Below are 115343 nucleotides of genomic sequence, written 5' to 3'. Positions count from 1 at the left end.
GTTTAAGGCGCCGGCCCCGGTCAGCAGTAGCGCTGCAAAGGCCGTTTTAGCGGTAACGGTAGCTATGATCCAACGTCCTCAGTTGCTTCACTTTCCTTGGCTTTAATGACCTGCAGTTGCAACAGACGCCGGCTATTGGCCTTACTGACTTTGAAAGTCAGATCGCCTAACTGAATACTTTCACCGCGCTCTGGCATATGGCCAAAAGCATGCAGTACGATTCCGCCTATGGTATCTGCGTCTTCTTCATCAAAACCGGTACCGAAACTTTCGTTAAATTCGTCCAGCGGGGTCAGGGCACTGACCTGAAATACCCGGGACGCCATCTTCTTAATATCGTTATCTTCTTCATCGTCATGTTCATCTTCAATTTCGCCGACGATTTGTTCCAATATATCTTCAATAGTCACCAGGCCGGAAACCCCGCCGTATTCATCAACCACGATAGCCATGTGATAACGTTTCTGGCGAAACTCTTTTAACAGGGCATCAACCCGCTTACTTTCCGGAATAATAACAGCCGGGCGCAAAAACTCACGGATATGCCAGTCGGTCTGATTAGGATCCAACGCATATTGCAGCAAGTCTTTCACCAGCAAAATGCCTTCAACGTGATCTTTATCTTCGTTGACGACCGGATAACGGCTGTGATTATTTTCGAGCAAAATAGGTAAAAAAGCGCTGACTGGTTGCTCGATGTCGATGGTAGCCATTTGCGAGCGGGGCACCATAATGTCGCGTGCCCGCATTTTAGATACATCCAGTACGCCCTGCAGCATACTTTTGGTATCACTATCGATAAGTTCGCGGCTGGCCGCTTCGCTTATAATATCTTCCAGGTCTGAAATGTCCTGTGGCTCTGCGCTGAAAATACTGGCGATACGCTCTAACCAGGTTTTGCCGGCAGAACCGCGGCTAGAGTGGGGGTTGTCGTCACTCATTCGTGAACTTATGCTCCGTTAGTGAAAAGTAACCTAGTTATCATCCAATAAATAGGGGTTGTTGATGCCAAGACTGGCGAGGATCTGAATTTCTTCGGCTTCCATTGCTTCGGCATCGTCGTCATTTATATGGTCAAAACCTAACAAATGCAAGCAACCGTGTACCACCATATGTGCCCAGTGATCATTTAGCAACTTCTGTTGCTCGTTTGCTTCTGTTTGCACCACCTGGGTACAAATTACCAAATCGCCCAGTAAGGACAGCTCGATGCCGGGTGGTGCCTGAAAAGGGAAGCTAAGCACATTGGTTGGTTTGTCTTTGCCACGATATTGCAAATTAAGCTGCTGGCTTTCCAGATTATCGACAATTCGTATTGTGACTTCCGCTTGTGCCTGAAACGGCAATACTGCGGCATTGAGCCAGCGCTGAATATCGGCTTCAGCAGGAATGCCGGGGGCTGTACTGGCTAATTGCAGATCAAGCAAGACACTCATTATTCAGCTTTGCTCTGCAACTTTTCGGCTTCGTGGGCTTCATAAGCCTGGACTATACGCTGTACTATCGGGTGACGCACCACATCTTTGGCATTAAAAAAGTTAAAGCTGATTTCGTTTACATCGCTAAGGACATCAATAGCGTGCTTTAAACCTGAATACTGGCCGCGGGGCAGGTCAACCTGGGTAATATCACCGGTAATGACCGCTTTGGCACTAAAGCCTATCCGGGTTAAAAACATTTTCATCTGTTCGGTGGTGGTGTTCTGGCTTTCGTCCAGAATAATAAAGGCATCATTCAGGGTGCGGCCACGCATATACGCCAGTGGCGCTATTTCGATAACACCGCGTTCCAGATATTTTTCAACTTTTTCAAAGCCGAGCATCTCAAATAAGGCATCGTACAACGGCCGCAGGTAAGGGTCGACTTTCTGGGCCAAATCACCGGGTAAAAAACCCAGTTTTTCACCGGCTTCAACCGCTGGCCGGGTCAGCACTATCCGTTTCACCAGGCCACTTTCCAGCGCATCGACAGCGCAGGCTACGGCAAGGTAGGTTTTGCCGGTACCGGCCGGGCCAACACCGAAGCAAACGTCATGACTCAGCACATTTGCCACGTAACTGGCCTGGTTTGGGTTGCGGGCTTTAATCAGGCCTTTTTTGGTTTTCAGGCTGAAATCGCGGGTACTGCCATTGTCATTCTGGTACTGAATATCAAAATTTTCACTGATGGTCAGATGCACCTGCTCCGGGCTGATAGCCGCAGCGTGCTGCCGCCCGCCGGCTGTAAGCTGAAATAACTGACGCAGAATATCACTGGCAGCTGAAACATTAACGTCAGGGCCCGCCACTTTAAACAGGTTATCCCGATAGCTGATATCAACCAGCAAGCGCCGTTCAATATGCTTTAAATTATCGTCATAGGGGCCACAAAGCAGGTTTAATCTGTTGTTGTCGGCCGGTTCCAGTACCAGTTCTGCTACATTCAAATTGTCAGTGTTCAATAGTGCACTCGCGGTTAAGGCCCGCTCAGGGCGTAAAATCAGGGCGTAAAAGTCGTCACACCCAAAGGGTCGACCTTGGGTTGTCTTGCTAAAATCTGGGCCGGAGCAATTTCACGGCGCAGCCCCATTTGCGCTTCAGTGCGGATTAAGTCGCCACGCAATGAGTTACTGAAAACGTCGGTAATTTTAACGTCTACAAACTGACCGATCATCTCTGGTGAGCCTTCAAAGTTCACCACCCGGTTGTTTTCAGTACGGCCGGTCAGCTCCATAATATTCTTTTTTGACGGTCCTTCAACCAGAATACGCTGTTCACTGCCCAGCATATTACGGGCAATTTTCAGTGCTTGCTGGTTAATCCGGTCCTGTAATATGTATAGCCGCTGCTTCTTGGTATCGTCGCTGACATCATCTGGCAGGTCTGCTGCCGGTGTACCAGGACGGGCACTGTAAATAAAGCTGAAGCTCATATCAAAATCGATGGCCTGAATCAGGTCCATGGTCGCCTGAAAATCCATATCGTCTTCACCCGGAAAACCGATAATAAAGTCGGACGACATACTTAAGTTTGGCCGGATTTTCTTCAGTTTACGAATTTGCGCTTTATATTCCAGCGCGGTATGGCCACGTTTCATCAGGTTTAAAATGCGATCTGAACCAGACTGCACTGGCAGATGCAGGTGATCAACCAGCTCTGGCACATCGCGGTATACCTCAATAATGTCATCGCTGAATTCTATCGGGTGTGAGGTGGTATAACGGACCCGGTCGATGCCATCAATGGCGGCGACTAAACGCAATAACTCAGAAAAATGGCAAATATTGCCATCATGGGTTTCACCGCGATAACCATTAACGTTCTGACCAAGCAGGTTAACTTCACGTACACCCTGGGCTGCCAACTGTGCCACTTCAAACAATACGTCGTCTAGCGGCCGGCTGACTTCCTCGCCCCGGGTATAGGGCACCACACAGAAAGTACAGTATTTCGAGCAGCCTTCCATAATAGAGACAAAAGCAGTCGGACCTTCTGCTTTTGGCTCAGGCAAGCGGTCAAATTTCTCAATTTCCGGGAACGATACATCGACAACCGGCGAGTGTGAACCACGCACCGAGTTAATCATTTCCGGCAGACGATGCAGGGTTTGCGGACCAAATACAATATCGACAAAGGGCGCGCGTTCGCGAATGGCTTTACCTTCCTGGGATGCCACACAGCCACCGACCCCGATAATCAGATCCGGATTCTTTTCTTTTAACGGACGCCAGCGACCAAGTTGGTGAAACACTTTTTCCTGAGCCTTTTCCCGGATCGAGCAGGTGTTCAGCAGAATAACGTCTGCCTCTTCCGCTTCTTCTGTCAGAATGTAGCCATGTGTTGCATCCAGCAGGTCTGCCATTTTCGACGAGTCATACTCGTTCATCTGGCAGCCCCAGGTTTTAATGTGCAGCTTTTTGCCCATTGTTGGTCGTTACCTGTGTTGTCGCGTCTGAAAAAGGGAGCGTATTTTAGCTTGTTCGACGCTGCAGTGCCAGCATCGTTGGCAAAAGCTTTTGCCGCTGTCGGGCCCGGGTTTAAAAAAGGCGTTGCCGGGTAGTGACATAACCAGCATAAAAAATAACGATGACGCCGGCCAACCAGCCCCAGGTTACCGGTTCCTGCCAGAACAGGTAACCAAAGGCACCGGCAAATAACACGCTGCTATAGGTCCACATCCCGATATCACTGGCCGGGGCAATGGCAAAGGCCCTGGTCATTGCCAGCTGACCAATCGCTGCCAGAATGCCCATACCGATAAATGCCAGCCATACTTCAGCTGCGAGCGGCTGCCAGTAAAAGGGTACCGGTATGGCGGAGAGCAGGGCAGTCAGCAACGAAAAATAAAACACAATCCGTACTGCCGACTCGGTACTGGCCATTGCTCTGATAGTCGTTTTGGTAATAGCGACTAAAAATGCCGAAAACAATGCCAGCAGCAACACCAGATTCAGGCCCGGCTCCGGGCTGGGCAAGGCCAGGATGACACCGACAAATCCCAGCGCAATACCAAAGCGGGTCAGCCTGCTGGGGCGTTCATTCAGCCAGAAGCGGGCCAGAATCGGCACAATAAAAGGCGATAGCATAATGACCATCATCGCCTGAGCCAGCGGTAACTGCGACAACACGTAAAAAAAGCAGTACATCGATATCAGGCCGGTCAGTGCCCGGCTTAAATGCAAATACCAGCGCTGGGTTTTCAGCATGGCAAAGCCATGGCGGTATAAAAAAGGTAGCATCAGCACCAAGGCAAACAGATTGCGGAAAAATACAATTTGCGCTTCGCTAGCCATGTCACTGCTGTATTTCACCACAGCACCTATTCCGGCAAAGCAGGCTTCTGCCAGTAATAGCAGTAATGCGCCTTTCAGCAGGTGAGGTTGCATAACATTCCTGGCAGCGGGTCGTTTAGGCCGTGCAGTATAACAGGCCACGGTTACTCAAAACGAGCAGTCAGCGTAATTTAGTCGCAGTAGCACAGCAGGCTGTCCGATCAGTTATTGCTGCCTGGAAGCTGCTTTTGCTGCCAGAATGGCGGGATCTGCTCAGCAGTTAACGGTTTGGAATATAAATAGCCCTGAATTAACGGACAATGGCGTTCAGTGAAAAAGGCCAGTTGTTCTGTGGTTTCCACCCCTTCGGCAATGCAATACATGCCGAGGCTGTTAGCCATACTGAGCATGGCATCAATAATGGTTTCATCGCTTTTATCAATGCCGATGTCGCTGACAAAGCTGCGATCAATTTTTATGGCGTCTATCGGCAATTGTTTTAAGTACTTCAATGAAGAGTAACCAGTACCAAAATCATCAAGGGCCAGTTGAATGCCTAAGTCGCTAAGCGCCAGCATGGTTTCAATTGCGCTTTGCTGATCATTCATCAGGGCACTTTCGGTTACTTCAAAGCGCAGACAGCTTGCCGGCAGCTGATATTTATTCAGTAACGCCGCCGTATGGCTGGCCAGATTAGTCTGCTCCAGATGCTGAGTAGCCAGATTAACCGACAGATAAATATCAATACCGCTTTGGCGCCATTGGCTTAGATCGGCCAGCGCCCGCTCCAGTAATTGTTGGGTCATGCTGACGATTAGCCGTAATTCTTCAGCCAGCGGAATAAACTCGACCGGCGATACCACACCATCGGTACTTTGCCAGCGCATCAGTACTTCAGCACCGACCATTTTCTGCTTACTACTGTCGACAATCGGCTGATAAACGTTGAAAAACTCTTTGTTTTGGTGGGCTTTACGCAGCCGGGTTTCCTTCGCCAGCTGCATATGCGCTTTTTCATTCATTTCATTGGTAAAAAACTGGAAGTTATTACGACCGGCTTCTTTCGCATGATACATCGCTACATCAGCATGCTTTAGCAGTTCCTGTGCTGTCAGCGCATCATCCGGATACAAGGCAATACCGATGCTAGGCGATACACCTACAGTATGGGGGCCCAGTTGCATCGTCTCACTGACTACCGACAACATTTTACGCGCGACCATGCTGACATTCTCGCCCCGACGATAGCCTTCCAGCAGCACAACGAACTCGTCGCCACCCAGACGGGCAACGGTGTCCCGCTCGCGCAGGGTTAGAGCCAGCCGGCGGGCGACTTCTTTCAACAACAAATCGCCGATATCATGGCCGAGGGAGTCATTAACCTGCTTAAATTTGTCCAAATCAATAAAACATAGTGCTAACGATTTTTTGTCACGCCGCGATTGTTCCATCGCGTGCAGAATACGGTCCATCAATAATGCCCGATTCGGTAAGCCGGTTAACGCATCATAATTGGCCAGATAACGCAGCTCTTCTTCCGCCATTTTCTGGGCAGTAATATCGGTAAATACCAGGACATAGAAGGCAACATTTTGCTGCTCGCCTATGGCACTGATATTAATCAGGGTAGGGCGCTCCCGGCCGTCCGGGGTAATGACCTGCTCCTCACCCTGCCAATGCGCGCCGGCGCTTAATTCGTGTAACAGTTTCGTGTAAAAACGCCGCCGCACCAGACTGATCCCCAGATGGTGGGTACGGGGGTTATCCAGATATTGCTCAACACTACCAAATGCTGTTGAAAAAGACTGATTAGCTGCAATAACCCGTTGTTTGCTGTCTAAAATGACCACCCAGTCGCGGGTTTGCTGGAATGCCTCGCCAAATAATTTTGCTTTCTCCATATTGGCACGGGTTTCGGTAATATTGCTGAAGGTACCGGTAACCGCCATAACCTGCTGATTGCCGTCCACAGCAGTAACGCGCCCTTGATCCCGGAACCACAGCCAATGGCCTGCTTTATGTTTTAAGCGGTAGGTGATTTCAAAATTACTATCAGGGTGCTGTAAAAAACGTTGCCACTGCTGCTGATAATTTTCCCTGTCTTCCGGGTGGATCAGCGAAAGATGCTGCTGCAGGGTAATGTTATTCATCAGCTCGCCGTAGCCCAGCATTAATTGCATTCTGGAGCCATACAAACTGTTTTTGTCCGCCTGCCATTCGAATGCACCGCTGTCTACCGAGGCCAGTGCTTGTTTTAAGCGCTGCTCGCTGGTTGCTACTTCCTGGTGGGCTTCAGTAATAATTTGTTGCTGTTGCCGTCGTATCCGGTACAAATGATACAGCAGCGCAAGGCCTAGTAGCGAATAGAGTGCCAGTGCCCACGGCGACCGCCATGGTGCCGGAGCAATTCGCAAGGTCACTGAACTAACTTCACTTTCCAGGCCGGTATGCGGCGCAATGGCGACCACGTTAAACTGGTACTTACCGCTTCGAAGCGAAGGAAACACCACATTGTTGGCCTGTTGTTCGGGGTAATTAAGAGTATCGCGACCTTCCAGCCAGAAACGGTAGCGCATTTTATGGTTGTCCCTAAAATGCATTGCACTAAATTGTAGCTGAATACCAACATCTTCGTGATCCAGATGAAACACTTTATTGTTCAGCAAGTCGCTACGACTTTTAAAGCTACCACTTAAAACACTGATATCGGTAATGTTTACGTTAGGTCGCGGCTCCGAGGTTGCCAGTTTTGCCGGGTCCACCAGGGTTACACCGCGCATACTACCAAAAGCAATCCGGCCATCCGGTAACTTAGTTGATGCACTACCATTAAATTCGTGAACTCTTAAACCATCGGCTTTACTAAAGTGTTCTATTTGCAGGGTGTCAGGTTTTAACCTGCTCAAGCCGCTATGCGATGAAAACCAGATATCGCCTGCGTCATCTTTTTGCAGGGCGTAGACCTGATCTGCAATTAACTTATTGTCAGTATTGAAATGGTGTTTAAGTTGCATTGACTCGCTGTCAAAGCCCAGTAACCCAACACTATTGATACCCAGCCAGAGGATACCGTAATCATCCTGTGCCATCTGATCAGCATGGTGCGGCATCATCGGCTGGTATGGCTCCACCTGATATATCTGACGGAGTTTATCAAGTTGGCTATTGTACAGCCAAAGCTGGCCGGCAGTAGTAACCAGTAGTTCTGAGGGGTTGTCTGGCAACGCGCCGACGATACCGCCGAAGTATTGCATCGGTAATTGCTGAAACACTTCCAGCTCGGTGACCTCGCCGGTTGCCGGGGTATAGCGATACACTTTTCCTTCATTGTAAAAATAGAATTGGCGATTGCTGCCGTTACCTGCATCAAAATAATAAAAGAAACTATCACTACCTAACAGAGTCCGTTGCTGTTCATTTGCCACAGGCAATGACACTACCTGCCCGCTCTTTTTATCAAAAAGGTTTAAACCGCTGGAAGAGACAAACCAGAGCTGCTGCGGATTGGCGCTATCTGCGATGACCTGCATTACCGTGCCCTGATGCCAGTTAGCTTTCAGATCGTCAGAAACAAAATAACTGCTGGTGGCGCCGGTCGCTATATTCAGTTTATTGAGACCGTTGCTGGTACCGATCCATAAGTTAATATCCTGATCAGCGGCCAGCTGATAAACCTTATCATTACTAAGCTGTTTTCCGAGGGTTGTCTGACGACTAATATGCTCAAATGCCAGTGAACGGGGATGCCAGTAAAAGGCGCCATCATCACGCGAGGCCAGCCAGTAGCCACCAAAATCATCAGCGGCCAGATCAATAATATTATTGTCAAAAAGACCTAAATCACTATCACTGAATCGAAGCAATAACTGTAAGGTATTGTCGGAACTGTCAAAATTAAACAGTCCCTGTTCGGTCGCCACCAGTGCCTGACGGCCCCGCCAGTGTAATTGCCAGATATTATAATCAGCAATATGCATACTGGTTTGCAGTGGTACTTCAGTGTCTGTCGCTAATTCGATTTGTGTCAGGTCCAGGCTATATAAGCCGGCAACGGCACCGATATACAAGCGGCCGTCTGCAATACTCAGATGTTTAACTTCAAGCTGGTCGTCACTGGCGGTGCTGCGATCGAGATATGGTATGTACTGATGACTGTCATTTTGCAGGTCGTACTGGATCAGGCCATCAAAGGCCCCGGCATACAGGTAATTATTGTGAAGTAATAAGGTTCTGAACCACCCTTTCTCTTTACCGTACTGTTTCAGAGCCAGTAAATTTGATGTCTGCCCGGTATTTTTGTTCAGGCGGTGAATTTCATCATTCAGGATAAACAGCAGGTTATCAGCGTCTTGATCTATCAGACCGGTAATATGGTTGTTGTTATGTGTTTCATTTAAAGTTTGTTTCGCCACAAACAAAGAAAAGAGGCTGCTTTCGTTGTCATATAAATAGATGCCAACATTTGCTGCCGAAGCCCAGATACGACCTTGCTGATCTTCGATTACCTCACTGAAAGATATGTCAGACAAATTATGTTCCGCGGCGTTCATGTGGCTGACTTTATTGGCATCAAAGCGGTTAAGGCCGCCATCGGTGGCTATCCATAGGAAGCCGTTTGTGTCGATCATCAGATCATGAACTGTGCCCTGGGACAAGCCCTGATCCGGGGTCAACGGCTGTAATAGCGGTGCCTGGGCCAGGCTGGAACCAGATAAGATCAACACCAGGCCGAACAGCATGGTTCTGAAATAACTTCCGTTTTGTTCTGGCAACAGATCAACTCTGAATATCACGTAATTTCCCATCCCGGCAGCTTTATATAATTATTAGTGCTACAGCTAACTTGCTGCGACAGACCATATACTGACTATACCAGCATTGTCTAGTGTTCAGTGCCTGGTACAGAGTATATAACGTGAACAGGTCAGGCTACCAATAAGATGCTGGCAATATATAAGGCTAAAGTACTGCTAAATAAGATAATTAACGCTGTTTGCTGCGCATTGACCAGCAATATTGTCCTTAAAATATCGTTGGCGGTCGGTTCGGTGCCGCTGCCCAGTCGCTGGCGTGCTGTTTTGCTACCTGCATAATATGCCGGGCCCCCCAGTTTACGGCCAAGGGCACTGGCACCTGTTGCCAGCAGTATGCGGCTGGGCCAGTTAAAGAAAAGTGCGTCGGTAGCCCGATAGTTACGCCAGGCACCACTGAGCCCGGTCTGAACCGCCAGCAGCAACGCGGAAATGAGTAGCCCCGGCGCAACAGCCAGCTGATAACACCTTGCCGCAGTGCGGCCAAAGTAACGATAATGTGGCAATTTACTGTTCCACTGGCGGGCGGCAATCTGCAGCAAGGTATAGGCCAGTGCCATTAAACCGCCGCCGATTAAAAACCAAAACAGTACTGCTATCAGGTTGGCAGCGTTTTGTAGTAACAGGCTTTCAATGCAGGCTTTGCTTAACCCCATTGCAGATAGATTTTGGCGGTCACGAAGCAACAGCGGCCTGGCACGTTCCCGGGCCAGAGTCAGCTGTTGGCGGTTAATGCTGTCAGCGACTGCCGCAGCCTGTTGCAAGCTAAGCCTGCTACCCAGACAAAAGTATAAAATCAGCACATCCAGCACCAGTGGCAGCTCCGAAACCAGGTAGAAACAATAAGCGATAGCCAGTGTTAGGGCGAGCACCAGCAATAACGCCAGGGTGCCTGACAGTTGCTGTTGAAAATGACTACGACTGATATCAGGGTGCACCTTTTTTGCCAGTCGCTGCAGCAATACGGCCAACCCTTTAACAGGGGCGCGGGCACCAGGCAGCACCAGCCAGCGGCTGGTCAGCAGAGCAAGCAATACCATTAGCGGCCAGGCCGGCAGCAAATTAAGCCAGTGCATCAGGCTGAAGTCGCATAGCGTGCTACAGGGTTCATGATAAAGCGCTCATGATGATAAAGTGCTGACGATAAAAGTGTTCACGACAAACGAACGGCGCTGAGCTGACCGAGTAAGGCTACCACCATTGCAGAACTGTTTTTCGATGCCACTTCCAGGTAAGCGTCGAACGACACCGGTGATTCTTTGCCGGCGATGTCACTTAAACTTCGGATCACCACAAAAGGTGTATTCAGCATATGGCACACCTGGGCAATGGCTGCTCCTTCCATTTCTACTGCCAGCATGTCGGGGAAGCGCTTGCGGGTTTGTGCTATTCGCTCTGGATCACACATAAAGCTATCGCCGGTAGTTATCAGGCCGCTTTTGGTTTTACAAAAGCCCAGGCTGGCGATAGTTTGCGCAGCCGCTTTTACTAACTCCGGGTGGGCAATATAGGCAGCAGGCATTTGCGGCACCTGGCCATATTCGTAGCCAAAGGCTGTTACATCCACATCATGGTGGCGTACTTCAGTGCCAATGGCGATATCACCGACACTTAGCTCAGGGTCAAAGCCACCGGCAGAGCCGGTATTGATCACACAATCGGGTTTAAAGTGGTCAATTAACAGGGTTGTCGCTACTGCCGCGGCAACTTTACCAATACCTGACTGAACAATAACTACCTCGTTACCGGCCAGCTGACCACGAAAAAACTGATAGTTGCCAATTTGTTCGGTGCTGCCTGCTGTCAGTTGCTGTTTAAGTATTGCAACTTCAGGTTCCATTGCGCCGATGATACCAAATAACTTCATAACTGGACCCATTTACTGAAAACGCTAGACTAAAAGCACTAGTATAAAGGCCCTGCACCAGAAAATCCTCAGTAAATCGTGGTTTAGCGGCTAAAGATTAAGCCGGGGTATTGAGCTTAATTTCTGTTGCCGGGCCGCCCGCGGTCAGCTTACCTTGCTGATAGTCGCGAATAGCCTGCTCAATTTCCGCATTGCTATTCATAACAAAAGGCCCATATTGCACCACGGGTTCGGCAATAGGCTTGCCGGCCAGTAATATTAAGCTGACGTCAGTGCTGGCCACCAGAGTGACACTTTCGCCCTGGTTTAATAAACCGGCATGATGCTCATTAAGCTGCTGCAGGCTATCGGCTTTTTTTACCGCTACGCCACCATTGAACGGATAAAGCAGCGCATGATGGCCTGCCGGTAACGCTACGGTCAGCTCGGTACCTGCCTTCAGCCGCACATCGTAAAACTGCGGTTCAGTGCTCAAGCCATTGATAGGTCCGGTCACGGAACCATTGGCAGTACTAAAGCTGCCGGCGATAACTTTAACCTTCGCACCGGATATGGGCTCAAACTGAGGTATCTGCTCCGGGCTGATATCAACATAGGCAGCCGGTTTCATTTTCTCTGCTGCCGGTAAGTTTAGCCACAACTGAAATCCCCGCATCAGGCCCTGTTCCTGCTGCGGCATCTCGGAGTGGATAATACCGCGACCTGCTGTCATCCATTGCACACCACCACTTTTCAGATGGCCCTTATTGCCCAGATGGTCTTCGTGCAGCATATGACCATCCAGCATGTAGGTTACGGTTTCAAAACCACGGTGAGGATGGGGCGGAAAGCCCTTAATATAATCATCTGCCTGCTCAGATCCAAAACAGTCGAGCATTAAAAACGGATCGAAGCGCAACTGGGCATTAAGCCCCAGGCTGCGTTTAATTTTAACGCCGGCACCATCTGATACCGAAGTGGCTGGGATGATTTGCTGTAAACTACGGTTGCTCATGATTTTGCTCCTGCCAGAATCTGGATTGATGCTATTAAAACGCAACTTATCAGAATATAAAATGCCATTTTTGGCCGGTATTCGTTCGATAAAACTGAAAGGTCAGCGAAAGTGAGCTGAAGTTCAGCAGCTGTTAAGTCAGGGGGGCTAAGATACACCCAAATTGCGACACTGACAGATAGACTTGACTTGAAAAAGTAATGGAGTAACAAAATGAAAAAAGTATTAGTAGCATCAGCCCTGGTGGCAATGGCAGTAAGCGCAAATAGCATGGCGAACCCGGTTTGGGATTACGTTGGCGCTGGTTATACCGATGCTGCTGGCGATGGTCCTTACATCGAAGGTTCTTTCCGGTTAAATCGCAACTGGGTAGCGGATGCCAGCTATGCCCGTTTATCAAATGGCCCGTTCGATGCCAATCAACTGAAAGCTGGTTTGAATTACGTTATGGGCACTACTCTGGATTTTGCACCCAATACCCAGACCTATTTGCTGGGTGGTGTTGAGAATTGGTCAGGTGATGCAGATGAAACCGGTGCCTATGCCGGGGTGGGTGTTCGTCATCCGCTAACGCCGCAGGTGGAATTGTATAGCGAAGCAACGTATCACACTGTGTATGACGATCATGGCAGTCTGGCGGGTGGCATTGCTTATTTTTTAAGCCCGGACTGGGCCATTCGCGGCAATTTAGCGCTTAACAGCGGTGATACCAAAAATGAGTTCCGGTTTGGTGTCTCTTACCAGTTCTGACAACAGGCTTATAAGACGTTGCTGCTAGCGGCGTCCTAACATTTTTGCTTGCAGGTTTGCCGGGCTTAGCCCGGCTTTTTTATGCTTTAGCACCTGGTTTCAGCACTTCGCAGTAACTTTTTGTTCATGAGCTAACAGCCAGGCTTTATTATCCAGGCCACCGGCATAACCGGTAAGGGTGCCATTAGCGCCTATCACCCGGTGACAGGGCACCACTATTGCTATCGGGTTTTTACCATTGGCAGCGCCGACGGCCCGCACTGCTTTGGGGTTAGCTATTTGTCTGGCAATGTCAGCATAGCTGCAGGTCTGGCCAAACGGCAGCTTACAAAGTGCCTGCCACACTTGCTGCTGAAAAGTGGTGCCGGTGGTAGCCAGGGGTAAACTGAATTGCCTTAAGTTACCGGCAAAATACTGCTGTAATTGATTGGCAGCCAGCGCTGTCAGGCTGGAGGGCTGATCTGGCGCTGTTGTTGCTATACCAAAATTAATCTTGCTGATCCCACGTTCACTGGCGCAAATTTGCACCGGACCTAACGGGCTGTCTATGGTCTGCTGATACATGTTAGTCCCCTGTCTGAAACCACAGCTGAAAGGTGGCATAACTGCGCCATGGCGCCAGATTGTCGGTATTTGCCGCTGCATTTTCTGTTCTGGCCAGCGCCCGCTGTACACCCAGATCGCCTGCCAGCCAGATATCACTGTCGCCCAGGCCGCGCATTCTGGCATAGTTAACTGTCCACGGGCCAATTCCTTTAATACTAAGCCAGCGCTCAGGTGCAGCATCAGGTTCAGCCAGCACAAAAGCCGCCAGATCATGCAGGGTTTGCCGGCGCAGCGCAGGTACCTTAATCATGGCTAAATCACTTGCCAACACGGCCTGCGGCGTGGGAAACAAGCGTTTTTGTTCAGCGACTGTTACTCCCAGTGCCTGAACCAGCCGGTTAAGCTGGGTGCGGGCACCGGCTACACTAACCTGCTGCCCAAGAATGGCTCTGACGCCAGCTTCCCAACTGTTCCACAGGCCCGGGATCCGCAGACCGTGAATCAGGCCACTGCTGAATAAGGGATGGCTGGCCAGCTGTTGTTCAATTTGCAGCATATTGGCGTCTAAATCCAGTACCCGGCGCAGATGTTGCACCAAGCCGCTGAGCCCATGCCGGCCCGGCCAATGCAAGGTTAGCAGCAGGCTGCAGGCAGTTTTGGGTTGTACCTCAAACCAGCCGGTGTGCTGCAGGTAATTAAAGGTCCGGCCATAGCGCTGACCCTCAACCCAGTCAATCCCGGTTAGCGTGCGCGCCTGCCAGAATGCCAGCATATCATCCCAGGCCATCGGCGGCCGGTAGCTGAGATCCAGTTGCAGGCCATTGCCGGCAGTTTTCGGGCGATGGCGGCGAATCGCTGACGGGTTAAGCCGCAGCTGCCTGACAAAGGCATCGTTAAACCGCCGGACACTGTTAAAGCCTGCCTGATACGCAATGTCGGTGATGGCCAGGTCAGTTTCATGCAGCAGTTTTTTGGCAAACAGTACTTTCTGGCTAAGTGCATATTGGGTTGGCGTTAACCCCAACTGTTGCTGGAACAACTTGCGCAGATAGCGGTCTGTTATGCCAAGGCGGGTGGCAAGCGCAGCTTGAGTATGCTGTTGCAAAGCACCTTCATCAATTAAGCGTAGTGCCCGCTGCAGCGTTGTCTGGGTACCCTGCCACGCGGCTGAGCCGGGTGCGCTGTCCGGCCGGCAACGTAAGCACGGTCGAAACCCTGCCTGACTGGCCGCAGCGGCAGAAAAAAAGTAACTGACGTGTTGTTCGGCCGGCGGTTTTGCAGGGCATACTGGCCGGCAGAAAATGCCGGTACTTTTTACGGCTGTAAAAAACAAGCCGTCAAACCTTGCATCACGGGCCAGCCTGGCTTGCTGACACACTGAACTACTTAACATAACTAGCGCTGCCTGGTAATTAACTGGTCTGAGTATATCAATAGCAGGCCGAAAAACTGGCCAGATCCGGCACTGAAAGGTAATTTTATGTTACCGCGGCTTTAGTTGTATTGCAGTTCGCTTAACAGCGGCTTAATATCAGTTGACGTTTGTCCGGGCAGGATACCAGCGGCCAGCGAGGCCGGTACAACGCAGGAGTTGCAATGTTAGATCGCTTTTTTATTCAGTTAAGTACTGAGCCTGAAACCATTAGTTTTCAGCAAAGTATTGGCATTATTGACCTGATGTATCATTTTCAGCCGTGTGATTTTAAAAACGGTGAGCTGAACAATGTCGCCGGTGAAAATACCGGCGCCTGCAAAATACTGGCGTTTGGGGCGCTGCACCAATTATCTGAGCCACAAACGCTGTTTTTATTTGGTGACTATTATCAGACTGTTCTGGCCAACCCAAAAGGTGACGATCACCAGAATATCCGGAATTTTATGCGCAGCGGCTGGGATGGTATCGATTTTAGCGGCCAGCCTTTGCGCCTGAAAGAATAACGGTTTTCAGTTAAGCTCTGCCGAAGTTAACCCTGGCTACTGAAGTTGCAGCCAGGGTTAGCGTGGTAACTGATCAGGCGGCGCTTTTATCGTCTGTTGCAGGTTGTTTCTCATCCTGCTCTTTTGCTGCTTTAATCCTGTCACTGTGTGGCAGCTGATGTTCCGGCAGCTCCGTTTTACCTTGTTTCAGGAAATGATCCATCCAACGGATTAAGCGCATGCCATAGTCGAGCTGAGCCGCCGCTTTCTGATTGCCATGGCCTTCACCTGGATACAATACTAAGCGTACCGGCACCTTGCCATGGGTCTTCAGGTAGCGATACAGCTCCATCGACTGGCTGGGATGGACCCGGGTGTCGTTTTTGCCATGCATAATCAGAATTGGCGTTCTGGCTTGTTCGGCATGGTAAATCGGGCTGCGCTCTAAGTACCACTGCCATTTTTGCCACGGATAACTGCGGGCATGCACCAGATGCATTTCATTGGCAATGTCGGTCGTGCCAAATTTAGACAGGTTATTACTGATCCCAACAAACATTACGCTGGCAGCAAAATGTTCAGTTTGCTTGGTTGCCGCCCAGGCTGAAGCGTAACCACCGTACGACCCGCCGGTAATACCCACCTTTTTCGGGTCAACTAAGCCGATGTCGACCAGATGTTTTTTGGCATCAACTAAGTCATCAAATTCCTTGCCGGCATAATCGTTCTGCCCCAGTTTAGAGAATTCCACGCCCCGGCCGGTGCTGCCACGGTAATTGGGGAAAAACTGCATGTAGCCTTCGCCAGCCATTAATTTTACCGGGCTGGCGTAACGGTCCAGCCAGCCATTAGAGATGTGCGCTTCCGGCCCGCCATGGACTACCATCACCAGCGGATATTGTTTGTCCTTAACATAATCAAGTGGATATACCAGCACCCCTTCCAGTGCCAGCCCGTCGCTGGCGGTATGGCGGATAGTTTCTTGTTTTGGCAGGTCAATTTCGGCCAGCCAGGGGTTTGAATCGGTCAGCCGGTTTAACGCGCCGCGTTTAGTCAGGGCATAAACCTCATTGGGATGCTCTGCTTTATTCAGTAAAACTCTGGCTTGTTCACCGTTGTTGGCAATGGCCAGACGGGTCACAATGCCGTTGCCGGTTTTAACCAAGGCACTGTGTTTGTTATTGCGAGTATTAACACGACCTATTTCTGCCTCGGTGCCAACATGGCCCAGGTAATCAAGTTCAGTATTACTGCGCCAGGCGATATCCTGCACATGGCCCAGGTAATCGGGCAGAATTTCGTTAATTTTACCGCTGGCAACATCGGCCAGTAGCAAACGTCCGGCTGATGGGTCGTGGATATCTTCACTACCAATAATTGCCAGCTTTTCGCCATTGGGCGAAAATATCGCTTTGCCAAGCTTACCGCTGGTGGCATAGCTTTGTACTGTTTCACCCGCTAAATTAATCAGCTGATACTGGCTGGCCATATAGTTGTCGTCAATCAGCGCCGTAGGAGCAGTGCGGATCAGGATATGTTTGTTGTCAGGCGCAAAGTTTACTGACAACACGTTACCTTCAATCTGTACCGTTTCGGGCTTTATTTCTGATGTGGTTAAGTCGGCCAGCCACAGTTGCGTTAATTCAGACTCTTCCTCGTAAACCTCAGCTTTAAAGCCTTTTTTGGTTAACTGCTCTTTCGATTCCGGCTCAGCAGGCTTGGCCAGAAAAGCAATTTTGTTGCCATCCTGGCTGAGGTCATAGCCGGAAATGGTATTGCCGTGGCTAAGTACCTGGCTTGCTTCACCGCCGTTAACCGCAATTTTATATAAACCGGCAAACTTATCTTTACCGCGCTTACTGACAAAATACAGCGTTTGATTATCAGGACTGAATTTAAGGTTGCCGACCCGGACGTCACCGGTAATAAAGGGCACTTCCTGGCCGCTTTCGTTTAGCATAAAGAGTTCGCGATAGCTGCTGCCATCGTCGTCTTTATAAGGGTCGCGGGGCCGGTTGCGAATAAAGGCGGTTTGTTTGCCATCGGCGCTGATAGTCAGTTCAGTGACGCTCTGCACTGATACGGTCTGTTCCAGGGTAATGGGTTTTGCGGTCAGGCTGGTGCTGAAAAGTGCGACGCCCAACAACGCCGAGCTGAGCAATGCGGTTGATGCCAGCTTTAACTGCTTAGTTACAGGGTTCTCCATGGTTTTTCCATCCGTTTTGTTATCTCTGTATTCATTTATCTGCTGGTTACAGGGTAGCAGACTATTTTCTCCAACTGGTGCGCTGTGCTATGTTGACCAACAGTTTGAGTTGACGATAATGCGGAACCATTCCGCTGCCAAAACAATAATAAAATGACACAGGACGTAATATGTCTCAACCACCTATGTTCACTAATGATGCCGTAGTCCTTGGCTTACTGGCGGTTATTCTGGGCCTGGTTTTTTACACCAGTCACAGCAGTAACCGGGCTTGTCAGGGCTTTTACAAGTACATTCCCGCGTTACTACTCTGCTATTTTATTCCGTCGCTGTTAAACAGTTTTAATATCATTGATGGTGAAGCGTCATCACTTTACAAAATGGCGTCTCGTTACCTGCTACCAGCCAGCCTGATTTTACTTACCCTGAGCGTCGATTTTAAAGCGATTCTGGGCCTGGGACCGAAAGCGCTGATTATGTTTTTCACCGGTACCCTGGGTATTATTATTGGCGGGCCGATAGCTTTGCTGAGTGTTGGCTATTTTTTTCCGGAGCAGCTGGGTGGCGATGTCTGGCGCGGTATGACTACCGTAGCGGGCAGCTGGATAGGCGGTGGCGCGAATCAGGCAGCGATGAAAGAGGTGTTTGAAGTAGATGGTAGCTTGTTTTCAGTGATGATAACGGTTGACGTTCTGGTGGCTAACGTCTGGTTAGCGGTACTGTTATTTATGGCAAGCCGGGCGGCCCGGATTGATAAAGCGAACGGCGCAGATACCCGTGCTATTGGTCATTTACAGCAAAAAATAGAACAATATCAGGCTGAAAATTCCCGTATTCCGACCATTCAGGATATTATGCTGATTGTGGCGGTGGCATTTGGAGTAACCGGTCTGGCCCATGCACTGGCAGATACCATAGCGCCCTGGATTGGTCGGGTTGCGCCTTCTCTGGCAGACTACAGCTTAACCAGTGGCTTTTTCTGGCTGGTAGTTATCGCAACGACTGTCGGTTTGCTGTTGTCTCTGACCCCGGCACGTAAACTGGAGGGAGCAGGTGCATCAAAAGTTGGTACCGCATTTTTGTATATTCTGGTAGCGACTATTGGTATGCAAATGGATGTTACTGCCATTATGAGTAACAAGTTGATGTTTCTGGTGGGGATTATCTGGATGCTGGTGCATGCCATCTTACTGCTGGTGGTCGCTAAACTGATTAAAGCGCCGATGTTTTATCTGGCGGTGGGTAGTCAGGCTAATGTTGGTGGGGCAGCGTCAGCACCGGTAGTTGCAGCAGCATTTCACCCGTCACTGGCGCCGGTTGGCGTGCTACTGGCAGTGCTGGGTTATGGTTTAGGTACTTATGGTGCCTATATTTGTGGATTAATTTTGCAACAGGTTGCCCCTTAGTAATGCCGGGGCATCTGTCAATAAAGGGAGTTTTTCATTGAGTAACCAAGTTAAAATTGAGCCCGGCCATTGGGTGCTTATTGTTTTCTTATTACTGGCTTTGTATGCCAGCTATCTGCTGATTGCACCTTTTATTGGTCCGGTGGTGCTGGCCTTTGTATTGTCGTTGCTGTGTTTTCCGGTGCATCAGCGAATTGTCCGGAAGTTTCCCGATAAACCTAATCTGGCATCAACTCTGACGTGTTCGTTGCTGGTAGTAGTGATTTTGGTGCCAGCGACGCTGGTTCTGATGGCAATAGTGCAGCAGGGTGTTACCTTTGCAAAACAAAGCTACCAGTGGGTTGAGGACGGTGGCGCCGAGCAACTACTGCAACAACCGGTTATTAAAAAGGGTATTGACAGAATAAACGACTTTTTGCCTGTTACCGATTTCAGTGTCAAAGGCATTATTGACAGATTTGCGGAGTTTGCCGCTGGTTTTAGTAAAGAGTTGCTTGATATCAGCACCAAAGTGCTGGGCGATGTAACCGGCATGATTGTCAGCTTTTTCCTGATGTTATTTGTGTTGTTTTTTTTACTACGTGACCACAAAAAAATTATTGAAAGCCTGTTCTGGATATTACCTCTGGCCCGCTCGCAGGAAGAAAAGTTACTGACTGAAGCCAATACCGTTGCGCGTTCTGCGGTATTCGGGACATTTTTGACCGCATTAGCTCAGGGAGCTGCCGGTGGTATTGGTATGGCCATCGTCGGTATGCCGGGTTTGTTCTGGGGCACCATGATGGTGTTTGCGTCACTTATTCCGGTAGTGGGGGCGGCGTTAATCTGGGTACCCGCCAGTTTATACCTGTTATTAACCGGCGACTGGCCCTGGGCGCTATTTTTAACCTTGTGGGGAGCTATTCTGGTCGGTTCTATTGATAATTTCCTGCGGCCGGTCCTGATGCAGGGTACGTCAAACATGAGTACTTTGGTGCTGTTTCTGTCGCTTATCGGTGGCTTACAGTTGTTCGGTATTATTGGCCTGATTTATGGGCCGATCATTTTTGCGTTAACTCATGTGTTAATTAAAATATATACCCTTGAGTTTAGTACCTTTCTGGAAAAACAAGACAAAAGTTGAAGGTTCTACTTCAGCGCCGTGACTGGGTTTGTATAGTTAATCTGCAGATCCAGCCCGGCTTGATTTGCAGTATTCTGCGTACCGAATTTTTAAATAGTTTGATGCGATAATTCGCTTTTCTTTATGTCGCGACTATCTTTAGTTAAATGTTAACAAAGGGATAGTCAATAATATGCGTCGCAATTCACCTGTAACCAATAATGAACGGACTTTTGGCAAAGACGTAAAACTGATTACTACCACCGATTTAAATAGCAATATTTTGCACTGTAACGATGCCTTTATTGAGATAAGTGGTTTCAAAAAAGAGGAATTGCTGGGCCAGCCACATAATATTGTCCGTCACCCCGACATGCCACCGTTAGCGTATCAGATTATGTGGGAGCATTTGAAAGCCGGTAAGCCCTGGATGGGACTGGTAAAAAACCGCAGTAAAAATGGCGATTTTTACTGGGTAGATGCATACGTTACCCCGGTAACAGAGCACGGTAAGGTCGTGGGTTATGAATCGGTGCGTTCCTGTCCGGAGCGGACTGATATTAATCGGGCTGAAAAGTTGTACAAGGCGATTAACGCCGGCAACTTTAAAAAACATCAATGGCATTTGCGCAAAGACACCTGGTTCTTGCTTGCAGGTCTGCTATTAAGTGGTGTGTTATACGCGTTTACAGCCACCGGTTTGGTATTGCTGGCACTGGTTATTACACTTCTGGGCTATGCGATAGTCATCAATTTATGCCGGGAAAGGGCCATGACCGGCGTTAAAGCCTTGCTAAGTAATGCTTTTAAACACGAACTGGCCGTGATGACGTTTACCGACGATGAGCCGGAGATTGGTGAACTGAAAGTGGCCATTATGAGTTCAAAGGCCCACTTAGGGGCCGTATTAACCCGGATTGAAGATGCAGCGATTAATGTTGCCCGGCAGGCGAAACAAGGGCTGGCACAGGCCGAGTCTGCCTCAACCAAAATTAAACAGCAGCAAACCGAAACAGAACAAGCTGCCACCGCAATGCATCAGATGACGGCCACAATTGCTGATGTCTCATCTCATGTCCAGGAAACCGCAGAGCGCGCTGAGCAGTCGAATGAATTGGCCGGACGGAGCCGGCAAACAGCAGCTACCACCCGTAAATCTATTGAAACATTACGTGATACAGTCAGTAATATCAGCCACTCTGTCACCGAAGTGGCTGAGCAAACCCAGAAAATTGCTAAAGTGGCGCAAATTATTGCCCAAATAGCCGAGCAGACAAATCTGCTGGCTCTTAATGCGGCTATTGAGGCAGCGCGGGCTGGCGAGCAGGGCCGGGGCTTTGCCGTGGTGGCCGATGAAGTTCGTAATCTGGCCAGCCGTACCCAGGACTCTACTCAAGAAATTCATGGCATTATTACTGAGCTTACCGCCAGAGCCAACACCGCAGTGGAAGTGGCGCAACAAGGGCGTGACGGTGCAGAGGCTGGCTTGCAACAGGTTAAAGACACCGAGCAAATGCTAAACGGTATATCGGATGCCGTAGGCGCTATTGCTGATATGTCTACTCAGATGGCTGCAGCGGTAGAAGAGCAGGCGCATGTTGCTGAGGACGTTAACCGTCAGGTAGAGAACATTTCGTCACTGGCGCATAGCAGTCTTGCCGAAGCCGACAGTTCAGCCAGCACAACCCGCAAGTTGCAGCAAATTGCCGGTGAACTGCACGAGCTGGTTGTGCGGTTTAAGCGCTAACTTACTGCATTTCATAGTCGTTATTATTAAGCCACTTTAAACTGGCTGGCCAGTTGCTGTAACTCGGTACCGAGCCGGCTTAAATCGTTGCTGGCGGCGGCAGTTTCTTCACTGGCGGTGGCCGACTGCTCGGCTACATCGCGGATACTAAAGATACTGCGGTTAATTTCCTCTGCTACGGTACTTTGCTCCAGCGCGGCGGCAGCAATTTGCTGGTTCATTTGCTGAATACTGGTAACCGCAGTATTAATGGCCTCAATGGCATCGCCGGCTTCATCCGCGCTTTCCAGAGTGTTGTCCGCCAGACCAGAACTTTTATGCATATTGCTGACTGCCGCTTCGGCTTTTTGCTGCAGGGTGCTGATCAGTTGTTCAATCTGACCGGTTGATTCCTGCGTGCGAAAGGCCAGTGCTCTTACTTCCTCAGCAACGACTGAAAAACCACGGCCCGCTTCACCGGCACGGGCCGCTTCTATAGCAGCATTGAGTGCCAGCAAATTGGTTTGGTCAGCGATGCTTTTTATTACATCGAGCACCGAGCCAATGTTGTTGCTCTGCTCTTTCAGCTCGCCAATCGAGTTGGCTGAATTAGCCACTTCATGCGCCAGCGCTTTTATTTGTTTAATGGTTTTCTGGACAACCTGTTCACCAACAGTGGCTTGATCTGACGATTCCGTGGCTGCAGTAGATGCGTCCTCTGCGCTGCGGGCCACTTCCTGCACCGTGGCGGCCATTTCATTCATTGCAGTAGCTACCTGTTCGGTTTCCTCTTTTTGCCGGTTAACACCTGCTGAGTTTTGCTCGGAAATGGCAGCCATCTCCTCGGTTGCTGTGGCCAGCTGGGCAATACCGGATGTCAGGTTATTTATTAGTGCCCGCAAACTAATGCTCATTTTCTGCATTGCCAGCATCAGTTGGCCTGGCTCATCGCGGCGGTCGGTAGGCAAGTTTTCGGTAATATCCCCGGCAGCAATTTTTTCTGCTACCTGCACCACGTGTTGCAATGGCGCAACCACCATCTGGGTAATTATCACTGCGGCCAGAATACCAATGATAATAGCGATAACTGCGGCGATAATAATCAGCCACTCCAGTTGATTGGTTTCCTGCTCCAGAATTTGCAATTGGTTCTCGACTGAACGGGTACCAGCTTCGTCTGCAGCTATAGCTGAGGTTGCCATTTGTTGTTCAATCGCTTGCATCTGAGCACCATCGGCTTGGGTATCCATTCTGGTTAACAGCGAAAGTTGCTGTTGATAGCTGGCAATATGCTCAAGCATCTGCCGCATTAACACTCTACTTTCGTCGTTGGTAAATGAATTCATGCTTCGCTCGCCAAGCTGTTTAGCCTGATTACTGATATCCAGTGCTTGCTGCAGAAATTGCGGATCATTTCTAAGTAAAAAGTTTTTATCCTGATGGCGGGCCTCGCTAATCAGCAGGTTAGTCTCTCTGACGTCATTTACCACAGCAAAACGACTACTCATATTATCCAGCGCGTTATAGCTGACGATGGAGCTGATTAACAGAATAAGTAACACCAGGCCAAAGCCGGTTAGTAACTTTGCCCGGACACTGAGATTCTGGGTAAGGGTTGAAATAGCAGACATGGTGGGGGCCTCGCTTAAATATTGTTAGCAATTATAGGGATGCTCCTCAGAAGTTTCAGGAACGATGACTCGTTACAACTGTTTTAGTAAGCTTAAATGTTAAGCTGGCTAATGCAAGTTTTGCCGGATCTGATGACGGAGTAATGCAGAGGAAAATGAAAGGCCAGCATTTGCTGGCCTTGATTAGTTACTGAATAAAATAAAGCAGCTACACGCTGATATTAATATTCTGTCCGATATTGCCTACCGGTGACGCGGCAGAGGTTTGCTCAACCGTTTGCATAGCACTTTGTACCAACATATTGGTCATCTGTGCTTGCTGGTTTTGCTGCTTTTTCGCCATCACCGCGCCAAGTACTTCAAAGCTCTGCGCAGTTGCCAGAGCACCAACGGATTGACTCATAGTACCTCCTATTAACAATACGTCAGGTAGTTATCGGCTGCGCTCTGGAAAACTTTAGGCATTTTTTTGCCGTTTGGTAAATTTTTTCCTGTTCAGAAAAATGAATGCCGCCCGTTGCAGCGGGCGGCATTCCAACTTAGCGCGGAGTGACTCATTTCTCCAAAGCGTTAAGAAGCCTGTATCAGCGCAGTTTGCTGCGCCTTAATTTGTGAGTGTGACAACACCGGGGTCAGTGCAGTGCCAGCCGGTTGCACCGGTTTGTAAGAGCGTACTGGCCGGGTCGGGCCTTTTTTAACCAGGCCTTTGTACAGCGGTTCTGGTTTAACGGTCGGTTTGCCTAAGCGCTGGGCCAGCGCATGTTTTAAATCTGCAGCGGTATAGCCAGCTTTAATTTTAATCCTTAAATATGGCACCCCGGCGGCTTCCAGCGCACCGCTGACAAACCAGTCTGGTGCGGCTTTATGGCCGTCTTTATTACTGTTATTGACTAAATCCAGCACGGCGATAACCCGCAGATCATCGGCTGAACACAATACAAAATCCAGATATTTAGCATTTAATTTTACCAGGGTGCTGCGCCGGGCTTTTTCATTAGCGTTTTCTTTTACTTCAATTAAGTCGGCAAGTTTTATCCGGTTTAAAATTTTATACTCACCCTCAACCGCTTTCTCCAATAAGTTCTGAAACGAGCGCTCGACCGGGCTGAATAAGCTACTGCGTCTTTGCACCTGAAACGGGTTACTGTTATCAATAAAGCGACTGGCAACCATAGCCACCAGCACTACCAGTGCTACCAGCAACAACATAATAATTTCCATGTCCACCTCCGACGATAAATTGACATACGCAGTTATACTTAAAGTTTAAAGCACATCCCGTGCCATAAATTTCAGATGCTTAGCAATTAAGCCATTGTTTTTGGTGATGCTAAGCATTTTAGCCATTAATGGCATTTATAATGGGAAAAGGCTTATAGTTAAGTTACTAACAGTAAAAACGACAAAGGGTCTGGATATGACTGACACTACTACCCGGGCCGGTTTAACCATCACCGGCCAGCTGAACAGCGACTATGATCAAATTTTAACGACAGATGCCTGTGCTTTTGTCACTGAACTGGTCCGTGAGTTCCGGCCCCGGATAACGGAATTACTGGCCAACAGAATAAGCCGCCAGCAACAGTATGATCATGGCGCCTTACCTGATTTTCTGCCAGAAACCGCAACTATTCGTGGCTCTGACTGGCAGGTAGCACCAATTCCGGCTGACTTGCAGGACCGGCGGGTAGAAATTACCGGCCCGGTTGATCGCAAAATGATAATTAATGCCTTAAATGCTGATGTAAAAGTATTTATGGCCGATTTTGAAGATTCGCAGGCGCCCAGCTGGGCTGGCGTAATTGAAGGCCAGCTGAATTTACGCGATGCCAACTTAGGCACTATCAGTTATACCGACCCGCAAAGCGGTAAGCACTATGCCCTTAAAGACAACCCGGCGCTGCTGATTGCCCGGGTGCGTGGCCTGCATTTATGGGAAAAACATTTGCAGGTTGATGGCGCCCAGGTACCAGGCTCGCTGGTTGATTTTGCCCTGTATTTTTATCATAACTGGCAAACCCGCCTGAAAAATGACTCGGGCGTGTACTATTACCTGCCAAAATTGCAAAGCTACACTGAAGCAAAGTGGTGGGATGATGTATTCAGCTTTACCGAGCAAAAATTCAAGGTGGCAACAGGCACTATTCGCGCCACTGTACTGATTGAAACGCTACCAGCCGTATTTGAAATGGATGAAATTCTGTATAGCTTAAAAGATCATATCGTGGCGCTGAATTGTGGCCGTTGGGATTATATTTTCAGCTATATCAAAACCTTAAACAACCATGCTGACCGGGTATTGCCAGACCGGCAGGTGGTTACCATGACTAAGCCATTTTTAAATGCTTACTCGCGCTTATTAATTAAAACCTGCCATAAGCGTGGCGCGCTGGCGATGGGTGGCATGGCGGCCTTTATTCCGGCGAAAGATGCTGGCGAAAACGAAAAAATTCTGGCGCGGGTAACTGCCGATAAAGAGCTGGAGGCCAGTAATGGCCACGACGGTACCTGGGTCGCACACCCCGGACTTGCCGCTACTGCAAATGGCGTATTTGCTAAATATTTAACCGGTGGCAAGGTTAATCAGCTGGATGTCAGCCGTGAGCAGGATGCAGAGATTACTGCCGAAGAGCTGCTGGCGCCTTGTGATGGCGAGCGCACTGAAGAGGGCATGCGCACTAATATCCGGGTGGCGCTGCAATATATTGCGGCCTGGATCAGCGGTAAAGGTTGTGTACCAATATACGGCTTAATGGAAGATGCGGCGACGGCGGAAATTTCACGTACCTCGATTTGGCAGTGGATTAAGCATGGAAAAAGTTTAAGCAACGGTAAGTTAATTACCAAGGCCCTGTTTGCCGACTTTTTAGAGGAAGAGGCAAAAGTAGTGTTGCAGGAAGTAGGGGCGGAGACCTGGCAAAGTCAAAATTTTGACCGGGCGAAGCAACTGCTGCTGGACATTACCACAGCTGATGAACTGGTAGAGTTTTTAACTTTACCGGCTTACCAGCTGCTTGATTAACCTGAGTAAACCAAACCAAAGGCGCTGCCATTGCTGACAGCGCCTTTTTTGTTTTGTTCTCCTAAAATTCCGGATACAACACTCTTCCTCACTCGCCAGGGCAAGTATGCAAGGCTTCCTGCCTTGCACCCAACGGGCCAGCTAAGGCTGTTCAAATTCGTTCCTGACGAATTTGTCGCCCGTTGCCTTGCGGCAGGGGCTCAGACACTCCCCGGCTCCTTCAAAAGAGGTTCTATCCTCCATTGATTACGCCGATACTTGGTAGGGAACGGCTGGAACCCCGTTTTGGTCGACACAGAGTGTCTGAGTGAGTGCGCCAGCGCGAGCGAGTTGCTGTGGCGAGCCAAGGCGGGTGTTGCAGTTGTTCTCTCTGCATGCCGGATACAACACTCTTCCTCACTCGCCGGGGCAACTATGCAAGGCCTCCTGCCTTGCACCCAACGGGCCAGCTAAAGCTGTTCAAATTCGTTCCTGACGAATTTGTCGCCCGTTGCCTTGCGGCAGGGGCTCAGACACTCCCCGGCTCCTTCAAAAGAGGTTCTATCCTCCATTCTTTCAGCCAGTTAATTTAACTCATCAGCTGTTTCAACAATCAGCCGTCTGAACCAGATATGGCTGGCATCCTGGTGTAATAGCGGGCTCCAAATCATTTTTAATTCAATCGACGGAATAGCAAACGGTGGGTCCATAATGGCCATGGTAGGGTCATTTTCATATAACTTGGCCGCTCGGCTGGGCAGGGTGGCAATTAAATCTATGCCTACCGCCAGGTGCATCGCCACATGGTAGTTACGGGTAAAAACCGAAATACTGCGCTGCTTGCCCAGCTTGGCTAACGCTTCATCTACCCAGCCCAGTTTCTGCACATCTTTCGGATCCATGCCCACGCCGACACCAAAGCCGGTTTTACTAACCCAGATATGCTGTGCTTTTAAGTAACTGTCCAAATTGAAGTGTTTAACTACCGGGTTACTGGCATTGATCAGGCAGGAAAAGCTGTCCCGCCATACCGTTTTCTGATGAAATGACTGCGGCAGTTGATCAAAACGGTTAATTGCCATATCTACTTTGCCGTTTTCGACGTCATGAAAAGTGACATCAGATGGCGTCATAATATCCAGGCTGGTTAAGGGCGCCTGCACGCGCATCTTCTTTAATAATGCCGGTATCAGCGTTGAAGCAGCGTAATCGCTGGCCATAATCCGGAATACCCGCTGGCTGTGTAATGGCTCAAAGTCTTTATTCGGTTGCAGCGTTTCTTCCAATGTCAGTAGTACACCCCTTACCACCGGTGCCAGCTCACGGGCCCGCTCGGTCGGTACCATGCCATCTGAGGTGCGTACTAAGATTGGGTCATTTAATAAGTCGCGCAGCCGTTTTAAGCCGTTGCTCATAGCCGGCTGGGTGATGTTGAGTTGATTAGCAGCCCGGGTCACGTTCTTTTCGCGTAGTAACACATCCAGATAAACCAGCAGGTTTAAATCCATCTTATTAATATTCATCTGCAAAATGCCTCAGGCTTTATCTATCACTGAGTTGAATCATAACATTGGCCGGGCTGGCGCCGTCAAGGTTAAAATGATATTCACCAGAAAAATGATGAGCATCATTAAAATCAGCTATATGAATTGTTGTTTTGTTATCTATAGTGAATGACAACAACCTGCACAACAGTTTTAGCAAGAGGAAACGGCAATGACAGCTTATCAAGATGATATCAAACACTTCGACAATGTATGTAAAGAGGCTGGTTCTGCCTGGAATGCCATCAGCCCGGAATATGCCGCGCGGATGAAACTGCAAAATCGCTTTAAAACCGGGCTGGACATCGCCCAGTACACTGCAGACATAATGCGCGCTGACATGGCAGCATATGATGCTGATACTAGTCAGTACACTCAGTCGCTGGGCTGCTGGCATGGTTTTATTGGCCAGCAAAAACTGATCGCCATTAAGAAACATTTCGGCACCACCAAAAGAAAATACCTGTATTTGTCAGGTTGGATGATTGCTGCGCTGCGGTCTGAGTTCGGGCCACTGCCTGATCAGTCGATGCACGAGAAAACCTCAGTGCCTGCGTTAATAGAAGAGTTGTACACTTTTTTACGCCAGGCCGACGCCCGCGAACTGGGTGGCTTGTTCCGCCAGTTAGATGACGCGACCGATGCGGCCAAAAAAGCCGAGATCCAGGCAAAAATCGATAACTTTGAAACCCATGTGGTACCAATTATTGCTGATATTGATGCCGGTTTTGGTAACGCCGAAGCCACTTACTTACTGGCCAAGAAAATGATTGAAGCCGGTGCCTGTGCTATTCAGATCGAAAACCAGGTATCTGACGAGAAACAATGCGGTCACCAGGATGGCAAGGTAACCGTACCGCATGCTGATTTTCTGGCAAAAATTAACGCCGTACGTTACGCCTTTTTAGAGCTGGGCATTGATAACGGTATTATTGTCGCCCGCACTGACTCACTGGGTGCCGGTTTAACCAAGCAAATTGCTGTGACCGACGAGCCTGGCGACTTAGGCGATTTATACAACAGCTTCCTGGATGGCGATGTGATCAGCGGCGCTGATGATATTGCTAACGGCGATGTGGTAGTAAAAGCCAATGGCAAGCTGTTAAAGCCTAAACGTTTAGCCAGCGGCCTGTTCCAGTTTAAACAGGGCAGTGGGGTGGACCGGGTAGTGCTGGATTGTATTACCTCGTTACAAAACGGTGCCGATTTGCTGTGGATTGAAACTGAAAAACCGCATGTCGGCCAAATCGCTGAAATGGTTAACCGCATTCGCGAAGTGGTGCCTAATGCCAAGCTGGTTTATAACAACAGCCCGTCATTTAACTGGACCTTAAACTTCCGCCAACAGGTATTTGATGCCTGGCAGCAAGCGGGCAAAGATGTCAGCAGCTATGACCGTGCGGCACTAATGAGCGCTGAATACGACACTACCGAGTTAGCGCAGGAAGCTGATAAGCGTATTCAAACATTCCAGGCTGATGCGGCGCGCGAGGCTGGTATTTTCCACCACCTGATTACCTTGCCAACTTACCATACTGCAGCGTTGTCTACCGACAATCTGGCGAAAGAGTACTTTGGCGAAGCCGGCATGCTGGGTTACGTGGCCGGGGTGCAACGTAAAGAAATTCGCCAGGGCATCGCCTGTGTTAAACACCAGAATATGTCAGGCTCTGACATTGGTGATGATCACAAAGAGTACTTCTCGGGTGAGGCAGCACTTAAAGCCGGTGGTAAACACAACACCATGAACCAGTTTTAAGCTTGCAGATGATTTACCGGTTGTAAAGCCGATGAAAGAGTTCCGCTACGTGGTCATTTGACCTCAGGCAGCCGCAAGGCTGCCTTTTTTTATCAGGTATTGCATGACCACAGAAACGTCCGGATTATTGAATTGACCGGCGTGATCGTTTATAACATTGCCACCGGTGGCAGTTTGCTGTAACAAATTGCCTGTTACTACTTTGGATTAAGGTTTTATGCTTTCACAATGTTTGTCAGCTTTATGCAAATCTCTCCCGGCAAGCATGCTGACTGTGTTACTTCTGTTGTGTTCGCTGCCGTTACTGGCTCAGCAAGCTGCTTTGCCGCAGCATCCGCAGTATCAATGTCCACAGGGGCAGTCAGATCACTACTGTCAGTCATTTACTGACTCTGCAGCTGGCTTGTCGTTGCTGGCTACGCCGGAGGCGGCAACCGGCCAGCCTAATGGCACGTTAAACCTTAATTTGACACGGCAAACCTTAGGCTATAAAGCGGGACGGATTGGGGGCAAGGTGTTGTCGATTGACACTGATGCTCTTAAAAGTTTTGACAGTAACGACTTTTTTTACGAAGCCCTGGTGAGGCCCTTTGCCAATAGCACGACCGACCGCCATACTTTTTTCCTGACAATGCAGGTGGCCGGGCAGCAACTGCATTATGCGGCTGGTTTTAAAGTCAGCACCAGTATTTACAGTTCAGGCCTGGAGCTGACAACTCTGCAAAACAATCAGGTTGAGGTATTACAACAAGCTCCGGCGCCTATAGTGCTGGGGGCACAGGACGACATTGATGGGCAGTGGTATTTACTCAGAGTGGAACGTCGCCAGGGTAACCTGAAATTATTTCTGAACAGCCAGCTGATGTTAACTGATGACACTATTGGTAATGCGGACATTGAGCAACTGGGGATCTGGAGCTTTAACCGCTCGTTCGAGCTTGATTATCTGCGTGTCGGTAAATCAGCAATAACAACTCCGTACATTAATCTGCAGCAGGCAGAAAATCAGCCGTTAACGGGCTATCAATACGAGCAAAGTGCCCAAATTGAATGGCAGGTTACCGGCGCCGATGACAGTGACATAGAGCTGGTTAATCTGACACCACAGCGTGTTGCGCTGCGTCAACAGCCCGGCAAATTTACCGTAGATTATTTGCAGCCAGGCTCTGCCAGTGTGCTGTTACGCAGTAAATCTCAGCCGCATATATTTAAACAACTGCATATCAGTGTGTTACCAGCATTGAGTTTCCCGGCCAAAACAGATCAGGCAGTGCTGACTGATATTCATCCTGCCGTTAATACCACAGTGCCAGCAGATACTTTGCTAAGGGTAAACCTGAAGCGACTATTTAATATTGGCGGTAGCGGTGCAGTGCGAATTTATCAGTTGCTGACAGATAACAACCGGGTGTTAGTTGATGAAATCCGGGTTAAGGCTGAAACCGATACCTTTGGTAGTATAAGCGCCAATAAACTCCGCTCAATCAATCGTGATATGTTGTGGCGCGATGGCACGACTCTGGTAATTAAACCGCATAGTCATGCACTGCAAAGTGATACACGTTATCAGGTTGTGATTGCCGCTGATACGGTTAACTTTATTGATAGCAATACGCAATTTGCCGGTATCGGCATTGACGCTAACTGGTCGTTCAGCACCACAGCGGTGCCAGTGGCTCGCCCGGTTATGCAGGTTGCAGCCGATGGAGCCGCCGATTTTAATACCGTACAAGGTGCGCTTAATTTTGTCATGAACGCTGTCGATGGTGCGGCGGTGGAAACTATCAGGCTGGCAGCGGGCATTTATCATGAACCCTTATACCTGTTCGCTACAAAAAATCTGACAATTGAGGGCGCTGGTGCGGAGCTGTCACATATTCAGTTTACCAATTATGACTCTCTGAACAGTGGCCTGGGTCGCGGTGTCGACTTGGTGGCGGGCCATACTGCTGGTGGGCGTAGTTTGTTCTTAATAGAGGATGTCGGGCAGCTCACATTAAAACAATTACGTTTTACCAATTTACACCAGCGTAAACAAGGCGTGCGAAATCAGGCTGAAACGGTGTATTTTAACAGTAGTGGTAAACTGCTGGCGGTAAATAGCCACTTTATCAGTGAGCAGGACACCTTGATGTTAAAAGGGAGCTCGTACTTTTATCGTTGTCTGATAGCAGGCAATGTCGATTTTATCTGGGGCCAGAATTATCTGAGTTTGTTTGAGCAAAATGAGATTCGCTCGGTGGGAAACTCTGTCAAACAGCCTGACGCTGAATTTGTTGACGGTAGTTATATCCTGCAGGCCCGCACTATCAGTGCTGATGCGCCGGGCTTTATTTTTATCAACAACCGTTTTACCAGTTACCCGGGCCCGACCGGCAACCGGATCCGCCCCGGCAGCACTTTTCTGGCACGCAGTGCCGGCAGGCCCGCCTATTTTGACCAGGTGCTGTTGCTGAACAACCAGCTGGGGCCTCATATTGCGCCGCAGGGTTGGGCTGGGCCGGCAAACAACGAACCTGTGGCCAACCCGGCTATACCTAATACTAACAGTGGATGGCGTGAATTTGGTTCTGCTGATTTTCAGGGAAAGCCACTTGATCTGAGTAAGCGGCAATATGGTATAGAACTAAGCGCAGAGCAGTTGCCCTACCAGGATAGCAAAGCAGTGTTGCAACAGCATTGGCCAGATTTTAACCCGGAATGGTTATACAGCAAACAATCACAGAATTAGCGTTTTAGTGTTGATCGTCAACGTAGCCAACGAGTTCTAAACTAATACGTTTCGGCATGCTATGTTGTGCGGTAATAGCTAAGCATTAGTTTTTATAGGCAATTATGAGTGACATCTTTTTTTTCGCTGAATGGCAGATAGATCCCTCAGCCAATACCTTACGCAAAGGTAAACAGTTGCAACAGCTGGAACCCAAGGCAATGGATGTGTTGTTGCTGTTATGTCGTCATGCCGGTGAGGTGCTCAGCAGCGAACAGATTGTTAGTCATTGCTGGCCCGGTAATACCACCGGTGATAACCCTCTACATAAGACCATTACCCAGCTGCGCAAGGCGCTGGGTGATAACGCCAGTAACCCCTGCTATATAGAAACTATCCGCAAACGCGGCTACCGCACCCTGGCAGAGGTGCGTTTCCCGCTGGGGCAGCAGCAAAGTGTCAGAGAGCAAAGCTGGCAGCATGGTTCACCGTTTCCTGGCTTACAAGCTTATGATGCCCATTACGCCGGGGTATTTTTTGGTCGTGGCGCGCAAATAGATACCTTGCTAAGCCGTATCGCCCAGCAAATAAAATTTGGCCGCGATTTTTGTCTGCTGCTTGGGCCAAGTGGCAGCGGTAAGTCGTCGCTGATCAACGCCGGGGTAATGCCTAACCTGCTGCAAGCTGGCGGTTTTAATGGTGTTGAGGTGGTTTCGTACAGCAGCCTGGATTTAGCTGATGTCAGTATAGATCAGTTGTTCAGCAGTCTGGCCAGTGCTTTGCTGGACTGGGAGCTGGGCCCGGAACAGACTCCGGCATTTGCCGGTGACAGCGCCGCCAGTCTGGCTGAAAAGCTGCAGCAGCAAACAGACGCTGTGTGTCAGCATTGTAAGACCTTACTGGGGAACAACCGCCAGCATACCCGCCGGTTTGCGCTGTTTGTCGACCGTTTAGAGGTCTTGTTATCGTCACCACTATTTAGCGAGCAGCAACGAACCGACTTTGTCGCGCTGCTGGAGCAGCTGGCCAGCAGTGGTGCTGTGCTGATTATTAGCGCCTGTCGCAATGAGTTTTATCCCGATTTAGTGGCTTACCCCAGTTTAATGGCGGGTAAAGCCAAAGGCGCTCATTTTGATTTAGCGGCGCCCGGCCGCGCTGATTTACTGCAAATGATCCGTTTACCGGCGCTGGCAGCCGGACTTAGTTTTGATACTGATCCTGCTAATGCTCTGGGGCTGGACGAAATACTGATGCAGGAAGCGGCCAGTAATCCTGATGCGCTGCCTATGCTGCAATATACCCTGCAGCAGCTGTACCTGCAGCGCAGCGAAGATAATAAATTACTGTTGTCTGTGTATCATGCCTTAGGCGGTATTGAAGGGGCAATAGGTAAAAATGCCGAGCAGGCAATTAACCGTTTGCGTAAAGCCGAACAAGACAGCTTGCCGCAGGTATTGTCACTGCTGGTGACCTTGCGTGAAGACGAACAAAGCATTACCAGTCGCAGCGCCAGGCTGCAACAGCTCGACACTGACGCTGAACGGGCACTGGTGAACACCATGATTGAGCAGCGGTTATTTGTCTCGCATCTGCAGCATGGCGAGCCCTGTTTCAGTATTGCCCATGAGGCATTATTACGCCGCTGGCCGCGCGCTACCGCTTGGATAGCAGAACACTTTGACAGCTTAAGCGTAAAAAGCCGGCTGCTGCATTTAAGTCAGCGCTGGCGTAGCGAACAGTACAACAGTGCTTATTTACTGGCCGAAGGTAAGCCGCTGCAGGAAGCGCTGTCGCTGCAGCAAAACCAGCTGTTTCAGCTGGATAAAGAAGAAACCGAGTTTATTCAGGCATCAGGCGCCAAAGCGCGGTTAAAGCGCTGGAGCCGCCGCGGCACCCTAGCCGTGCTATGCCTGCTTACCGTTACCGCTGTTACGATGAGTGTGCGCAGTTTTAATGCTGAGCAACAGGCACAGCAAAAACGACTGGCCGCCGAAAACCTGCTGGGTTTTATGGTAGGGGAGTTTGCCGACAAGCTGCGCAGCATCGGCCGGATGGACTTACTCGATGGTATCAGCAATAAAGCGCTGGAGTACTTTACTGATTACTCCGCCGATGACAGCAGTTTAAGCATCGAAGCGCGGTTGCAGCATGGCCAGACATTAGAAGCGATGGGGGAGGTTGCCTACTCGCGCGGTAAAACCGATGAAGCCACTGCTGCCCTGCAAGCCGCCAGAGTGCAGTTAGAAGCGGTGCTCAGCCAGCAGCCGGATAATTTAGAGCTGCTTAAAACCCTCGGTGCCAATGCTTTCTGGCTGGGGCAAATCCATTACGATGCGAACAACTGGCAGGCCACCCAGCCGGAGTTTGAGCTTTATTACCAGTATAGCCAGCGGATGTACCAGCTAGCGCCAGATGATTTAGACGCCATTATGGAGTTGTCCTATGCCACCAATTCATTGGGATCACTGGCTATGCAGCGGCAAAAGTTTGATAAGGCTCGGCTGAATTTTGAAGAGTCGTTGCGGCTTAAATTGCTGGCGCAGCAACTCAAGCCTGATAGTGAGCAATTGATGGCAGATATTGCAGATACCCGTTCCTGGCTGGCCAGTGCAACGCTAGCCGATGGCGATTTGCTCTCTGCTATTTCAATTCACCAACAACTCCAGGCAGAGCTTGAGAACTTAAAAGCATCTGCGGAGCCTTATATGCTTGATATTCTTACGAGTAGTTATCAATTATTGGCAGACTTACTGGAGTATCAAGGCAGAATTGAGGAAGCCTTGACGAAAACCCGCCAAAGTTCTGTCGCAATAGCGAAAACATTACAACAGGATCCAGACAGCAGCACGTGGAAGCGACGTCAGCATTATCATAATTTTCAGGTATTTAAATTTCTGAGTCACTTAACTGAAAACGAAATTGAGCATGCGCTGGCAGCGCACCAATCTGCATTAAATCAAGAGCGTGAATCGTTGACTGAGATTACAGGTAAAGAAATTGAAATCCGGTTATGGCGCACAGCCGCTATGCAGTTACAAAGAATTGATGATTTTGCCGACAGTAAAAAGTACGCTGATCTGGCATACGATGCATCAGCTAAGCTGGTAGATAGCTACCCCAAAAATATGAGCTATGTCGCATTTTTAACGGATAGTCAATTATTGCAAGCTAAAGCTTTATTCAACCAGAACCAACATGAGGCAGCAATGTCCTTGTGTCAGAATGTCCGGCAACGGTTAGGAAATGTGGTTGATACAAATAAAGACACTCGATACATCACTATCTATGCAAAGGCGTTGGATTGTTTAGATCAATTGAACAGCCAATCTGACCTGCTGTCCTTTTTGCAGAGAAATAGTATCGTCAATTTTCATTTCAGCCCATAATCTTAAGGAAATATAGGATGTCAAATACGCAAGCCGCCAGTGTAATTCAGGTGTTGGTTAACCTGGAAAACGGTGAACCGGTGTTTAACTACCAGACAACAGACGGCCAGCCCTGTGATGGAGATGTTACAGTGACAGAGGCGGGTACTATTACGTATCAGCTTGTTGACAACACCGGTAAAGGTTTGAAATTCGTTGGGGTTGGTTTTATCACTCCGTTCGACGGTGTTATTGATGCAATCACTGTAAGCAGTGATGGCCAGTTAGTGCAAATGCTGGATTTAGACCGCAGCGCTGGTACTACTAAATTTCAATTTGTTCTTACAAATAGTAGTAATACGTTGATGGTACTTAGTCCCGTTCCTCAGGTAAAAAACGAGCCTGAGTAACGTTTTTTGATTCGGCAAGTCTCAACGCGGCCCCGTAAGGGGGTTTTTTTATTAATATAAATCAGCAATTTAAATCATAAGGTTATCAGAAGGTTCCTGCGCGTGGTAAAGGCTAAAGTTGGCAGCAGTTAAGCCAAATGAGTGAACGACGCCGATGAAAACTGCCCACAATAAAACCAAACTGCAAGCACTGGCCCTGAATGATGACAGCTTGTGGGGAGATGAAAGCGGCCTGGTCAGTGGTCTGAATGTCGGCAGCTTTATACAGTATCTGGCGGAGGCTATGCTGATTGTAAGCCCCGATGGCACTATTGAATGTGCCAATGCTAAGGCAGCGCTGTTGTTAAACTGCATTGGTACACCGTTAATTGGCCGAAAGTGGCCGGAGTTTTTAGCGAGTCGTTATCAACAGCAATATGATGGCTTAGTTAAGATGGTAGCAAAACGGGTGCTATCGTTACAGGCCGGACCGACAGAAATGGCGCTGCGCTGCGCTGACGGTGTGGTAAAAGACATCGAGTTGTCGGTATCTTTTATACCAGAGCCTGAAGCGCGTTTAGTGCTGGTGATGCGCGATTTAACCCGCTACAAAGCTGAGTGTGAGCAATTGCGATTACAGGCGAGCACCGATGCTTTGACAGGCTTAGCCAACCGCCGTGGTTTTGATGAACAACTGCAGCAGCAATGGCAGCTTTGCACTGATGCTCGCCGGCCACTTAGTGTGGTGATTATTGATATCGACTTTTTTAAGCAGTTTAACGACCGCTATGGCCATATTCAGGGGGATGCCTGCCTGCGTAAAGTGGCTGGTGCCATAGTGCAGGCGATGCCAGTGGAAGCCAGGCTGGCTGCCCGATATGGCGGTGAGGAGTTTGCTTTGATCCTGCCACAACATAACGCAATTATGGCGTTGGAAGTTGCCAGAAATGTACAACAGGCGCTGCGCCAACTGACGTTTACAGATATTGGTTTGCCATCGACACTAAATGTAACGGTAAGTCAGGGGATTGCCACCGAAATTAACGGTCAGTTCCGAACCAGTATGGCACTGTTGTGTGCTGCTGATACAGCGTTATACCGGGCAAAATCAGATGGCCGTGACTGTATCAATACCTGTAACTAACAGCGGTAGCAGTTTAGCTGCCGCCAGCGTTTGAGTTTTACTCTTACTCTAATTTAAGCAGCAGGGTTTCAGATCCAAAGCTCAGGGTGTCGCCAGCATTCATTTGCTTGCGCTTCTGAGTTTCCACTACGCCATTCACTTTAACCAGGCCAGCTTCAACTGCCGCCTTGGCTTCGCCGCCACTGCTGCATAAGCCTTCAAACTTTAAAATTTTATACAGTTCTACCGGTTGTTTGCTTAGGATAACTTCACGTTTTTTGTTGCTCATAACTTGTAACCTTTAATTATATACTCAAGCGGGTTCGCTAAAGTTTAAGTGCGGTTTGCCAACCAGATAGGCGCGGCGAAACTGGCTGAAATACTCTGCCAGGTTGCTGGCTGCTGCTGTTTCACCCGCCATTGCTAATACTTCTATCGCGACTTCAGCCGTGCACAGCTGATGTAAATGGGCCGCTTCACGCAATGCATAGCGCGAGGCCTGTTCCGGTTGAATACCTAATACCGGCATAGTGGCCAGATAGGGGCTTTTAAACATTTTTTTTGCTTCACGCCAGGTGCCGTCCAGCATCACGAAAAGTGGAATTTTGCCGGCTGTGGCCTGGCTCAGCTGACTGGCATCTTGCAGACAGCGTTCTGGAGCGGCGTATTGCTGCGGAAACACCAGCACAGGTGCATACCGGCTATCGGTTAACAGCGCAAGCAGGGCCGGGTCGGGTTGGGTTCTGTCCCAGACAAAGGCATGGTTATCAGCAATAACATCGCAAATCAGCCGGCCGGTATTGCTTGGCTTGTAGCACTCGCCAGTGTACATAATAAAACAAAATGCACAGTTGCCGGCCGGACTGGGTTTGGCCTCGCAAATGCATTCGGCAGCAGGTAGCAGACATTGCCCGCAGCGAATCACCTTGCTGCCGCGGGCATTAAATACCCGTCGTGATTTTGCCAGTTGCTCGGTGCGCAAGATCAGTACAGCATTGTGGTGTGATATTCTGGTTTGCGACATCTTGAAAAACAGCCAGCCATTAAAAAGCCGCTATTGTAGCGGCTTTTAGCACTAACTGCGCGTTGATTGTTCATTTGCCATCAATTAGCGGCAGGCGCAGCGACATCATGAATGGTAACCCGGCCTTTAATGCGATCTTCATACGGCTGCAGCATAGCTGTTACTCTGACAGCCTGATTTGCCCGGGCGAAATCCATTAACTGCTTACCATTACAAACAATTTTTTTTACGGCGTTTTGTTTGCTGATCCTGTACTCACGTAAGGTCCGCTGTAAGCTGCGGCGGTCGTCATCAGCAGTTTCGGTGCAAACCTGTACTAAGGCGTTATGTACGTAACGGTCTTCAGAAAAACTATAGTCTGCTGCTGTTACTACCATACTGGTACTTGCCAGCGACACTGCGAAAAAAAGTGCGGTTTTCATCGTCTTGTCCTCTCTTTTGCTTATGGCGTTTGCCATGGTGTTATTGTGGCAATATTGAGCTGGTATCGCCGCTGCTTTGGGCCAAGAGGAGGTTGGGGTGTTATAAAGTGACCAGCTGACGTCAAACAGGGATAACTGGTGTTATTGCCAGACCCGACAATACTTACTGTTGCGGTAGTGCCGTTAACTTGTCGGCCCAGTTTAACTTGTAACGTCTGGATGCATTAACCAGTTTGCCGTTGCTTAGAATAAACTGATAGTCATTGTTGTGTGGTTGCAGTTTATGGACATGATGCAAGTTCAGCAGGGTTGACCGGTGAACCTGCACGAACTGTCCGGGCAGGCGTTGCAGTAAGTCTTTCATCGTTTCGCGGATGATCAGCGTTTCGTTCAGGGTATATATACACATATAGTTGCCGGCCGCTTCAATCAGCAAAATTTCAATATCATCCAGCAGCAGGGTCGAAGCGCCGGTTTTAAAGGCCAGTTTACTGATTGTGACGGCCTGAAGTTGCTCCGGTTGCTTATCCAGCGCGGCTCTGGCATCCAGTAATGATTGCGCCAGACGTTGGCGTGACACCGGCTTTAGCAGATAATCAAAGGCAAAATGTTCAAAGGCAGCAAAAGCAAATTGCTCGTACGCCGTAACCAGAATAAACAACGGCCTGGCCATAGCGGACCCTTTACCCGTTTGCTGTAAAATATCGATGCCTTTGATACCTGGCATCTGGATATCCAGAAAAACCAGATCAATATCTGGCTCAGTCTGTAAAAAGTGTAAGGTGTCATCGCCGTTATCAAAGCACTCTACAATATCAAGGTTAGAGTACACAGCCAGTTTGGCTTTCAGGTTGCTGATGGCCAGTGGTTCGTCATCAGCAATAATGACTTTAAGGGCTGCGGTCATTCAGGGCCTCCGTTGCAATGTTGAGCTGGCTGTAAAAGCCAGCCTTGCTGTGACTCAGGGTTAAACTGGCGGCAGCGCCAAACAGCAATTGTAGTCGTTCTGCCAGATTAACCAGATTGACAGGGCGCTGCGCTTCAGGCCAGCCGGCAGCCGCATCGGCACCTTGCTGGGCCAGGATAATTTGCAGTTGTTTATCAGACAACTGGATCCGGATATTCAAACATAGCGAGCCCGCCACCTCTGCCACACTATATTGAATAGCATTTTCTGCTAATGGCTGGAGCAACAAGGGCGGAACGTGTAAATCAGGTAGAGGTTCTGGCTGCTGCCAGCATAACTGTAGCCTGTCGCCAAAACGCACCTGCTGAATAGCCATATAGGCGGTTAGCGCATCCAGTTCCTGCTGCAAGGGAATAAACTCATCGTGCTGGTTTTTTAGCGAGTGACGCAGATAAATGGATAAATGCTGGACCAGTTGCTCTGCATCTTGCCCATTGCGCTGCACTATCAGGGCATTTAATGCATTCAGGGTATTGAACATAAAGTGCGGGTTAAGTTGATAGCGCAATACTTTTAGTCTGGCCTGGCGCGCCTGCTTCGCCAGTTGTTGCTGTTTAACCAGGCCGGCGAAATGCAGCTGATTGGTTTTTAACAGCATAAAGACGGCAAGCCAGCCGGCCAGTGGTAACAACACCAGGCTAAACGCCAGAAAGTATTTCAGGTTAGAGCTGACATCCTGAACCATATCAGAGGCATAGTTCATCACCAGATACTGACGCAACAATACCATCAGTACCCACCATGGCACTAAAATCAGCAACAGCCTTCGAAGTTGCGCAGTTAATGGTTGCTGTTTAAATAGCTCGCACTGACCCAGCAAGCCGGTTAGCAGGATATTAAGCACTGTCACCAGGCTATATATCCACAGATATGGCCAGGTCTGCTCCCTCTGCAAGGGTACCAGCACACTCAGGTGGATAAATTTTATCAACAGATAGCTTAGCCAGTATATCGAATGCCAATACCAGAAGCTGGCCAGACGTTGTCGATGGGAGCTGCTGGTTATCATGCCGTTTGCCAGGGTAAGCATATATTGACTGCAAAGCCCTGTGGGCTTGCACCAATGTCTAAGCTGGCGTTATCGCCAAAATGTTGCAGCAGACGGTTACGAATATTGTCCAACCCCACGCCGGCGCCGCTGCAATCAACCTGCAGTTGTGAGCCAGGACCATCATCGCTGACACACAGGTGCACGCTGTCGTGCTTGCGTATGCCTCCTATAGTAATGGTGGCACCTTTTATTTGGGTGGCGACAGCATACTTAATGGCATTTTCCACCAATGGTTGTAGCAGCAATGCGGGAATACGCTGGTGCTTAAGGGTATCATCAATTTGCCAGTTCACTTTTAGCTTGTCGCCAAATCGGGTTTTCTGCAGTTGCAGGTAGGCATTGATGGCTGCCAGTTCATCGGCCAGTTGTACCAGACTGTCCGGCGACTTACTTAATGAATAACGCAGAAATGTAGCCAGCTGCTCCGACATCGTTTCTGCATCATCGTAGCGTTCTGCCTCCAGCAGGGCACAAACTGAGTTTAAGGCATTAAAGGTAAAATGCGGATTAAGCTGCTGACTTAACGCCTGCAGCTCCAGTTGTTGTATTTTTTGACTCAGCTGCGTTGTCTGTGTCAACCGCTGTAACTGCTGCTGATACAATAATACTGTCAGGTAACAGGCAGTCCAGACAAAAAAGGCCAGTACAGAGGTGTCCAGATTGCTAATCAGCAGGCGGGCATCAATAACGTCTTTATCCCACAACAGGATCCAGAATGCATTTTCTGCCGGAATATACACCGCTGCAACTATAACCACCCCCAGCATTAACTGACCATTGCTAAACGCCTGTTGTGCAAGTCGCTGATGGCTCCAGATCACCAGCATAGCTGTCAGTAGCATCGCTACCATTTCACTGGCCAGCATCATTGGCAAGTAATTCCAGTTGTAAGGTTTGTCAGACCTGGCGGCAACCTGCCATGAACCAAGCAGGCCCAATGCCAGAATGGCGAACCAGTAATACAGATTAAAGCGCAGTAACGTGCCCCGACTGACTAACGGCATATCCGGCCCCAGAGGATTAAGTGATCAAAGTATAATTGCCATCTGCAATTTTGCCGGTTCGGTTGGATAAGCGGATGAGAATCCGGGGCAAAAGCTGAACCAATCTTCATAAAACTGCCATGTTCAGTCGCCAGACATCAGATATGCTGTCATAACAATGTCACTGTTAATTTTACGAGGTTTAGTTGCAACCGCAGGATATGCTGCCTGAGCTGGAACAGTTACAGCAGTTAATTGCCGGGGCGCCGGCGGCGCTTCGCACTGAAATACTGGCGACGGTGCCACATATGACCGAGCAACTACCATTGTATGCGCTGTCGCTGGGAAATCCGGATCCGGCATTGCCGGCAGTGGTACTGGTTGGTGGTGTGCATGGTCTGGAGCGCATTGGCACGCAGGTGGTGCTGGCTTACCTGCAAACCCTGCTGGAGCGCCTGCCCTGGGACAAATGTTTACAGCATACCCTGCAGCATTGCTGCATTTATTTTATACCGCTGCTAAACCCCGCTGGCATGGCAAATGGCTGGCGCTCTAATGGCAACTGTGTTGATTTAATGCGAAATGCCCCGGTAGACTGTGTTGAGGGTGCAGCCTGGATGGTTGGCGGTCAGCGACTGAGCCGGGCTATACCCTGGCATCGCGGCCAGCCGGATAACATGGAAACGGAAAGCCAGGCGCTGGTTAGCTTCATTAGCCGTCAGTTGTTTCCGCGGCCATTCTCGCTGGTACTGGATTGTCATTCAGGCTTTGGCCGCACTGACCGTATCTGGTTCCCATACGCTAAAAGTGCTCAGCAGCCCATTTCGCATCTGGCAGAAATGTACCGGCTGCGCCAGCTGTTTTTTCAGACTTTTCCGCATCAGAATTATATTTTCGAACCACAATCGCAGCATTATCTGTGTCATGGCGACTTGTGGGATTATCTGTATGACGAGGCTCTGGCGCACCACACCACAATGCTGCCACTGACGTTGGAAATGGGCTCGTGGAACTGGGTGCGGAAAAACCCTTTTCAGTTGCTATCTAGCCTGGGTATGTTTCATCCGATTAAGCCGCATCGGGTAAAACGGGTGCTGCGCAGCCACCTGATCCTGATTAATTTTTTAATCAATGCTTCCTTGTCTTACCAAAACTGGTTACCGTTGACCAATCGCAACGAGCTTAATGATGCAGCAGCCAGGCTATGGTATCAGTGACCCACAATCCAACACCGGTATTATTGCTGCGTGGCTTAACCCGCGAACAGCGCCATTGGGGGGACTTCCGGCCGATGCTGGCTGAAAAACTTGCCAACCCTCTGTTGAGTCTGGACTTTGCCGGTACCGGCGAGCTGTATCAGCAAGCTTCCCCGTGCAGTATCAGCGCACTGCGCCAGTCTGTCCGTGGCCAGTTACAGCAACAACCGGCGTTTAACGGCAAGGTGCATCTGGTGGCACTGTCGTTAGGGGGCATGTTGGCGGCAGACTGGGCGCTGACTTACCCTGCTGAAGTGGCATCTCTCACCCTGATTAACAGCAGTGCCAGGCCGCTGGCGCCGTTTTATCAACGTCTCCGCTGGCAGAATTATCCGGCGCTGGTGTCACTATTGTTGTTGTCGGCCAGCCAGCGCGAGCAACGAATTTTACAGCTGACTACCGTCAGGGCATATCAGAACCCGGAAATTGTGACGCAGTGGCAAAACTGGCAGCAACAAAGGCCGGTTTCCGGCGCCAACGCCCTGCGTCAGTTACTGGCTGCCAGCCGGTTCAGGTTAACGGCTAAACCAGGCTGTCCGGCCCTGATTCTCAGCAGCAACGGGGATAAGCTGGTCAACCCTGAATGTTCGGTGGCATTGGCAACATTTTTACAGGCCAGTCACCGCCAACATAGTTGGGCCGGCCACGATATTGCCCTTGATGATCCACTCTGGTTAGCAGAGCAAATAGCACAATTTATAGGGTAGCTATGTTAACCTTACCCTTATTTTTTAGTGGAAAATGTCGTGTCGATAGCCCGCCAGGCCTCTGAAATTACCTTGCCAGCTGACAACCGGGGCTGGGACACTGTTTTGCAGTTTTTATGCAGCCAGTTTCCGTTTATCAGCGAAGCAATGTGGTGTGAGCGGATGGCTGCTGGCAAAGTGCACTGGTTTAGTGGCGATCCGGTTACCCCGGCAACGCCATTTTCGCCAAGCAAACGCCTGTGCTATTACCGCGAAGTCATGGCTGAGCCGGTTATTCCGCTGGCGCATAACATTGTCTTTCAGAATGAGCATATTATTGTCGCCGACAAACCGCATTTTTTGCCGGTAACACCGGGAGGTGAGTACGTTAATGAGTGCTTACTGGCCCGCATACAACGGGATACCGGCTTACCTGATGTGGTGCCGGTGCACCGGCTGGATCGCGATACTGCCGGATTGGTATTATTTTCAATAAATCCTGCTAGTCGGGCGGCGTACTATCAGTTGTTCAGTCAGGGCACTATTCAAAAACACTATCAGGCCGTGGCAAAGTTAACGGCGACTGCCCAACAGGCGAAGTTACCGCAGCATTGGCAAATCGGCAACCGGATTGAGAAAAGTACCCCCCGTTTTATCAATGCCATAGTGGCGGGCGAGGTGAATGCGATATCGGACATCAGCCTGATAAGCAAACAAGATGATTTGGGTCTATTTCAGTTAACACCCCATACCGGGAAAACCCATCAGCTGCGTCTGCATATGTTAAGTCTGGGGATGCCTATTTTGCATGACAATTATTATCCCGAATTAAAACCAAAACAGCCGCCGCAGTTGACAACGCCATTGCAACTATTAGCGAAGCAGCTTAGCTTTGTTGATCCGGTTACCTGCCAGACCCGGGATTTCAGCAGTAAACAGTTACTGAGCGCCTGGCCAGCTGAGCCAGCAGCCAGGCCGTAATTTGCTAAGCTAGCCTGGTTGCTGATGCTGTTGCAGTAATTTATCCAGTTGATTAGCAAAAGCCTGCCGATCGCTCTGATTTAACGGCGGCGGACCACCGGTATGCACGCCACTACCCCGCAGGGTGTCCATAAAATCGCGCATTGTTAGTTTTTGTTTAATTGTATCGGTGCTGTACAGCTCACCACGCGGGTTGAGTGCGCGGCCGCCTTTAGCTAAAACATCGGCAGCCAGCGGAATATCGGCAGTAATCACCAGGTCACCTGGCTGGCAGCGGCGGACTATTTCATTATCCGCTTCATCAAAACCATGTGCTACCTGCAGGCTGCTGAGAAAAGGCGAGGGCGGCACCCGGATCAACTGATTAGCAACCAGCACCGTGGATATTTGACGTTTTACTGCGGCCCGGAACAAGATCTCTTTAATTACTACCGGACAAGCATCGGCATCAACCCAGATTTTCATGGTACTGCTCACTTCCATTTTGACGCTATTGTTAACTAGCTTTGTTATCTGCTGACAGTGGCAAAGTCAGCTTGAATGTTGTGCCTTTGCAGGCGGTAGTCTGCATTTCAATGCTGCCTTGCAACACCTGCGTGACCAGATTGTAGCACAAGTGCAAGCCCAGGCCTTTGCTTTGGCTGGCCCGGCGGGTGGTTACAAAGGGGTTAAACACAATATTCTGGACACTTTGATCAATACCTTTGCCATTATCCGAAACTTTCAGGATTAACTGCTGGTTGCTGTATCGAACGTCAAGCTTAATTTCACCGCTGTCGTCCGGTTCAAATGCATGCAGCAAGGCATTTTCCAATAAGTGGCTTAACACGGTGGCCAGCGCACTTGCCCGCAGTTTTAGGGTCAGATTGTCCGGGCATTGCAATACTATACCAATAGCCGCATTTGGCGGGTTAAGCCTGGCCACCAGATGCTGTAACCAGGGTTTGAGCTTAATATCTACCGTATCAGTGACGGTTTCATTTACCGCCAGTTGTTTGAACTGGGTGACTAAATCTGCGGCGCGTTGCAGGTTATAACTAATTAACTGTAAATGTTGTTCGCTGTCGGCAACAAACTGACTGAAGGCTTTGCTACTGAGCGTTTTGTCAGCAAAGTGTTGCTTTAGCTCGGCCAGTTTGCCGGCGAGCGCGCTACTGGCAGTGATGCTGACCCCGACCGGGGTATTGATTTCATGCGCTACTCCGGCCACAGTCTGGCCTAACGCCGCCATTTTTTCATTCTCCAGTAAGCTTTGCTGAGCCAGCTTCAGTTGCTGACTGCGCTCTTCTACCTGGCGCGCTAATTCCCGTGCCTGTAATTGCGCTACCCGGGTCCGCACTTTTACCAACAGATAAATCGCCAGGATCAGGCTTAAGGCTAACAATAAAGCAAACCACCATTGCTGCCAGAATGCCGGCATCACAGTGAGCTGTAATTCAGTTTGTTGGCCGCTCCAGTGGCCGGTGCGATTGGTCGCCTGGATTTGCAGGCGGTAGTTGCCCGGCCACAGATTGGTATAGCTGGCAATTCGCTGGCTGGCATCTGAAAATTGCCAATCTTCGTCAAAGCCCTCGAGCCGGTATCGATACTGCAGTTGTTGCGGCGCCGATAAATCCATGGCACCAAATTCAACGCTGAAGCTGCGCTCAGCAGCATTCAGGGTTAACGTTTGCTGATCCGGCGCAATTTGCCGGCTGCGACCCTGCACCTTAAGTTCTGACAGTAACACTTCTGGCTGATACTGCCAGGGGCTGAACTTTGCAGGATTAATGACCAGTAAACCGCTGGTGCCGCCAAATAACAGCAAACCCTGACGGGTTTTATAGTATGAGCGATACCAGGGGCTACCAATATCAACGCCATCAGCCGGCGTAAGCTGATAAAGCTGGCCATTGCCCGGGTTATAGTGAAATTTACCGGTCCAGATATTGCCCTGGTCATCGTCAAGTAAGTTGGCTCCAAAATCTTCGTTCAAGCTGCTGTTGGCGAAGACCACTTTAGTCAGTGCCGCATTGATATCAGCAACCGTAGCCTTTGCTGTGTGTTGTTGCAGGTACTGTTGATAATTAAACTGGTATAAACCGGTAGGGGTATCGAGCCACAAGCGGTTTTGGTTGTCATGGAGCAGTCCGAGAATGCTGGTTATCTGATCAGTCGGCACGGCTTTCGCGGCAGGCGTTGTCACTGCTGCAGGTTCAATCAGATAAAGTCCGCTGGCGCCGGTTCCCAGCCAGATATTGCGATGCTGGTCTTCAACGATCGCATTAATATAATCCTGTAATGGTTCACCATCGTCCTGCTTGATCCGGACGAAGCGTTGTTGCTGTTCCTGCCACAAGGCTAACCCGGTACTGCTGCCGAGCCAGAGGCGCTGTTGACTATCGACAAATAAGCTGCGGACATTGGTTCGCCAGATCCCTTGTTCAGGGCCCAGCAAGGTAAACTGGCCGCTCTGCGGAAAAAAACGATATAGCTGGCCCGGATTGACACCCAGCCAGATGGTACCATCTGCCTGTTCTGCCATTGCCGTTATCCAGCCATGTTGTAATTTACCCGGCACATCAGCTTGCGGTTGGTGCCGCTCAACAATACCGCGGGCCGGATCAATGACGTCGATACCATTGCCGCGACTACCCAACCAGAGCTGGCCATCTGCCAGTTCAAGAATGCTACTGATATCGCCGCTACTAATGCTGGTGTTATCTGCCAGACTGCGCCGCAAGGTGCTGACACCAGCCTGCCCATCGAACCGCTGCAATCCGCCGCCATAACCACCCAACCAGATTTTGCCGGCACTGTCTTTGAGCAGGGTGCGTACATCCTGATGCGCCAGACTATACGGATTGGAGATGTCATGCTGATAATGACCCAGAACGCTTTTGTCACTAACGGCCAGCCGGTTTATCCCGGCAAACCCTGCCAGCCATACTTCATCATCACTAATTTGCAGAATATCGTAAACCGGGCCAGATACCCGCCCGGATGTTAAATTTTGTGGTAGAGCAGTCAGACTATGGTTCGGATTAATAACAAAAGCACCCGCCCGGTCAGTACCCAACCAAATTTGATTGGCTACCCTGGCCAGAGTGAGCACCTGGCCCAGCTCAGTAGCCGCACCTTTAATCTGCTGTGGCCCGGCACTACCCGGCGTTAACAGAAATAAGCCGCTGCGGCTGCCAATCCATAAATTTCCGCGTTCATCAGTCAGTAAGGCTCTTACGTCCTGCAGTTCGGGCTGCGGCGGGACAAATTGCAACACCTGACTGTCATGATCCAGCAGGGCTAAGCCCTGATTGCCAGCCAGCCAGATATTACCTTTTGGATCTTCAGTAATCGCCTGCACCTGATAGCCAAAATCGTCAGCAATGCCCGGCGCGGTTATTTTCGGTTGATAAAAACTGTCGCTGGCACTTTCATAGCGTTGGATGCCACCTGGCGCTGTAGCCAGCCACAAGGTACCGTCACTGGTCTGAAGTAAATCACGGACAAAATTACCGGCTATCGGCGCCGTACTCTGGCTATTGCTTTGTTGCTGCTGACCGGATTGTAAATAATGCCGGAACCGATAACCATCGTATCGGATCAAACCGCCGGCACTGCCAATCCACAAGCGGCCGTATTTATCCTGCGCCAGTTTGGTAACAATATTATCGGGAATATGCTGCCGGTCAGTAATACTGACAAAAAACTCACTGGCGGGCGGGAAATAATCACGGGTATTGTCTGAATTCGTGCTGGCGACGCCGGGCGCTGCTGTCAGTAACAAGCCAGTTGCGCTGCATATCAGCAACAGCACAAACGATGTCAGAAAACGATGCGCCAAGGCGTACTGCTCACTATAAAAATTAAGTAGGTTAAATTTACGTCCGTTTTTATTAAAAATCAATTAATTAACTGTAGTTTTAGCTGGTGTATTAAATCACTGGCCAGCAGCCAGGGTTGCTGTTGTTGCCGGGCCAGGCTGGCTGCGCTATGCAGGTGTAACCAGGCAGCAACCTGGCAAGCGTCGCGGCCATTCAGACCCTGCGCCAGCAGCGCCGCTATAACACCACTGAGTACATCACCCATACCACCGCTGGCCAGGGCCGGATGGGCCGCTGCCAGCAAGCTTATTTCGCCGTTTTGATCGCAGATCAGAGTACCTGCGCCCTTTAACAAAATAACGCCGCCAAACTGTTGGTGTAACTGCCGGACAGCGGCCAGCCGGTCTTGCTGAATGTCTTGGCTACTGCAGTTAAGCAGCCGCGCGGCTTCGCCCGGGTGCGGGGTCAGTACCCAGTTTTGTCGCTTATAACCCGCTTGCTGCTGTTGTGACAAGCCAGCCAGAAAGTTAAGGGCATCGGCGTCCAGCAGTAGCGGTTTGTCACTGGCCAGCGCCTGCACCATCAGCGCCTGGCCCCAGCTTTTTGTGCCAAGACCCGGGCCTATAGCTATCACACTGGCAGCATTCAGCAGGCTGGCACAATCTTCGCTGCTTACCATCACTTCAGGCTGACGGCTTAACATCGCAGTTGTATGCTCATTGCGGCTGAATAAACTTACCTTGCCGGCACCACAACTAACTGCAGCCTGGGCTGTCAGAATAGCGGCACCGCCAAAGCCGGCGTCGCCACCAATCACCAGCACATGGCCATAATGGCCTTTATGACTGTTCGCACGGCGCGCGGGTATCAGCTGACTGATCTGACGGGCACTCAAGCTGTGGCAGGCTGGTTCGGGGACTGAGCGTTCGCCGTCCAGTTGCAGTGTGCTTAACCAGAGCTGGCCGCAATGCTCCAGGCCATCCTGCATCAGTAAACCCGCTTTCAGGCCAATAAAGCTAAGGGTGGCAGTGGCTTTTACCGCTTCTGGCATGGCAGCGCCGCTATCAGCACTCAGGCCGCTGGGAATGTCTACTGCCAATACCGGCTTGTTACTGTTGTTTATCCGTCGGATTAGCCCGGACGTCGCTTTATCCAGCGGACGGTTCAAGCCAATACCAAACAGCGCATCAATCAGCAAATCGGCCTCTGCAAATTCACTGACGATGGGTACTTCAGCTTTGCCAGCGGCTTGCGCAGCCAGCGTTGCGGTCTGGCCGAGCCTGCTATGGTTACCATGCTGGTATAGTCGCACATCGTAGCCGCTGGTCCGGGCCAGGGCGGCCAGTAAGTAGCCATCACCGCCATTGTTGCCGTTACCGGCATAGACCAGGACTTTGCGGGGCGCTGGCCACTTTTGCTGCAGTAAGGCTAACAATGCCGATGCAGCCCGCTGCATTAATATAAAACCGCCATCGCTGCCAAGCTGGTGTATAGCCTGTTGCTCGAGCTGACGAATACTGTCAGCCCGGTACAACGGTTGCTCCCACGAGGTATCTACAGCGGATAAATCTGCATTGGTGATAATGCTTGATGGCATAAGTTACTCATTGCTGTTAGCGGCGACAGCTTACTGGTCGCTGTTTAATTCAATGTTATTAGCATAGCGCAGACAAAAGCGCAGGTTATCGGGGTAGGGAAAAATATCTTCAACGATACCGTCCCGGACCGCTTTTTGCTTGGCACGCCAATATGCTGCATCCAGTAATTCAGGGTGTTTGCTGAACAGTAATTGGCGGATTTGCGGTTGCGGGGTAACAAAAGTGGCTATCTGCTCCGGAAATACATCGCCCGGTGCGGCACAGCAGTTTGCTTCGGCATTAATGGCGTCTTCAAAATTATCGGTTTTGGCAAAAGCGCGGAAATTAACATCCAGTAAATACTGTACTTCGTCATAGTCATAAAATACTACCCGCTTATGCCGGGTAACGCCGAAGTTTTTTAACAACATATCGCCGGGAAAAATATTAGCCGCAATCATTTCTTTAATGGCATTACCATAGTCATGCATAATCACCGCTTTCTGCTCGTCTGTTGCCTGCTCCAGATAAATATTTAACGGCACCATCCGCCGCTCAATATACAAATGTTTAATCACCACTAATTCATCATCAATTTGCAACGACTGGCCAATGGTGTCACGAAGTTCCTGCAGCAGTTCAGGGGTAAAGCGGTTCTTCGGTAAGGCGACATCAGAATATTCCAGGGTGTCGGCCATTCTGCCTACCCGGTCATGTTTTTTTACCAGCAGATAACGGGCTTTTACCGTCGCCCGGTCAAACTCTTTGCTTGGGGCAAACTTGTCGCGAATAACTTTAAACACGTAAGGAAACGAGGGCAGGGTAAACACCATCATTACCATACCGCGAATGCCCGGCGCAGCGACAAACTGATCATTGCTTTTGGTCAAATGGCTCAGCAATTCACGATAAAACTCGGTTTTCCCCTGTTTGTGCAGGCCGATACTGGCATACAGTTCGGCCAGTGTTTTATGCGGTAACAGTTCCCGTAAAAAATGGACCAGGGCCGAAGGTACCGGGCACTGCACCATAAAGTAGGCGCGGGAAAAACCAAAAATAATGCTCATATGCTGCGGATCGGTCAGCAGGGTATCCAGGTACAAACCGGCGCCCTGTTGGTGTAACAATGGAATTATAAAAGGCTGCTGACCGTCCGGGGTGACCACCCGGCCAACGATATAAGCCGCTTTGTTACGGAAAAATACTGATTTAAGCATATCAAAGCGAATTTGGTGTACCGGATAGCGGCCGTGCTCTGACTGATGAATAAAGCTTTTTACGATGTAGCGGATATCCCGCTCCAGATTAATAAAAGGCGTGCTGAAAGCGAAGTCGGCGACAATCTGGCGGATACTCTGTTTCAGGCCATCCTCTGCCGGAAAATAACTCTGGTATACCGACGAAATCGGCGCAGGCAAATGCTGCTGGTTGAGAGTAGATTCAACAAAAATATTCTGGTTATGGTAATACTTGCGGGCAAATAAGCGGCAGAACACTGAGTTATAAAACGTTTCAGCCAGTTCGGCCTGCGGATGAAACAACAAATACTGCAAGTACTGCTGTTTCACCTGCTGCCAAAGCGGTTCGTTTAAGCACTCTGCGGGTAATTGCTGTCGCAGCTCGGCCGTGGTTTCATTCACCCGTAAATCATAAAACTGGATCCGCTCTGAGCTGTCCTGTTGGTAAGCGAGCCAGTCTGCCTGTTCAAACCGTTGTCTGGCCCGTGCAGTGACCTGCTGAAATAGCCGGAAGTGTTTACGAAATCCTTTTAAAATAATTTCAGCAATCTGCTGGGCGCCGGCCATAGGTTTATTTCTTATTATGGTGGTATGCAACCAATATCATAGCACGTTACGTTGGCATCCTCAGCTACTGCCTCTCTGGCAATATATACTGTCCAATATTCAACATGAGGACTTGACCATTTGTAGTGAAAGCCAACACCTATATGAAGTTGTTGCTGATAAAAAGGGAGTTCACCCAGTAAGTGGCTGCGATGAGCTGTTGAACTTTTGAATGCCTCCCAGACATCTTCAGCGGTACTGAAACCGCCTGCAACTGCCTCTACCTGATTGCCAATGGCACCGCTATAAAACGGTGGCAGTTGATAACCTAACATTCTTAAGCGCTGGTTTGCGCCGAGTCCCCCGACATAATGATTTACAATCCCTTTTTGCGCCATGACTTTGGCCTTCTCAGCCGCCGCCTGCGCCAGCAATGGATGACAGCTGAGTCGGGCTCGCTGCTGCAACGGATCCTGGATTATCAGCAGTGCCAGTTGCTGGGCTGCTTCATTAAGGCCACAATCTGCAATGGTATTAAGCTTAGCTGCAGGGTCTTTATTTGCGGATTCACTGCTGTTAAGTTGTGGTGGTTCGGTATCGGCAGGGGTTGGGGCTGCGAATGCTGATGCTGAAAAAAGCATCAGTATCACGATAAAAATCAGCAAGATAATAGGCCTAAAACACTAAGTTAACTTTACGTTAAGCCCAGGGGCGACTATTGTCAAGGTTCAGGCAGGCATCAACAGATACCTGCCTGAACATTTCAGTCAGTTACTGGCAGGGATGCTGGTTTCGGTCAGCGGTGGCTGTACATCGTCGCCATAACCAAATACCACAGCCAGCACCAGCACCAGGGATGCGGCCAGCATTAATTTGGCCATCAGTGGCAGACAAAAACGGAACCAATGGCCATATGGCACCCCGGCAATACCGATAATACCCATTAAAATGGCGTTAGTCGGAATAATCATATTAGAGAAACCATCACCAAACTGGTATGCCAGTACCGCAACCTGGCGCGGAATTTCCAGCAAGTCGGCCAGCGGCACCATTAATGGCATGGTGACAAAAGCCTGACCGCTGCCTGAGGGTATAAAGAAATTCAGCAAGGTCTGAATAATCAGCATGCCGACAACCGCAATTTCAGAGCCAACATACGACAACGGCAGCGACATACCATGCACCAGCGAGTGCAGAATCTGGCCATCTTCCATTACCAGCGAAATACCACGGGCTACACCGATTAAAATAGCGGTAGTGGTCAGCTCCATCGCACCATCAATAAATTTTTTCGCTGCAACATCAACGCCGATCCGGCTGATCACTGTGGTCAGCAGACCCCAGGCAATAAAGCAGGCACCCAGTTCATACAGATACCAACCATGGATCCGGATACCATAGGCGACGATACCGATAGTGGCCAGAAAGCTGGCCAGGATCAGTTGATGTCTGACAGATAGCTTCGGGTAGTCAGCAGTATGACTATCGCCCAGCGGACAGGGTATGTCTGAGACCATTGAGTTTGCCGGATCGGCCAGCACTTTTTTCGAGTAGCTCCAGACATGATGAAAGCCAATTAACACAAACGGCAGAAAAATCGCAGCACGTAGTGGCCAACCAGATAATATTGGTAATTCTGCAATTTGCTGGGCAATAACCAGGGTAAAAGGATTGACCGCAGAAATACCGTATCCGATACCATAACCGGCAACAGTCATGCCGACGGCGGTCATGGCGTCGAGTCGCATCGCCTTACACAACGCCACCAGAATTAACACAAAGGGAATATATTCACCGGCGGTACCAATAAAACTGGACGCCATGGCAAAACAGAACACCACCATAAAGATTAAAATTTGCGGTTTTTCGCCGAAACGTTCCAGCATCCGGCCGATTAACGCATCAACAGTGCCGGTGGCGCGGGCAATAGATAATACGCCGCCTAAAATCATTACAAAGAAAATAACGTCCTGAGCGCTGGCAAAGGCTCGCGGTATGGCGGTCAGTAACTGCCACGGCGTCATATAGTTTTTATCTTCAACCAGGGTAAAGGTTCCCGGCACCACGGCCTGACGTCCCGACTCCAGAGTTTGCATTTCAAATGAACCCTGCGGCACTATCCAGGTAGCGATCATCGCGATGACCATCATTGAAAATAGCAGGGTGAGGGTATGAGGTACTTTAAATTTGCCCATGGCTTAACATTCCCATAAATAAAACCTTGAATAACAAATGTGCGGTTTACGCAGCCTTATTCAGATCAAAAACACTGGAGTCTACCCCAAGCGCGGCGCCATCACAAATCTGACTTTTCTGCGCTTGCCGGCCGTGCTACTTGCCTGCAAGCCGCCCTTTGTATAGGCTTGGCGCCTTGAGATGCTATTACCGATTGTGGAGCCTGCCTTGGCCTTGTTCGCCCTGACTATTTTACTAAGTGCTGCCTTACTATTTTTGGTGCAGCCAATGCTGGCCAAACAGTTGTTACCTTATTTTGGTGGCGGAGCAGCTGTCTGGACTGCCTGCATGTTGTTTTTCCAAAGCCTGCTGCTGGCGGGCTACGGCTATGCTCATTTGTTAAGTCGTTATCTGGCGCCAAAAGCACAGCGGCTGGTCCACAGCAGTTTGCTGCTATTGGCCCTGACCAGCCTGCCGCTGCTGTGGCAAGCCAATATTCAGCCTGACGTACTGGCCGCGCCATTAGCCGCTATTTTATTGCTGTTAACCTTAACCGTGGGTTTGCCTTATTTAATGCTATCGGCCACCGGCCCGTTATTACAACACTGGTTTGCTGGCCGCTTCCCGTTGCGCTCACCTTACCGGCTGTATGCGCTGTCTAATTTAGGCTCACTAGGTGGCTTACTGGCCTATCCGTTTTTGCTGGAGCCGTTATTTAGCCTGAGTCAGCAACGCCAGTACTGGGTATTTGGCTTTGTGCTGTTTACCCTAAGTTGCCTGTTGTTGATGTGGCGTGAGCTCGGCCAGCTGTCACCGGCTATCCGTGCGGTAAGTGCCCGCCTGAATAAACGTTATGCCCTGCGTTGGCTGGCACTGTCGGCCTGTGGTGTGGTGTTACTGTTGGCCGTTACCCAGCAAATTACCCAGAATGTGCCGCCGGTGCCCTTTTTATGGGTGCTGCCGCTCTGTTTGTATTTAGTCAGCTATATAGTGGTGTTTAACAAACCCGCCTGGTATCAGCGTGGCCTGTGGCTGTATGTGTTCTGCCTGAGTATGGTGTTTGGCTTATTGCTGTTTTACCTGGGCCGCCAGTTTGATCTTATCTCGCAATTGCTATTGTACCTGACCATCTTATTCAGCGGCTGCATGCTGTGTCATGGCGAACTAGCCCGTTTAAAACCTGAACCACAGTATTTAACCGGCTTTTATCTGTTGCTGGCTGCAGGGGGCGTGCTGGGCAGTGTCGCGGTTAACTTACTGGCGCCGCTGTTATTCAGCCAGTATTGGGAGTTTTTACTGGTACTGCTGGCGATTTATCTGCTGCTGCAGTGGCCGGATGAAATAGCAAAACCGCGCTGGCAGCAAGGCCTGTGGCTAAGCGGCGGCCTGCTGTTTGGCTTGTCCGTGGTGGGCCTGGAATGGCAGTTAGGCCAGCATAATGTCTATAGTGAACGTAATTTTTATGGCAGCCTGGTGGTGCGTGATCTGGTGGTCGGTGAGCAGAGCCAGCGCCAGCTGATTGACGGTACCACCAGCCATGGTGCCCAGTATCTTGCGCCGCCACTATCCGGCACGGCGCAAAGTTATTACCGGCCGGGCACTGGCGCGGCGTTAGCTATGCAGCATTTTTTACCCGCTGCACTTTCCCGCAATATTAATCAGCTACAGCAACGGAACTTCGGCCTGGTAGGGTTGGGTGCCGGTGCCTTGGCGGTCTATGGCAAGCCAGGCGACAGCATGCTGTTTTTTGAGCTGAACCCGGCAGTGATTAAAGTGGCGACAGAGTACTTCAGTTACCTGAGTGACAGTGCTGCTGCCGTGGACATTGTACCGGGTGATGCCAGACTGACATTGACGGCACAGCTTGAGCAGCAGGGCACTAGCCAGTTTGACGTGCTGGTGCTGGATGCCTTTAGCAGTGACAGCATTCCACAGCACCTGCTTACCACTGAAGCAATGCAATTGTACTGGCAGCATTTGCAAAGCGATGGCGTACTGGCGGTGCATGTGTCGAATAATTATCTGGATTTAACCAGTTTGCTACGTAACCAGGCAGCTAAGCTGGGCCTTGACGCCTACTTTATCGCGACCAACGCACAGGGGATTAATCCGGCAGCCCAGTGGGTGCTGATTACCGCCAACCAGCGTTTTATCGGCCAGCCGGTTATTCAGCAAGCACTAAGCCCATGGCCGTCGGCGCTTAACCGCGACGTGAGCTGGACAGATCAGCGCAGTAATTTATTGCAGGTATTGAAGTAACAGATGAGCTTAGGTAGGGGGTAGATGGGATAGGGTCCAGATATAAGGGCAGGGTAGCTGGAAGATCAGCGGAAGAATTAAAGGCAGGGGGGCTGATGTACTTACGTAACAGCAGCATGGATGCTGCGCAGGCTGAAGGGGCACAGGGATGTGCTCCTTGAAGCCGGTGAAGTAAGTATTTTCAGCCATCCAGCCCCTTCCCTGTGGGCTGGTACAATGCCTGATTACGACTCGTCGTCTTCCACCATCGTCATCAGTGAGGTATTACCGCCCGAGGCCGTGGTATCAATACTGATGGTTTTTTCGGTAATTAACCGTTTAATCAACGTATCATAATACTCGGCGCTGATTACCGGCAGTATTGCCCCCTCACGCTTAGCCAGTTGCTGGCTGAAGTAACCCAAGCGCGATGAACGCGCGGCTACCACAGCACCGGCTAAATGCGGGTGGGCCAGAATGGCCTGCAACTGATCCGGCCGGGCTACCTGGAATACGCCTTTGGCAACCCCTGTGGCAATAAACTTATCGCGAAACGCCTGGGCTTCTTCATAAAACAGCTCTGACGCCACGGTAATTACCGTATTACCGGCAGCCAGGGCAGTGATAATCGACAGGGTCCAGAAGTTAAACGACGTACTCTTATCGGCATAACACACCACACAACCCCGTGGTTCATAGTGCAGGGTGTTTGACTCGCCCGTTGGCCCTGGTAACACAATAGCTTTACGCATATGTTTTTCCAGCCGGTTCAGCTGGGCCCGGGCATCAGACAGGGTAGAGCCTAAATCGTCGGCCAGTTCATCGATAATGTCTACGGTGGCAATTTTCGCCAGTAACTGGCGAACCACGGACACCCGGTCATTCAGTTTGGTGTTGCGCCACTTTTTCTCATCCCGCAGGGAGTTTTCCATTAACTGCTGTACCTGGGCTTCAGCGTCAGCGGTGTGGTGCATGTCCAGCTCGTCCGGGGTCAGGTTAGTCATCTGCACGTTTTCAGGTGACGCTTGTTCTTTTACCAGACGCAGTAAATAGTTCGGGCCACCGGCTTTAGGGCCGGTACCAGACAGGCCACGGCCACCAAATGGCTGGGCACCGACAATAGCACCAATCATATTGCGGTTAACGTAGACGTTGCCGGCGCGCGACATTTTCGCCAGATACTCACAGCGCTCTTCGATCCGTGAGTGAATACCCATGGTCAGGCCATAGCCGGTACCATTAATCTGGTCGATGACTTTATCCAGATCTTTGGCACTAAAGCGGATCACATGGACACAAGGGCCAAAAACTTCGCGTTTCAGTACCGACAAGTCTTTAATCTCATACAGCCGTGGCGCAAAGAAGTAAGCACCGTTCTTGCTGTTATCCGGTATGCCGCACTGGTAGTGCAGGGTGGCTTTGTCTTTCAGGTACTCGACATGCTCTTCCAGGTTTTTCAGGGCTTTGGCATCAATAACCGGACCAATGTCGGTGCTTAACAGCGCCGGATCGCCAACGTGCATTTCTTCCAGCGCGCCTTTTAGCATGGTAATAATGCCGTCGGCGACGTCTTCCTGAATAAACAGCACCCGCAGCGCTGAGCAGCGCTGGCCGGCACTTTGAAAGCCAGAGCTGATAACATCATCCACCACCTGCTCGGGCAGGGCGGTTGAGTCAACAATCATGCAGTTCTGACCACCGGTTTCGGCAATCAGTGGTACCTGAATATCATTACGGTTAGCCAGGGTCTGGGCAATCAGGGTGCCGGTGTCGGTCGAACCGGTAAACATTACTGCCTGAATGCGCGAGTCCGGCACTATGGTTTTACCCACATCACTGCCGCGGGCGATAACGGCCTGCACCACATGCTCTGGTAAACCGACAATGTGCATCAGTTCAATAGTACGCAGGGCAATCAGACTGGTTTGTTCGGCCGGTTTGGCGATAACGGTATTACCGGTAACAATAGCAGCGGCGACCTGACCCAGGAAAATAGCCAGTGGGAAATTCCACGGGCTGATACATAAAATAACCCCACGTGGTTCAAAGCGCTCGTCCTTAGCTAACTCTTCGGCGCGGGCGGCATAGTAGCGACAAAAATCGACCGCTTCACGCACTTCATCAATACCATCCTGAGCAACTTTACCGGCTTCTTTAATACAAATCGCCACCAGCTCGTCGTGATGACGTTCCAGAATATCAGCTATCCGCCGCAACAGATTCGCGCGCTGGGCTATCGGGGTTTGTGACCAGTCAGTAAAGGCTTCATCGGCATTGCTCAGCAACTGCTGCATTTGCTCGGTGTTGTGCATAGTCACATGGCCAATAATCTCCTGATGATTGGCCGGGTTTTTCACCGGTACTGCGCCGGTGGGTACCGTATCTTCGCTAATTAAATGCTCTTTAAACCAGCGCTCCAGGTTAGCTTTAAACGGCATCAGGCTGTTAATGTCGGTTAAATCCATCCCGCGCGAGTTAGAACGCTCAGCGCCGTATAAATCTATCGGCATTTTAATCTGGGTATTATATTTGTTGCGCAGACCCTGCAGGGTTTCTACCGGATCAGGTAGCAGCGCTTCCACCGGTTGCGTGGTGTCGACAATAGCATTTACAAACGATGAGTTGGCGCCGTTTTCCAGCAGGCGACGCACTAAATAGGCCAACAGGTTTTCATGCTCGCCAACCGGGGCATATACCCGGCACTGAATTTTTTCTTCGGTAACAATCTGATCGAACAGTGACTCGCCCATGCCGTGCAGGCGCTGGAATTCAAAGCCGGTGTTATCGCCTTTGGCAACTTCTAAAATGGTAGCAGCGGTATACGCGTTGTGCGTGGCAAATTGCGGGTACAAGACGTCACGGGCTTCCAGCATTTTAATGGCACAGGCTTTGTAAGACACATCGGTTGAGGCCTTGCGGGTAAATACCGGGTAGTGATCGAGGCCATCTTGCTGAGTGGTTTTAATCTCGGTATCCCAATACGCGCCTTTAACCAGCCGAACCATTATCTGGCGGCCAACTTTACGCGCTAACTGAGTTAACCACTCTATAACGAAAACAGCACGTTTCTGATAGGCTTGTACTGCCAGGCCAAAACCGGTCCAGTCGCCTAAATCCGGATCACTGAATATAGCTTCAATAATATCCAGTGAGATATCCAGCCGGTCAGCTTCTTCGGCATCAACAGTGAAACCAATATCATATTTTTTGGCGACCAGAACTAACTCTTTTAATTTGGGCAGTAGTTCGGTCATTACCCGTTCACGGTGACTAAATTCATAGCGTGGATGAATCGCCGACAGTTTTACTGAAATACCGGGGCTTTTAATCGGGCCACGGCCTTTTGCTGCTTTACCAATGGCGTGAATAGCGGTTAAATAACTTTGGTAGTAACGGTCGGCATCGGCCATGGTGCGGGCACCTTCGCCCAGCATGTCGTAGGAATACACGTAGCCTTTTTTCTCTGTGTCAGCCGCGCGATCAATAGCATCATCAATGGTGGTACCCATAACAAACTGTTTGCCCATAATTTTCATGGCAAAATTAACTGAGCGGCGAATAACAGGCTCGCCGAGCCGCCCCAGGGTTTTTTTCAGAATACCGAACTGCTCAGCCTTACTATGATCAGAGTAGTTGACCATTTTACCGGTAACTAACAGGCCCCAGGATGAGGCATTCACAAACAGCGAGTCGCTGCTACCTAAATGCGAGCTCCAGTCGCCATTGGCTAATTTGTCACGAATCAGCATATCCTGAGTTTTCTTATCCGGCACCCTAAGCAGTGCTTCGGCCAGACACATCAGTACCACGCCTTCTTCGCTGGACAGGGAAAACTCATTTAGTAAGGCATCAATACCGCCCTGGCCATCCTGATCTTTACGGATGTTCAATACAATTTGCCGTGCTCGCTCCCAGGCCCTGCTCCGTGCTTTCACACCCACTTCAGCCAGTGGTAATAACATGTCAATGATCTGATTTTCATCAATCCGGTAGTAATCACGGATTTTTTGTCTGATTGGACATTCGGTAGTTAAATCACCAGTAAATAACATAATTAACCCTTAACAAAATGGTGGCTGACCCTAAGTACACTAGCCGATGGGGTGGCACGAAAGTAAGCGTGCATACTAATCAAAATGTAGCAGAATGTGCTGGCTTAATTGCGGTATTTATCCCTAGTTTGCAGGGCGTAACTGCAATTTAGCCGTATAAAATGCTGCTGTTTCTGTCAAAATAGCAATGCTGCCAGCGTTGATTCAGGATTGTTGGCTGATCGGATTACATCTGACTACAGTAATAAGCCTGACAGTGTTATAGGCTGCAAGTTCAGGTAAACAACGACTCTAAGGTTTGCAAATGCATAATTTTCGTCAATATTTCAGCACAATTGCGCTTGGCATCGGCTTATTGTTAAGTAGTTCGGTACAGGCTCAGCAAAGTCAGCAAGCCAATGTACAACAACCACCGCAGGGTTTTCTGTACGGGGTGGGTATCGGCGTTAATCAGGAAATTTACCGTGGTTATAAACGCCGCACTATCCCACTGCCTTTAATTGGTTACCGCGGCGAAAAGCTGTCGGTTTATGGTCCTTTTGTCAGTTATCAGTTGCTGCAGCAAGGTAATGTTAGTTTCAGTGCCAAACTGGCGCCGCGGTTCGCCGGTTTTGACGAATCGGACAGTAGTGTATTTATTGGTATGGCTAAGCGTAAAAGCTCACTGGATGGCGGTTTTGGGGTGCAGTGGCGCCAAAATGGCTGGCAGGTTGAAGCTGAAACCCTGCACGATTTACTGGGTAATTCAAAGGGGCAGGAGGCTAAACTGGCTGTAGGCTACGGTATGCGTTTTGGCCCGGTGCAGCTCGAACCTAAAGCAGGCGTCAGCTATTCAGACAGCAAGCTGGTCGATTATTACTACGGCGTGCGGCTGGAAGAAGCTACTGCCAGTCGTTCGGCCTATCGCGCGGCCTCAGCCGTAAATTACAATGCCGGTATATCGTTAAGCACCCCTGTGTTTTTTGGCGGGATGACCCGGCTGGGCATTGAACACCATTGGTACGACGACAGTATCAGCAATAGCCCGTTAACCGATCGTGATACTGGTGTCTCGGCATTTTTATCATGGTCGAGGTTTTTTTAATCCCGGAGCGGCAATGCCCAGACATATCGCAATTATCACCGACATTTTTGGACTCTGCAGCGGGGTAGAGCGCCTGTCGCAGGATTTAGCCGGTGACTACACCATAACCCTTACCGATCCGTACCAGCAGCAACCTCAGAGTTTTAGCAATGAGCAGCAGGCCTATGCAACGTATTGCGAAAGATGCGGTCATGATCGTTATGTCAGTCAGGTTGTCAGTGCCATCCAGCAACCGGTTGAGTTAGCGATTGGTTTTAGCGCCGGTGCCAGCGCCTTGTGGCGGGCGTTATCTTCGCCGGCAGCAGCCAACGTGAAACAGGCTATGTTGTTTTATCCGGGGCAAATTTATCAGCATCTGAAACTGACACCTGATATACCGACGAGGATAATATTTGGCGTCAGCGAGCTGCATTTTAACGTCGATACCATGCTGCAGCTGTTATCAGAAAAACCGGCAGTCAGCGCGGTGAAAACCCCTTACAAGCATGGCTTTATGAACCCGCCAGCTGCCGCTTTTAGTGAGGCAGGCTATCAGCAATATCTTGATGTTATAAAGAGTATGCTGAACCCGCTATTCCTCAATACTCCCACCAGCACTGCTGCCACCACTCCAGAAATTCAGCAAAATCGATAAAACCATCATTATTTTTGTCGATAAGCTTAAACCCTTCGTCAACATGGTTGGCCTTTGTTTTCGGTGCCAGTACGGTCAATAGCTCAATAAATTCAGCAATATCAATCTGGCCATTACCATCACGGTCAAAAAACTCAAACTCGCTTTTAATTTCAGCCAATTGTTGTTCAGTTAAGATTTCTTTGCTCACACTTATTACCTTGTTGTTGAATCAAATTATGGTCCAGTTTACTTGGCGCAGAAATGTCTGTCTATGCCGGTCGTTTGCTGCCTCTGGTTTGGCGACATTAAACAGCAGCTGTTATGCTTTACAACTGTTTCAGGCAGATAAGCCGAAAAATGCGGAAGGGGGCAGAGCATGAATAATCGTTTAAGCCGCAGGCAAAGCCTGAAGTTGCTGGCTGCAGCAATTACGGCCGGTTTATTGCCGTCGTTGCCTGTTGCTGCCGGCCCGGCTGCTGCTAACCCCGCCAATAACGGCATGTTACAAAAGAAATTTGGCAAGGCCGGCAAAGCGCTGCCGGCAATTGGCATGGGTACGTGGCGCACCTTTAATGTCGGCAGCGATCCCAAATTGCTCGATGCCAGAACGCAAGTGGTAAAAGCTTTTTTTGAACATGGCGGTGGTCTGATTGACTCCTCGCCGATGTATGGCTCAGCACCTGATGTGATGGGGTATGCCTTACAAAAACTGGGCCTTCCCGACAGCCTGTTTGCAGCAGAAAAAGTCTGGAGCCCGGCCGGCGGTTCAGCCCGCGAGCAGGTAGCTGATTTAAAACAACGCTGGCAGCTAGAGCACTTTAATCTGATGCAGGTGCATAACCTGACGGACTGGCGCGAGCATCTGGCAGCGCTGCGTCAGATGAAAGCTGACGGCAAAATCGGCCATATCGGTATTACCACGTCACACGGCCGGCGCCATAAAGATTTGGAGCAGATTATGGCGTCGGAAGATATCGACTTTATCCAGCTGACTTACAACATTACCCATCGTGCGGTTGAGCAGCGTTTGCTGCCATTAGCACAAGAGAAGGGCATTGCCGTTATCGCCAACCGACCGTACGATGGCGGCAGTTTGATTAAGGGCTTGCAGCGGCGTAATCAGCCACTGCCAGAGTGGGCGGCAGAGGAATGTGGCAGCAGTAACTGGGCCGACTTTTTACTGAAGTTTATTGTCAGTCATCCGGCCATTACCTGCGCTATACCAGCTACTTCCCAGGTTGCTCATATGCAGGAGAATATGGCAGCGGGCAGCGGGGTTATGCCATCTGCCAGCGCCCGGCAGCGCATGCAGCGCTATATAGAGGCGTTATGAGCGACGGTTCAGCTTATCAGTTGCAACAGTTTATTCCGTTTAGCCGCGACGTTTATTTCCGGTTACTGGAGCGTATTGGCGAATCTTTTTGGCCTTTACATGTTCTTACGCTGTTACTGGGTGTACTGGTGCTGCTGCTGGCACTGCGACATAAAGTCAGAGCCGGCAGCATATTGCTGGCACCGCTATGGGCATGGGTCGGTTATGCGTTTTTTATCCGGCACTATGCTGAGCTAAACTGGGCCGGTAATTATATTGGCTATGCTTTTATCGCCGAGGCGGTAATGCTGTTGCTTATCGCGCTAAGCGGTAAAGGCCTTGCTAAAACAGCACCAGACAATCGGCCAGCGGTCATTGTTGGTTTGATATTAGCCCTGACCGGGCTGGTGGGCTGGCCGTTTATTGGCCTGCTAAGTGGCGATTCCTGGTATCAGGCAGAAGTATTCGGTATTTTTGCCGACCCTACCGCTATTGCCACCCTGGGCCTGCTACTTATTATGCTCAGAGGCTGGCTGTTGTGGCTAAGCGCTATTATCCCACTGCTGTGGCTGGTGATCTCCAGCCTGACCTGGTGGGTGCTGCTTAACTCTTAGTTCTGGTTAGGCAGCATATATGCCGGACACAATACTCTTTCTCACTCACCGGGATCACTACAGGGTTAATCGGTTAGCTCGTTTGTTAGCTCCTGCACCAGCGGGTCCATAAGTTGATAAACCCAGGCTGACTGACCATTAGCCAACGTTAATTGAACCCGTTGGTAGCGCACACCCAGCCGCTCATATCTGTCCAGGGCTCTAAGCTCAGTGCCAGTTACGGTAATAACCAGGCCTTCGGTAACCGCGCCAGGCGTGGGTTTTATATCCAACGCGTCTTTCTGATAGCCGGGTAGGGTGGCTGGTTTACCAGTGCCGGCGCGGCCCATTACCAGAGCGCGCACCCAGGGCTTTTTCAGGGTGCCGTAAACAAAAACCGAATAGCTGGCGTTATCATCAATCGCTGGTAATTCGCCGCTTGGCTTATAACCAAGCGGGCTGACAAAGGTCAGCCACAGGTAGCCGACTGCCAGAATTATCAGGGCTGACACAGTGAGCAGGGCGCGTTGCAAAAATTTTTTCATTGGCTAGCTGGCTTTCTCTGTTCATTATTGTGCTTTGTAAAACCCTGCCAGATCTTGTGGCCGGATACAACGTTCTTGCTAACTTGAACCTGGAAAAGAACGGCTGGAACCCCGTTTTGGTCGACACAGAGTGTCTGAGCGAGCGAGAGCGAGAGAGTTGCTGTGGCGAGCCAGGGCGGGTGTTGCAGCTGTTCTCCCCCACATGCCGGATCCAACTCGCTTCTCCACTTGCCAGGGCAACATAGTAGGCAGATAATTTAAATCATGCATGTTGGCATCTGTACACGTGCTACAGTTAATTACTGTCCTTAAACGAAATACACATAAAATGCGATTAGCTGAGTTTATCCGGTCAGACATGGAACCCATTCTTAAGGACTGGGAAGCATTTGCTAAAACCCTGCTTGCTGCTGAGGATATGAATAAAACCGGCTTGCGTGACCATGCCAAAGATATGTTGCTTGAAATTGCCGATGACCTCGATTCATACCAGAGTGAGTCAGCACAAGCTGCAAAATCAAAAGGTATTGCACCGGCAGAGGCTGAAGAGTCCTGGGCGGAGATACATGGTAGTGACCGGCAAACCAGCGGCTTTAGCGTTATGGAAACGGTGTCTGAATTTCGGGCGCTGCGGGCCAGTGTGGTGTCATTGTGGACCAAAGCCAACCCAAGCATTGCCGGTGATAAATTAGAAGATTTAACCCGCTTTCATGAAGCCATAGACCAGGCAGTGGCCGAATCACTGCAACACTACGCTGTCGTCAAAGAAATGGAAACCCGCTTATTCGGGGCTATTCTGCTGGCATCACCCGATCCGATTTACGTACTGGATCTGGAGGGCCGTTTTGTCTATGCCAATAAAGCCACCGCGAATCTTTTCGGGCTGGCTCACAAAGCCATTATTGGTAAAACCACTTTTGAACTGGGCTTTCCGTTTGCCGCTGATTTTCAGCATAACCTTAAAAAAGTTATTGTCGATCAGTCTACTTTTCGCGGTAAATTTGTGCACACTTTTGCATCGGGTAATGGTGAGCAGTTTGAATACCTGCTGGCACCGGTACTGGACGAGAATAACGAGACTGAAGCCACCGTCTGTATATCCCGGGACGTAACCGAGCAGGCTGTTGCCGCAGAAAAAATATGGTACAACGCCCATTATGACCTGCTAACCGGGCTGCCAAACCGGCGCCTTTTTCTGGATAGGCTGGAGCAGGAAGTTAAACACGCTAAACGCAGTGGCCTGCCACTGGCTGTATTTTTTATGGATCTGGATGGCTTTAAGGAAGTTAATGACGCACTTGGCCATGATGCTGGTGATCATTTGCTGGCGGCTGTGGCAAAACGCCTGACTGAAAGTGTACGGGAAGAGGATACCGTTGCCAGGTTAGGCGGCGATGAATTTACCGTTATTCTTTCTGGCGCTAAGCAACACGCAGATGTTGAACTGGTGGCGCAGACTATTATTGATGCGCTGGCGACGCCCTTTCAGATCGCTCAGGATAATGTGCAGATTTCGGTAAGTTTAGGTATAGCGCTGTACGCGCAGGATGCTACCTCCCCGGCCTCTTTATTACAGGCGGCAGATCACGCGATGTATAAAGCCAAAAAAGCCGGCGCCAATCAGATGTGTTTTTTTGAGAAAGCCGCCGATCAAAAAGAACAGCAAAGCTGACAGCAGATAACGGTAAAGTGCGCCCGATAATTTCCAGGCTATAACTAAACTTATGGTGGTGCCTCAGCGAGCCAGGCCGCAAGCTGACTGGCGCTCAGATAGCTGTTGTGGTTACCACTATAGCGAATAAGTGTGGCCACACCGGGCGCAAAGGCCTGATGCAGTGCTTCGCTGTGGGCGGGGCCTATTATTTCGTCCTGCTCTGCTACGATCAGCAGGGTGGGGCTGTTAATCACTGGCGCATAATCAACCGATTTATAGGTATCTTTTAATAACCACTGCACCGGAAAAAACGGAAACTGCCGGCTTGCCAGTGCGCTCAGGCTATCAAACGGGGTAATTAACACCAGTTGCGTTATCTTACGCTGTGCTGCCAGTTGCACCGCAACAGCAGAGCCCAGGCTGCGGCCTACTACCGTAATGTCAGTATGGTTGCTTTGCACCTGGTCATACAACGCAAGTGCATCTGCAACCAGCACCTGCTCTGAAGGTTTGCCACTGCTGCCACCATAGCCACGATAATGCATCAGATATATAGCATGTTCAGGAAACGCCGCAGCAAACTCCGGCAGCGACACACTGACATCCTCGGCATTGCCGCCAAAATACAGTAGCGCTTGCTGAGAGTCGCGTTCTTTGCGGCTGACCAGCACCGTTGCCTTGGCTTGTTGCAGCAACAGCGGATCGGTTGGCGGCAACTGCGCCGGTACCGGAAAATAAATTAACTGGCGCTGCAGCAGATACAACAGTAAGCACAGCAGGCCATAGCCCGCCAGCACATAGCCTGAAATAGTAAACAACATACGCATGCGGTATCCGGCTTGTATTGAGGTTATATTTTAAGGACTAAGGTGTCGGCTACTTTATCCTGAATAGCTTGCCGGTTTGGATCCCAGTATATCTGGATAAATCCCAGTAGCCCTGTGGCAAAGCCGGCGCTGTAGCCACCCTGGCGACCAAATGCCTGCCACAGCGTAAGCGGTGTGTTATTTAGCTGCACTACTTTTATAGCCATAAGGGCTTTGCCAAGCGTCTGGCCACCATTCCAACTGATAAACAGGGTAAAATAAAACACCGCCCAGCCAAAACCAATACCTAAATCGGTTAAAATGCCCTGCAACCATTTAACAACACTGTGATCTGATTGTGCTAACTGTTGCCACCACGAGCTGTCTGAGTCGGACTGAGTGGTCGTCTCAATTAACACATCGGTAGCCTGCTGCGCGGCTTGTTGGCGATGCTGCTTAATATTGCTCATCGCTTTATTTAATGCCACCATCTGCTCTGACGGTGTCAGTGATGAGTCTTCAAGCAAGTCTGTAATCATGCTTTCAATTTCGTCGTCGGTAAGCTTACTGCCACGTAATTGCTCGCTGATATTGTCTAACTGCTTATCAGCGCATCCGGCATTACACTCTGTACTGGTAAGCGCAATGGCGCTTGCGGTAATTAATACACCTTCTTTTACGTTGTAGTCGCTGCGCTCGTCGGTTTCCCCCGGCATCAGTGGTAATAAAAACAACGATAACAGCGCGAAGGCGATGACAATATTCCGGCGCCGGTTGTTGAGTTGTAAATGGCAGCGATAAGCCAGATAAGCCGCCACAGGCAGCAGGAATAAAAAGCTACCGGAGGTAAGTAAAGCGATAAGCACACCATCCACGGTTATGGCAACGCCCCGGCGCCACGGCTTTGCCAGGGAGCGACCCACCAGGGCATTGGCTACCGTAAAATCGTGCGGGGTAACCACCTGGCGCACTTGCTGCGGTGTCAGCTGGTGGCCATCCAGGTCAACATATACTCCCGGAGATACTTCCGTAATGCTGGCATTACCATCAAACTGGTGCAGACTCATCACAATGTTGCTCTACCATTTTAAAAAAATTCAATTTACGCTAAACCGGCCATAAAGCGATAGCAGTGTTTATCATTTAGTAAACGCTCTCTGTTTTTCAAATGCTTAAGTATGGCAAAAGGGAAAAACTGCCCCCATGGTTCTTCACTAACAAAGCGTACCAACGTTATTTTCAGTCATATGCCGGATATAACACCTTTCATCTGTTTATTAAGTCTTAGTTTGTAAATACTCCTGCTGCCAACTATGTTTAATTTCACTCAGTTTAGCATTCGCTTAATTTCGCAGGGAAGGCAACTATGGCTAATAACTCAGTTTCACCCAAAACAATAGTAGTAACCGGTTGTAGTTCTGGCTTTGGTCGGCAGGTTTCGGAGCAGTTTGCCCGCCGTGGCGATCGGGTGTATGCCACTTTACGTGGTATCGGCGATAAAAACGCAGCTATTGCCAATGAGCTTAGGGCACTGGCAAAAGCAGAAAATCTGGATTTGCGGCTGCTGGAAATGGACGTTACTTCATCGCGCTCAGTGGATGCGGCAGCAAAAACGGTGCTGGCCGAATCCGGCGCGCCGGATGTGGTCATCAACAATGCCGGCCAGATGTATGTCGGGTTTACTGAGTCTTTTACTGCCGAAGAGCTAACCCGACAGCTGGACGTTAATGTGGTCGGTATACACCGGGTAAGCCGGGCTTTTTTACCGGCAATGCGTAAGCAGGGTAACGGCCTTTTTATCAATATTAGTTCAGTTGCCGGGCGTTTAAGTGCGCCTTTTTTCGGGGTATATCATGCCAGCAAGTGGGCAGTGGAAGGGTACAGCATGGCGCTACGCGGTGAACTGGCCAGTTCCGGCGTAGATGTGGTGCTGGTAGAGCCTGGGCCATTTACCACTTCACTGTTTACCAGTAGCCCGCGACCGGAAGATGCTGACGCCCGGGCCGCAAGTTATCCTGTAGTTGCGCAGGAAACCCTGGCCGGTTTAGCGATGGCCTTTGACGGTATTTTAAATGACCCTGCGGCGCCTACCAACCCTGATTTAGTGGTGCAGCGGATAATTGAGCTGGCCGACCTGCCCGCAGGCACCCGGCCGTTTCGCAGCGTAGTTGGGCTTGATTTTGGCGTAACGGCCCATAACGCTGCCTCAGAACCTTTCGATGCCGCTGTACTGGAAGCCTTTGGCATGACTACGTTCGCAACCTTATTACCCGGCAAGCTGGAATAGGCAAACTTTTTCAGATTTAAGGAAAAACTATTGCTAAGCTACTGGTATTTTATCGTAAGCACGCGTACTTTACCGAAAACCTGCCTCCAGCAATTTGATGACTATTATCAGCAAACGAGGCTATGTCCAGGATCAGTAAATGTATATTGGTATATTTTTAATCATTTGTGCGTCGGTTTTTATGTATCGGGTTGCACAACATGAAAAACGTCTGGGTTGGCTTTGGGGGAGTGTAACAGCTCTTATTATTCTGTTGCTTTCTCAGGTCATTTTATCGACCTATTTGCCGTCACTCGTCGGGGTAATACTGGCATATATGCTAATGATGGCAGCGAATATTTATCGGCCAGTAAATAAGGGGCCAATTTAATCACGCCACTGGAATTCCCATCTATGCGAGACACCTTAAGACAAAAAATTATTGCGGTTTGTGACAAAAAAATCCTCGCCAAAGGCGAGACATTGGGCCTGTCGTTTTATGCCTTTTTCGCCAATAAGAATGATGACCCCGAGCTTCTGATGGAAGCGGCAAGCTGGTGGATCCAAACCCACCGCCTGGATCATTTTGAGAAGGCGCAGAAAATAAAAAAGATGGTTATAGCCGGGCTGTAACCATCTTCTTTTCAGTATCGTGCCACAGTCACTTCATTAATAGTCACTTCATTAGTAGTTATTTCATTAACTGCTGACTTAAAAAGGTGTACTCAAGCGCCGTTCTTTTGGCTGTTTCCTGCAGATTCGCTGCCGCAGAATGGCCGCCGTCAATGTTTTCATAGTATTCAAAATTGTGGCCATACTGTTCTAACATATAAGCCATTTTTCTGGCGTGTGCCGGATGTACCCGATCATCTTTGGTCGAGGTCACAAAAAATATCGAAGGATACTCGCCCTTAGGATCAATATTGTGTAACGGCGATATTTTTTGCAGAAAAGCCCGCTCTTCCGGAATATCCGGGCTGCCAAACTCGCCAACCCATGAAGCGCCCGCCAATAGGGTGTGATAACGCAACATATCCAGCAATGGCACCTGACACACCACGGCATTCCATAAATCAGGCCGCTGGGTATACATCACGCCCATTAATAAGCCGCCATTTGAACCACCCATTACCCCCAGATGCTTGGGTGAGGTGATTTTTTTGGCAATGATATCTTCCGCTACCGCAATCATATCGTCGAAAATAACCTGACGCTTGGTTTTTAACCCCGCCTGGTGCCAGGCCGGGCCGTACTCACCGCCACCGCGGATATTGGCCAGCACATAAACGCCGCCCTGTTCCAGCCAGTTTTTACCCAGAATGCCGGAATAACTGGGTTTCATTGATATTTCAAAGCCGCCGTAGGCATATTGCAGGGTAGGGTTGCTGCCGTCGAGAGTGATGCCTTGTTTGTGCACAACAAAATACGGTATTTTTTCACCGTCAGTCGAACTGGCAAAATATTGCTGAACCACCAGATCAGTGGCATCAAACCGGGCCGGCGTCGATTTAATCGCTACAATATCAGCGTTGCTGACATTCACCTGATACAGGGTGTCTTGCGAAACAAAATTTTCCTGATTAACAAAAATAATGTCGCTGTCATCATTGGCTGAAGACACCGACATCGTGCTGTTATCCGGCAAGGCCAGCTTGTTGTGCTGCCAGTCACCATCGAAGTCATACACATAGATATTGTTGACCACGTTTTCCAGCAGATTAATCACCAGTTTGCTGGCGGTAATCGATACCCCATCCAGCGTGGCACGTTCATCTGGCTGATACACCAATTGCACGGCACCAATTTTGTTATTCTGCAGCCAGTTTTGCATATCAAAAGACACTAAGGCGCCACTTTTAAAGGCGGTGGTACTGCCATCCGGAGTCCAGTCTTGTTTCAGGCTTAAAATAAGTTGCCCTTTAAAAATGCCGTTGATACTTGAAGTATTGGGGATTGGTAACTGAACCGGGTCGCCTTTTTCCGGTAACCAATAGTATTCAGACTCGTAAAACGTAATGGCCCGCACCACCATATTTAACTGTTGATCCTGGTGCTTCAGCGCATAAGGAAATACGCCGACATCGGTTTTACTGCCACTAAACACTGTCACGGCTTCGTCCAGCGACTGGCCGCGTTGCAGTTGTTTAATAACATAGGGATAGCCGCTGTCAGTCAGTGAGTCATCGCCCCAGTTAGTGCCAACATGCAAGCTGTCGGGATTATTCCAGCTTAGGGCTGTTTTGGCTTCCGGCAGATAAAAACCCTTATCAACGAAGGTTTTGCTGGCGCGATCCCACTCGCGCATTTCTACCGCATCTTTGCCGCCATCAGATAGCGACACCATGCAAAGGTTATGATTGGTTTCTGCGCAGGTTGTCCCTTTAAACACCCAGTTTTTGCCTTCCGCGGCAGACAGGGCATCAATATCCAGCAGCGTTTGCCATTGCGGTTGCGCTTTGCTGTATTCAGCCAGACTGGTTTGGCGTAACACCCCCCTGACATGGTTTTCATCCTGCCAGAAGTTGTACACCATATCGTTGCGGTAGGTTCCATACGGGATTTTATCGGTGGCATTTACGATATTTAAGGCCGCCTGTTGATATTGGCTAAAACGCGGGTCGCTGGTAAGTTTGTCCAGCGTGCGTTTATTCCAGCCAGTCACCTTAGCAAGTGCCTGTTCGCCTTCAACCTCTTCTAACCATAGCGGTGCTTCGGTAATGCTTGCTGTCATGGATGTTTGCACTTCTGAATTGGCTTGCTGTGTGGTATCTGCAGGGTTGCAAGCGCTTAGTACAGCTAAGCTTGCAACAGTTACGATCATTTTTAGTTTCATTGTAACCCCGGGAAATTATTATTTTTATTACGCCGGATTAATGTAAAGACAGTGGCGGCCAATGTAAACCAGATTATTGTCAGGGAAATTACGTCACTACCGGGGCAGTGACGCACTCTTGCGATCCCTGTGGTTTTGGGGGCAGGTCTTTCATTTTGCCAATAGACAAAAAAGGCAAAAAGACCAGACCCCGCTGGGGGTAAATGTTGGAAAAAAATATGTTGTTGTGCTAGATTCTCTAGCGAGAAAAGCAGAAACGTAGTTCACACATGATAAGGATGGGCACATGCTTAAATTAGGTGGCGACGAACTTTGGGGCTAGACGGTAAAGATGTTGAAGATTATGAGTCAACATTTTTTCGTGCTTATGAGTTCCATAGTTTTAGAATTAATTACCTTCCTCAATTAGATGCCCAAGGGCAGTATCAAGTTAAAGGCGGCACTTACGATGTACGTCTTAGAGATCCAGACAAAAAAAATCTGATCATTTTTACTCTTGTCGTTCTATTAATTTTTTCAATTTATTTATTAATACATACCAAAGGTCAAGCAGCTGGCGCATACACGTTTATGGCAGCTGTTTTGGGCTTTATTGGCGCTTTTATTACAATAGTAAATTCACAGAAGCTTAATGCTATTAAGATTTCTATCGATGGCATTGAAGGTGTTTTTGGTAAGGCAGATAGCAAAATTAAGGCGCAAATACGCAAGAACACTAGCCAGGGCAATCATGCAGACACCTCTGAATATACCTACCATAAAAAACCAAGGGTAACGGTTCAGAATGTGATAATGAAAGTCAAAAGCATTACAGGTGTCTATGAAAGGAGTTTATTCTTAACCACCCTGGCTATAAAAAGTGACACTCCAGTATTTGAAAAACTTGTTTCACCATCCTATGAGCATTATCAATTTATACTCGATGTTGAAGTCGGCCACCTGTCCGATATTTTAAATGCGGCTGAGAAGCTTTGTCAGGGCATTACTGGGAAAGCTTATGATGCAATGCTAATACAGAATTATATTGGTGCAGACTTAAATTCGCTTCTGACTGATCTACTGCCCTATATTTACGCCAGGCGCGAAATACATATTAAGCGAGTGCACGGTAGAGTTGATAGCCTGAAACAATACAGGAATGGATCTATCGCCGACGGTAAGTTGTACGCCATGAAGGAAGAGACACACGACTTACTTTACGAACATTTGGAATACTACTGCTACAAATGGTATTGGACCGGCCCGCTCATGCCAGTAGGATTCAGTTACTTTCATGAAAGAGTCAGGGGTGTATATCACGTCTGTGGGTTGGCATTGCAGCAAGCTGCAGCCGCAGCGCAGGTTCAACCAGAGGATGTGCTGCCCTACCTGCAAATTGCAGCAAGGTATCACCGCTTGCTGCAAGGTACCAGTGCAAACATAGATTATCAGATATAACCCTGCAACTTGATGTGGCTGAAGATGAAGCCATGCAGGAAAAAATTGAACTGCTTAGTCGCCACCAGCGCACCATTATTATCGGCATAGACAAACTAGTCGGGGATAAAGTCTATCCTGGCTCTGGAGTCTGAACTTAACTTTCAGTTTCAGGAAGCAGTTTTAGATACCAATTTCATGTAGGGGCTGATGTGTCGCGGGATGCTTAAACAGCTAATCTCCGCCATTGGTTGCTTCGCTCTGTTCTTCAGCACAATATTGTGATTATTTTCGCAGCTTTCGCGAAACAGCTGGTATGCCGCAATACCCTCTTTATAAATGTCGAAGTTACCAACATATTGGATTTCATAGCTTTTCTCGAAAGCTTTGCAAGATTCTATCGGGTAGGTTTTTAGATAGTCATCATAACTGCTAATGCTTATGGCATTGCAGTGCGTTCGCATAAGATCAGAGATAATTTGCTTGCCCCAATGTTGTTTTACTTCGGCCGGATGCTCTTCTGATAATGAAACGGTTATGCCAGACTGCGTAAACCAGCTTGCCACTTCCGCTTGGTTATCAAGCTCAGTGTCGTGGCTGAATCGCGCCAGTGCTTTTGCCAGCGTTTTCGAGCCTGTTAATAAGCTCAACTGGTCAAAATAATCTTGCTGGTTGTAGCTTCTGCTTGCTGCATTGGCTTTGAACATCCCTTGCCAAAGATTAAATACGGATTTGTCCGGAGATTTTGCCTGAATCGCCAGATGGCTGGCCAGTGCCATGGCCGCACCACAGTTGTAGTAATTGCGATAGCGCCATAATTTAGCGGATTGCTCCAGCGACTCTGCACCTTTATTTAACACACAATTATTGGCGGCTTCTTCGAACCGCAACAGCATTTGTGCGTTATCAATTAAGCCGAATTCCAGCATGGCAAAATTGGCAAACGCATCAGCACCACCTTCATGCATCCAGGCGTGATTTTGCTCTTCGAAAGCAAACATCTCGCCGTTCCAGAAGTGAGCTACTTCATGCGCTAAGAAATGAAATAAGGTATTAAACTGCTCATTATTTTCCTGGTTCCAGCGCTTGCCATTTATGGTCAGTTGCACCAGTCCATCTAAGGTGCCGCCACTGTAATTCGAATAGTCACCGTCAAGCTGGTCATAATTAAAAAATACAACCGGCTTAAAATCTAACGGCTGGCCAGTTTTTTGCTGGTAATAGTCAAACAGCTTCGGAAAGTATTGCTGGGTGTGGTGCCATACCCATTTAGGTAAATCAGGGTCGACGATCGCCAGCATATTGTCTGTTTCAATTGGCGTAATATTGCCAAAGTATATGTAAGTGCCGTCATTGTCTAAGACCCACTGTGCCTGATCCTGGTAGCTTTGGCCGAGAAAAATAATATTTTGGTTAGGGGCATAGAAGTGGAACCGGGTGCCGCTAAAAGATGCGCCTATCGGGCTTATTGCTTTGTCCTCAATAATATTGGCGCCCAGCGTCAGATGGTTGGTATATAACAGGGTACTGCCATCCGTGTATTTTATATTGTGAGTGTAGTCTTTCTGGATAAAGTCATAGTAAGAGTTAAAGCTCAGCTCCAGTGAGGTGAACTTGCTACCGTCTATGCTTCTGATCAGTAGCACGTCGCCAGCTTTGTCCCAGACAAATTTTGCAGGGTCAAAGTGGTATAAATTACGCCGGTCAAAATTGCTGTTGCGGCTAAACGCGACATGATCAACCGCTATCGGCAATACATAATTAACCTGCCACAAGTCCTTTTCCTGCTGATAATGCACATGAATATGCAGGTTAAAATCGTTTTCCTCGGCATTAGCCTGATTCAACACCAGCTGCAGCACGATACCAAGCAGCAGGGCAAGAATGTTAATTTTACAGCGCATTCAGTAAAATCCTTTTAGTTAAAAGTGGCTATTCGCACCTGATTATTAAGGAAAATACGCTTAAATCCTACGACTATTTCAACCTTCTGCGATAAGCACTGCTGGCACCAAGAAATGAAGCCACGATGTATCGCGAATTGTGTTTTTCTTGTATTTAAATAAGTACCTGCTTAGCGGTCAAGCCTGGGTTGCGGGTTGCGGGTTGCGGGTTGCGCAACTTGCGTCTAGAATAGTTATATCTCTGATAAGGGCAGCGAACAAGGAGGTGACTATTGCGGGTAGTTGTTAAACCGGGAAAGGAAGCAAGTACAGAGGCAGCTATTAACAGCCTATCTGCCGTTGCCAGAGAAGAAATAACGGATGTGATTGATGTTCTGGTTAATGCGATATCACTGCAGGAGGCCAAGGAAGTCTTGTTAGGCGATATGGTGCTGGAAGGCAACGGTTTCAGTGTATCGATACGGGAAAACTTTCAGTTTGTGGTGGCCGGTCTGTTGGGGGAAAGTGAAGGGAACGAAATGCTGCTGATTGAGGTTATTCACTACGGCTAAGTTGGATTGACATAAAGCGTGTTGGGTAATTTCAGCGCGCTGCTCTGAACAAAGGTGATTAATGATATGAAAAATAGTACTGAATTACTGACCAGTGAAAATCTGCGTGAGATGGGCCTGATTGGCGCACCAAAGGGCGCTGGCGCGCACTTTAAGCGTTTCCTGCAGCGTAAGAACCTGACTGCAGCTGATGCCGCCCGTGATCTTAATGTGGCTAAATCTACCATTACCCGTTTTATAAACGGTGAAAGTGAGTTGAGTATTGAGCTGGCAACCAAGATTAAGCGGGTTTATAACGCGCCGGTAGACGTGTTCTTCAGAATTGACGCCCAGTACAAGGCGTATGTCGTTTCGCAAAATATTAGTAAATCAGTGGCGTAAAATGCTAGGTCCAAAAAAGCTGATCGCCTAGCTGACTTGGTCGTTTGCTAAAAAGTTACTTTCGCCAAATAAACCAGCAAGCACCGGTAGCCAAAATTACGAAGCCGATGCCAAACCAGGTAAAGTGGTTAGTGTTTTAGGGGAAATCCAATTTGAAATATTCTGCAATCATGTACGCGATTGCGGTAAAAAGTGGTAACGTTTCCAGAATAATGTAATACATATTTAAAACTCCTATTTTTATGAGAGAAAGCCAATTGCGGCTTTTCTTTTCTATAGTGAGGGTTAATTATTTTTCCAATGACCGGATCTGGAACTACATGGATAGCATAATCCTCAAACAGCAACTAACTGAACTGGAACAGCTGCTTGTACAGCCTGCAACCCGGTTGTCAGTGCAGCTTTTGGACAGCTATCTGGCCGATGATTTTTATGAGATTGCAGCGACTGGCCGCTGTTTTGGTAAAGCTGATGTGCTTGAGCGCTTGCCAACTGAAGCGCCACCTGTTATCAGCCAGCAAGATTTTGAGTGCCGGGTTTTATCTGAAGGTCTGGCGCAGTTAACCTACCGCGCTACGATACAGCGTGCAGAATGTGATGGCCTGAGTTATTCGGTGCGGAGTTCAATCTGGCGCTTTGATCGCGAAAAATGGCAGATGATTTTTCATCAAGGAACAGCGTGCGAACCGTTCTGAATTTTCGTTGAAAATAAAGCTACTTACACCAACTGCTTCGTCGCCACCAATACCCCATTATTATCGGCATACAAATACTGGCCTGGGATAAAGTCGACTCCGGCGAAGGTCACCGTCAGGTTGATATCACCCAAATCCCGCTTGTCGGTTTTCATTGGGTGAATACCCAGCGCCTGCACGCCTAGTGGGGTTTGGCGTATTTCGTCGATATCGCGAATACAGCCGTTGATAATAATACCTTCCCAGCCATTGGCTGCAGCTTGTTCGGCCAGCATATCGCCGAGCAGCGCATGGCGTTTTGAGCCACCGCCATCAACTACCAGCACTTTGCCCTGGCCCGGGGTTGCCACCAGTTGTTTAACTTTGGAGTTATCTTCAAAGCATTTTACGGTAACAATTTGCCCGCCAAAGGCGGCTTTGCCACCATAGTTTTGAAAGATTGGCTCGGCTACGCGGATGCAGTTGGCGTGAGCGTCGCAGAGATCGGGTAGGGTAAATGAGGGCATGGGTTTAGTCCTTTGGTTGTTGCGTAGAGCTATGAGTATTGCTCGAACCGGTTTGCCCACGCCAACACGTCGTGAATATGTCCCTATAGACTCCTCTACGCCCGTCCAGGGCGTAGACGGTTGGCTTAGGGCAAACCTAATCTCGCTTATTAACTCCGGCTTAGCGGTTGGCAACTGCATGCAGCCAACCCGATTAGCTTTATACTTGCGGATTTACACCTGCAAGTAGTCCAACATCCCCTCAGCGGCTTTACGGCCTTGGGCAATGGCGGTTACTACTAAGTCAGAGCCTAATACCATATCGCCACCGGCAAAAATTTTCTGCTGGTTGGTTTGCAGCGCATAGGGGCTTTGCTCAGACGCAACCACCCGACCTTTAGTATCGAGCGCTACACCCATATCAATTAACCACTGCGGTGGGCTTGGCTGAAAACCAAAAGCGATAATCACCGCGTCAGCCGCCAGTACCTGCTCTGAACCGACAATTGGCTCCGGGCTGCGCCGGCCTTTGGCGTCTGGTGCGCCAAGCTCAGTGCTGATGACTTTTACACCACAGACCTTGCCATCCGCATCTACTTCAATACCCAGCGGTTGCAGGTTAAACAAAAACTCTACCCCTTCCTCGCGGGCATTTTGCACTTCTTTACGCGAGCCTGGCATATTGGCTTCATCGCGCCGGTAAGCACAACTGACCTTAGTCGCGCCCTGGCGAATCGAGGTACGAACGCAGTCCATTGCTGTGTCACCACCACCCAGCACCACCACAGTTTTATCTTTTAAGCTGATGTATGGATGTTCCGTTTGCCAGCCCATCAGGTTATTGATATTGCCAATTAAAAACGGCAGCGCTTCATGGACACCGGGCGCGTCTTCATTCACTAAACCGCCTTTCATCGGGGTGTAAGTACCCAGGGCTAAAAACACCGCGTCGTATTCATCCAGCAGGCTGTCAAAGCTGACATCGACCCCGACATTGGTATTTAACCGAAACTCAATACCCATGCTTTCAAAAATGTCGCGCCGGCGGCTCAGTACTTCTTTTTCCAGCTTAAAGGGCGGAATACCAAAGGTTAGCAGGCCGCCAATTTCCGGATAGCGGTCGAACACCACCGGTGATACGCCATTACGTACCAGTACATCGGCACAGGCTAAGCCGGCCGGGCCGGCGCCAATTACCGCTACCCGGCGGTCGGTTTTAATTACCGCCGATAAATCGGGGCGCCAGCCCATTTCAAAGGCTTTATCGTTAATGTACTTTTCAATACTGCCGATGGTTACCGCGCCAAAACCTTCATCCAGGGTGCAGGCGCCTTCGCACAGCCGGTCTTGCGGGCAAACCCGGCCACATACTTCTGGCAAGCTGTTGGTTTTGTGTGACAGCTCGGCTGCTTCAATAATTTTGCCTTCGTTAGCCAGCTTTAACCACTGTGGAATATAGTTGTGCACCGGGCACTTCCATTCACAGTATGGGTTGCCGCAATCCAGACAACGGTCGGCCTGACCTTCCACCTGGGTGTTGGTCATCGGCTGATAAATTTCCACGAACTCGATAGTGCGTTCGCTGTGTGAGCGTTTTGGCGGATCAATCCGTTTGACGTCGATAAACTGATATACATTCTGTGCCATAACGTTTCCTTTGCCCTTACATCGCCTGAACCCGCAGCTCGGCAGAAGAGCGAGCGCGGTGTCCCAGCAAGGTATTTACATCGCTGGTTTTTGGTTTAACCAGCTTAAATTTGCTTAAGTAATTATTGAAATCAGACAGGATACGCTGCGCTTTGTCGCTGCCGGTTTCCTCTACGTGTTGGTGTAACAGGCTGCGCAAATGCTCCTGCAATATTGGCGTGCTGACGTCCAGCGCCTCCACCAGCTCCGGGTTTACCCGCAGCTCTAAGTCGTCCTGCTCGTCCAGCAAGTAAGCAAAGCCGCCGGTCATACCGGCACCAAAGTTAACCCCGGTGCAGCCCAGTACCACGACCACGCCGCCGGTCATATATTCACAGCAGTTATCGCCGGTGCCTTCTACTACCGCCAACGCGCCGGAGTTACGCACCGCAAAACGCTCGCCTGCCTGGCCGGCTGCATAAAAACGACCGCCGGTGGCGCCGTACAAACAGGTATTGCCGGCAATGGCGAAGCCGTTTTTGGCAAAGCTGGCGCCCTTGGCCGGGAAAATAGCGATCTGACCGCCGGTCATGCCTTTACCAACATAGTCATTGGCGTCGCCTTGCAGCGCTAAGTGCAGGCCGCCGGCATTCCATACCCCAAAGCTCTGGCCGGCGGTGCCGGTAAAGCGTAAGCGGATAGGATCGGTGGCCATACCCTGATTGCCATGCTTACGGGCAATAAAGCCCGACAGCGCTGCGCCAACCGAGCGGTCGGTATTGCGGATAGGCAGGCTGAGCTGGCCACCGGTTTTGTTAATCACCATTTGCTGGCAGCGCTCCAGCAGCTGCTGGTTCAGCGCGCCCGGATCAAACGGCGTGTTGTTCTTAACACAGTGCAGTGGTTTGTCAGATGTCACGCCACTGGCCTGTAAGATCGGGGTCAGATCCAGTCTGGCTTGTTTCTGGGTTTCGCTTGCTTTGGCGGTCAGTAAATCGGTGCGGCCTATTAACTGGGTCAGCTCAGTCACCCCAAGTTCTGCCATTAGTTCGCGCACTTCATGGGCCAGAAATTTAAAGTAGTTCATCACCATTTCCGGCAGGCCGGTAAAATGGTCGCGGCGCAGGGTTTCATCCTGAGTTGCTACCCCGGTGGCGCAGTTATTTAAATGGCAAATACGCAGGAATTTACAACCCAGCGCCACCATCGGCCCGGTACCAAAGCCAAAGCTTTCGGCGCCTAAAATAGCCGCTTTTACTACATCCAGGCCGGTTTTTAAGCCGCCATCTACCTGCAACCGCACTCTGTCACGCAAACCATTTTCTACTAAGGCCTGGTGCACTTCAGCCAGGCCAAGTTCCCACGGGCTGCCGGCATATTTAACCGAAGTAAGCGGGCTGGCGCCGGTGCCGCCATCGTAACCTGATACGGTAATTAAATCGGCATAGGCTTTGGCCACGCCGGTGGCAATGGTGCCAATGCCCGGCTCTGAAACCAGTTTTACCGAGATCAGCGCCTCTGGGTTTACCTGTTTTAAATCGAAAATCAGCTGGGCTAAATCTTCAATGGAGTAAATGTCATGATGCGGCGGTGGCGATATTAACGTTACACCCGGCACCGAGTAACGTAGCCGGGCAATTTCTGCCGTGACTTTTTCACCGGGCAGCTGGCCACCCTCACCGGGCTTGGCGCCCTGAGCCACTTTTATCTGAATAACTTCAGCATTAACTAAGTAATGCGGGGTTACCCCAAAGCGGCCCGAAGCAACCTGTTTAATTTTCGAGTTTTTCTCGGTACCAAAACGGCGTGGATCTTCGCCGCCTTCACCGGAGTTCGAGCGCCCGCCTAAGCGGTTCATCGCAATAGCCAGCGCTTCGTGTGCTTCCGGGCTGAGCGCGCCGATAGACATCGCTGCACTGTCAAAGCGCGGGTATAAGTTTTCCGCTGCTTCTACTTCTGCTAAGGCAACGCCGTCAGTATCATTAGCCAGTTGCAGTAAGTCGCGTAAATGAGCGACCGGCCGCTGGTTAACATGGTTACTGTAAACCAGATAGTCTTCATATTTGCCCGAGCGCACCGCTTTTTGCAGGCTGGTCACTACGTCGGGGTTATAGGCATGGTATTCGCCATCGTGCACATATTTTAACAGGCCACCGTGGTTCATTGGTTTGCGTTTTAACCAGGCAATATTGGCCAGTTGCTGCACATCCTGCTCAAAGTCAATAAAGCTGGCGCCGCCAATCCGGGAGGGTAAATCGGCAAAGCACAGCTGCATTACATCTTTATTAATGCCGACCGCTTCAAACAGGTTAGAGCAGCGGTAACTGGCAACTGTTGAGATGCCCATTTTCGACATGATTTTAAACAGGCCTTTATTGATGCCTTTGCGGTAATTCAGCACCGCCTGACGGGCACTTAAGTTAATAGTGCCTTTTTCAACCAGCTGCTCGACGGTTTCATAGGCCAGAAACGGGTAAATACCGGTGGCGCCCAGGCCAATTAACACGGCAAAATGATGCGAATCGCGGGCGCTGGCGGTTTCAATAATAATATTGGAGTCGCAGCGCAGCTGGGCATTCACCAGGGCCATTTGTACCGCACCCACCGCCATAGCCGCCGGGATAGGAATAAGGCCTTGATCGATGCGCCGGTCTGTCAGGATCACCAGCACGACGTTGTCGTCGCGCACCGCGCTAACCACGTTGTCGCACAAGTTGCGGGTCGCCTGCTCTAAATTCTGCTGCTGCGGGTCAAAATTTAACGAGAATACCTGGTTTTTATAATATTTCTCATCCGCCTGGCGCAGTTGCTTTAAGTCGGAGTACATCATTACCGGCGATTCAAACTGAATGCGACGGGCGTAGCCGGCAGTTTCTTTAAATACGTTATGCTCGCGGCCAATACTGGTCGCCAGTGACATCACATGGGCTTCGCGCAGCGGGTCGATTGGCGGGTTGGTTACCTGAGCAAATTGCTGCCGGAAATAATCAAATAAATTGCGCGGTTTGCGCGATAATACCGCCATTGGCGTATCGTCACCCATTGAGCCAACCGCTTCCTGACCATCTTTGGCCAGTACGGTCATTACCTGCTCAATTTCTTCATAGCTGTAGTTAAACAGTTTGTGATACACCTGCATGGTGTCATCGTCAAATACCCGCTTACCAATCAGGTCAGTTTCGTATTGCTCATAGGGTACCAGCCGCTGCACGTTATCGTTGAGCCAGCTGCGATAGGTATGGCGGGCCATTAAATCGTTATCGATTTCATCCGATCGCCAGATCTGGCCGGTAGTGGTATCTATCGCCAGCATTTCACCGGGGCCAACCCGGCCTTTTTCGACCACTTCATCCGGGGTGTAATCCCAGATCCCAACTTCAGACGCCAGAGTAATTAATTTATCGCGGGTAATAACAAAGCGGGCAGGGCGCAAGCCGTTGCGGTCCAGATTACAGGCAACATGCTGACCATTGGTCATCACAATGCCGGCCGGGCCGTCCCACGGCTCCATATGCATCGAGTTAAATTCGTAAAATGCTTTTAAATTATCGTCCATTACCCGGTTGCCCTGCCAGGCTGGTGGCACTAACAAACGCATGGCGCGGAATAAATCCATGCCGCCGGCCAGCAGCAGTTCAAGCTGGTTATCCAGTGAGCTGGAATCTGAACCCGTCTGGCCAACAAAGGGCGCCGCGTCCTGTAAATCGGGCAACAGCGGGGAGGCAAATTTATACTGGCGGGCCCGGGCCCATTGCCGGTTGCCGGTAATAGTATTAATTTCACCATTATGGGCCAGATAACGAAACGGCTGGGCCAGTGGCCAGCGCGGCATGGTATTGGTGGAAAAACGCTGGTGGAAGACGCAGATGGCGGTTTCCATCCGGATATCAGCTAAATCAGTGTAATAACGCGGTAAGTCGGCCGGCATCATCAGGCCTTTAAACACCGTTACTAATGATGAGAAACTGGGGATGTAAAAATCCGGATCGCCAGCCAGCTGCTGCTCTACCCGGCGCCTTACCATATAAAGCCGGCGTTCTAAATCGTGATCGCCCCAGCCATGCGGCGCATTTACAATAACCTGTTCAATTTGCGGCATTGACTCCAATGCCAGCGGACCAAGCACGCTGCTGTCGGTTGGCACAGTGCGCCATGTCACCAGAGACAACGTTTCCCGGGCAATTTCTTTATTGATAATGGCTTTTGCTGCGGCCGCTTTCTCGGGATCCTGGCTCAGGAAGATTATGCCAACGCCGTATTTCTTTGCCAGATTCCAACCGTTTTCTTCGGCAATGGCCCGAAAAAAACTGTCGGGCTTTTGCATTAATAAACCGCAGCCATCACCGGTTTTACCGTCGGCCGAAATACCACCACGGTGTTGCATCCGATCCAGGCCATTAATGGCGGTTCTGACAATCCGATGGCTGGCCGCACCTTCAATATGTGCTATCAGGCCAAAGCCACAATTTTCCCGTGCCTGACTATGCTGATACAACGCCATGACTTACCTCCAAACTTGCCTTGCAAATGTATAATTATTTAATAAATATGAATTATTATTCTTATGGTCTGATTATTTGCTACTGAAAGAAAATAACGAGAGTTCTTTCAATGATAAATCAGTGGTCAATGCGTTGTAGTTTGTACGAATCTAATTCGTTTGGCCGTCTAAACCCACCAAGATGAACAGGTATACTAAGAAAAAGCCGAAAAAGCAAGTGAAGTTTATCCGTCTGGCCGTCTATCATAAACTGGATGTGCTGGCTTTAAAGTGAAAATAAATTACATGAATTGGCGTTATTTCCGCCATCAATACCAGTTTGGCATAAAAAAAAGCTGCCGAAGCAGCTTTTTATGGTTAGCCATTATAGTGTTTATGCATATATTTATGCGAAAAGCCGTTGGTTAGTATTTCTAGCGTTCAAACATGCCTTTTACAGTGGCCTTGCCGTTTAGGACCAATTGCTTACCCATCGCAAAAACCTGATTTATAGCCAGATCGTCGCGATTTAGCAGTACCAGATCGGCGTCTAAGCCTGCGGCCAGCCTACCTTTTTGTTGCAGCCCAAGCACGGCGGCCGGCGAGTGAGTGATGGCACAGATAGCGTCACTGATACTGACTTTATGGCTTAAGATGGCATCGCGTGCCGATTGAAACAGCGTACTTACCTGGCCAACCTGCAGGCCCAGCAAGTCGCCATTGTCACTGTAGATTGGCAGACTGGCATTGCCGTCTGAGCTTAGGGTCAGTTGCAGCGGGTTAATACCTGCCTGTAGCGCCTCAGCCAGTGCAGCAGCAGCAGCAACTTCACCATGCTCCAGATCGTATGCTGTGGTACTGGTGGTAAAGTCGATTACGCCACCCTGGCCGGCGAATTCCAGACCTGCCTCAAATACTGCGCGGTTACGGTTCATGTGGGTAGGGTAAAACTGCTTTAAACTAAGCTCTGTACCCGCAACGGCATCATAAATCGGTTGCAGAATACGCTCGCCGGCGCCCATATGCACGCTGACGGTGCCACCTTTACCAGACAGAATACCGCCAACTTTAGCGGCTGATGCCACTTTTCTGATTTCATCCGTAGTCGGCTGCGATGAACGATGATCGCTTATCGCAATTTCGCCAACACCAATGAATTTATCAATCAGAATAAGATCGTCAGTGATGCTGCCCGTCAGGGTGCGACAAGGCACCTGATAAGAACCGGTATGACAATAGGTAGTAATGCCTTCCGTTTGTAAGGCATGGGCTTTTGCCAGCAAATTGGTAAGAGTACGGGTGGTGGCATCAGTACCCAACACGCCAATGGCCGTGGTAACGCCGCCCAGGGTGGCATCAGTCAGCTGCATTTCCGGGGTACGGGTGGCAAAGCCGCCTTCGCCACCACCGCCAATAAAGTGCACCAGTGAATCAACAAAGCCCGGTACGGCAATGCTGCCACTGCCATCAATTACCGTTAGCGGTAAGTCGCTACTGCCAGTATTAAACTGCTGACCAATGGCAATAATTTTACCGCCGGCCAGCACAATGTCTTGTTTACCGAGCGGCTGTGGCGCGTAAACCTCAACATTTTTTATCAGAAAAATTGTGTTCAAAATAACCTCGTTACTGATAGCCGATAGCAACCGCAACCAGCATAAAGATACTGGCCAGGGCAAACAGCCAAAGTTGTAATTTCCAGACGAATTTCAGCCAGATGGTCCAGTCTACCCGAACCACGCCCAGGCAGCCGATAAGTGCGGCAGAAGTAGGAATAATACAGTTAGTCAGGCCATCGCCCAGTTGAAAAGCCAGTACGGCAATTTGCCGGCTTAAGCCAACCATATCGGCCAGTGGTGCAATTAGCGGCATGGTCAGCGCTGCCTGGCCAGAGCCAGAGGCGACAAAGAAATTAAATACCGACTGAATAACCAGCATTAGCCAGGCAGATAAATAGGCAGGTAAGTCGCCGAGCGCCTGGCCAGAGTAGTAAAGCAGGGTATTTAACACTGACGGGGTTTCCGGGTTGTCACCGCCGAGCAGCAGTACTATACCTTTGGCCATACCGACAATAAGTGCCGCCGGCAGCAATTCGCTGGCGCCCTGTTTAAAACCATCGGCTGCTTCATTAACTCTGAGCCGTTTACCAATGACAGCAATGACTGCTATCACGATACCAATGGTAAAAAACTGGCTGGCAATTTCCGGAATATAATACTGGCGTACTGTCACACCCCAGATTATCCAGACTAAACCGGCAAAAAACGCCAGTAAAATAATACTGTCGATGGTGCTGTAACTATTAACGGCTTGCTGTTGCTGTTGACTGCGTAACTTTTGATCGCTGGCATAGCTGAGTGAACTGCTTGGGTCGCGTTTAATTCTGGCCGCGTAGCGCATAGTAAAAATAACCCCGAACAGGGTAAATACCAGCCACATGACCAGCCGTAAGTCCGCACCCGATAACAGCGGAATCTCTGCAATGCCCTGGGCAATAGCCACATTAAACGGGTTCATCCAACTGGTCGCAAAGCCAATCTGGGTAGCGATGTAGGTTACCAGTACGGTGGTAATAGCATCGTATCCCAGCGCCAGCATTAACGGTAGTAGCACGATACAAAAGGCAATGGCCTCTTCACCCATACCAAAGATGGCGCCGCCCAGTGAAAACAGCACGAATAACAGCGGAATAAACAGAAACTCCAGCCGTTTGGTTTTTTCTATTAACGCCAGAATGCCATTGTGGATAGCGCCGGTTTTCATAATGATGCCAAAAGCACCACCAGTTAGCAGGATAAAAGCGATAACGCCGACTGCAGAGCCCCATTTATTGCCGGAAACCATACCCTCAAAGGCATAATTTAAAAAGCCGACACCGCCGCCTTCAGCAAACAGCGGTACACCGGCGTTGCTGTCAGTTGCCAGAGTAAAGCTGGTAGGGTCTATCCGGCTTTTGGTTTTTACGGCACTGTCGGTTTCAACAGCCACTTCAATAATATCGAATGAGCCTGCCGGGATAAGATGGGATGCCAGAGCCGCCAGAATCATCACAAAAAACAGGATGACAAAGGCGTCCGGCATCGACACCGGTTGTTTTACTTGGTTAGCCATAGTGTAAGCCTTGTGGTAGCTATCGGTAATGTGCGGGCGTGAACCTGACAATCATTTCACGCCCGCGTCTTTGCTAATTAAAAGAAATAGCTAAAGGATACACGATAGTTGCGGCCATAGGCGTTGTGGTTGATAGAGTCGAAACCGCGACTGCTGCCAAATACTGCTGGCGGGTCACGATCAAGCAGGTTGTCGACAGTGAAGTTTATAGAAGCATGTTCAAAGTCATAACCAATATTGGCCCGCAATGTGGTCCAGGAGGACACATCGCGATTACCCTCAGCGTCAATCAGACCTAGCTCGTCCAACTCGTCCAGGTTACGACCGCGTAAGCGGGCAGTATCGTCCTGGTATGATGAGGTATAAAGTGCAGTCAGCCCCAGATAAAGTGCTTCACCGCTCCATGAGATACGGGCGCTACCGATATTTTCCGGGTACCGGAAAGTACCAATCAATGCTTCAACTTCATCTGAGCCCGCTTTATTGCGCTCAAATTCAAGGTAGTGGGTCCAGTCCAGATCCATACCCAGACGGCCACCGGCTAAATCGAAAGTGTGGCTGAAACGGGCATCAATACCGCTGACATCCTGGCGGCCAACGTTATCCAGCTGAATAACGTGATCACGGAACAAAGGCAATTCAGCAAAACGTGGATCGTCATATTCAACCCAGGCATCAAGGATCTCTGCCATGTTAGCACCATCGTCTTCAACGGTAAGACCCGCTAAGTCGGTAACGTCACACAGCGCCGGATCGTAGGAGATACCTAATTCGCCATCGGGCACCAGACCACAATGACGAACACTGGCGTCGGTAGCCGTGCGGGCCAGCATGGCTGTCATATCGGTATCGACCAGTTTCTTATGTTCAAACTGCCAGTAATCAACGGTAATTGTGGTGTCGCGGGTCGGGCTCCAGCCAAAACCTAAACTAACTGACTCAGAGGTTTCAGCCTGCAGGGCAGCGTTGCCCAGCTCCAGCACGTTCGGGCTACTGGTAAAGCCGGCGCCTTCACAGTATAAATCTGACACGGTTTGGTTGGCACTACAGTCAAAAGTTGCGGTAGTGGTTCTGAGTTTTACCCCAGCCTGAGTCAACGAAGGTGCCCGGAAAGATGTGGCCCAGGAACCACGTAAAATCAGGCTGTCCAGCGGCCGCCAGGTAATGCCGACTTTAGGGTTAAAGGTACTACCAAAATCGTCGTAGTGATCGTAACGGCCAGCCAGTTGCAGCTCGACGGTATCACTCAGTGGTGCGTAAATCTCAGCAAAAGCTGCCATCTGGGTTCTGTCTGCAGCTGATAAGCTGGAGCCAAAACCAAACACGTCAACCAGATAGTCATTGGCCGCACTGGCCTGGGCATTGGCAGATGGTGTATCGGTAATTTCTTCCTTACGAAGCTCGAGGCCAAAGGCTGAACGAACCAGCTGGCCGTTAAATTCAAATAAATCTCCACTTACCCGCGCGTCCCAACCATAAACTGTGCTGACACCATCCCTGGTCGGGACTTCCTGTGCCAGCCCCAGCAATGCTTCATTGGCCGGATCATTGGCCAAAAACGGGTTATATACACCGGCTAAACCGGCACCGCTATTGCAGCTTAAGCTGTCAGCGTCACTGTCGTAACTGGCAATACTGCCATCCTGACACAGCTCGCCAGCGATGGCGGCGTGGTATTTATAACGGTTGTAAATGCCGGCAATGGCTTTCTGCTCTGATTCTGAACGCGACAGCAACACGGCAGTTTCCCAGTCCCAGTTTTCGGTGCTGCCGGCTAAGCTGCTAACCAGCCGGAATGAATCGCTGGTTACTTCTACGGTTCTTGGCGTGTTAAAGCGGGCATCAAACCGGAAACCCCACAGGCGTTGACCTGCTTCGCTGGTAAATGGATCGATATAAATCTGGTCCAGTAAGGAATCACGCAGCTCATCCGGGAACACATCCAGTGCGGTTTCCTGCACCCATGGGCCTTCCTCATCACTTACCTGGTTAATCGGCGCAGGGCTGGATGATGAAACAGACGACGTGTGGCTGTAGAAGAAGTCGGTATTCCACACTACGTCATTACTGAACTCTTTGCGGAAGTTAAAACCGGCAGAAGCGCTTTCAAACGGAGTTTCTAATACATCATCCTGATTAGGATAGTAAGCACAAATCTGTTCGCCCAACTCCGTGGTCACCAGCGGGCTGGTGCAGGCTGGGCTGGCTATTTCGTTGCCATCTACTGCTGACCAGTAATAAATATTTGGCACACCCTTAGGTAAATAGGAGTAATTACTGACTAAGCTGGGATTGCGGGTAAACTCACGGTCCTGTGCGGTGTAACCTTTGCGATCATAGATATCTGCAAACAGGGTTAAGTTACCACCAGCCAGTTCAGTACCTAGCAGGATATTAGCGTTTATCTTACTTTCATCAGAGGATGCAGTGCTGTTACCGTAGGATAAATTAACCTCTGCACCTTCATAGTCGGTTTTCAGGATATAGTTAATTACCCCGGCAACGGCGTCAGCACCATATATAGCAGACGCACCGGTTGCCAGCACTTCTACCCGTTCGATTGCTGCCAGTGGAATACTGTTTACGTCAACAAAGTTCTGGGTGCCTGCTGCAAAAGAAGAAGCAGCAATGCGTCGGCCATTTACCAGAGTCAGGGTAGAAGAGGGACCTAAGCCACGCAGCGAGGCAGCTGCCTGGCCTGCCGGAGTAGAAGTTGAAGTGGCACCGCTTTCAGAAGTAGAGAAGGTACCACTACCCCCCCGTACCTGACCTAAGTCTTTTAACAGATCATAAATTGAGCTGGCGCCGGAATTTTTAATATCGTCGGCAGAGATAACTACCAGAGGTTGGGTACCTTCCAGATCAACGCCTTTAATCCGCGAACCAGTTACTTCAATTCGCTCAACTTTTTCTTCTTCTTTAGCCGTTTCCTGTTGCGCATAGCCATAAGGAGACGCGAGTAAGCTGCCAGCAATAGCCAGCGCCAGCGGGTTTAATTTACGCATAGTTACACCTGTGTATTAATTGGGTACACAATCAGCTAAGGATTAGGCACACCTGTTATTTGCTTTATTTTTGCTTTAATGGGTTTGTGTAAATAGAGAACCTCAGGTCAACCGCAGTTGCCTGATATGTTTCTATTCGTTAAACCACTCGGAAAGGTAGTAGGACGAATAGTGATATGAGCCGAGCATTAGTGCTTTCTTTAACATATCGCTACTTTAAAAAGTTAGTTATCAGATAAAAGTTTTACTTTTGCTATCGGAAACTGTCGAAAACAGCACCAAAAACAATCTTATTTCTACTTCTAATTGGCAAAGATGTCAATACAGGATAATCTACAACCACTAAATATAGGGTTAGCGCTTAGCGCATTATCAGTAGTCTGCAGGCTGTGATTGCCTGAAAAACAACAAGAAAGAGCCGATGAAAAAAATAACTGCTTGTTTATCCGCCATTTTAATGGCAATGCCGGTTTTTACTCTTAGTGCCAATGATGAAAATAAGACCATGCCTGAATACTCTATGTTATTAATGGGCGGTGGTCTGGCTACTTGTAGCTCAACCAGCAGCCGGCATTGTAGTAGCGAAGAGGTGTTTTCTGCTGCGGCCAAAAAGCACAGTCAGTTTCAATTAAGTACTGAGCACCTGCAAGCGATTAACAGCTCCGGCTTCTGGTCAGAAGATCGCATTATAGAGCAACAGCAAACCCTGGCAGTTCTGGAGTTTTTGCGCGGTCAGTTGGGCAGTGACATTGTTTCTGAGCGCGAATTACTGAGATTATGGCGTGGCGCTGAGATAGAGGTTGATGGTATCTGGGTTTCGGGACGCAACGTTTATGCAGGCTTAAGCAGCCGCGAGCTGAATTTCGTAATGGACCAGCTGGAAGTTCCGGTAATGGTTAGCAATAATGCGACCCGCAGCAGCCTGCGCAGCCGGGAATATGCTGATTTAGCCAACACTAAAAATAATTTCACTGTAGAGCTGCACCAGAAGTTTGTAGCAATGGCGCAACAAATAGCAGGCGATAAACGTAAACCGCGGATCCTGGTGGTAACGGCGTCATCACGTGACCCTTTTGCGGCGGTAGACTTCTACACCAACTTATTTGCAGAGGCTGGAGCTGATGTTAGCTGGCTGCCAATCAGTGCGGCGTCTCAAGCAGCGTGGCAGACGGGTAATAAAAACAGCTGTGAAGACTTAAATAAACACCTTGCCGAGCAACACGGTAGTTATCAGCGGCAGCGGGTTTACCCTGATTTAATGGTTCAGAAAACAGAGTTTTGTCAGGCTGGCAGTAAAGCTGCGGTTGCACAAATTCGCCGTTCAGATGGGATATTTTTTAATGGTGGCGACCAAAGTTTAACTTTGCGGGCATTGCGGCTCGATGATGGTTCTGCGTCAGCTGAGTTGCAGCAAATAGAGCGAATGCTGGAAGCGGGCCAAATTGTAGTTGCGGGTACCAGTGCCGGTACGGCGGTGATGTCAGGTGGCAGCTTTAATGGTCAGCGCACGCCTATGATTACTAACGGTGATAGTTTTAATGCCATGCAATTTGGTGCCTTTGATTTACCTGCCCCAGCGGTTGGCTGTGATAAAGATCAGAGTTGCAGTAATGGCCTGGCTGAAAACCACCTGACATACAGCGGTGCAGGAGGTCTTGGTTTGTTCCGCTGGGGAGTGCTCGATACGCATTTTTCAGAGCGTGGCCGTCAGGGGCGACTGATCCGCTTGCTACATGATACCCAAAGTCGTTTTGGCTTTGGTATAGACGAAAATACTGGCTTACTGGTTGGTTTTGGCCGCAGTGCAGAAGAGCCGGGAGTGCGAATGGCTGTGCTGGGTGAAGCAGGCGTCTATGTGGTCGATATGAATAACGCAAACAGTAGTGGCGAAGGCAGTGCTTTAAACTTACGCAATGTTGTTACTCATTATCTGACCCGGGGTGATGAAATGGAGTTAAATGCCAACCAGTTACGCAGTCGCTTTGCTGACTGGAAGTATGCGCCGAATAATCTGGCACAGCCATTACTTACTTCTGGTGATATTTTTGAGCGTGACAACTATAAACAGCTGAGTCATTTACTGTGTATGACCCAGGCCAGGCAGGCGGAAGGCCGTGCCGTCAGAGTAGGGCAGGGTTATGCAGTTTCCGTGTACAAAGATCATAGTTCTTATACCCGGCAGGGTAGTTTCAGACAGCAGGGTGAAGAGATAGCTTACTGTTCATATCGAAATATGATGGTTGACCTGCAACCTGCTAATTAAGGTGGTTTTTACAAAAAACCGCGTAAAGGGTAGCGCATAATGCAAAGTCCGGTGCACCCAAAGGTTAAAGCTTTTGCTGCATTGATAAAACGTTGGGGGAAATTTCGCCTCGGCGTAGTATTGTGGCTCAGTTTGCTGGCAGTGCTGGTGCTGGTGCACTATACCTATGCTGCATTGTTTGCAGTGGTGGTTGACTGGGCAATGCTGCACGCTCAGCTGATACTCGCTATGCTGGCCAGCCCCGTCGTTATTCTGATCGTGTTCTATCTGGTGCTGCACCTTGATGCTGCCCTACTTTACCTGAAAGACTCTGCTCATCAGGAGCGCCTGCTTAACCAGAATATGCAGGATAGTATCCGCCAGCTTAATTTCGAGATAGAAGAGCGGAAAAAGGCTTTTCAGGCGAAACGGCGTGCTGTAGATGAACTTCGCAAAGAGATCTCTGAACGCAAAAAAACCCAGCAAGAGTTGGAAGAGCAGAGCTTGCTTATCCGCTCTATTGTTGACAGTTCTCCGGACTTATTTTATTACCGCGATGAAAACGGCCATCTGGCAAGCTGTAATAAAATGTTCGAAATTATTATGGGTAAATCAGCCCAAGAGTTGATTGGCTTTCATCCTGCCGAGCTTTATACCGAAGACAGTGCGCAAGCGGCGATATTAACGGAGTATGAGGCTGCAGCGGAGCACACCGAACTGACGCTGGATGTCGAGTTTGTGAAACCAGACGGTCAGCTGCTCTGGTTTGAAATGCGTAAAGTACCTTTCTATGATGGCCAGGGGCGTTATATCGGCTTGCTGGGGTTTGGTCGCGATATTACCTCGCGTAAATTAGCTGAACAGGCACTGGAAAAGGCCTATCAGGACAAAGGCAAGTTTATTGCTACCTTAAGTCATGAGCTCAGAACGCCGCTAAATGGCATAGTCGGTTTAAGCCGGCGACTGCTGGACAGTACTTTAGGGCCTGAACAGCACAGCTGGGCCAATACTATCTTTAGCAGTGCCGAAACGCTGGGCAACATTTTCAATGATATTATTGATTTAGACAAAATAGACCGTCAGGATTTAGACATTGTCTTTCAAAGCATTCATATCCAGAGTTTTCTGAATGATATTGCTAATTTTGCGGAGCTGATATGCCAGCAAAAAGGCCTGAGCTTTAAAATGATCAGCCAGGGTGATCTGAATTCCTACCTGAAACTGGATGCGACCCGGCTGCGGCAGGTTCTTTGGAATCTGTTGAATAATGCTGTTAAATTCACTGCTCAGGGACAAGTAACCCTTGAGTGTATGCTGAAAACAACAGCGGCCGGCCCGGTTGAGTTATTGTTTAAAGTTCAGGATACCGGTATCGGTATTGCCAGCGCTGAGCAGGAACGTATTTTTGACATGTACTATAAGTCTAGTGACGGTCGCCGGCTAAGCATTGTTGGCTCGGGAATTGGCTTGTCTGTATCGCGGGCGCTGGTAGAGGCAATGGGCGGTAAAGTATCATTGACCAGCAAACCGGGTCAGGGCAGCTGTTTTAATGTGCAGTTGCCAACAGAGCAGGTTGCTGCACCAACTATCAGTACAGTGAGTTGTCCAGAGCTGACCGTATTACTGATTGAGGATGTACCACTTAATGCCGAAATAGCCACGGCACTGCTGGAGCAACGTGGTCATACTGTTATTCATGCAGATACCGGTGAAGATGCGATAGCGCTGCTGGAAACTGAAGATGATATTGATTTGGTGTTGCTGGATATGCAGTTGCCGGATATGAGTGGTGATCAAATTGCCCGGTATATGAGAAGCGAAGCGCATTTACAGTCCATCCCGATAGTAGTGCTAAGTGCCAACGTAAGAAAAGCCGAAGAGCAGCTGACTGACGTTCAGGTTGATGGCGCACTGGCAAAGCCAATTAATACCAATAAACTGGACCAGATGCTGGCCCGGTTGTTTTCCCCTAGTGCCTTAAAGCTGCAACAACTTAGTCCGGTGAAGCCTGATAATGGCGATAATCAGATCCTTGACCTGGCTACCCTGCATGACTATATGCAGTCATTAGGGCCTGAGGCGATGAAACGCAGTGCTCAATTGTTTGCCCAGTTATTACCGGGCTACATCAATAAAATGATTGAAGCTGCAGTACAACAGCACCCGCAGGACTTTAAAGAGTCTGCCCATAAGCTAAAGGGCGCTGCAGCGTCGGTAGGGTTATTATGGGTGCAACAACAAGCGAAAAAGTTTGAGCAGGAAACCATGAGCTGGCATGGGCTGGAACGACAACTCGTTGATTATCACTTAAAAGCAGAGCAGCACCTGGCTGCTCTGTATGATTTTATTGAAGCGAATTAACAGCCCGGTATTTCAGGCTGTCACATGGCTTACTTGTCTATCTTTCCGACAAAACGATATCCTTCACCGTGAATGGTGCTGATTAACTCAGGGCTGTCGATATCTGATTCAAAGTGCTTACGAATGCGACGAATTGTTACATCAACGGTACGATCATTCGGGCGCAGCTCACGGCCTGTCATATGACGGATCAACTGCTCACGGGTAAAGATTTTTCCCGGAGTGTCCAGCATTAAACGCAGCGCACGGTATTCACCTTTTGGTAAGCGGCGTGCCATACCTTTAGGCGAAGTCAGGTTGCGACTGTTTTCATCAAGGGTCCAGCCATTAAATTTAACAATGCTTTTGTGCTCTTCAATCACAGGTTGGGCAACAGTGCGGCCTAACAGGTTGCGGGCCCGGATTGTCAGCTCACGAGGGTTGAATGGCTTAGTCAGATAATCATCAGCACCAATTTCCAGTCCCAGAATGCGGTCTACTTCACTATCACGACCGGTCAGGAAAATCAGACCAATATTTTCTTTCTGGCGCAGTTCACGAGCCAGGATCAGACCGTTCTTACCAGGTAAATTAATGTCCATAACAACCAGGTTTACCGGATTTTGTTCCAGCTTTTGATACATCTCTTCGCCGTTAACTGCTTCGATGACATCATAGCCTTCACCCTGGAACAGATTAACCAGATTCAGTCTGGTAACTTCTTCATCTTCAACGATCAGAATCACAGGTGTTTGCATTAGAGTTAAACCTTATGTGTTTTTTGTGAACAGTATAGCGTACTAATTACTATAGTTGCCGTGGACATGTCAAATACTGGCGCAATTATAGCGGGACGGCCAATTGTTAACAAGATTTTTGTTAACAATTGGCTCGGGCAAATTAGTACCCGCTTGTTTTGAATTTAAAAAGTTAGTTAATACAAAAGGATAAGTTTAGCTTGTACTTTTATGGCTGTTATTAATTACCGGAAAATCTATAAGTACTTTGACCCCGAAACCGAGGGTACTATCAAAACTGATTTTGCCATTTAACGCCTGAGTAACCAGGTTATATACCAGGTGTAAGCCTAGGCCACTGCCGCCTTCACCACGTTTAGTAGTAACAAAGGGATCAAAAATTCGTTTTTTAATCGCTTCAGGGACACCACTGCCATTGTCGCTGTATTCTAACTGGCAACGGGTGCCGCTGATTTTTACGGAAATGTGTATTTCCCCCTGATCGTTATCCTCGAAAGCATGAATAAGGCTATTCATTATCAGATTAATCAGTATTTGGTTTATCGGGCCAGGTTTACTCTCAATAATCAGTTCGGGCGGACACTCTACCAATACCTGATGGCGGGTTTTTTTCAGATTGGGGCGCAAAGCTAATAATACTTCATTGATAAGTTGCGCCATATTGAAGCTGCGCTGACTGTCATTTGACTGATCGACTGCGACTTGTTTAAAACTGCTGATTAAACTGGCTGCACGCTCGAGGTTGCGGTAAATGATGCCCAGATTTTCTTTACTTTCACTTAAAAAGCGACCCAGTTGAGACGAGGTTAGTTTTTTCTCAGTAAACGCCCGCTCGATACCTGTCAGTTTATCCTGCAACAATGTCGATGCGGTAACGCCGAGGCCAATGGGTGTATTTACTTCGTGGGCTACGCCCGCCACCATCTGGCCCAGGCTTGCCATTTTTTCGGTTTCAACTATCTGGTTCTGGTACTGGTGTAAAGTGGCAAGGGTATTAAGTAATTCCTGATTTGACGATTTCAACGCCTCAGTACGTTCATTTACCTTTTGCTCTAAGCCCTGATATAGCTCGCGTATTTCAACTTCTGTTTGCTGTTGTTTGATAATCTGGCGTTCAATTTTATCGAGCATGGTATTGAGTGCCTTACCAAAAACGTTAAATTCTTCAATGTTATTTTGTGGTGCCCGTAAGTGGTAATCCTTGTCTTTTGCCACGCTTTGCACCAACTGCATTAACTGATTGATTGGAGTGGTGAACCGTCGCTCAAGCTGACGGGTTAGCAAATAAACGACAATTAACGCGCAAAAAATAGTGAACAGGTCAAATAAAACTCTGTTTTGAATATAGCTATGCAGCTCCTGCTGACTGGCCCTGATAAAAACAAAGCCGGCAACTGCATCGTTGAGCCTTATTTCCTGGCTCAATTCTATATAATTATCACTTAGTTGAGGTTCAATAAAAGACGACACTTTTTCTAATTGGGCCGGATAAGGGCCTACACCGCGGGCATTGTAAATTGAATAAAGAGCCAGCTTGCCTGTTGATTGCTGTAGGCGGTAGATGTGAATGTTGTGAAACATTGGTACTGCTTCAAACGAACGCAACCTGCTTTCTTCTGTGTGAGCATAATCGTTATAGATGTTTTCCCGCTCATCAGCAAAACCGGCTTCAGTTTGGATTATTGCTTTTTCTGCCTCAGCAAAGCTGGCCTGAGCATTAAAAGCGATAATACTGGCATAGCTTTTCAGCTCGTTAATCAACGCTTGCCGTTGCTGTTTGATGTCCTGCATTGTTGAGGCGAGCATAGAGACACAGATAGTAAGACTACAGATTGTCATCACACCAACAAATAATACGTTGCGAATGGTACTGGTTTTAGAACTGGTGTTGACTACTGCTTTCATGCATTGCTCACTTTTAGCTGAGATTGCTGCAACTGTTCCAGATTAAGTATTGATGTTATGCAGTTAATGTTGTTTTAGCAAACCTGTTTGGTGTTTTTGTGGCGGGCGGGTATAGTTAACTTGATTGTTTTTAGTGAGTGTCACACATGTCGTTATGGGAAGCTTATAGAGACAGTGTCTTTATCTGCCGGCAGCGTTTGGCAAGTCAATTGAGTTTTGCCATTATCAGTGCTCAGAATCCGGCAGGTGAATTAAAAAATCCACATCTGAATTTATGTCTCGACAAGCGGTTTGAGGGGTTTTTACAACAAGCCCGTATTCCGTTTCGGTCGGTAGTAGGGGCATCGGCAGATTTACGTTTTCAGGAAAAAAGCTGGATAGTGTTTTGTGATAAAGTACAGGCTATGCAACTTGGTCGTGATTTGCAGCAAAACGCTATTTACTGGGTTGAACAAAACAAGCTGTACCTGGTACCAGTTTTGTATCAGCGAACTGAAGAATATCTTGGTTTATTTGAAAGTAGAGTCATTCTGCTGGCCGATTAACGTTGATGCTGCAGGATTGCCAGGATAACCGGCAGATCATCACCATACTCAACTTCATACTGCCGTCGTGTCATGTTTTGCTCAATTTTTTGCTGTTCACTGCCCGGTTGCTTTAGCAGCGGCTGAAAATCTGTAACGCAGATGCAAAGCAGCTGAGTTTTATTCTGCGAAGGTAATTTATCTGCCCGGTACAACTGATGCGGGCACGCTTTAACCCGATTTTTATGCTGTATGCACTGTTGAGGTACGGCCGCCTGAACCAGCATTGCTCCGGGTGTAATAAAGGTTACACCTAAAAATACCAACGCCAGCATTATCGACCGCAACTTCATCGCCTTACCTTTTAATTACCTGATAAATAACAAAACCATTAGCTTTTGCCAACACCGCCACTTTACCAAAAGTTTGCTCCAGCAGCGTCTGATAAGCAAGATGAGAGTTAGCAACCAGCGTCAGACTGCCACCCGCATTTAGGCGGGTTTTACTCTGGCTGATAAACGCTTCGCTGATACTATAGTCGGTTTTAATGCCAGTATGAAATGGCGGATTGCTGACAATATGATCAAAACTGGCTGGTTGCGCCGGCAGACCATCTGCAGTGATTACCGTACCCTGCAGATTGTTTGCACGTAATGTATGTTCAGTAGCCTCAGTCGCCAGGGCGCTGACATCTGAGCAATACAGACTGATTTCGCTGTTAATTTTTTTCAGATAAGCACCTATAACGCCACAGCCGCATCCAAAATCTAATACTGAGCCTTTAGTAATATGTTGCAGGTGGTTAAGTAGCAACGCGGTGCCGCTATCGAGTTTGCCATGATTAAAAACCCCGGCAACAGAGCAGACCTCAAGCGTAGTTTGCTGCGCAGCTTGAGTAATAGTAAATTGTTGCTTGCTGAATACGGGCTTTGCCAGCTTTTCTAATGAGCCATTCAGGCAATACCACAGGCAATGTTTGGCGTTATCCAGTTTATGAGCCTGCAAGCCAAGCTTTTCGGCATGGCTGCTAAGGCTTTTAATACCACCTTTATTATCACCGACCAGATAGAGCTGGCTGCTGTCGTTTAATGCCGTTGCAATAGCGGCCAGAGTTAAACTGAGTTGCTCTTTGCTTTTCGGGTAGTAAATAACCACCGTATCAAATTGCTGTTTAAAATCAGGTAGGGCACTGAAATAACAAGTGATGTCAGGTGCTTGCCAGCTCTGGGCACTAGCAGCGTTGGTGGTGTAGCAACTAAGTTTACTATCAGCTGGCAGCTCTGACAGCAGGCTGCGGGCCAGTTCATCCGCAGGCGGCTCAACTATTAAAATATTGCCTGTTAAGTCAGCAATGTTACGCAACAGCATCTGGCTGGTATTGGCTAACATTAACTTATCCTTTTAAACATGAGATCCCAGACACCATGACCAAGTCGCTGGCCGCGCTGCTCAAATTTAGTCAGGGGACGATGTGCCGGCCGTTCAACATAGTCACCGGTGGCTGACAGGTTTTGAAAGCCCGGAGCAGCCTGCATAACCTCTAACATATGCTCAGCATAATTTTGCCAGTCTGTCGCCATATGAAATACGCCATCAATCTGCAATTTCTGCCGCAGTAGCTGGACAAACTCGCTCTGAACTATCCGCCGTTTGTGGTGACGTTTTTTATGCCAGGGATCAGGGAAAAATAACTGCACTGTGCTCAGGCTGTTATCGGCAATGCTGTCATTCAGCACTTCTACGGCATCATGTTCGAATAAACGTAAATTGCTCAGGCCAGCAGCAGCGGCATCACCCAGACAGGCACCCACACCGGGTTTATGAACTTCAATCCCAATAAAGTCTTGCTCTGGCGCATTGCTGGCCATTTCAACCAGTGATTTCCCCATGCCGAAACCAATTTCCAGCACAACCGGCGCACTGCGACCAAACACCTGCTCCAGATCCAGCGGGCTATTCTGATAGCTTAAGCCAAATGCCGGCCAGTGATTATCAAGTGCGTTTTGCTGGCCTTTAGTCAGTCTGCCTTCGCGCAGCACAAACGAACGGATCTTTCGCATATAGGGTACGCTTTCGCTTTGTTCAGCAGGCGGTTGCTGTGGTTCAGGTTGCACTGGGGTGTTGCTCATTGTTGGCTCCGAAATCAAACTGCGGCGCACATTATGCGGATATTAGAGGCTAAGCTCAACTGACGTTTTGCGTTGGCTTTCAGGCACAAGCTGCTTATACTGCGCTGCAATTGGCGTAGTTGCCAAAAATAGTGAACATTCATGTGAAGCAACTGATGAAGTAAGTGGAGCGGGCTATTGCAAAAAGATATTGCTAATTGGTTTTCAGATCAGCTGCTTAGCTGGTATCAGTTGCATGGCCGTAAAACGCTGCCCTGGCAAATTAATAAAAGCCCTTATAAAACCTGGCTCAGTGAAGTGATGCTGCAGCAAACTCAGGTTGCGACAGTTATACCGTACTTCGAGCGGTTTATTCTGCGCTTTCCGGATGTAACCAGTTTAGCCGCCGCGTCGCTGGACGAGGTGTTACATTTATGGACCGGGTTAGGTTACTACGCCCGGGCCCGTAATTTACATAAGGCTGCCCAGGTTATTGTCGCTGAGCATAATGGCACGTTTCCGGTTGAATTTGAGCAAGTACTGGCGTTGCCCGGAGTAGGACGCTCTACTGCTGGCGCCATTTTGTCATTAGCACTGGGCCAGTATTACCCAATTTTAGATGGCAATTGCAAACGGGTATTGAGTCGCTTTGCTGCCGTCGCTGGCTGGCCCGGTAACAAAGCCATTGAGCAACAGCTATGGCAACTGGCAGAGCAGGTTACTCCTGATAGCACTGATGTAACAGCGTTTAATCAGGCAATGATGGACCTGGGAGCAACGCTTTGCAGCCGCAGTAAACCCCGCTGTGCTGAATGTCCGCTAAAGCTAAATTGTCGGGCAGCACTGGTTGGCGAGCAGGCGTTATATCCAGGTAAGAAGCCTGCGAAAACCTTACCTGAAAAACAAAGCTTCTGGTTAATGATGCAGCATCAGCAACAGGTGTTGTTGCAGCAGCGACCTGCCAGTGGTTTGTGGGGTGGCTTATACGGTTTTATTGAATTTAGCAGCGAGCAACTGCGATCTGACTATTTGCTGTTAAATAAGTTGCAGGTAACTGCAAGTCTCGAGTTGCCAACATTTCGCCATACTTTCAGTCATTTTCATTTATGGATAACACCGCAGCTGGTGCAGCTTGAGACTAAACCTGCCAGTGTGCAGGAGCAAACTGGCGCACAATGGTTTACAATAGCGCAAATACCGCAGGTGGGGTTATCAGCACCAGCTAAAATCCTGCTGCAACAGCTGCAGGCATTACATACCCCGGAATGAGGAGCAAGGTTTTATGAGCAGAACGGTTTTTTGTCAGTACTTACAGCAGGAAGCAACGGGGTTAGATTTTCAGTTATATCCGGGCGAGCTGGGTAGTAAAATTTTCAACTCGATCAGCAAAGAGGCCTGGAGTAAATGGCAGGCTAAGCAAATTATGCTGATTAACGAAAAAAAGCTGAATATGATGAATCCTGAACACCGGCAGTTCCTGGAGCAGCAGATGGAAGCCTTTTTGTTTCAGGGCGAGGATATTGAAATTGAAGGCTATAAGCCGCCAGCCAGTTAATTGTTGAGTTAAGCGAACTTATGGCGCGTCGTCTGCCACCATTAAATGCATTAAAGGCCTTTGAAACCGCGGCCAGGCACCTTAGTTTTACTAAGGCGGCTGAAGAAATGTATGTCACCCAGGCTGCCATCAGTCATCAGATTAAAGCGCTGGAAGACCATCTCGGTTTAAAGTTGTTCATGCGCAAAAACCGCTCGCTGTTGCTGACAGAAGAGGGGCAAAGCTATTTTCTTGATATAAAAGAAATATTTTTACAGTTGCATGAATCGACAGAAAAGCTGCTGGCGCGTGGTGCGAAAGGCTCCTTAACCGTGAGTTTGCAGCCCAGTTTCGCGATTCAGTGGCTGGTTCCACGCTTAAATCAGTTTAGTGAGCAGCACCCGGATATTGATGTCCGGATCAAGGCGGTTGATTTAGATGAGGGTTCACTGACCGACGATGTTGACGTTGCTATATATTATGGTCGTGGCAACTGGCGTAACTTACATGCCGATAAGCTGCATACTGAGTATTTGTTGCCGGTGTGTTCACCATTGCTGCTAAATAGCGGTAAGCCGCTGAACGAGCCTACTGATCTGGCAAAGCACAATTTGTTGCACGATGGGTCGCGTCGGGCCTGGAAAGCCTGGTTTATCAGCCAGGGCTTTAAACAGTTTAATGTTAATCAGGGGCCGATTTTCAGCCATTCTTCCATGGTGCTGCAGGCAGCTATTCATGGCCAGGGTGTGGCATTGGCGCACAACGTGCTGGCCCGGCCTGACATTAACTCGGGCCGCTTAATAGTGCCGTTCAACCATGTGCTTATCAGTAAAGACGCCTATTATCTGGTATGTCGGGAAAGCCAGGCAGAGCTGGGTAAAATAACTGCATTTCGTCAATGGATGGTCGATATGGTAGCGGCTGAACATCTGCTGTTTACCGAACAGCAATTTACCAATGCCGTCGCCATTGATTAAAGCCAAAGCGCGCCTAATTCTGGCGCATGGTGCCGGAGCTGCATGCGACAGCCCATTTATGAATACACTGGCCGGGGCGCTGGCAGGGCACCATATTGAGGTGCAGCGTTTTAATTTTCCTTATATGCAGCGCAGTATTGAACTAGGCAGTAAAAGGCCACCTGACAAGATGGTCTTGTTGCAGCGGCATTTTATGGAACAAATAAGCATGGTTAAACCAGATTTACCGCTTTTTATCGGCGGAAAATCAATGGGCGGCCGGGTCGCCAGTATGCTGAACTTGCCCGACACACTGCGGGTTAACGCGATATTTGCCTTTGGCTATCCGTTTCACCCGCCTGGCAAAGACCAGTGGCGGACTGAGCACTTTACCAGGCTTTCAATGCCGTTACATATTTTGCAGGGCGAGCGTGATCCTTTTGGCAAACGTACCGAGCTCTCTGAACTAAGCTGGCCAAACGTTAGCATGCACTGGCTAACGGCGGCGGATCATGATTTTAAGCCAACCAAAAGCAGTGGCCTGCAGCAGCGGCAACTTATCAGCGCAGCGGCAGCATATTGCAGTGAGGTAATAGATGAAATACTTCTGGCCAGCCAGTAACAGCCTTACAGCCCTGTATGGCGCGGCAGTAGTGGGGTTGGCGGCAGCACTGATGCACCTATGGGCGGGGCTGGATAACAATGAGTTTGGCCGCTTGTTAAGTGCCATTAGTATGCTGGCGTTTCATACGCTGGCACAACTGATTATTGGCCGCCAGTCTGCAGCATCTAAACTGCTAAAGTTAGTGGTGCTGCTCTGGCATATCGGGCTTTGGTTATTTTGCTGGACCTTGTTTGCCGGTGTGCTGACGCTGCCGTTTTATTATTCCGCCCTGGCGCCGCTTGGTGGACAAATTTTGATTATTGGCTGGTTGTTGCTTGTGGTAAGCGCCTGGCGAAAGGATGTTAAATGAAACAGTTACTACTTTATTGCCGGGCGGGTTTTGAGAAAGAGTGCGCAGCAGAAATTCAGGACAAAGCAAGTAGCTTTGATGTGTTTGGTTTTTGCAAACTAACAGCAAATTCAGCTTACGTTATCTTCGAAGCCTATGATGAAGATGGTCTGGCAGAGTTTTATCGAGACTATCCATTTGAGCATCTTATTTTCATCCGACAATGGTGCCTGCTGCAGGCTGAGCTGCTTGAATTGCCGTCTGAAGATCGAATAGCGCCTTTACTTGAAGCTCTTGTTGCTGCTGAATTAACCGGCTGTGGTGAGCTACGGGTTGAATATCCTGAAACAAACGACGGTAAAACGTTGTCAACCCTGGCGCGTAAATTAACTGTACCTCTTCGCCAGTCTTTGCGCAAAGCCGGCGTATTATTGCAAAAAGAGCAAAAACGAGCGCCGGTTTTGCACGTGTTGTTACTTAGTGGGCAGCAAGGTTATGTTGGCTTGTCTTATCCGGAAAATAACAGCCCGCTGGAAAACGGTATTATGCGGTTGAAGTTCCCCAATGAAGCACCCAGTCGCAGTACTTTGAAACTGGAAGAAGCATTTCTGCAGTTTATTCCTAAGCCTGAATGGGATAAGCGTTTAGGCGGTGGCTTAAATGCAGTTGATTTAGGTGCCAGTCCGGGCGGCTGGACCTATCAGTTGGTTAAACGCAGCATGATGGTAACTGCTATTGATAATGGCCCTATGGCTGAGTCGCTAATGCAAACCGGCCAGGTTAAGCATTTAACGGTAGATGGTTTTAAGTTTGAGCCGCAAAAGAAAAATGTCTACTGGGTCGTCTGCGATATGATTGAGCAGCCGCAGCGGGTTGCCGAGCGGATGGGAGATTGGCTGATTAACGGCTGGTGTCAGGAAGCAATATTTAACTTAAAACTGCCGATGAAAAAGCGCTACGAAACTGTAACCGGGATATTGGCTCAGCTGGAGCAGCGGCTGGTGGATGCTGATATCAAATTTCGCTTGCATGTTAAGCACCTGTACCATGACCGTGAAGAAGTCACGGTACATGTGCAAAACCTGGTTTTGAAATTCTAAGCCTGTCTTTATTTTTCCATTTATTTAAGTTGCGCGCTGAATTATTCAGCGCTGATTTCAAGCTTCAGCCAAACCAGACGATGATCTGAGCTGGCCCCGCGGGTGCCAACCAACGGATAGTCGGCCTCATCTTTTGCCGGCCAGAATACACCGCCATCTTTAATGCTAAAACCAAAATCTGACGCCAGTACATAGTCTGCCCGCATCCGCCAACTGGCGGTATGATATCTGGCGTGCGTAAGGTCCGGAGTGTTTTCTGCCGCCCCCTTACTTGCAGGGGTGAAGTTCTGGTTTATTCTGCGATGGCTAACCAGCGCTTTTATAGCACTGTTTATGGCATCACCGTCACCATCAGCTGAGGCATTTAAATCGCCAAGCAATACAAAACGACGATCATCAGCCAGGCCACCTTTATTACCATTATCATCATAGATATAGCTGGCAGTGGCCGGGCTCAGATAATCAAGCCAAAAGCGGATTTCATCATGGTTGCGGATGCCGTTGCGATTTTCAGGACCGTCAAACACCGGCGGTGTTGGGTGGCTGGCCAGTAAATGAACGGTTTTGCCATTAATTATCAGCGGAACATCCCAGTGAGATTTAGATGACAACGGCATTTGCTGCCATGCCTCTGCGCTATACCAGGGACTGCCATCCTGTTTTGTTGTTGGCATAAAGTCAGGCATATCACGCCATTTAAAATGCTGGAAAGTTCGCACTTTGGCATTATCAATCGGGTATCTGGATAAAATGACCATGCCGTACTGTCCCGGATAAAATCCGTAGCCCCAGGCGTCAGCGCCAACACCGGTGGCTTCCCCGTCATTGTCGAGATCAAAAGGACTGGGCTGGCCGGTATTAACGGTTGCATAATAGAAATAGGGATAGTCTATTGCTTCGCTACCATGTTGCGGTTGATTCAGATAATTTTTGATAAATGCCTTAATGCCAGACTCAGGTTTTGCAATGTAATCAAATTCATTAAGCAAAAGCACATCGGGCCGGACCCGCTGGATAATAGCGGCAATATTTTTCACTTGCGGGTTGTCACCCCTGGTCAGGATTTTTGCCAGAACTGTATTGTCGCCGGCTTCCCCCCGGGCAAGGTAGTTACTGGATTCCATACTGACGTTAAAAGTAGCGACTTTGATCTCAGTGGCTTTATCGGCCATAGATACTCCGGACGTAAGCAATAATAAGCCAAAATACAGGTGCTTAAGCATAGTTAATATTAGTTTGAATAGCGGTGAGCCAGCATAGCTGTGCCATTATGAAAAAGCCAGCACAGTGCAGATTTATGCAGGAAAATGATATTTTTTTAATCAATTTGAGGAGCGAACGTTCGCAACTCTGACCAGCCATGTTACACTTACGTGACAGGCGCACTTTGACTAAAGAAGAGCTTAAAAGTTCCCGGTTAAATTGTTTTGTAACGAAAATGACATAAATGATAGTTACAATTATGCCCAGGTTGAAAACAGCATATGTATTCAAACGGAATTAGAAAATTACAATCAACTACCAGGTGAAAACGATATGAAAATAAAACATATAGCGTTGTCTGTTGCCCTAGCGCTCGGTGCAAGCAATATTGCAATGGCACAGGAAACGTCTTCGTCGATTGAAGGTTCAATTACTACGCCCAGTGGAACGCCTGCAGCGGGTACCAAAATCACAGTGATACATGTACCGTCAGGCTCCTCAAAAACGGTAGAAACAAACAGCAATGGTACATTCTCATTGTCTGGTTTACGTGTTGGTGGCCCATACAGAGTCATAGTAGATTCTACGGTTTTTCAAGATACGACAGTAGATGATGTCTTCCTGACGTTAGGTGAAACATTTAATGTCGGTCTTCAGTTAGATGAAACTTCAAATATTGAAGTCATTAACGTTACAGCCAGCCGTTTAGCGGCAACAGCATTTGGGCAAATAAGCCCCTCCGCTACATTTGATTTAGATGACTTGCAAAAAGCACCGTCCATTAACCGTAATATAACCGACATTATCCGGATGGACCCGCGGGTTTACGTTGACGAAACTCGTGGTGATGCCAACCCTGTCCAGTGCGTTGGCAAGAGCAATCGTTTCAACAGTCTTACTGTTGACGGTGTAAAACTCAACGATTCCTTTGGTTTGGGTTCCAGTGGGTATCCTACTGTAAGAATGCCGTTTTCATACGATGCAATCGATCAGGTTTCTGTAGAAATCGCGCCGTTTGATGCTGTTTACACCGGTTTTACTGGCTGTAACATCAACGCTGTAACTAAATCAGGTACCAATACTGTTAAAGGTGGTTTGTTTTTCGATTACGGCAGTGATGCGCTTCAGGGGGACTCTCTTGAAGGGGACAACATTAATTTACCGGACAATAGCGATAAACGCTTTGGATTTAATGTCGGCTTCCCTCTGGTGCAAGACAAATTGTTTGCGTTTGTATCTTATGAGAAGTACGAAGGTAACAGTATCTTTACCCGCGGCACTATAGATTCTGGTGCAATTAATGAAGTTTCTCTTCGTCAAGAAGACTTGAATGAAATTGTTCGAATCGCTAATGATCTGTACCAATACGACCCGGGTCCGGTGCCAACAAGTTTACCTGAAGAAGATGAAAAAATTCTTCTTAAACTTGATTGGAATATTAATTACGATCATCGTTTAAGTTACACTTACAATTACAACGATGGTAATTTCTTCAATACCTCCGACGGCAGTTCAAATGAGTTTGAGCTGCTCAACCATATTTATGAAATTGGGGCTGAACTGAACTCTCACCAATTATCTTTTTATTCTGATTGGACTAATAAGTTTTCTACTGAGGTGCGCCTATCTCACTTAGAACTTGATAACCGCCAAATCTCTATTGAAAATCAAAGTGGGCTTGTCGGCGGTGGTAACTTCGGTGAAGTACAAGTTAGAGTTGTAAACCCTGATTCTAGTGATGTTGTTACTGTATATCTGGGTGGTGACGACAGCCGACAGGCTAATGATTTAGACTACGATGTTGCTGGGTTGATTCTGCGTGGTAAATACGTTACGGATAACGATCACACATTCACCTTTGGTTACGAGCGTGAAGAATTAGATGTATTTAATGTCTTTGTGCAACATACAGAAACAGAATTGCGCTTCAGAAGTATCGCAGATTTTGAATCAGGTAATCCTTCTGCTATTTACTACAATAACGCTCCATCACAGGATCCGAATGACGCGGCAGCAGTTTGGGACTATGCAATCAACTCGCTATACGTTCAGGATGAGTTCTATCCAACTGACAATTTAAAGTTAAAAGTTGGTTTGCGTTACGACTGGTATACAACAGATTCCAGACCAGTAGAAAACACGGAGTTTACAGCCGATTATGGTTTTGCTAACAATGCTAATCTGGATGGTGAGGGTTTAATTCAACCACGCATTGGTTTTAACTATTCACTTACCGATAGCACTGACTTACGTGGTGGGCTTGGTATTTTCAGTGGTGGCAACCCTAATGTCTGGTTCTCGAATAACTTTTCTAACAATAACGTACTGCAGTTTGGTCAGCGTGGCAGAAACTTTGGTTATACCGATGGTTCGCGCTCACTATTTGATGATGACGTAGTATATCGTGGTGTCGAAGATGGTGTGCCATCAGGACCGGGTTATGGTATCCCCTCTGAGCTATATGACGGTGTTTCTGCAGGACAAGGTGACAACAACGAAATCAATTACTTTGATCCTGATTTCAAAATTCCTACCGAAACCAAGTTATCGTTTGGTGCAACACATGTAACAGAACAAGATTACGTATTACAGGCTGACTTATTAGTATCTGTGACTAAAGACCAAGCTATAGTATTACGTGGTGATTTAGAGCAAACTGGTACTAATGCTGAAGGCTACCCAATCTACGATAGCGTGCGGATGCCCTCTTTTGTATTAACTAACAGCTCTGAAGATAGTACCTCTTATACCGTATCATTCGGTTTAATGAAGTCTTGGGACAACGGCATCAGCTTAACAACAGGTTATGCTTATAACCACGCTGAAGATGTTCAGCCAATGACCAGTTCAGTGGCTTTCTCTAACTATCAGTACCGCGCGTTTACTGATCCACAAGAGCAGGTATCTAGTTTATCTGACTATAATATTGAGCATAGACTTACAGTCGCTATGACGTATGATGTTCAGTTCTTTGATGGATACGATACCACCTTCTCAGCATTTGGTTTGATTCAATCAGGACGTCCATATAGCCGGACTATTCCTAGAGATGACGTGAACGATATTTACGGCTTTAACCCATACCTGGACAGCAATAACGTATTGCCTATCGGCAACAAGCGTAATGGCGAAGACGGTTCATGGTGGAACAAAGTTGATGTGCGGGTGAGTCAGCAGTTACCTGGCTTTGTGAAAGGTCACAATGCGAGTATCTTCTTCGTTATTGATAACTTCACAAACCTGTTAAATGACGACTGGGGTATCGCTGAGCGAGTATCGTTTAATACAGTTGATTTTGACGATACTACGCCGGAAAATCGTCAGGGTGACGCTTCATTGTGGCAAATGCGGATTGGCTTAAATTATAATTTTTAAGTGCTTAGCGCTATAAGATGTAAACATTAAGTCGATCTTCACGAACACGTGAGCCCTAATAAAGGCCTGTAGCAGAAATGCCACAGGCCTTTTTTATACAATTTTATACTACTTTAACAATTGCATTTTTTTTAACTGTTTTTATTTCTATCTGCAGCATTATTAGCGATAATCGCCAGCTGTTTTCCAGAAAGTAGGCGATGTTGTGGCTAAAAATACCATTATTGCTATTGCTGGTGCCTCGGCATCCGGTAAAAGTTTGTTCGCATCAACAGTTTATCAGGAACTGGTAGCTGAGTTAGGTGGCGAGCGGATAGCAATTTTATCTGAAGATGCCTATTACCGGGACCAGAGCCACTTATCGTTCGATCAGCGGGTTCTGACTAATTATGACCACCCTTCTGCTTTTGAACATGCTCTGCTGGTAGAACATTTACAGCGTTTACGTGCTGGGCAAAGTATCGAAATGCCACAGTACAGTTACAAGTTACACACCCGGCTGGACGAGACTATTAAAGTGCAGGCTGCTAAAGTAATTTTGGTGGAAGGTATTTTATTACTTAACGACGAAAAGCTGCGTCAGCAATTTGATATCAGTGTGTTTATGGATACCCCTCTGGACATTTGTCTGCTGCGGCGCATTAAACGTGATTTAGAAGACCGCGGCAGAGGCCTGGCTTCGGTAACGGAGCAATATGAAACGACTGTGCGGCCGGCTTTTTTTGAGTTTATCGCACCTTCTAAACAATATGCCGATTTAGTGGTTACCCGTGGCGGTAAGAACCAGATTGCTATCGATATTATAAAAGCAAAAATTCGTCAGTTGCTGGCAGAATAATAATAATCAGGGAATAACGTATGATGGGAATAGTGGGCATTTTTGCCCTGTTACTGGTAGCTATTGCTGCTTCCGCGCACCGTAGCCGGATTAACTGGCGTACCGTTGGCGGTGCTTTTGCTATCCAATTGGCAATAGGTGCTTTTGTATTGTATGTACCCTTCGGCCAGGATGTGCTTTACAGTATATCCCAGGTAGTAGCTAATGTTATTGGCTATGCCAATGCGGGGATACTTTTCTTATTCGGTGACTTAGGTAATTTTTCACAGGGCTTTATTTTTGCCATTCATGTGTTAACTATTATTATCTTTTTCTCGTCATTAATTGCTGTGCTATACCACATCGGTTTGATGAGTTGGGTTATTCGGTTAATTGGTGGCGGTTTGCAAAAGTTACTGGGTACCAGCCGGCCGGAATCTATGTCAGCTGCTGCCAATATTTTCGTTGGTCAAACCGAAGCGCCATTGGTAGTAAAGCCGTTTATCCCGACAATGACCCGCTCAGAATTATTCGCAGTTATGGTAGGTGGCCTGGCATCGGTTGCTGGTTCAGTACTGGCCGGCTATGCTGGCTTAGGGATTGAGCTGAAGTATCTGATTGCAGCCAGCTTTATGGCGGCGCCCGGTGGCTTTTTAATGGCAAAAATAATATTGCCGGAAACTGAGCAGCCGAAGAATGAGTTAACTGAAATAAGCACTGAAAAACCCCATACCAATGTGATTGACGCGGCTGCTGCCGGCGCGTCCAGTGGTATGCAACTGGCACTTAACGTAGGTGCTATGCTATTAGCTTTTGTTGGGTTAATTGCGCTGGTAAATGGCATTGTTGGCGGTGTTGGCGGTTGGTTTGGGGTGGAGAACCTGACGCTGCAATTGATATTCGGTTATGTATTTCAGCCGCTGGCATTTATTCTGGGGGTATCCTGGGATGAAGCCAGGCTGGCTGGTAGTTTTATTGGCCAGAAACTGGTAATTAACGAATTTGTCGCATACCTCGACTTTGTGCAGGTGAAAGATCAGTTGAGCGCTCATACCCAGGTAATAGTGACTATTGCCTTGTGTGGTTTTGCTAACTTTTCTTCAATTGCAATTTTATTGGGCGGTCTGGGCGGTATGGCCCCGGAGCGTCGGTCCGATATTGCTGAGCTGGGTTTAAAAGCCCTGCTTGCCGCAACATTGGCCAACTTAATGAGCGCTGCTATTGCAGGGTTCTTTTTTTCCTTAGGCTAAAAACAGGTCTTTTATATGACACAGCAAGTTCCAACGTTAGATATAAGACGGTTTGCCACCGACAAAGATAACTTTGTTGCCGAAATTGGCAAAGCCTACACCGAGTTTGGATTCTGCGGCATTAGTGGCCATGGTATTTCAGACGAAGTGGTAGCAAATACCTACAGTGCTGTTAAGCAATTTTTCGCTTTACCAAATGAGGTTAAAGCAAAATATCATAAGCCCGGTCAGGGCGGGGCGCGCGGTTATACCGGCTTTGGCGTTGAAAAAGCTAAAGACTCAAATCATCCCGATTTAAAAGAGTTCTGGCATGTTGGCCGGGAGCTGGCTGGGCCAGCGCCACACCCTTGCCTCTATCCGAACGTGTGGCCGGTTGAAGTCGCTGGCTTTAAAGATGCCACCTATACTTTGTATAGTGAGCTGGAAAAGTTGGGCAACCGGGTGCTGGAGGCATTAGCGTTATTTTTAGGCCAGGACCAGCAATATTTCGCTGACAAAGTGAACTACGGTAACTCGATATTAAGGCCAATTCATTATCCGCCGATTAAAGACAGCTCCACTGAATCTATCCGTGCTGGTCAGCATGAAGACATCAACCTGATTACCTTGTTAGTCGGTTCAAATGAAGCTGGCCTGGAGATTCTGCGTCGTGATGGTAGCTGGTTACCGGTAACCACTATTGAAGGCACTATAGTGGTTAATATTGGTGATATGTTGCAGCGGCTTACTAACCATGTTTTGCCTTCTACCACTCACAGGGTAGTTAATCCGGCAGGAGCGGCAGCAGGAGAGCCACGTTATTCAATTCCGTTCTTTATGCACCCGAACCCGGACTATGTAATCGAAACGCTGGATACCTGTATCAATGAGGAACGGCCCAATCGTTATCCGCAGCCAATAAACTCCAACGACTACTTAATGCAGCGGCTGGAAGAAATTGGCTTGCTGAAAAAGGCGAAGTAAAACGGGCTTTGCTCAGCAAATAAGCGAACGGATAAAAACGAGCAGAATAGTTGAATTCAGTAGTTGACTAGTTTATTTGAATCGCTATACTGCTCGCCATGTTAAGCACCTGGTGCGAAACATACGCAGATGTGGTGGAATTGGTAGACACGCAAGCTTCAGGTGTTTGTGCCCACAAGGCGTGAGAGTTCGAGTCTCTCCATCTGCACCAAATTAACCGGCCAAGGCCGGTTTTTTTGTGCCTGCAATCCCTGCCGGCATATCTTAGGGACCAGTCTTCTGCTGTCCACAAAACGGCAGGATAGCCGTTTTGCACAGCTCTGCTGCCGAAGGCGAGCATTAGGGATGATGCGAGTGATAAACGTTCCTGACGTTTTTGTGTCCTCTATATGTTACCGTTTTAATTCGATACGGCGGATAAAGTCTTCTACAAGAATATCGTATAACTTGTTCCCCAGATGCAGGTCTTCCACGCCATCGTCAATATTCGGGTTGTCATTTACCTCTATTACATACACTTTTTCGCCATCCTGTTTTACATCAACCCCGTACAGGCTGTCACCGATAGGGGCGCAGGCGCGAATAGCGGCATCCAGCACATGCGCCGGTACTTCATTTACTGCGCAAGTGCTGAAGCCACCGCTTTCAGTTTTGGCTTTACCGTGTTTGTATATTTGCCAGTGATTACGGGCCATAAAATACTTGCAGGCAAATATCGCCTGGCCGTTGAGTACACCAATCCGCCAGTCGTATTCGGTAAAGGTATAACGCTGTGCCAGGATAATAGCGCTTTGCTCAAACAGGGTCGCCAGGGTAGAGCGGAATTCTGTCAGGGTTTTTACTTTAATTACCCCCCGCGAGAAACTGCCATCTGGTATTTTCAGCACCAGTGGCAAGCCAAGGCTATCGGCAGCGCGCTCCAGATTATCTTCATCTTGCTTAAATAGCATCAGACCATCTGGCATGGGTACTTTATGTTGTTCAAATAAGGTGTGCAGATACACTTTATTGCCGCAGCGTAAAATAGAGCTTGGGTCGTCAATTACGGCTAAACCTTCGCGCTCTGCCTTTTGGGCCATATAAAAAGTATGATGATTTACTGCGGTGGTTTCCCGGATAAACAGGCCATCAAATTCCGCCAGCCGGTGAATATCCTTAGCGGTAATCTGTTCTACGTCCATCGCAGCCTTTTTTGCCGCCCTGACGAACAATTCCAGGGATTTTGGGGTGCAGGGCGGGAACTTCTCTTTTGGATCAACCAACACCGCCAGGTCGTACTTGAATTTGCGGTTAGTGGGTTCCAACCGCCAGATTTTATGGCTATATTTTTCCAGGATATTACCGAACAAGCTTTGTTCGGTTTCAGTAAGTTTGTTGACACTACCGATTTTCAGCGTTTTCACCTGCCAACTGGTTTTCTTTTGCAACTCAACCCGCAATATTGGCACCGGAAAAGCTTCAAACAGAAATGAGGCGACCTTTTTGAGGGCTTTGTGCTCAGTTTCGCCAAAATAAATGTTGAGCGTAAGTTGACTGGCGGTTTCGTCTGTCAACGCCTTATTAAGTTGCTGCAGTAGTGCCAGTGGCACTTCATCAGCGATATCGGCAATTTCATGACGATTAAACTTATTAAAGGCTCTTACTGATGGCATAACATTATGGCCGCGCGCTTCTGCCAGTAAAGAACAATAGTAGCCACTACCCAGATAGTGCGACTGGCGGCAGAGGTTAATGACCCGAACCCGCTGCTTTTGTTTTACCGACCACTTTAAATAGGCGGGTAAACTCATTACGCCATCATACTGATGGAAAGGCGCCCAGTCCTGAGCTTTATCTACTATTATTATCAGTTTCGCCATGTTGCCTCCTGTTAGCGGGTCTAGCCTGACTTATTACGGCATCGAATGACAGCAAATTATTTTTCAGCATAGCATCAGAATTTCTTACTGGCATTTCAATTGGATAACTGTTGTTATGTATCTTCCAGCAGATGCTGGTAACCGATGTTAAAGGACAACCATTAATGACTGTGCAGTTAGTTAAGTCAGAGCAAGCGTCTGGCACAGTACTAAGACCTGCAGCTTTGGCTGACGTGCCAGCATTACAATTATTGGAGCAACGCTGTTTTAGTTCTGATCAGCTTAGTGTTCGCAGTTTCCGGCGTTTTATCACCGAGAAACGCAGTGACCTGGTGGTACTTGAAGTAAATGCGCAGCTTGCTGGCTATTTTTTGCTGATTTATCGGCGTGGTACCAGTTTGGCGAGGTTATATTCAATAGCTGTAGACCCGGCATTTCGTAAACAGGGTCTGGCCGAAAAGCTTATGGCCGAAGCAGAGCTGCAGGCGGCAGACCGACACTGTGCATTGCTGCGCTTAGAAGTTCGTAAAGATAATAGCGCAGCAATAAAGCTGTATCAAAAGCTGCAGTACCATGAGTTTGCAATTAAGCATGACTTTTACGAAGATCATGCTGATGCTATCTGTATGCAGAAACAGATCATTCAGTTTGATAGTGACTCAGTGATTCGGCAGGTGCCCTATATAGCGCAAACTACGCCTTTCACCTGTGGCCCGGCCAGCTTATTAATGGCATTTAACTACTTCAAGCCTGGCTCGTTCGATCCATATCAACTTGAAATAGAACTGTGGCGGGAGGCGACGACCATTTTTATGACCAGCGGTCATGGTGGTTGTGGACCAAGGGGGCTGGCACTTGCTGCCAGCCGAAGAGGTTTTACCGCAGAGGTTTATGTTAATCATGATGGTCTGCTATTTGGTGACAGCGTGCGTAGTGAGGTAAAAAAAGCGGTATTACAACGGGTGCACGATTCGTTTAAGCAACAGGCAGAGCAACAACAAATACCAGTTCACCATACAGAGCTTACCCTTAATGCTATCAGGCAACACCTGCAACAAGGTAAATTAATAATTGCCCTGATTAGCACCTGGCAGTTTGATAAAAGCAAGGCTCCACATTGGGTAGTGCTGTGTGCGGCTGATGATCACTTTATTTATATTAATGACCCGGACACTGACGATATTCCCTGGTTATCGACAGCTGAGCGGCAATACATTCCAATTGAGTATAAAATTTTTAGCAAAGCATTCAGCTATGGCAAAAAGCGTCTTAAGGCAGCCGTGATTATCGGAGTGACTTAAAAGTCGTCAGGTTATGTCGATATTTTGGTTAAATTGCCTGCTTTATATGCGAACGAACACTAAAACTAACGTTTTGTTGTATTTCTACTTGCGCCTGCCGTTAAACGCCCTATAATGCGCGCCATGCCAAGGGGTGCTGCGCTAAGCAGGCTTCAGGTGAGATAAGCCGGATTGCAAAAATCTTTAAAAAAGACCC

The 115343-nt window shown here is 48.9% G+C and carries 90 protein-coding genes and 1 tRNA gene (1 of these 91 running past the window's edge); 42 read left to right on the top strand and 49 right to left on the bottom strand.

The window, feature by feature from the left end; genetic code table 11:
* The 10 genes from lnt to CRO03_RS11350 form a co-directional block, all read right to left on the bottom strand.
* On the bottom strand, positions 1–24 hold the start of the coding sequence (lnt, locus tag CRO03_RS11395; protein WP_245861646.1) for an apolipoprotein N-acyltransferase. The gene continues 1482 nt to the left of window position 1, outside the view; 24 of the gene's 1506 nt are visible here — the first part of the coding sequence; its start codon is at positions 22–24; its stop codon lies off the left edge, out of view.
* A gap of 38 nt (positions 25–62) precedes the next feature.
* Positions 63–941: a CorC family transporter gene (locus tag CRO03_RS11390; protein ID WP_097111759.1), complete on the bottom strand. Its 879-nt coding sequence runs from the start codon at positions 939–941 to the stop codon at positions 63–65.
* Between the two features lie 33 nt (positions 942–974).
* Positions 975–1436, bottom strand: coding sequence for an rRNA maturation RNase YbeY (gene ybeY, locus CRO03_RS11385; RefSeq protein ID WP_097111758.1), 462 nt, complete (start codon positions 1434–1436; stop codon positions 975–977).
* On the bottom strand, positions 1436–2440 hold the full coding sequence (locus CRO03_RS11380; RefSeq protein WP_097111757.1) for a PhoH family protein: 1005 nt from the start codon (positions 2438–2440) through the stop codon (positions 1436–1438). Before CRO03_RS11380 ends, ybeY begins: the two co-directional genes overlap by 1 nt.
* A gap of 38 nt (positions 2441–2478) precedes the next feature.
* Complete coding sequence (miaB, locus tag CRO03_RS11375; protein WP_097111756.1) at positions 2479–3903, bottom strand: tRNA (N6-isopentenyl adenosine(37)-C2)-methylthiotransferase MiaB; 1425 nt, start codon at positions 3901–3903, stop codon at positions 2479–2481.
* 112 nt (positions 3904–4015) lie between these two features.
* On the bottom strand, positions 4016–4864 hold the full coding sequence (locus CRO03_RS11370) for a DMT family transporter (RefSeq protein WP_097111755.1): 849 nt from the start codon (positions 4862–4864) through the stop codon (positions 4016–4018).
* Positions 4865–4971: 107 nt separating this feature from the next.
* Positions 4972–9543: an EAL domain-containing protein gene (locus CRO03_RS11365; RefSeq protein ID WP_245861623.1), complete on the bottom strand. Its 4572-nt coding sequence runs from the start codon at positions 9541–9543 to the stop codon at positions 4972–4974.
* 131 nt (positions 9544–9674) lie between these two features.
* Positions 9675–10637, bottom strand: a complete 963-nt coding sequence (locus tag CRO03_RS11360; protein ID WP_097111754.1) for a cobalamin biosynthesis protein CobD/CbiB — start codon at positions 10635–10637, stop codon at positions 9675–9677.
* A gap of 77 nt (positions 10638–10714) precedes the next feature.
* Positions 10715–11428, bottom strand: a complete 714-nt coding sequence (gene mtnN / locus CRO03_RS11355; RefSeq protein ID WP_097111753.1) for a 5'-methylthioadenosine/S-adenosylhomocysteine nucleosidase — start codon at positions 11426–11428, stop codon at positions 10715–10717.
* A 97-nt stretch (positions 11429–11525) separates the two neighbouring features.
* Entirely contained in the window at positions 11526–12422 is an 897-nt protein-coding gene (locus CRO03_RS11350; protein ID WP_097111752.1) for a pirin family protein, read from the bottom strand.
* Between the two features lie 213 nt (positions 12423–12635).
* Between CRO03_RS11350 and CRO03_RS11345 the strand changes: the two genes are divergently transcribed.
* The gene (locus CRO03_RS11345; protein ID WP_097111751.1) at positions 12636–13172 is read left to right on the top strand and encodes a hypothetical protein; all 537 of its coding nucleotides are present in this window, start codon (positions 12636–12638) and stop codon (positions 13170–13172) included.
* Between the two features lie 99 nt (positions 13173–13271).
* On the opposite strand, the gene CRO03_RS11340 is transcribed toward CRO03_RS11345, so the two are convergent.
* Together CRO03_RS11340 and CRO03_RS11335 are read right to left on the bottom strand one after the other, a co-directional pair.
* Positions 13272–13736, bottom strand: coding sequence for a methylated-DNA--[protein]-cysteine S-methyltransferase (locus tag CRO03_RS11340; protein ID WP_097111750.1), 465 nt, complete (start codon positions 13734–13736; stop codon positions 13272–13274).
* Position 13737: 1 nt separating this feature from the next.
* Entirely contained in the window at positions 13738–15111 is a 1374-nt protein-coding gene (locus tag CRO03_RS11335; protein ID WP_099458840.1) for a DNA-3-methyladenine glycosylase 2 family protein, read from the bottom strand.
* A 203-nt stretch (positions 15112–15314) separates the two neighbouring features.
* Here CRO03_RS11335 and CRO03_RS11330 point away from each other — a divergent pair, with 203 nt between their 5' ends.
* Positions 15315–15656, top strand: coding sequence for a HopJ type III effector protein (locus tag CRO03_RS11330; protein WP_097111749.1), 342 nt, complete (start codon positions 15315–15317; stop codon positions 15654–15656).
* A 73-nt stretch (positions 15657–15729) separates the two neighbouring features.
* On the opposite strand, the gene CRO03_RS11325 is transcribed toward CRO03_RS11330, so the two are convergent.
* The gene (locus CRO03_RS11325; RefSeq protein WP_097111748.1) at positions 15730–17841 is read right to left on the bottom strand and encodes a S9 family peptidase; all 2112 of its coding nucleotides are present in this window, start codon (positions 17839–17841) and stop codon (positions 15730–15732) included.
* Positions 17842–18011: 170 nt separating this feature from the next.
* Between CRO03_RS11325 and CRO03_RS11320 the strand changes: the two genes are divergently transcribed.
* From CRO03_RS11320 to CRO03_RS11310, 3 genes are all read left to right on the top strand, one after another.
* Complete coding sequence (locus CRO03_RS11320) at positions 18012–19247, top strand: DUF819 family protein (RefSeq protein WP_097111747.1); 1236 nt, start codon at positions 18012–18014, stop codon at positions 19245–19247.
* A 37-nt stretch (positions 19248–19284) separates the two neighbouring features.
* Entirely contained in the window at positions 19285–20370 is a 1086-nt protein-coding gene (locus CRO03_RS11315; RefSeq protein WP_097111746.1) for an AI-2E family transporter, read from the top strand.
* A 172-nt stretch (positions 20371–20542) separates the two neighbouring features.
* On the top strand, positions 20543–22096 hold the full coding sequence (locus tag CRO03_RS11310; protein ID WP_097111745.1) for a methyl-accepting chemotaxis protein: 1554 nt from the start codon (positions 20543–20545) through the stop codon (positions 22094–22096).
* Between the two features lie 26 nt (positions 22097–22122).
* Here the strand turns inward: CRO03_RS11310 and CRO03_RS11305 are convergent, their stop codons facing one another.
* From CRO03_RS11305 to CRO03_RS11295, 3 genes are all read right to left on the bottom strand, one after another.
* Positions 22123–23706 (bottom strand): methyl-accepting chemotaxis protein, encoded by a 1584-nt coding sequence (locus CRO03_RS11305; protein ID WP_097111744.1) that lies wholly within the window; start codon positions 23704–23706, stop codon positions 22123–22125.
* 208 nt (positions 23707–23914) lie between these two features.
* Complete coding sequence (locus CRO03_RS11300) at positions 23915–24109, bottom strand: hypothetical protein (RefSeq protein ID WP_097111743.1); 195 nt, start codon at positions 24107–24109, stop codon at positions 23915–23917.
* Positions 24110–24276: 167 nt separating this feature from the next.
* Positions 24277–24927, bottom strand: coding sequence for a DUF2726 domain-containing protein (locus CRO03_RS11295; protein ID WP_097111742.1), 651 nt, complete (start codon positions 24925–24927; stop codon positions 24277–24279).
* A 196-nt stretch (positions 24928–25123) separates the two neighbouring features.
* Between CRO03_RS11295 and aceB the strand changes: the two genes are divergently transcribed.
* Positions 25124–26728: a malate synthase A gene (aceB, locus tag CRO03_RS11290; protein WP_097111741.1), complete on the top strand. Its 1605-nt coding sequence runs from the start codon at positions 25124–25126 to the stop codon at positions 26726–26728.
* Positions 26729–27291: 563 nt separating this feature from the next.
* On the opposite strand, the gene CRO03_RS11285 is transcribed toward aceB, so the two are convergent.
* Positions 27292–28230, bottom strand: coding sequence for a LysR family transcriptional regulator (locus CRO03_RS11285; RefSeq protein ID WP_097111740.1), 939 nt, complete (start codon positions 28228–28230; stop codon positions 27292–27294).
* Between the two features lie 193 nt (positions 28231–28423).
* Here CRO03_RS11285 and CRO03_RS11280 point away from each other — a divergent pair, with 193 nt between their 5' ends.
* The 5 genes from CRO03_RS11280 to CRO03_RS11260 all read left to right on the top strand — a co-directional run bounded on the left by CRO03_RS11280 (position 28424) and on the right by CRO03_RS11260 (position 37618).
* Positions 28424–30010, top strand: a complete 1587-nt coding sequence (locus CRO03_RS11280; protein WP_097111739.1) for an isocitrate lyase — start codon at positions 28424–28426, stop codon at positions 30008–30010.
* Between the two features lie 274 nt (positions 30011–30284).
* On the top strand, positions 30285–32741 hold the full coding sequence (locus tag CRO03_RS11275) for a pectinesterase family protein (RefSeq protein WP_170949000.1): 2457 nt from the start codon (positions 30285–30287) through the stop codon (positions 32739–32741).
* A gap of 104 nt (positions 32742–32845) precedes the next feature.
* Positions 32846–36106 carry an nSTAND1 domain-containing NTPase gene (locus CRO03_RS11270; protein WP_097111737.1) on the top strand — a complete coding sequence of 1087 codons (3261 nt, stop codon included), beginning with the start codon at positions 32846–32848 and terminating at the stop codon, positions 36104–36106.
* Positions 36107–36123: 17 nt separating this feature from the next.
* Positions 36124–36495, top strand: a complete 372-nt coding sequence (locus CRO03_RS11265) for a DP-EP family protein (protein WP_097111736.1) — start codon at positions 36124–36126, stop codon at positions 36493–36495.
* Positions 36496–36649: 154 nt separating this feature from the next.
* A complete protein-coding gene (locus tag CRO03_RS11260) occupies positions 36650–37618 on the top strand; it encodes a sensor domain-containing diguanylate cyclase (protein WP_097111735.1) in 969 nt (322 codons plus the stop codon).
* Between the two features lie 43 nt (positions 37619–37661).
* On the opposite strand, the gene CRO03_RS11255 is transcribed toward CRO03_RS11260, so the two are convergent.
* From CRO03_RS11255 to CRO03_RS11230, 6 genes are all read right to left on the bottom strand, one after another.
* Positions 37662–37886, bottom strand: a complete 225-nt coding sequence (locus tag CRO03_RS11255; protein WP_097111734.1) for an RNA-binding S4 domain-containing protein — start codon at positions 37884–37886, stop codon at positions 37662–37664.
* Between the two features lie 24 nt (positions 37887–37910).
* Positions 37911–38621 (bottom strand): tRNA-uridine aminocarboxypropyltransferase, encoded by a 711-nt coding sequence (locus CRO03_RS11250; protein WP_097111733.1) that lies wholly within the window; start codon positions 38619–38621, stop codon positions 37911–37913.
* 80 nt (positions 38622–38701) lie between these two features.
* Positions 38702–39043, bottom strand: coding sequence for a DUF3718 domain-containing protein (locus CRO03_RS11245; RefSeq protein ID WP_097111732.1), 342 nt, complete (start codon positions 39041–39043; stop codon positions 38702–38704).
* Positions 39044–39206: 163 nt separating this feature from the next.
* Complete coding sequence (locus CRO03_RS11240) at positions 39207–39950, bottom strand: LytR/AlgR family response regulator transcription factor (RefSeq protein WP_097111731.1); 744 nt, start codon at positions 39948–39950, stop codon at positions 39207–39209.
* A complete protein-coding gene (locus tag CRO03_RS11235) occupies positions 39934–41019 on the bottom strand; it encodes a sensor histidine kinase (protein WP_097111730.1) in 1086 nt (361 codons plus the stop codon). The genes CRO03_RS11240 and CRO03_RS11235 overlap by 17 nt, the downstream gene beginning before the upstream one ends.
* Positions 41016–42065: a sensor histidine kinase gene (locus tag CRO03_RS11230; RefSeq protein WP_097111729.1), complete on the bottom strand. Its 1050-nt coding sequence runs from the start codon at positions 42063–42065 to the stop codon at positions 41016–41018. The genes CRO03_RS11235 and CRO03_RS11230 overlap by 4 nt, the downstream gene beginning before the upstream one ends.
* 200 nt (positions 42066–42265) lie before the next feature.
* Between CRO03_RS11230 and CRO03_RS11225 the strand changes: the two genes are divergently transcribed.
* Genes CRO03_RS11225 through CRO03_RS11215 form a run of 3 tightly spaced genes read left to right on the top strand, consistent with a single transcriptional unit; the run spans position 42266 to position 44967 of the window.
* Positions 42266–43261, top strand: coding sequence for a M14 family zinc carboxypeptidase (locus CRO03_RS11225; RefSeq protein ID WP_097111728.1), 996 nt, complete (start codon positions 42266–42268; stop codon positions 43259–43261).
* Positions 43249–44007 carry an alpha/beta fold hydrolase gene (locus tag CRO03_RS11220; protein ID WP_097111727.1) on the top strand — a complete coding sequence of 253 codons (759 nt, stop codon included), beginning with the start codon at positions 43249–43251 and terminating at the stop codon, positions 44005–44007. Before CRO03_RS11225 ends, CRO03_RS11220 begins: the two co-directional genes overlap by 13 nt.
* A 39-nt stretch (positions 44008–44046) precedes the next feature.
* Positions 44047–44967 carry a pseudouridine synthase gene (locus CRO03_RS11215; protein WP_097111726.1) on the top strand — a complete coding sequence of 307 codons (921 nt, stop codon included), beginning with the start codon at positions 44047–44049 and terminating at the stop codon, positions 44965–44967.
* A gap of 9 nt (positions 44968–44976) precedes the next feature.
* On the opposite strand, the gene CRO03_RS11210 is transcribed toward CRO03_RS11215, so the two are convergent.
* The 6 genes from CRO03_RS11210 to CRO03_RS11185 form a co-directional block, all read right to left on the bottom strand.
* Entirely contained in the window at positions 44977–45432 is a 456-nt protein-coding gene (locus tag CRO03_RS11210) for a YaiI/YqxD family protein (protein ID WP_097111972.1), read from the bottom strand.
* A gap of 31 nt (positions 45433–45463) precedes the next feature.
* The gene (locus tag CRO03_RS11205; protein ID WP_170948999.1) at positions 45464–48790 is read right to left on the bottom strand and encodes a sensor histidine kinase; all 3327 of its coding nucleotides are present in this window, start codon (positions 48788–48790) and stop codon (positions 45464–45466) included.
* 59 nt (positions 48791–48849) lie between these two features.
* Positions 48850–50367 (bottom strand): NAD(P)H-hydrate dehydratase, encoded by a 1518-nt coding sequence (locus CRO03_RS11200; protein ID WP_097111724.1) that lies wholly within the window; start codon positions 50365–50367, stop codon positions 48850–48852.
* 30 nt (positions 50368–50397) lie between these two features.
* Complete coding sequence (gene aceK / locus CRO03_RS11195; protein ID WP_097111723.1) at positions 50398–52152, bottom strand: bifunctional isocitrate dehydrogenase kinase/phosphatase; 1755 nt, start codon at positions 52150–52152, stop codon at positions 50398–50400.
* Between the two features lie 14 nt (positions 52153–52166).
* Positions 52167–52772, bottom strand: a complete 606-nt coding sequence (locus CRO03_RS11190; RefSeq protein ID WP_245861621.1) for a CAP domain-containing protein — start codon at positions 52770–52772, stop codon at positions 52167–52169.
* A gap of 126 nt (positions 52773–52898) precedes the next feature.
* Entirely contained in the window at positions 52899–54326 is a 1428-nt protein-coding gene (locus tag CRO03_RS11185) for a YfcC family protein (RefSeq protein ID WP_097111722.1), read from the bottom strand.
* 181 nt (positions 54327–54507) lie between these two features.
* Here CRO03_RS11185 and CRO03_RS11180 point away from each other — a divergent pair, with 181 nt between their 5' ends.
* Complete coding sequence (locus tag CRO03_RS11180) at positions 54508–56565, top strand: spermidine synthase (protein ID WP_097111721.1); 2058 nt, start codon at positions 54508–54510, stop codon at positions 56563–56565.
* A 224-nt stretch (positions 56566–56789) separates the two neighbouring features.
* On the opposite strand, the gene putA is transcribed toward CRO03_RS11180, so the two are convergent.
* The gene (gene putA, locus CRO03_RS11175) at positions 56790–60596 is read right to left on the bottom strand and encodes a bifunctional proline dehydrogenase/L-glutamate gamma-semialdehyde dehydrogenase PutA (RefSeq protein WP_097111720.1); all 3807 of its coding nucleotides are present in this window, start codon (positions 60594–60596) and stop codon (positions 56790–56792) included.
* 304 nt (positions 60597–60900) lie between these two features.
* Between putA and CRO03_RS11170 the strand changes: the two genes are divergently transcribed.
* A complete protein-coding gene (locus CRO03_RS11170; protein WP_097111719.1) occupies positions 60901–61680 on the top strand; it encodes a MipA/OmpV family protein in 780 nt (259 codons plus the stop codon).
* Positions 61681–61693: 13 nt separating this feature from the next.
* Positions 61694–62314 carry a dienelactone hydrolase family protein gene (locus CRO03_RS11165; protein ID WP_097111718.1) on the top strand — a complete coding sequence of 207 codons (621 nt, stop codon included), beginning with the start codon at positions 61694–61696 and terminating at the stop codon, positions 62312–62314.
* On the opposite strand, the gene CRO03_RS11160 is transcribed toward CRO03_RS11165, so the two are convergent.
* The gene (locus CRO03_RS11160; protein WP_097111717.1) at positions 62259–62504 is read right to left on the bottom strand and encodes an EF-hand domain-containing protein; all 246 of its coding nucleotides are present in this window, start codon (positions 62502–62504) and stop codon (positions 62259–62261) included. The two genes, CRO03_RS11165 and CRO03_RS11160, sit on opposite strands and share 56 nt — an antisense overlap.
* Before the next feature lie 168 nt (positions 62505–62672).
* Here CRO03_RS11160 and CRO03_RS11150 point away from each other — a divergent pair, with 168 nt between their 5' ends.
* Positions 62673–63629, top strand: coding sequence for an aldo/keto reductase (locus CRO03_RS11150; protein ID WP_097111715.1), 957 nt, complete (start codon positions 62673–62675; stop codon positions 63627–63629).
* Positions 63626–64222: a DUF6064 family protein gene (locus tag CRO03_RS11145; protein WP_097111714.1), complete on the top strand. Its 597-nt coding sequence runs from the start codon at positions 63626–63628 to the stop codon at positions 64220–64222. Before CRO03_RS11150 ends, CRO03_RS11145 begins: the two co-directional genes overlap by 4 nt.
* 65 nt (positions 64223–64287) lie before the next feature.
* Here the strand turns inward: CRO03_RS11145 and CRO03_RS11140 are convergent, their stop codons facing one another.
* Positions 64288–64746, bottom strand: a complete 459-nt coding sequence (locus CRO03_RS11140; protein ID WP_097111713.1) for a gamma-glutamylcyclotransferase family protein — start codon at positions 64744–64746, stop codon at positions 64288–64290.
* Positions 64747–65104: 358 nt separating this feature from the next.
* Between CRO03_RS11140 and CRO03_RS11130 the strand changes: the two genes are divergently transcribed.
* Positions 65105–66418 carry a diguanylate cyclase domain-containing protein gene (locus CRO03_RS11130; RefSeq protein ID WP_245861619.1) on the top strand — a complete coding sequence of 438 codons (1314 nt, stop codon included), beginning with the start codon at positions 65105–65107 and terminating at the stop codon, positions 66416–66418.
* A 50-nt stretch (positions 66419–66468) separates the two neighbouring features.
* Here the strand turns inward: CRO03_RS11130 and CRO03_RS11125 are convergent, their stop codons facing one another.
* Complete coding sequence (locus CRO03_RS11125) at positions 66469–67227, bottom strand: alpha/beta hydrolase (RefSeq protein ID WP_097111711.1); 759 nt, start codon at positions 67225–67227, stop codon at positions 66469–66471.
* Positions 67228–67250: 23 nt separating this feature from the next.
* On the bottom strand, positions 67251–68273 hold the full coding sequence (locus tag CRO03_RS11120; RefSeq protein ID WP_097111710.1) for an RDD family protein: 1023 nt from the start codon (positions 68271–68273) through the stop codon (positions 67251–67253).
* Between the two features lie 299 nt (positions 68274–68572).
* Here CRO03_RS11120 and CRO03_RS11115 point away from each other — a divergent pair, with 299 nt between their 5' ends.
* From CRO03_RS11115 to CRO03_RS11105, 3 genes are all read left to right on the top strand, one after another.
* Positions 68573–69493, top strand: coding sequence for an SDR family oxidoreductase (locus CRO03_RS11115; protein ID WP_097111709.1), 921 nt, complete (start codon positions 68573–68575; stop codon positions 69491–69493).
* A 139-nt stretch (positions 69494–69632) separates the two neighbouring features.
* A complete protein-coding gene (locus CRO03_RS11110; RefSeq protein ID WP_097111708.1) occupies positions 69633–69863 on the top strand; it encodes a hypothetical protein in 231 nt (76 codons plus the stop codon).
* Between the two features lie 23 nt (positions 69864–69886).
* Complete coding sequence (locus CRO03_RS11105) at positions 69887–70105, top strand: DUF6500 family protein (RefSeq protein ID WP_097111707.1); 219 nt, start codon at positions 69887–69889, stop codon at positions 70103–70105.
* A gap of 58 nt (positions 70106–70163) precedes the next feature.
* Here the strand turns inward: CRO03_RS11105 and CRO03_RS11100 are convergent, their stop codons facing one another.
* Positions 70164–72305: a prolyl oligopeptidase family serine peptidase gene (locus tag CRO03_RS11100; RefSeq protein WP_097111706.1), complete on the bottom strand. Its 2142-nt coding sequence runs from the start codon at positions 72303–72305 to the stop codon at positions 70164–70166.
* 312 nt (positions 72306–72617) lie between these two features.
* On the opposite strand from CRO03_RS11100, the gene CRO03_RS11095 reads away from it, so the two are divergent.
* Complete coding sequence (locus tag CRO03_RS11095) at positions 72618–73742, top strand: hypothetical protein (protein ID WP_097111705.1); 1125 nt, start codon at positions 72618–72620, stop codon at positions 73740–73742.
* Positions 73743–73891: 149 nt separating this feature from the next.
* Here CRO03_RS11095 and CRO03_RS11090 read toward each other — a convergent pair whose 3' ends face one another.
* Entirely contained in the window at positions 73892–75625 is a 1734-nt protein-coding gene (locus CRO03_RS11090) for a gluzincin family metallopeptidase (protein ID WP_097111704.1), read from the bottom strand.
* Positions 75626–75897: 272 nt separating this feature from the next.
* Between CRO03_RS11090 and CRO03_RS11085 the strand changes: the two genes are divergently transcribed.
* The 3 genes from CRO03_RS11085 (at position 75898) to CRO03_RS11075 (ending at position 77252) form a co-directional block, all read left to right on the top strand.
* Positions 75898–76176: a hypothetical protein gene (locus CRO03_RS11085; RefSeq protein WP_097111703.1), complete on the top strand. Its 279-nt coding sequence runs from the start codon at positions 75898–75900 to the stop codon at positions 76174–76176.
* A gap of 66 nt (positions 76177–76242) precedes the next feature.
* On the top strand, positions 76243–76557 hold the full coding sequence (locus CRO03_RS11080) for a helix-turn-helix transcriptional regulator (RefSeq protein ID WP_097111702.1): 315 nt from the start codon (positions 76243–76245) through the stop codon (positions 76555–76557).
* 320 nt (positions 76558–76877) lie between these two features.
* Positions 76878–77252 (top strand): nuclear transport factor 2 family protein, encoded by a 375-nt coding sequence (locus CRO03_RS11075; protein WP_097111701.1) that lies wholly within the window; start codon positions 76878–76880, stop codon positions 77250–77252.
* 23 nt (positions 77253–77275) lie between these two features.
* On the opposite strand, the gene rraA is transcribed toward CRO03_RS11075, so the two are convergent.
* The 6 genes from rraA to CRO03_RS11045 form a co-directional block, all read right to left on the bottom strand.
* Entirely contained in the window at positions 77276–77758 is a 483-nt protein-coding gene (gene rraA / locus CRO03_RS11070; RefSeq protein WP_097111700.1) for a ribonuclease E activity regulator RraA, read from the bottom strand.
* A gap of 213 nt (positions 77759–77971) precedes the next feature.
* Positions 77972–79384, bottom strand: a complete 1413-nt coding sequence (locus CRO03_RS11065; RefSeq protein ID WP_097111699.1) for an FAD-dependent oxidoreductase — start codon at positions 79382–79384, stop codon at positions 77972–77974.
* Positions 79385–79400: 16 nt separating this feature from the next.
* Entirely contained in the window at positions 79401–83864 is a 4464-nt protein-coding gene (gene gltB, locus CRO03_RS11060) for a glutamate synthase large subunit (protein ID WP_097111698.1), read from the bottom strand.
* Between the two features lie 413 nt (positions 83865–84277).
* Positions 84278–85459, bottom strand: a complete 1182-nt coding sequence (gene iadA / locus CRO03_RS11055; protein WP_097111969.1) for a beta-aspartyl-peptidase — start codon at positions 85457–85459, stop codon at positions 84278–84280.
* Between the two features lie 10 nt (positions 85460–85469).
* Positions 85470–86954 (bottom strand): putative basic amino acid antiporter YfcC, encoded by a 1485-nt coding sequence (yfcC, locus tag CRO03_RS11050; protein WP_097111697.1) that lies wholly within the window; start codon positions 86952–86954, stop codon positions 85470–85472.
* A 77-nt stretch (positions 86955–87031) separates the two neighbouring features.
* Positions 87032–89959, bottom strand: coding sequence for a TonB-dependent receptor domain-containing protein (locus tag CRO03_RS11045; protein ID WP_097111696.1), 2928 nt, complete (start codon positions 89957–89959; stop codon positions 87032–87034).
* A gap of 421 nt (positions 89960–90380) precedes the next feature.
* Between CRO03_RS11045 and CRO03_RS11040 the strand changes: the two genes are divergently transcribed.
* Together CRO03_RS11040 and CRO03_RS11035 are read left to right on the top strand one after the other, a co-directional pair.
* Entirely contained in the window at positions 90381–92222 is a 1842-nt protein-coding gene (locus CRO03_RS11040) for a cyanophycinase (RefSeq protein ID WP_097111695.1), read from the top strand.
* A gap of 39 nt (positions 92223–92261) precedes the next feature.
* Positions 92262–94562, top strand: a complete 2301-nt coding sequence (locus CRO03_RS11035; protein ID WP_097111694.1) for an ATP-binding protein — start codon at positions 92262–92264, stop codon at positions 94560–94562.
* A gap of 29 nt (positions 94563–94591) precedes the next feature.
* Here the strand turns inward: CRO03_RS11035 and arcA are convergent, their stop codons facing one another.
* A complete protein-coding gene (gene arcA, locus CRO03_RS11030) occupies positions 94592–95299 on the bottom strand; it encodes a two-component system response regulator ArcA (protein WP_097111693.1) in 708 nt (235 codons plus the stop codon).
* Between the two features lie 195 nt (positions 95300–95494).
* A complete protein-coding gene (locus CRO03_RS11025) occupies positions 95495–97204 on the bottom strand; it encodes a HAMP domain-containing sensor histidine kinase (RefSeq protein WP_097111692.1) in 1710 nt (569 codons plus the stop codon).
* A 146-nt stretch (positions 97205–97350) separates the two neighbouring features.
* On the opposite strand from CRO03_RS11025, the gene CRO03_RS11020 reads away from it, so the two are divergent.
* Positions 97351–97749: a DUF3293 domain-containing protein gene (locus tag CRO03_RS11020; RefSeq protein ID WP_097111691.1), complete on the top strand. Its 399-nt coding sequence runs from the start codon at positions 97351–97353 to the stop codon at positions 97747–97749.
* Here CRO03_RS11020 and CRO03_RS11015 read toward each other — a convergent pair.
* From CRO03_RS11015 to trmB, 3 genes are read right to left on the bottom strand one after another with little or no spacing between them, the layout of a single operon-like run.
* The gene (locus CRO03_RS11015; RefSeq protein WP_097111690.1) at positions 97746–98081 is read right to left on the bottom strand and encodes a hypothetical protein; all 336 of its coding nucleotides are present in this window, start codon (positions 98079–98081) and stop codon (positions 97746–97748) included. The two genes, CRO03_RS11020 and CRO03_RS11015, sit on opposite strands and share 4 nt — an antisense overlap.
* Positions 98082–98085: 4 nt before the next feature.
* Positions 98086–99117 (bottom strand): class I SAM-dependent methyltransferase, encoded by a 1032-nt coding sequence (locus tag CRO03_RS11010; RefSeq protein ID WP_097111689.1) that lies wholly within the window; start codon positions 99115–99117, stop codon positions 98086–98088.
* A complete protein-coding gene (gene trmB, locus CRO03_RS11005) occupies positions 99117–99857 on the bottom strand; it encodes a tRNA (guanosine(46)-N7)-methyltransferase TrmB (RefSeq protein ID WP_097111688.1) in 741 nt (246 codons plus the stop codon). Before trmB ends, CRO03_RS11010 begins: the two co-directional genes overlap by 1 nt.
* A gap of 177 nt (positions 99858–100034) precedes the next feature.
* Here trmB and mutY point away from each other — a divergent pair, with 177 nt between their 5' ends.
* The 6 genes from mutY to rlmM are packed head-to-tail and all read left to right on the top strand — an operon-like array spanning position 100035 to position 104379.
* Positions 100035–101105, top strand: coding sequence for an A/G-specific adenine glycosylase (gene mutY, locus CRO03_RS11000; RefSeq protein ID WP_141397747.1), 1071 nt, complete (start codon positions 100035–100037; stop codon positions 101103–101105).
* A 13-nt stretch (positions 101106–101118) separates the two neighbouring features.
* Entirely contained in the window at positions 101119–101391 is a 273-nt protein-coding gene (locus CRO03_RS10995; RefSeq protein ID WP_097111687.1) for an oxidative damage protection protein, read from the top strand.
* Between the two features lie 20 nt (positions 101392–101411).
* A complete protein-coding gene (locus CRO03_RS10990; protein ID WP_097111686.1) occupies positions 101412–102347 on the top strand; it encodes a transcriptional regulator GcvA in 936 nt (311 codons plus the stop codon).
* Complete coding sequence (locus CRO03_RS10985; RefSeq protein ID WP_170948998.1) at positions 102328–102948, top strand: alpha/beta family hydrolase; 621 nt, start codon at positions 102328–102330, stop codon at positions 102946–102948. The genes CRO03_RS10990 and CRO03_RS10985 overlap by 20 nt, the downstream gene beginning before the upstream one ends.
* A complete protein-coding gene (locus CRO03_RS10980) occupies positions 102923–103300 on the top strand; it encodes a DUF423 domain-containing protein (protein WP_097111685.1) in 378 nt (125 codons plus the stop codon). The genes CRO03_RS10985 and CRO03_RS10980 overlap by 26 nt, the downstream gene beginning before the upstream one ends.
* The gene (gene rlmM, locus CRO03_RS10975; RefSeq protein WP_097111684.1) at positions 103297–104379 is read left to right on the top strand and encodes a 23S rRNA (cytidine(2498)-2'-O)-methyltransferase RlmM; all 1083 of its coding nucleotides are present in this window, start codon (positions 103297–103299) and stop codon (positions 104377–104379) included. Before CRO03_RS10980 ends, rlmM begins: the two co-directional genes overlap by 4 nt.
* Positions 104380–104420: 41 nt before the next feature.
* Here the strand turns inward: rlmM and CRO03_RS10970 are convergent, their stop codons facing one another.
* Positions 104421–105551 carry an endonuclease/exonuclease/phosphatase family protein gene (locus CRO03_RS10970; RefSeq protein ID WP_097111683.1) on the bottom strand — a complete coding sequence of 377 codons (1131 nt, stop codon included), beginning with the start codon at positions 105549–105551 and terminating at the stop codon, positions 104421–104423.
* A 364-nt stretch (positions 105552–105915) separates the two neighbouring features.
* Here CRO03_RS10970 and CRO03_RS10965 point away from each other — a divergent pair, with 364 nt between their 5' ends.
* The 5 genes from CRO03_RS10965 (at position 105916) to CRO03_RS10945 (ending at position 112198) form a co-directional block, all read left to right on the top strand.
* Positions 105916–108957, top strand: a complete 3042-nt coding sequence (locus CRO03_RS10965) for a TonB-dependent receptor (protein ID WP_097111966.1) — start codon at positions 105916–105918, stop codon at positions 108955–108957.
* 205 nt (positions 108958–109162) lie between these two features.
* Entirely contained in the window at positions 109163–109795 is a 633-nt protein-coding gene (gene udk, locus CRO03_RS10960; protein WP_097111682.1) for a uridine kinase, read from the top strand.
* Between the two features lie 20 nt (positions 109796–109815).
* Entirely contained in the window at positions 109816–111024 is a 1209-nt protein-coding gene (locus CRO03_RS10955; protein ID WP_097111681.1) for a NupC/NupG family nucleoside CNT transporter, read from the top strand.
* Positions 111025–111039: 15 nt separating this feature from the next.
* Positions 111040–111987 carry an isopenicillin N synthase family dioxygenase gene (locus CRO03_RS10950; protein ID WP_097111680.1) on the top strand — a complete coding sequence of 316 codons (948 nt, stop codon included), beginning with the start codon at positions 111040–111042 and terminating at the stop codon, positions 111985–111987.
* 125 nt (positions 111988–112112) lie between these two features.
* Positions 112113–112198, top strand: a tRNA-Leu gene (locus tag CRO03_RS10945).
* A gap of 181 nt (positions 112199–112379) precedes the next feature.
* On the opposite strand, the gene CRO03_RS10940 is transcribed toward CRO03_RS10945, so the two are convergent.
* Positions 112380–113846, bottom strand: a complete 1467-nt coding sequence (locus CRO03_RS10940; RefSeq protein WP_097111679.1) for a RimK family protein — start codon at positions 113844–113846, stop codon at positions 112380–112382.
* Positions 113847–114010: 164 nt separating this feature from the next.
* On the opposite strand from CRO03_RS10940, the gene CRO03_RS10935 reads away from it, so the two are divergent.
* Positions 114011–115147, top strand: coding sequence for a GNAT family N-acetyltransferase/peptidase C39 family protein (locus CRO03_RS10935; protein ID WP_170948997.1), 1137 nt, complete (start codon positions 114011–114013; stop codon positions 115145–115147).
* Positions 115148–115343: the final 196 nt, after the last annotated feature.

It is taken from the genome of Arsukibacterium tuosuense (genome assembly GCF_900215315.1).
Taxonomy (GTDB): Bacteria; Pseudomonadota; Gammaproteobacteria; order Enterobacterales; family Alteromonadaceae; genus Alishewanella; species Alishewanella tuosuense.
The sequence above is the reverse complement of the archived record's forward strand: the minus strand, read 5'-3'. Positions and strand labels throughout refer to the sequence as shown.

Coding starts and splice junctions, on each gene's coding strand:
- CRO03_RS11390 (WP_097111759.1), bottom strand. CDS start 941: ATGAGTGACGACAACCCCCACTCTAGCCGCGGTTCTGCCGGCAAAACC.
- ybeY (WP_097111758.1), bottom strand. CDS start 1,436: ATGAGTGTCTTGCTTGATCTGCAATTAGCCAGTACAGCCCCCGGCATT.
- miaB (WP_097111756.1), bottom strand. CDS start 3,903: ATGGGCAAAAAGCTGCACATTAAAACCTGGGGCTGCCAGATGAACGAG.
- CRO03_RS11370 (WP_097111755.1), bottom strand. CDS start 4,864: ATGCAACCTCACCTGCTGAAAGGCGCATTACTGCTATTACTGGCAGAA.
- CRO03_RS11360 (WP_097111754.1), bottom strand. CDS start 10,637: ATGCACTGGCTTAATTTGCTGCCGGCCTGGCCGCTAATGGTATTGCTT.
- mtnN (WP_097111753.1), bottom strand. CDS start 11,428: ATGAAGTTATTTGGTATCATCGGCGCAATGGAACCTGAAGTTGCAATA.
- CRO03_RS11350 (WP_097111752.1), bottom strand. CDS start 12,422: ATGAGCAACCGTAGTTTACAGCAAATCATCCCAGCCACTTCGGTATCA.
- CRO03_RS11345 (WP_097111751.1), top strand. CDS start 12,636: ATGAAAAAAGTATTAGTAGCATCAGCCCTGGTGGCAATGGCAGTAAGC.
- CRO03_RS11340 (WP_097111750.1), bottom strand. CDS start 13,736: ATGTATCAGCAGACCATAGACAGCCCGTTAGGTCCGGTGCAAATTTGC.
- CRO03_RS11335 (WP_099458840.1), bottom strand. CDS start 15,111: ATGTTAAGTAGTTCAGTGTGTCAGCAAGCCAGGCTGGCCCGTGATGCA.
- CRO03_RS11330 (WP_097111749.1), top strand. CDS start 15,315: ATGTTAGATCGCTTTTTTATTCAGTTAAGTACTGAGCCTGAAACCATT.
- CRO03_RS11325 (WP_097111748.1), bottom strand. CDS start 17,841: ATGGAGAACCCTGTAACTAAGCAGTTAAAGCTGGCATCAACCGCATTG.
- CRO03_RS11320 (WP_097111747.1), top strand. CDS start 18,012: ATGTCTCAACCACCTATGTTCACTAATGATGCCGTAGTCCTTGGCTTA.
- CRO03_RS11310 (WP_097111745.1), top strand. CDS start 20,543: ATGCGTCGCAATTCACCTGTAACCAATAATGAACGGACTTTTGGCAAA.
- CRO03_RS11305 (WP_097111744.1), bottom strand. CDS start 23,706: ATGTCTGCTATTTCAACCCTTACCCAGAATCTCAGTGTCCGGGCAAAG.
- CRO03_RS11300 (WP_097111743.1), bottom strand. CDS start 24,109: ATGAGTCAATCCGTTGGTGCTCTGGCAACTGCGCAGAGCTTTGAAGTA.
- CRO03_RS11295 (WP_097111742.1), bottom strand. CDS start 24,927: ATGGAAATTATTATGTTGTTGCTGGTAGCACTGGTAGTGCTGGTGGCT.
- aceB (WP_097111741.1), top strand. CDS start 25,124: ATGACTGACACTACTACCCGGGCCGGTTTAACCATCACCGGCCAGCTG.
- CRO03_RS11285 (WP_097111740.1), bottom strand. CDS start 28,230: ATGAATATTAATAAGATGGATTTAAACCTGCTGGTTTATCTGGATGTG.
- CRO03_RS11280 (WP_097111739.1), top strand. CDS start 28,424: ATGACAGCTTATCAAGATGATATCAAACACTTCGACAATGTATGTAAA.
- CRO03_RS11270 (WP_097111737.1), top strand. CDS start 32,846: ATGAGTGACATCTTTTTTTTCGCTGAATGGCAGATAGATCCCTCAGCC.
- CRO03_RS11265 (WP_097111736.1), top strand. CDS start 36,124: ATGTCAAATACGCAAGCCGCCAGTGTAATTCAGGTGTTGGTTAACCTG.
- CRO03_RS11260 (WP_097111735.1), top strand. CDS start 36,650: ATGAAAACTGCCCACAATAAAACCAAACTGCAAGCACTGGCCCTGAAT.
- CRO03_RS11255 (WP_097111734.1), bottom strand. CDS start 37,886: ATGAGCAACAAAAAACGTGAAGTTATCCTAAGCAAACAACCGGTAGAA.
- CRO03_RS11250 (WP_097111733.1), bottom strand. CDS start 38,621: ATGTCGCAAACCAGAATATCACACCACAATGCTGTACTGATCTTGCGC.
- CRO03_RS11245 (WP_097111732.1), bottom strand. CDS start 39,043: ATGAAAACCGCACTTTTTTTCGCAGTGTCGCTGGCAAGTACCAGTATG.
- CRO03_RS11240 (WP_097111731.1), bottom strand. CDS start 39,950: ATGACCGCAGCCCTTAAAGTCATTATTGCTGATGACGAACCACTGGCC.
- CRO03_RS11235 (WP_097111730.1), bottom strand. CDS start 41,019: ATGATAACCAGCAGCTCCCATCGACAACGTCTGGCCAGCTTCTGGTAT.
- CRO03_RS11230 (WP_097111729.1), bottom strand. CDS start 42,065: ATGCCGTTAGTCAGTCGGGGCACGTTACTGCGCTTTAATCTGTATTAC.
- CRO03_RS11225 (WP_097111728.1), top strand. CDS start 42,266: ATGCTGCCTGAGCTGGAACAGTTACAGCAGTTAATTGCCGGGGCGCCG.
- CRO03_RS11220 (WP_097111727.1), top strand. CDS start 43,249: ATGGTATCAGTGACCCACAATCCAACACCGGTATTATTGCTGCGTGGC.
- CRO03_RS11210 (WP_097111972.1), bottom strand. CDS start 45,432: ATGAAAATCTGGGTTGATGCCGATGCTTGTCCGGTAGTAATTAAAGAG.
- CRO03_RS11200 (WP_097111724.1), bottom strand. CDS start 50,367: ATGCCATCAAGCATTATCACCAATGCAGATTTATCCGCTGTAGATACC.
- aceK (WP_097111723.1), bottom strand. CDS start 52,152: ATGGCCGGCGCCCAGCAGATTGCTGAAATTATTTTAAAAGGATTTCGT.
- CRO03_RS11190 (WP_245861621.1), bottom strand. CDS start 52,772: ATGCTTTTTTCAGCATCAGCATTCGCAGCCCCAACCCCTGCCGATACC.
- CRO03_RS11185 (WP_097111722.1), bottom strand. CDS start 54,326: ATGGGCAAATTTAAAGTACCTCATACCCTCACCCTGCTATTTTCAATG.
- CRO03_RS11180 (WP_097111721.1), top strand. CDS start 54,508: ATGCTATTACCGATTGTGGAGCCTGCCTTGGCCTTGTTCGCCCTGACT.
- putA (WP_097111720.1), bottom strand. CDS start 60,596: ATGTTATTTACTGGTGATTTAACTACCGAATGTCCAATCAGACAAAAA.
- CRO03_RS11170 (WP_097111719.1), top strand. CDS start 60,901: ATGCATAATTTTCGTCAATATTTCAGCACAATTGCGCTTGGCATCGGC.
- CRO03_RS11165 (WP_097111718.1), top strand. CDS start 61,694: ATGCCCAGACATATCGCAATTATCACCGACATTTTTGGACTCTGCAGC.
- CRO03_RS11150 (WP_097111715.1), top strand. CDS start 62,673: ATGAATAATCGTTTAAGCCGCAGGCAAAGCCTGAAGTTGCTGGCTGCA.
- CRO03_RS11145 (WP_097111714.1), top strand. CDS start 63,626: ATGAGCGACGGTTCAGCTTATCAGTTGCAACAGTTTATTCCGTTTAGC.
- CRO03_RS11140 (WP_097111713.1), bottom strand. CDS start 64,746: ATGAAAAAATTTTTGCAACGCGCCCTGCTCACTGTGTCAGCCCTGATA.
- CRO03_RS11130 (WP_245861619.1), top strand. CDS start 65,105: ATGGAACCCATTCTTAAGGACTGGGAAGCATTTGCTAAAACCCTGCTT.
- CRO03_RS11125 (WP_097111711.1), bottom strand. CDS start 67,227: ATGCGTATGTTGTTTACTATTTCAGGCTATGTGCTGGCGGGCTATGGC.
- CRO03_RS11120 (WP_097111710.1), bottom strand. CDS start 68,273: ATGAGTCTGCACCAGTTTGATGGTAATGCCAGCATTACGGAAGTATCT.
- CRO03_RS11115 (WP_097111709.1), top strand. CDS start 68,573: ATGGCTAATAACTCAGTTTCACCCAAAACAATAGTAGTAACCGGTTGT.
- CRO03_RS11110 (WP_097111708.1), top strand. CDS start 69,633: ATGTATATTGGTATATTTTTAATCATTTGTGCGTCGGTTTTTATGTAT.
- CRO03_RS11105 (WP_097111707.1), top strand. CDS start 69,887: ATGCGAGACACCTTAAGACAAAAAATTATTGCGGTTTGTGACAAAAAA.
- CRO03_RS11100 (WP_097111706.1), bottom strand. CDS start 72,305: ATGAAACTAAAAATGATCGTAACTGTTGCAAGCTTAGCTGTACTAAGC.
- CRO03_RS11090 (WP_097111704.1), bottom strand. CDS start 75,625: ATGCGCTGTAAAATTAACATTCTTGCCCTGCTGCTTGGTATCGTGCTG.
- CRO03_RS11080 (WP_097111702.1), top strand. CDS start 76,243: ATGAAAAATAGTACTGAATTACTGACCAGTGAAAATCTGCGTGAGATG.
- CRO03_RS11075 (WP_097111701.1), top strand. CDS start 76,878: ATGGATAGCATAATCCTCAAACAGCAACTAACTGAACTGGAACAGCTG.
- rraA (WP_097111700.1), bottom strand. CDS start 77,758: ATGCCCTCATTTACCCTACCCGATCTCTGCGACGCTCACGCCAACTGC.
- CRO03_RS11065 (WP_097111699.1), bottom strand. CDS start 79,384: ATGGCACAGAATGTATATCAGTTTATCGACGTCAAACGGATTGATCCG.
- gltB (WP_097111698.1), bottom strand. CDS start 83,864: ATGGCGTTGTATCAGCATAGTCAGGCACGGGAAAATTGTGGCTTTGGC.
- yfcC (WP_097111697.1), bottom strand. CDS start 86,954: ATGGCTAACCAAGTAAAACAACCGGTGTCGATGCCGGACGCCTTTGTC.
- CRO03_RS11045 (WP_097111696.1), bottom strand. CDS start 89,959: ATGCGTAAATTAAACCCGCTGGCGCTGGCTATTGCTGGCAGCTTACTC.
- CRO03_RS11040 (WP_097111695.1), top strand. CDS start 90,381: ATGAAAAAAATAACTGCTTGTTTATCCGCCATTTTAATGGCAATGCCG.
- CRO03_RS11035 (WP_097111694.1), top strand. CDS start 92,262: ATGCAAAGTCCGGTGCACCCAAAGGTTAAAGCTTTTGCTGCATTGATA.
- arcA (WP_097111693.1), bottom strand. CDS start 95,299: ATGCAAACACCTGTGATTCTGATCGTTGAAGATGAAGAAGTTACCAGA.
- CRO03_RS11025 (WP_097111692.1), bottom strand. CDS start 97,204: ATGAAAGCAGTAGTCAACACCAGTTCTAAAACCAGTACCATTCGCAAC.
- CRO03_RS11020 (WP_097111691.1), top strand. CDS start 97,351: ATGTCGTTATGGGAAGCTTATAGAGACAGTGTCTTTATCTGCCGGCAG.
- CRO03_RS11015 (WP_097111690.1), bottom strand. CDS start 98,081: ATGAAGTTGCGGTCGATAATGCTGGCGTTGGTATTTTTAGGTGTAACC.
- CRO03_RS11010 (WP_097111689.1), bottom strand. CDS start 99,117: ATGTTAGCCAATACCAGCCAGATGCTGTTGCGTAACATTGCTGACTTA.
- trmB (WP_097111688.1), bottom strand. CDS start 99,857: ATGAGCAACACCCCAGTGCAACCTGAACCACAGCAACCGCCTGCTGAA.
- CRO03_RS10995 (WP_097111687.1), top strand. CDS start 101,119: ATGAGCAGAACGGTTTTTTGTCAGTACTTACAGCAGGAAGCAACGGGG.
- CRO03_RS10990 (WP_097111686.1), top strand. CDS start 101,412: ATGGCGCGTCGTCTGCCACCATTAAATGCATTAAAGGCCTTTGAAACC.
- CRO03_RS10985 (WP_170948998.1), top strand. CDS start 102,328: ATGCCGTCGCCATTGATTAAAGCCAAAGCGCGCCTAATTCTGGCGCAT.
- CRO03_RS10980 (WP_097111685.1), top strand. CDS start 102,923: ATGAAATACTTCTGGCCAGCCAGTAACAGCCTTACAGCCCTGTATGGC.
- rlmM (WP_097111684.1), top strand. CDS start 103,297: ATGAAACAGTTACTACTTTATTGCCGGGCGGGTTTTGAGAAAGAGTGC.
- CRO03_RS10970 (WP_097111683.1), bottom strand. CDS start 105,551: ATGGCCGATAAAGCCACTGAGATCAAAGTCGCTACTTTTAACGTCAGT.
- CRO03_RS10965 (WP_097111966.1), top strand. CDS start 105,916: ATGAAAATAAAACATATAGCGTTGTCTGTTGCCCTAGCGCTCGGTGCA.
- CRO03_RS10955 (WP_097111681.1), top strand. CDS start 109,816: ATGATGGGAATAGTGGGCATTTTTGCCCTGTTACTGGTAGCTATTGCT.
- CRO03_RS10950 (WP_097111680.1), top strand. CDS start 111,040: ATGACACAGCAAGTTCCAACGTTAGATATAAGACGGTTTGCCACCGAC.
- CRO03_RS10940 (WP_097111679.1), bottom strand. CDS start 113,846: ATGGCGAAACTGATAATAATAGTAGATAAAGCTCAGGACTGGGCGCCT.
- CRO03_RS10935 (WP_170948997.1), top strand. CDS start 114,011: ATGACTGTGCAGTTAGTTAAGTCAGAGCAAGCGTCTGGCACAGTACTA.